The 115,343-nt window shown below is 54.3% G+C and carries 102 protein-coding genes, 3 tRNA genes, 1 other RNA gene and 3 pseudogenes; 53 read left to right on the forward strand and 56 right to left on the reverse strand.

Annotated features, from left to right (window positions below; all coding sequences use genetic code 11):
* The 3 genes from LKE28_00005 to LKE28_00015 all read right to left on the reverse strand — a co-directional run.
* Positions 1-498: ATP-binding protein (locus LKE28_00005; GenBank protein MCH3906667.1), on the reverse strand; the 498-nt coding region annotated here is incomplete at its 3' end.
* On the reverse strand, positions 495-2,045 hold the full coding sequence (gene istA, locus LKE28_00010; protein ID MCH3906668.1) for an IS21 family transposase: 1,551 nt from the start codon (positions 2,043-2,045) through the stop codon (positions 495-497). The genes LKE28_00005 and istA, both read right to left, overlap by 4 nt.
* Positions 2,046-2,374: 329 nt before the next feature.
* Positions 2,375-2,445 (reverse strand) — tRNA-Gly (locus LKE28_00015).
* Between the two features lie 123 nt (positions 2,446-2,568).
* Between LKE28_00015 and LKE28_00020 the strand changes: the two genes are divergently transcribed.
* Complete coding sequence (locus LKE28_00020) at positions 2,569-2,928, forward strand: DUF3276 family protein (GenBank protein MCH3906669.1); 360 nt, start codon at positions 2,569-2,571, stop codon at positions 2,926-2,928.
* Here LKE28_00020 and LKE28_00025 read toward each other — a convergent pair.
* The gene (locus tag LKE28_00025; protein ID MCH3906670.1) at positions 2,920-3,546 is read right to left on the reverse strand and encodes a ribonuclease HII; all 627 of its coding nucleotides are present in this window, start codon (positions 3,544-3,546) and stop codon (positions 2,920-2,922) included. The two genes, LKE28_00020 and LKE28_00025, sit on opposite strands and share 9 nt — an antisense overlap.
* A 47-nt stretch (positions 3,547-3,593) precedes the next feature.
* On the opposite strand from LKE28_00025, the gene LKE28_00030 reads away from it, so the two are divergent.
* From LKE28_00030 to rnc, 13 genes are all read left to right on the forward strand, one after another.
* Positions 3,594-6,518, forward strand: a complete 2,925-nt coding sequence (locus LKE28_00030) for an AAA family ATPase (protein ID MCH3906671.1) — start codon at positions 3,594-3,596, stop codon at positions 6,516-6,518.
* Positions 6,519-6,577: 59 nt separating this feature from the next.
* Entirely contained in the window at positions 6,578-7,933 is a 1,356-nt protein-coding gene (ffh, locus tag LKE28_00035) for a signal recognition particle protein (GenBank protein MCH3906672.1), read from the forward strand.
* A 13-nt stretch (positions 7,934-7,946) separates the two neighbouring features.
* Entirely contained in the window at positions 7,947-8,216 is a 270-nt protein-coding gene (gene rpsP, locus LKE28_00040) for a 30S ribosomal protein S16 (protein ID MCH3906673.1), read from the forward strand.
* Between the two features lie 17 nt (positions 8,217-8,233).
* On the forward strand, positions 8,234-8,467 hold the full coding sequence (locus tag LKE28_00045) for a KH domain-containing protein (GenBank protein MCH3906674.1): 234 nt from the start codon (positions 8,234-8,236) through the stop codon (positions 8,465-8,467).
* Entirely contained in the window at positions 8,467-8,979 is a 513-nt protein-coding gene (rimM, locus tag LKE28_00050; GenBank protein MCH3906675.1) for a ribosome maturation factor RimM, read from the forward strand. The genes LKE28_00045 and rimM overlap by 1 nt, the downstream gene beginning before the upstream one ends.
* On the forward strand, positions 8,976-9,746 hold the full coding sequence (trmD, locus tag LKE28_00055) for a tRNA (guanosine(37)-N1)-methyltransferase TrmD (protein ID MCH3906676.1): 771 nt from the start codon (positions 8,976-8,978) through the stop codon (positions 9,744-9,746). The genes rimM and trmD overlap by 4 nt, the downstream gene beginning before the upstream one ends.
* 112 nt (positions 9,747-9,858) lie before the next feature.
* Positions 9,859-10,221 (forward strand): 50S ribosomal protein L19, encoded by a 363-nt coding sequence (gene rplS / locus LKE28_00060; protein ID MCH3906677.1) that lies wholly within the window; start codon positions 9,859-9,861, stop codon positions 10,219-10,221.
* A 69-nt stretch (positions 10,222-10,290) separates the two neighbouring features.
* A complete protein-coding gene (locus tag LKE28_00065; protein MCH3906678.1) occupies positions 10,291-10,740 on the forward strand; it encodes a hypothetical protein in 450 nt (149 codons plus the stop codon).
* A complete protein-coding gene (coaD, locus tag LKE28_00070) occupies positions 10,737-11,237 on the forward strand; it encodes a pantetheine-phosphate adenylyltransferase (GenBank protein MCH3906679.1) in 501 nt (166 codons plus the stop codon). The genes LKE28_00065 and coaD overlap by 4 nt, the downstream gene beginning before the upstream one ends.
* Positions 11,230-11,472: an acyl carrier protein gene (gene acpP, locus LKE28_00075; protein MCH3906680.1), complete on the forward strand. Its 243-nt coding sequence runs from the start codon at positions 11,230-11,232 to the stop codon at positions 11,470-11,472. The genes coaD and acpP (LKE28_00075) overlap by 8 nt, the downstream gene beginning before the upstream one ends.
* Before the next feature lie 66 nt (positions 11,473-11,538).
* On the forward strand, positions 11,539-11,724 hold the full coding sequence (gene rpmF, locus LKE28_00080) for a 50S ribosomal protein L32 (GenBank protein MCH3906681.1): 186 nt from the start codon (positions 11,539-11,541) through the stop codon (positions 11,722-11,724).
* Positions 11,725-11,747: 23 nt separating this feature from the next.
* Positions 11,748-11,990: an acyl carrier protein gene (gene acpP / locus LKE28_00085; protein MCH3906682.1), complete on the forward strand. Its 243-nt coding sequence runs from the start codon at positions 11,748-11,750 to the stop codon at positions 11,988-11,990.
* Positions 11,991-12,048: 58 nt separating this feature from the next.
* The gene (gene rnc, locus LKE28_00090) at positions 12,049-12,744 is read left to right on the forward strand and encodes a ribonuclease III (GenBank protein ID MCH3906683.1); all 696 of its coding nucleotides are present in this window, start codon (positions 12,049-12,051) and stop codon (positions 12,742-12,744) included.
* On the opposite strand, the gene LKE28_00095 is transcribed toward rnc, so the two are convergent.
* The gene (locus LKE28_00095) at positions 12,702-14,105 is read right to left on the reverse strand and encodes an HDIG domain-containing protein (protein ID MCH3906684.1); all 1,404 of its coding nucleotides are present in this window, start codon (positions 14,103-14,105) and stop codon (positions 12,702-12,704) included. The genes rnc and LKE28_00095 overlap by 43 nt on opposite strands.
* 137 nt (positions 14,106-14,242) lie before the next feature.
* Here LKE28_00095 and ileS point away from each other — a divergent pair, with 137 nt between their 5' ends.
* Genes ileS through trpS form a run of 4 tightly spaced genes read left to right on the forward strand, consistent with a single transcriptional unit; the run spans position 14,243 to position 19,436 of the window.
* On the forward strand, positions 14,243-17,368 hold the full coding sequence (gene ileS / locus LKE28_00100) for an isoleucine--tRNA ligase (GenBank protein MCH3906685.1): 3,126 nt from the start codon (positions 14,243-14,245) through the stop codon (positions 17,366-17,368).
* The gene (locus LKE28_00105; protein MCH3906686.1) at positions 17,365-18,204 is read left to right on the forward strand and encodes a hypothetical protein; all 840 of its coding nucleotides are present in this window, start codon (positions 17,365-17,367) and stop codon (positions 18,202-18,204) included. Before ileS ends, LKE28_00105 begins: the two co-directional genes overlap by 4 nt.
* A gap of 10 nt (positions 18,205-18,214) precedes the next feature.
* Entirely contained in the window at positions 18,215-18,445 is a 231-nt protein-coding gene (locus LKE28_00110) for a zinc ribbon domain-containing protein (GenBank protein MCH3906687.1), read from the forward strand.
* A gap of 1 nt (position 18,446) precedes the next feature.
* Complete coding sequence (gene trpS, locus LKE28_00115) at positions 18,447-19,436, forward strand: tryptophan--tRNA ligase (GenBank protein ID MCH3906688.1); 990 nt, start codon at positions 18,447-18,449, stop codon at positions 19,434-19,436.
* A gap of 54 nt (positions 19,437-19,490) precedes the next feature.
* On the opposite strand, the gene LKE28_00120 is transcribed toward trpS, so the two are convergent.
* From LKE28_00120 to LKE28_00135, 4 genes and pseudogenes are all read right to left on the reverse strand, one after another.
* Positions 19,491-20,012 (reverse strand): hypothetical protein, encoded by a 522-nt coding sequence (locus LKE28_00120; GenBank protein MCH3906689.1) that lies wholly within the window; start codon positions 20,010-20,012, stop codon positions 19,491-19,493.
* Positions 19,957-23,654 (reverse strand): annotated as a pseudogene (locus LKE28_00125) (acyl-CoA dehydratase activase-related protein). Before LKE28_00125 ends, LKE28_00120 begins: the two are co-directional and overlap by 56 nt.
* 29 nt (positions 23,655-23,683) lie before the next feature.
* Positions 23,684-24,889 (reverse strand): tRNA 4-thiouridine(8) synthase ThiI, encoded by a 1,206-nt coding sequence (gene thiI, locus LKE28_00130; protein ID MCH3906690.1) that lies wholly within the window; start codon positions 24,887-24,889, stop codon positions 23,684-23,686.
* A 1-nt stretch (position 24,890) separates the two neighbouring features.
* Positions 24,891-26,030: a cysteine desulfurase gene (locus LKE28_00135; protein MCH3906691.1), complete on the reverse strand. Its 1,140-nt coding sequence runs from the start codon at positions 26,028-26,030 to the stop codon at positions 24,891-24,893.
* A 90-nt stretch (positions 26,031-26,120) separates the two neighbouring features.
* On the opposite strand from LKE28_00135, the gene LKE28_00140 reads away from it, so the two are divergent.
* A complete protein-coding gene (locus LKE28_00140) occupies positions 26,121-27,182 on the forward strand; it encodes a 3-dehydroquinate synthase (GenBank protein ID MCH3906692.1) in 1,062 nt (353 codons plus the stop codon).
* Here the strand turns inward: LKE28_00140 and LKE28_00145 are convergent.
* Together LKE28_00145 and hisS are read right to left on the reverse strand one after the other, a co-directional pair.
* The gene (locus LKE28_00145) at positions 27,179-29,698 is read right to left on the reverse strand and encodes an ATP-dependent RNA helicase (protein ID MCH3906693.1); all 2,520 of its coding nucleotides are present in this window, start codon (positions 29,696-29,698) and stop codon (positions 27,179-27,181) included. The two genes, LKE28_00140 and LKE28_00145, sit on opposite strands and share 4 nt — an antisense overlap.
* Positions 29,699-29,702: 4 nt before the next feature.
* Positions 29,703-30,977, reverse strand: coding sequence for a histidine--tRNA ligase (gene hisS / locus LKE28_00150; protein ID MCH3906694.1), 1,275 nt, complete (start codon positions 30,975-30,977; stop codon positions 29,703-29,705).
* 166 nt (positions 30,978-31,143) lie between these two features.
* Here hisS and LKE28_00155 point away from each other — a divergent pair, with 166 nt between their 5' ends.
* A complete protein-coding gene (locus LKE28_00155) occupies positions 31,144-32,460 on the forward strand; it encodes a poly(A) polymerase (protein ID MCH3906695.1) in 1,317 nt (438 codons plus the stop codon).
* On the opposite strand, the pseudogene LKE28_00160 reads toward LKE28_00155, so the two are convergent.
* Positions 32,366-33,231 (reverse strand): annotated as a pseudogene (locus LKE28_00160) (ATP-binding protein). The gene LKE28_00155 and the pseudogene LKE28_00160 sit on opposite strands and share 95 nt — an antisense overlap.
* 203 nt (positions 33,232-33,434) lie before the next feature.
* Between LKE28_00160 and rsxC the strand changes: the two are divergent.
* From rsxC to LKE28_00235, 15 genes are all read left to right on the forward strand, one after another.
* Complete coding sequence (gene rsxC, locus LKE28_00165; protein ID MCH3906696.1) at positions 33,435-34,742, forward strand: electron transport complex subunit RsxC; 1,308 nt, start codon at positions 33,435-33,437, stop codon at positions 34,740-34,742.
* Positions 34,739-35,857 (forward strand): RnfABCDGE type electron transport complex subunit D, encoded by a 1,119-nt coding sequence (locus LKE28_00170; GenBank protein MCH3906697.1) that lies wholly within the window; start codon positions 34,739-34,741, stop codon positions 35,855-35,857. The genes rsxC and LKE28_00170 overlap by 4 nt, the downstream gene beginning before the upstream one ends.
* The gene (locus LKE28_00175) at positions 35,854-36,414 is read left to right on the forward strand and encodes an FMN-binding protein (GenBank protein MCH3906698.1); all 561 of its coding nucleotides are present in this window, start codon (positions 35,854-35,856) and stop codon (positions 36,412-36,414) included. The genes LKE28_00170 and LKE28_00175 overlap by 4 nt, the downstream gene beginning before the upstream one ends.
* A complete protein-coding gene (rsxE, locus tag LKE28_00180) occupies positions 36,411-37,124 on the forward strand; it encodes an electron transport complex subunit RsxE (protein MCH3906699.1) in 714 nt (237 codons plus the stop codon). The genes LKE28_00175 and rsxE overlap by 4 nt, the downstream gene beginning before the upstream one ends.
* Positions 37,121-37,723 (forward strand): electron transport complex subunit RsxA, encoded by a 603-nt coding sequence (rsxA, locus tag LKE28_00185; protein MCH3906700.1) that lies wholly within the window; start codon positions 37,121-37,123, stop codon positions 37,721-37,723. The genes rsxE and rsxA overlap by 4 nt, the downstream gene beginning before the upstream one ends.
* Before the next feature lie 12 nt (positions 37,724-37,735).
* Positions 37,736-38,536: an RnfABCDGE type electron transport complex subunit B gene (locus LKE28_00190; GenBank protein MCH3906701.1), complete on the forward strand. Its 801-nt coding sequence runs from the start codon at positions 37,736-37,738 to the stop codon at positions 38,534-38,536.
* Between the two features lie 6 nt (positions 38,537-38,542).
* Positions 38,543-40,366 carry a hypothetical protein gene (locus LKE28_00195; GenBank protein ID MCH3906702.1) on the forward strand — a complete coding sequence of 608 codons (1,824 nt, stop codon included), beginning with the start codon at positions 38,543-38,545 and terminating at the stop codon, positions 40,364-40,366.
* Positions 40,367-40,435: 69 nt separating this feature from the next.
* Positions 40,436-41,555 (forward strand): peptide chain release factor 2 gene (gene prfB, locus LKE28_00200; GenBank protein ID MCH3906703.1). Its coding sequence is split into 2 segments (ribosomal slippage): positions 40,436-40,504 and positions 40,506-41,555, totalling 1,119 coding nucleotides; the frame shifts between segments, so codons are not numbered across the junction.
* The gene (locus tag LKE28_00205) at positions 41,552-42,790 is read left to right on the forward strand and encodes a PEGA domain-containing protein (protein ID MCH3906704.1); all 1,239 of its coding nucleotides are present in this window, start codon (positions 41,552-41,554) and stop codon (positions 42,788-42,790) included. The genes prfB and LKE28_00205 overlap by 4 nt, the downstream gene beginning before the upstream one ends.
* Before the next feature lie 9 nt (positions 42,791-42,799).
* Positions 42,800-43,672: a signal recognition particle-docking protein FtsY gene (ftsY, locus tag LKE28_00210; GenBank protein ID MCH3906705.1), complete on the forward strand. Its 873-nt coding sequence runs from the start codon at positions 42,800-42,802 to the stop codon at positions 43,670-43,672.
* A gap of 3 nt (positions 43,673-43,675) precedes the next feature.
* Entirely contained in the window at positions 43,676-44,611 is a 936-nt protein-coding gene (locus LKE28_00215) for a hypothetical protein (GenBank protein MCH3906706.1), read from the forward strand.
* The gene (locus tag LKE28_00220; GenBank protein MCH3906707.1) at positions 44,608-45,729 is read left to right on the forward strand and encodes an FtsX-like permease family protein; all 1,122 of its coding nucleotides are present in this window, start codon (positions 44,608-44,610) and stop codon (positions 45,727-45,729) included. Before LKE28_00215 ends, LKE28_00220 begins: the two co-directional genes overlap by 4 nt.
* Positions 45,716-46,405 (forward strand): ABC transporter ATP-binding protein, encoded by a 690-nt coding sequence (locus tag LKE28_00225; GenBank protein ID MCH3906708.1) that lies wholly within the window; start codon positions 45,716-45,718, stop codon positions 46,403-46,405. The genes LKE28_00220 and LKE28_00225 overlap by 14 nt, the downstream gene beginning before the upstream one ends.
* The gene (locus LKE28_00230) at positions 46,398-47,510 is read left to right on the forward strand and encodes an FtsX-like permease family protein (GenBank protein MCH3906709.1); all 1,113 of its coding nucleotides are present in this window, start codon (positions 46,398-46,400) and stop codon (positions 47,508-47,510) included. The genes LKE28_00225 and LKE28_00230 overlap by 8 nt, the downstream gene beginning before the upstream one ends.
* A gap of 36 nt (positions 47,511-47,546) precedes the next feature.
* Complete coding sequence (locus tag LKE28_00235; protein MCH3906710.1) at positions 47,547-48,470, forward strand: ribonuclease Z; 924 nt, start codon at positions 47,547-47,549, stop codon at positions 48,468-48,470.
* Here LKE28_00235 and LKE28_00240 read toward each other — a convergent pair.
* Positions 48,467-49,279, reverse strand: a complete 813-nt coding sequence (locus LKE28_00240; protein MCH3906711.1) for a hypothetical protein — start codon at positions 49,277-49,279, stop codon at positions 48,467-48,469. The genes LKE28_00235 and LKE28_00240 overlap by 4 nt on opposite strands.
* 169 nt (positions 49,280-49,448) lie before the next feature.
* Between LKE28_00240 and LKE28_00245 the strand changes: the two genes are divergently transcribed.
* Positions 49,449-49,787, forward strand: a complete 339-nt coding sequence (locus LKE28_00245; GenBank protein MCH3906712.1) for a hypothetical protein — start codon at positions 49,449-49,451, stop codon at positions 49,785-49,787.
* Complete coding sequence (locus tag LKE28_00250) at positions 49,780-50,352, forward strand: L-threonylcarbamoyladenylate synthase (GenBank protein MCH3906713.1); 573 nt, start codon at positions 49,780-49,782, stop codon at positions 50,350-50,352. The genes LKE28_00245 and LKE28_00250 overlap by 8 nt, the downstream gene beginning before the upstream one ends.
* Here LKE28_00250 and LKE28_00255 read toward each other — a convergent pair.
* Positions 50,345-51,655, reverse strand: coding sequence for a DUF1015 domain-containing protein (locus tag LKE28_00255; protein MCH3906714.1), 1,311 nt, complete (start codon positions 51,653-51,655; stop codon positions 50,345-50,347). The genes LKE28_00250 and LKE28_00255 overlap by 8 nt on opposite strands.
* 93 nt (positions 51,656-51,748) lie before the next feature.
* Here LKE28_00255 and LKE28_00260 point away from each other — a divergent pair, with 93 nt between their 5' ends.
* Both LKE28_00260 and aroH read left to right on the forward strand, forming a co-directional pair.
* Positions 51,749-52,093, forward strand: a complete 345-nt coding sequence (locus tag LKE28_00260; protein ID MCH3906715.1) for a hypothetical protein — start codon at positions 51,749-51,751, stop codon at positions 52,091-52,093.
* On the forward strand, positions 52,087-52,491 hold the full coding sequence (aroH, locus tag LKE28_00265) for a chorismate mutase (GenBank protein MCH3906716.1): 405 nt from the start codon (positions 52,087-52,089) through the stop codon (positions 52,489-52,491). The genes LKE28_00260 and aroH overlap by 7 nt, the downstream gene beginning before the upstream one ends.
* Here the strand turns inward: aroH and LKE28_00270 are convergent.
* Together LKE28_00270 and LKE28_00275 are read right to left on the reverse strand one after the other, a co-directional pair.
* Positions 52,455-53,210, reverse strand: coding sequence for an endo alpha-1,4 polygalactosaminidase (locus LKE28_00270; protein MCH3906717.1), 756 nt, complete (start codon positions 53,208-53,210; stop codon positions 52,455-52,457). The two genes, aroH and LKE28_00270, sit on opposite strands and share 37 nt — an antisense overlap.
* A gap of 185 nt (positions 53,211-53,395) precedes the next feature.
* Positions 53,396-53,467 (reverse strand) — tRNA-Thr (locus LKE28_00275).
* Between the two features lie 143 nt (positions 53,468-53,610).
* Here LKE28_00275 and LKE28_00280 point away from each other — a divergent pair.
* The 9 genes and pseudogenes from LKE28_00280 to LKE28_00320 all read left to right on the forward strand — a co-directional run bounded on the left by LKE28_00280 (position 53,611) and on the right by LKE28_00320 (position 62,447).
* A tRNA-Tyr gene (locus LKE28_00280) sits at positions 53,611-53,692 on the forward strand.
* A 31-nt stretch (positions 53,693-53,723) separates the two neighbouring features.
* A pseudogene (locus LKE28_00285) lies at positions 53,724-54,008 on the forward strand (YkgJ family cysteine cluster protein).
* A gap of 15 nt (positions 54,009-54,023) precedes the next feature.
* Entirely contained in the window at positions 54,024-54,164 is a 141-nt protein-coding gene (locus LKE28_00290; GenBank protein ID MCH3906718.1) for a hypothetical protein, read from the forward strand.
* A gap of 7 nt (positions 54,165-54,171) precedes the next feature.
* Entirely contained in the window at positions 54,172-55,986 is a 1,815-nt protein-coding gene (gene dnaG, locus LKE28_00295) for a DNA primase (protein ID MCH3906719.1), read from the forward strand.
* Positions 55,979-58,075, forward strand: coding sequence for an RNA polymerase sigma factor RpoD (gene rpoD, locus LKE28_00300; protein ID MCH3906720.1), 2,097 nt, complete (start codon positions 55,979-55,981; stop codon positions 58,073-58,075). Before dnaG ends, rpoD begins: the two co-directional genes overlap by 8 nt.
* A gap of 16 nt (positions 58,076-58,091) precedes the next feature.
* Complete coding sequence (locus LKE28_00305; GenBank protein MCH3906721.1) at positions 58,092-58,931, forward strand: C4-type zinc ribbon domain-containing protein; 840 nt, start codon at positions 58,092-58,094, stop codon at positions 58,929-58,931.
* A 6-nt stretch (positions 58,932-58,937) separates the two neighbouring features.
* Positions 58,938-59,270: RNase P RNA component class A (gene rnpB / locus LKE28_00310), an RNA gene on the forward strand.
* Between the two features lie 25 nt (positions 59,271-59,295).
* A complete protein-coding gene (locus LKE28_00315) occupies positions 59,296-60,024 on the forward strand; it encodes a hypothetical protein (GenBank protein MCH3906722.1) in 729 nt (242 codons plus the stop codon).
* Positions 60,021-62,447, forward strand: a complete 2,427-nt coding sequence (locus LKE28_00320) for a TIGR03936 family radical SAM-associated protein (protein ID MCH3906723.1) — start codon at positions 60,021-60,023, stop codon at positions 62,445-62,447. Before LKE28_00315 ends, LKE28_00320 begins: the two co-directional genes overlap by 4 nt.
* On the opposite strand, the gene mazG is transcribed toward LKE28_00320, so the two are convergent.
* The 12 genes from mazG to rpe all read right to left on the reverse strand — a co-directional run bounded on the left by mazG (position 62,444) and on the right by rpe (position 72,019).
* Positions 62,444-63,298 (reverse strand): nucleoside triphosphate pyrophosphohydrolase, encoded by an 855-nt coding sequence (mazG, locus tag LKE28_00325; protein ID MCH3906724.1) that lies wholly within the window; start codon positions 63,296-63,298, stop codon positions 62,444-62,446. The two genes, LKE28_00320 and mazG, sit on opposite strands and share 4 nt — an antisense overlap.
* 94 nt (positions 63,299-63,392) lie before the next feature.
* Positions 63,393-63,821, reverse strand: a complete 429-nt coding sequence (locus LKE28_00330; GenBank protein ID MCH3906725.1) for a hypothetical protein — start codon at positions 63,819-63,821, stop codon at positions 63,393-63,395.
* Positions 63,822-63,928: 107 nt separating this feature from the next.
* Positions 63,929-64,168 (reverse strand): hypothetical protein, encoded by a 240-nt coding sequence (locus LKE28_00335; protein MCH3906726.1) that lies wholly within the window; start codon positions 64,166-64,168, stop codon positions 63,929-63,931.
* Positions 64,165-64,893 (reverse strand): tetratricopeptide repeat protein, encoded by a 729-nt coding sequence (locus LKE28_00340; protein MCH3906727.1) that lies wholly within the window; start codon positions 64,891-64,893, stop codon positions 64,165-64,167. Before LKE28_00340 ends, LKE28_00335 begins: the two co-directional genes overlap by 4 nt.
* Before the next feature lie 72 nt (positions 64,894-64,965).
* Positions 64,966-66,726 (reverse strand): 30S ribosomal protein S1, encoded by a 1,761-nt coding sequence (locus LKE28_00345; protein MCH3906728.1) that lies wholly within the window; start codon positions 66,724-66,726, stop codon positions 64,966-64,968.
* Positions 66,727-66,769: 43 nt separating this feature from the next.
* A complete protein-coding gene (gene cmk, locus LKE28_00350) occupies positions 66,770-67,420 on the reverse strand; it encodes a (d)CMP kinase (GenBank protein ID MCH3906729.1) in 651 nt (216 codons plus the stop codon).
* Positions 67,417-68,142, reverse strand: coding sequence for an rRNA pseudouridine synthase (locus tag LKE28_00355; GenBank protein MCH3906730.1), 726 nt, complete (start codon positions 68,140-68,142; stop codon positions 67,417-67,419). The genes cmk and LKE28_00355 overlap by 4 nt, the downstream gene beginning before the upstream one ends.
* A complete protein-coding gene (scpB, locus tag LKE28_00360) occupies positions 68,132-68,740 on the reverse strand; it encodes an SMC-Scp complex subunit ScpB (GenBank protein ID MCH3906731.1) in 609 nt (202 codons plus the stop codon). The genes LKE28_00355 and scpB overlap by 11 nt, the downstream gene beginning before the upstream one ends.
* Complete coding sequence (locus LKE28_00365) at positions 68,737-69,708, reverse strand: segregation/condensation protein A (GenBank protein MCH3906732.1); 972 nt, start codon at positions 69,706-69,708, stop codon at positions 68,737-68,739. Before LKE28_00365 ends, scpB begins: the two co-directional genes overlap by 4 nt.
* Before the next feature lie 56 nt (positions 69,709-69,764).
* Entirely contained in the window at positions 69,765-70,859 is a 1,095-nt protein-coding gene (recA, locus tag LKE28_00370) for a recombinase RecA (GenBank protein MCH3906733.1), read from the reverse strand.
* Positions 70,860-70,904: 45 nt separating this feature from the next.
* Entirely contained in the window at positions 70,905-71,342 is a 438-nt protein-coding gene (dtd, locus tag LKE28_00375) for a D-aminoacyl-tRNA deacylase (GenBank protein ID MCH3906734.1), read from the reverse strand.
* Positions 71,339-72,019, reverse strand: coding sequence for a ribulose-phosphate 3-epimerase (gene rpe / locus LKE28_00380; GenBank protein ID MCH3906735.1), 681 nt, complete (start codon positions 72,017-72,019; stop codon positions 71,339-71,341). The genes dtd and rpe overlap by 4 nt, the downstream gene beginning before the upstream one ends.
* A 159-nt stretch (positions 72,020-72,178) precedes the next feature.
* Between rpe and LKE28_00385 the strand changes: the two genes are divergently transcribed.
* Together LKE28_00385 and LKE28_00390 are read left to right on the forward strand one after the other, a co-directional pair.
* The gene (locus tag LKE28_00385) at positions 72,179-74,908 is read left to right on the forward strand and encodes a GreA/GreB family elongation factor (GenBank protein MCH3906736.1); all 2,730 of its coding nucleotides are present in this window, start codon (positions 72,179-72,181) and stop codon (positions 74,906-74,908) included.
* A 179-nt stretch (positions 74,909-75,087) separates the two neighbouring features.
* Complete coding sequence (locus LKE28_00390) at positions 75,088-76,770, forward strand: glycoside hydrolase family 2 (protein MCH3906737.1); 1,683 nt, start codon at positions 75,088-75,090, stop codon at positions 76,768-76,770.
* Here LKE28_00390 and murJ read toward each other — a convergent pair.
* The 19 genes from murJ to LKE28_00485 form a co-directional block, all read right to left on the reverse strand.
* Positions 76,675-78,222, reverse strand: coding sequence for a murein biosynthesis integral membrane protein MurJ (gene murJ, locus LKE28_00395; protein MCH3906738.1), 1,548 nt, complete (start codon positions 78,220-78,222; stop codon positions 76,675-76,677). The genes LKE28_00390 and murJ overlap by 96 nt on opposite strands.
* On the reverse strand, positions 78,191-79,324 hold the full coding sequence (tgt, locus tag LKE28_00400; GenBank protein ID MCH3906739.1) for a tRNA guanosine(34) transglycosylase Tgt: 1,134 nt from the start codon (positions 79,322-79,324) through the stop codon (positions 78,191-78,193). Before tgt ends, murJ begins: the two co-directional genes overlap by 32 nt.
* Positions 79,317-80,414, reverse strand: a complete 1,098-nt coding sequence (locus LKE28_00405; protein MCH3906740.1) for an LptF/LptG family permease — start codon at positions 80,412-80,414, stop codon at positions 79,317-79,319. The genes tgt and LKE28_00405 overlap by 8 nt, the downstream gene beginning before the upstream one ends.
* On the reverse strand, positions 80,411-81,649 hold the full coding sequence (locus LKE28_00410; protein ID MCH3906741.1) for an LptF/LptG family permease: 1,239 nt from the start codon (positions 81,647-81,649) through the stop codon (positions 80,411-80,413). Before LKE28_00410 ends, LKE28_00405 begins: the two co-directional genes overlap by 4 nt.
* Position 81,650: 1 nt before the next feature.
* Positions 81,651-82,088 carry a dUTP diphosphatase gene (gene dut, locus LKE28_00415; GenBank protein ID MCH3906742.1) on the reverse strand — a complete coding sequence of 146 codons (438 nt, stop codon included), beginning with the start codon at positions 82,086-82,088 and terminating at the stop codon, positions 81,651-81,653.
* Positions 82,088-84,175 (reverse strand): polyribonucleotide nucleotidyltransferase, encoded by a 2,088-nt coding sequence (gene pnp / locus LKE28_00420; GenBank protein ID MCH3906743.1) that lies wholly within the window; start codon positions 84,173-84,175, stop codon positions 82,088-82,090. Before pnp ends, dut begins: the two co-directional genes overlap by 1 nt.
* 141 nt (positions 84,176-84,316) lie before the next feature.
* Positions 84,317-84,583 carry a 30S ribosomal protein S15 gene (gene rpsO, locus LKE28_00425; protein MCH3906744.1) on the reverse strand — a complete coding sequence of 89 codons (267 nt, stop codon included), beginning with the start codon at positions 84,581-84,583 and terminating at the stop codon, positions 84,317-84,319.
* Complete coding sequence (locus LKE28_00430; GenBank protein MCH3906745.1) at positions 84,580-85,407, reverse strand: FAD synthetase family protein; 828 nt, start codon at positions 85,405-85,407, stop codon at positions 84,580-84,582. The genes rpsO and LKE28_00430 overlap by 4 nt, the downstream gene beginning before the upstream one ends.
* Entirely contained in the window at positions 85,407-86,261 is an 855-nt protein-coding gene (gene truB, locus LKE28_00435) for a tRNA pseudouridine(55) synthase TruB (GenBank protein MCH3906746.1), read from the reverse strand. The genes LKE28_00430 and truB overlap by 1 nt, the downstream gene beginning before the upstream one ends.
* Before the next feature lie 16 nt (positions 86,262-86,277).
* On the reverse strand, positions 86,278-86,631 hold the full coding sequence (gene rbfA / locus LKE28_00440) for a 30S ribosome-binding factor RbfA (GenBank protein MCH3906747.1): 354 nt from the start codon (positions 86,629-86,631) through the stop codon (positions 86,278-86,280).
* Positions 86,628-89,408 (reverse strand): translation initiation factor IF-2, encoded by a 2,781-nt coding sequence (gene infB, locus LKE28_00445; GenBank protein ID MCH3906748.1) that lies wholly within the window; start codon positions 89,406-89,408, stop codon positions 86,628-86,630. The genes rbfA and infB overlap by 4 nt, the downstream gene beginning before the upstream one ends.
* 21 nt (positions 89,409-89,429) lie before the next feature.
* The gene (gene nusA, locus LKE28_00450; protein ID MCH3906749.1) at positions 89,430-90,905 is read right to left on the reverse strand and encodes a transcription termination factor NusA; all 1,476 of its coding nucleotides are present in this window, start codon (positions 90,903-90,905) and stop codon (positions 89,430-89,432) included.
* Positions 90,895-91,395 (reverse strand): ribosome assembly cofactor RimP, encoded by a 501-nt coding sequence (locus tag LKE28_00455; protein MCH3906750.1) that lies wholly within the window; start codon positions 91,393-91,395, stop codon positions 90,895-90,897. The genes nusA and LKE28_00455 overlap by 11 nt, the downstream gene beginning before the upstream one ends.
* A gap of 82 nt (positions 91,396-91,477) precedes the next feature.
* The gene (locus LKE28_00460; GenBank protein ID MCH3906751.1) at positions 91,478-92,818 is read right to left on the reverse strand and encodes a transglutaminase-like domain-containing protein; all 1,341 of its coding nucleotides are present in this window, start codon (positions 92,816-92,818) and stop codon (positions 91,478-91,480) included.
* 191 nt (positions 92,819-93,009) lie between these two features.
* Positions 93,010-93,354, reverse strand: a complete 345-nt coding sequence (locus tag LKE28_00465; protein MCH3906752.1) for a hypothetical protein — start codon at positions 93,352-93,354, stop codon at positions 93,010-93,012.
* Between the two features lie 13 nt (positions 93,355-93,367).
* Positions 93,368-95,980 carry a DNA mismatch repair protein MutS gene (mutS, locus tag LKE28_00470; GenBank protein MCH3906753.1) on the reverse strand — a complete coding sequence of 871 codons (2,613 nt, stop codon included), beginning with the start codon at positions 95,978-95,980 and terminating at the stop codon, positions 93,368-93,370.
* A gap of 48 nt (positions 95,981-96,028) precedes the next feature.
* A complete protein-coding gene (locus LKE28_00475) occupies positions 96,029-96,874 on the reverse strand; it encodes a BamA/TamA family outer membrane protein (GenBank protein ID MCH3906754.1) in 846 nt (281 codons plus the stop codon).
* Positions 96,813-98,564 carry an outer membrane protein assembly factor BamA gene (gene bamA, locus LKE28_00480; GenBank protein ID MCH3906755.1) on the reverse strand — a complete coding sequence of 584 codons (1,752 nt, stop codon included), beginning with the start codon at positions 98,562-98,564 and terminating at the stop codon, positions 96,813-96,815. Before bamA ends, LKE28_00475 begins: the two co-directional genes overlap by 62 nt.
* An 18-nt stretch (positions 98,565-98,582) precedes the next feature.
* Positions 98,583-103,187, reverse strand: a complete 4,605-nt coding sequence (locus LKE28_00485; protein MCH3906756.1) for a translocation/assembly module TamB — start codon at positions 103,185-103,187, stop codon at positions 98,583-98,585.
* A gap of 85 nt (positions 103,188-103,272) precedes the next feature.
* Between LKE28_00485 and tmk the strand changes: the two genes are divergently transcribed.
* Positions 103,273-103,887, forward strand: a complete 615-nt coding sequence (gene tmk, locus LKE28_00490; GenBank protein MCH3906757.1) for a dTMP kinase — start codon at positions 103,273-103,275, stop codon at positions 103,885-103,887.
* Here the strand turns inward: tmk and queA are convergent.
* From queA to lepB, 7 genes are all read right to left on the reverse strand, one after another.
* Positions 103,880-104,920 (reverse strand): tRNA preQ1(34) S-adenosylmethionine ribosyltransferase-isomerase QueA, encoded by a 1,041-nt coding sequence (gene queA, locus LKE28_00495; protein MCH3906758.1) that lies wholly within the window; start codon positions 104,918-104,920, stop codon positions 103,880-103,882. The two genes, tmk and queA, sit on opposite strands and share 8 nt — an antisense overlap.
* The gene (ruvB, locus tag LKE28_00500; GenBank protein MCH3906759.1) at positions 104,895-105,974 is read right to left on the reverse strand and encodes a Holliday junction branch migration DNA helicase RuvB; all 1,080 of its coding nucleotides are present in this window, start codon (positions 105,972-105,974) and stop codon (positions 104,895-104,897) included. Before ruvB ends, queA begins: the two co-directional genes overlap by 26 nt.
* A 3-nt stretch (positions 105,975-105,977) precedes the next feature.
* Positions 105,978-106,601: a Holliday junction branch migration protein RuvA gene (gene ruvA, locus LKE28_00505; protein MCH3906760.1), complete on the reverse strand. Its 624-nt coding sequence runs from the start codon at positions 106,599-106,601 to the stop codon at positions 105,978-105,980.
* A gap of 64 nt (positions 106,602-106,665) precedes the next feature.
* Positions 106,666-107,166, reverse strand: coding sequence for a crossover junction endodeoxyribonuclease RuvC (ruvC, locus tag LKE28_00510; GenBank protein ID MCH3906761.1), 501 nt, complete (start codon positions 107,164-107,166; stop codon positions 106,666-106,668).
* 3 nt (positions 107,167-107,169) lie between these two features.
* Positions 107,170-107,913, reverse strand: coding sequence for a YebC/PmpR family DNA-binding transcriptional regulator (locus LKE28_00515; GenBank protein ID MCH3906762.1), 744 nt, complete (start codon positions 107,911-107,913; stop codon positions 107,170-107,172).
* A gap of 101 nt (positions 107,914-108,014) precedes the next feature.
* On the reverse strand, positions 108,015-109,145 hold the full coding sequence (hemW, locus tag LKE28_00520; protein ID MCH3906763.1) for a radical SAM family heme chaperone HemW: 1,131 nt from the start codon (positions 109,143-109,145) through the stop codon (positions 108,015-108,017).
* The gene (gene lepB, locus LKE28_00525) at positions 109,142-110,143 is read right to left on the reverse strand and encodes a signal peptidase I (GenBank protein ID MCH3906764.1); all 1,002 of its coding nucleotides are present in this window, start codon (positions 110,141-110,143) and stop codon (positions 109,142-109,144) included. The genes hemW and lepB overlap by 4 nt, the downstream gene beginning before the upstream one ends.
* Before the next feature lie 127 nt (positions 110,144-110,270).
* Here lepB and LKE28_00530 point away from each other — a divergent pair, with 127 nt between their 5' ends.
* Positions 110,271-111,650 (forward strand): formylglycine-generating enzyme family protein, encoded by a 1,380-nt coding sequence (locus LKE28_00530; protein ID MCH3906765.1) that lies wholly within the window; start codon positions 110,271-110,273, stop codon positions 111,648-111,650.
* Positions 111,637-112,110 carry an SsrA-binding protein SmpB gene (gene smpB, locus LKE28_00535; protein MCH3906766.1) on the forward strand — a complete coding sequence of 158 codons (474 nt, stop codon included), beginning with the start codon at positions 111,637-111,639 and terminating at the stop codon, positions 112,108-112,110. The genes LKE28_00530 and smpB overlap by 14 nt, the downstream gene beginning before the upstream one ends.
* Here the strand turns inward: smpB and LKE28_00540 are convergent, their stop codons facing one another.
* Together LKE28_00540 and LKE28_00545 are read right to left on the reverse strand one after the other, a co-directional pair.
* Positions 112,111-113,862: an acyl--CoA ligase gene (locus tag LKE28_00540; GenBank protein MCH3906767.1), complete on the reverse strand. Its 1,752-nt coding sequence runs from the start codon at positions 113,860-113,862 to the stop codon at positions 112,111-112,113. It lies immediately after the preceding gene.
* Positions 113,863-114,362: 500 nt separating this feature from the next.
* Positions 114,363-115,022, reverse strand: a complete 660-nt coding sequence (locus LKE28_00545; GenBank protein MCH3906768.1) for an MgtC/SapB family protein — start codon at positions 115,020-115,022, stop codon at positions 114,363-114,365.
* Positions 115,023-115,343: the final 321 nt, after the last annotated feature.

Raw genomic sequence — 115,343 nt, forward strand, 5'->3', positions numbered from 1 at the left:
GATCAGCAGTGTCGGGTTGATGTACTTCTTCAGTACATCAGTGAATCTGCCTGCGTCTTTGGCCGATTTGAGGTCGATGAGCAGATCCGGCATTCTGACGTACTTCACAGTGTAATAGTGTTTGCAGGCTTCCATTCCGAAGGCACAAGCCATGTAGGTCTTTCCACTGCCGGTCGCGCCGGTGATAAAGATGTTCCGGTACTCTGTGATGTACTCACAGGTCGCCAGCCGCTCAATGAGCGTTCTGTTCAGCTTGCGGTTGTGCCCATAATCGATATCGGCAATAGAAGCATCAGGCTGCTCAAACTCGGCATTCCGAATCAGCCTCTTCAGCCGGTTGTTCTTGCGTGCAGTGTATTCAGTATCGACGAGCATTCCGAAACGGTCCTCAAAGGGGACCTCCTTCATGGATGGGTCATCCTTCTGGACGCGGAATGCATCGGCCATAGGTGTCATATGCATCTCAATAAGCTTGTCAATCGTACTCTGGTTGGTCATGATCTGTTACCTCCATAATGTCTGGCGCCGCGTGTGATGCCATACTGTGCAGAATCATCCGCCGGTTCCTCAGCTGTTGGCTCAGAAATGCTTTTGTCAGTAGCCAGGATGTTCTTGATGCTCTTATAGCTGGGTGAATTTGAGTACTGTAGCGCCTTTGCACAGGCAGCTTCCAGCCTCTGCGGACTCTTTTTCTCCGCGAGCTTCAAAAGACCCATGCAGGCTCTGTAAGACTGTTGTTCCACCCTGCCGGAGGTAAGAAGGCCGTCTACGACCTTGTATGTATTGATTCCGATTGTTTCCGCCCATCTGCGGAAACGGTCGCCGTTCCATTCCAGATATTTCTGGTGATCCGGAGGCATATGTTCGAGGACGGTGGAATACTGCCCGGAACGTCCGTAAAGACGCTTGTGGGAAGCGATCCGCCGGTGGTCCTTGAAAACTTCAATAGTTGTATCTGTTATCCGCACATCGACCTTATCTTTGATATACTGGTAAGGCACAGAGTAGTACATCTTATCTACTGCGACGTGATAGTTGAACTGCACAGTGGCAGTGCGATGTTCAGCTAATTCAAAACGGGTAGCAGGTAACGCCGCCAGCAATGGCTTTTCTTCCTCAAGAAACAGGCTCAGCCGGCTGCCCTCTTTCTTTTCAAAGTTCGCCTCGTTGTATTTCTTGAGTTTCCTGCGAATTTCCTGATTCAGTTCTGTCAGAGAGAAGAACTGCTCATTGCGTAAAGCTGCTGTGATCCATGTGGACACATGGCCGACGTTGCTTTCTGCATTCGGTTTATCCTTTGGAGTACGGACCCGCGCCGGGATAATAGCTGTGTTGTAATGCTGTGCCAGTTCCTGATAGGACTGGATTAATACCGGCTCATACTTGTCGCTCTGCTTCCGGTTCGTCGCTGTTGGAGCATTATCCGGAACCAGAATCGGCGTTACACCACCGAAAAACTCATACATGTGGACATGTGCTGTGATCCAGGCGCGTTCCTTCTCGTTGATGAAAGCTTCTACGAAGGCGTACTGACTGTAGGTCATTACGCCGACAAAGATCCACGCCTTTGTGATTTCGCCAGTGTACGGATCGATAATCTCGGCAGGATCTCCGGCCCAATCAACCTCGATCTGTTCGCCGGGCTTTCTGGGAAGGTGCATTGTGGCGTTCCGCTTCTGCTCGTTCTGCTGGATGTGATAACAGAACTGGGAATACATGAGCGGATCATCGCCGGCAGTCTTGCAGTCCTCAAGGTATTCCGTCCAAAGGAGCTTTTTGTTGACGCCGTTGCGGAGCAGTTCCTTCCGGATGTAGTCATAATCCGGCATCCGTTTCGTGCTTGTCGACGATAGAGCCTTTGGGAACATCACCCGTTGAAGCTCAGCGTCGGTGTAACTTTCGTCCAACGGCCAGCTGAGAGATAACTCTTTAGCCCGGCGCCGGACATCAATGATGGTGTGTTGCGAGACCTGCAGACTGGCTGCAATTTCACGCAGTGTTAGCCCTAAGGCTGATAGCCTCAGGATTTCGCGATACTTGGTCATAAGTGACCCTCCTTATAATGAATTTGCATCTGGATTGATGCTTAAAATCATTATAAGGATTGCTTCCCTTATGACCGGAATAATGCTTCCCAATTACCCGGAACCATGCTTCCCAAAGTCCGGACAGGTGCTATCGGGGAGCCCGTAATCTTCAGCCAAGGTTTTAGAGTAAGGTAATTCTTGATTGATGTCGAACTCTCAATGTGGGGTAATTCAGTGCACATCTGTTTTAGAGTAAGGTAATTCTTGATTGATGTTAATAGATGGACTAAAAAGGGTGACTTTGCGTGTGCTACCAAAAAGGCACTCCCCTGGGGAAGTGCCTGAAGAGCGCCCTACGGGAGTCGAACCCGCTTCTTAAGCTTGGAAGGCTTAGGTAATACCATTATACGAAAGGCGCTTGATGTATTTGCACTCATACTTATAAAGAAAAACCGGGCTCCCGTCAAGGGGCGTTTTGCTGTCTTCCGGTTGACTACGGGGTTTATTCCCAAGTAGAGTGTTGCTGCAAGGAAGGATGTGTATGGGACTACGTGGTGAAGTGTTTTCCTCGAAACTGGTGAAAAATGACAGGACGTACTTCTTCAATGTGAAGGAGAACATCTATGGTGATATGTTCCTGAATATCGTGGAGAGCAAGGGAACCCCTGACGAGGGGCGTTTCATCCGGCAATCCGTCATCGTCTACCAGGAAGATCTGGGCGAGTTCGTCAAGGAACTGCAGAAAAGCATTGATTACATCAAAATGCATGATACGGCAACCGGTCCGTATCCGTTGGAACGAAGACCGTTGGACAAAGACGGTTCGCCAAAACCCAGGCTTGTCGTCAAGGCGGTGCGCCGAGCGGATGAACCTCCGACAGAAGACAAGCAATCAGAATAGATTCGTATCGCTCTGGTGATGCAGATGAAAGGACCTGCGGTGGATCGGGCAGAACCCGAATTCCCGCAGGTTTTTTTTATGGAGCGCCGTCGGATATCCTTTGTGGATGGCAAATCCGTACTGGGGCCATTTTTTGTCGGCATCGTCCATAAATCGGTCACGGGCTTCCTTGGCCAGAATGGAGGCGGCCATGATTGCCGGCTCCTTGGCGTCTCCTTTGACAATGGTGATCACCGGGCAGGGAAGCGGAGGTTTCCGGTTCCCGTCCACCAGGGCCAAGGTGACCTCTGCCTGCGTTGCGAGTTTTTGGTACGCCCTCTCCATGGCGAGAAATGTCGCCTGCAGGATGTTGATCCGGTCGATCTCCTCGTTGCTGGCCCATCCGATGGCCCAGAGGGCCTGTTCCTTGATGACGGTTTCCGCCTTTTGCCGTTGGAGGTGGGTAAGTTTCTTGGAATCGTTCAGGATTTGGATGGGAAAGTGGGGAGGGAGGATCACCGCGGCGGCGCACACCGGACCGGCAAGCGGTCCCCGGCCCGCCTCATCGATGCCGCAGGTATGAAGCGGATCGTTGCTTTGGAGGGGGAAGAGTTCTTCCTGCTGATTCTTGCGTCCCATAAAAGAAACGGTATATACTTGCGCTATCGTGCGTCAAGGATGGTGGAATGTTTCTCAAGTGTCTTGATCTCCAAGGATTCAAATCGTTTGCCGACAAAACGCATCTTGACTTCACCGATGGGATCACCAGTTTGCTTGGGCCCAACGGGTGCGGCAAGAGCAACATCGTTGACGCCATCAAATGGGTGTTGGGGGAGCAGTCCACCAAAACCCTCCGTGCCGGACGCATGGAGGATGTGATCTTCAACGGAACGGACAAACGCAAGCCGCTTCCGTTCGCAGAAGTGGCGCTTACCATCAACAACGAAAACCATGAGCTTCCCAACGACGCGACGGAGATCGAGATCAAGCGGAGGATTTTCCGTGACGGGAATTCCAACGAGTATTTCATCAACCGCCAGCAGTGCAAACTCTCCGACATCCGGGCTTTGTTCTTTGACACGGGAGTCGGAAAAAGCGCGTATTCCATTCTGGAACAAGGAAAGATCGACCAGATCCTGACCAAATCCCCGGAAGAACGCCGGTCGATCTTCGAGGAAGCCGCCGGTATTTCAAGATTCAAGGCGGAAAGCATCGAGGCGGAACGAAAACTGGAGAAGGCCAACGAGAACATCGCCCAGGTCGAGTCGATCCTGAAGGACACCAAACGGACCTATGAAACCCGCAAGACCCAGGCGGAGAAAGCCATCAAGGCACGGGCTCTGAAGGCGGAACAGTTCAGCCTGGAAGTGGACATCAGCCTGGGAACGGTGCAGTCCTATCTGAAGCTGAAGGATTCGTACCATGAGGAATTGAACAAACTGCAGCTCCAGTTCCAACAGATGCAGGACAAGACCAAACAGGATGCTGAAACGATGAACGCACTGCAGGATGAAATGAAATCCCATGCGGGAAAACGGGTAGCCATCCAGATCCAGATGAAAGGTATCGAAGAGGCGCAGAAGGGCAGGGACGAGAAACTTGACCTGCTCACCCAACGCTTTCGGGAATTCTGCCGGCAGAAGGACCAAAGCCTGCAGAAAGCCGATGAATACAAGGAAAAGATTGACCGGGACACGGAAGTCCTGGACGACAAGAAAGACGCCCTCCAGGATGTGGAGGACAAGCTGTCCACCATCGACGAGGATATCCGCAAAAACATCGAGGCGCTGGATAAAACCAAACAGACCATCGCTGATATCGAAAGCAAGATTACAGAGGAAGAGCGAAACGGACTGAAGCTCAACGAACAGCTTGAGGCGTTGCAACGGGAAGTAGGAGAGCTGACCGATGTCATCGTGGTGCAATTGGACGCCAAGCTGAAGGAATCGGGATACCGGACGGACGAGAAGATCAAGGCGCGGGATGCGTTCGTCCAGAAACTTGCCGCCATCAAAAAATCGGTGGATGAACGCTCTGCGTTCCTTTCCCGCCTGGGTGGAGCCGACCTTTCGTTCCAGACGCTCGCCTCCCAGGAGCAGACGTTCCAGAAGAATCTGCTTGCCGCGTTGCAGGATGCCTCTTCGTTGTTTGACCAGTATGTCTCCCATGAACCGACGTTCCTGGATGATCTGGTGGCCCCGGAAGGGATCATCACCAAAAAGCACCAGTTGGATGGCAACATCGAGCAGATGCGTCGCCAGATCGGAGACGGCAGGGACAAGATGAGCCAGTTGCAGCAAGAGCAACAGCGTCTTTCCCAGTCCGTCGTTTCGTTCCAGGAAGCCATCAACCAGCAGAACTACTCCAAGATCGCCTTGCAGGGACAAAAAAACACCCTCACCGAGATGATCAACCAGATGGGCAAGACCATCATGGAGGAGCAGTACTACTACGATGACCTGATCAACGCCAGCAAGAACGCCGAGAACAGCATTTATGACACGCAGGACAGCATCCGGTCGGTGGAAGAAGCGTACAAGACTGCCAAGGAAGAGATGGAGGATCTGAACGTCCGGCTGGAAGAGGAAGTGTCCGCCGTGGAAAAGGTGCAGAAATCGATCCGGGATATGCAGGAAGCACAGTCTGAGTCAGCCCACGCCCTGCAGGATGTTTTCCAGAAACAGTCTGATCTGAAAGGCCGGATCGCCGGGACGGATGACGCACTGAACGGTGTCTACACCTCCTTCTTCACAACGTATGGGAAGAGTCTGAAGGAATACGAGAACCGGTTGGGGCAGACGATCGAGGAATATGCCGTGTTACAGAACCGGCTCACCTCGGTGAAAAAAGAACTGGAGGGACTGGGGAACATCAACCAGATGGCCGAGGATGAGTTCAACGAAGTGAAGAGCCAGTATGACTTCCTCTCCTCCCAGCTTGCCGACCTGAACAAGGCGAAAGCGGATCTCGTCGGGGTCGTGCAGGACATCAAGACACGAAGCGCCGACTTGTTCAATGAGACGTACAAACAGATATCCGCCAATTTCCAGGATATGTTCCGCCGTCTGTTCGGTGGTGGACGAGCGGAACTGAAACTGGTGCCGCCGGAGCAAAAGCCAGGAAAGGAAGGAGAGGAGCAGGAAGAAGAGAAGCCTCTCTCCGAAGCGGAGCAGAAACTGAAGGAAGCGGATGATATCCTGGAAAGCGGCATTGACATCTTCGCCCAGCCTCCTGGGAAAAAACTGGTGTCGTTGTCCCTGCTCTCCGGTGGGGAGCGGTCGATGACCGCCGTGGCGCTGTTGTTCGCCACCTACATCGTCAAGCCTTCCCCGTTCTGCATTCTGGATGAGATCGACGCGGCGTTGGATGACCGGAACATCGGCAACTTCCTCACCGTGCTGCAGGGCTTCGCCCAGACCAGCCAGTTCATCATCATCACCCACAACAAGCACACCGTCCTGGGCTCGTCCTCCATGCTGGGCGTCACCCAGATCGAGGCAGGAGTGTCCACCACGGTCAGCTACCGTCTGGCGAAGGAAGCGGGAAAGCCGGTGATTCTGGACGACAACTCCAACAAGGTCGATTTCACCGATGATGGAGTGCGGAAATAATGCGTAACCTTGACACCACAATACGGTCTACGGTATAAGTCAACAGGATAGGAAGAGGTATGTTCGAAGCCATTAGTGAAACATTTTCCGGCATTCTCCGCTCCATGGCGGGGAAATCAAAGATCACGGAGAAGAACGTCGAGGACGCGGTAGAAGAGATCAAAGTGGCGTTGCTTGACGCCGATGTCAACCTTCACGTGGTACGCCGGTTCATCAATGGCACCCTTGAGGAAGCGAAAGGGGAGAAAGTCCTTAAGGCGGTCAATCCTGGCCAGCAGTTCGTCAAGATCGTCTACGACAAGATGGTCGCACTGCTTTCCGATCCCCAGGGACAGGACCTGCTTTTGAAAGGACCGGATACCACCACCGTCATTCTGATGATGGGGCTCCAGGGGTCCGGAAAAACCACCACGGCTGCCAAACTCGGCTATCGCCTGAGAAAACAGGGGCGGCGCGTGTTGCTCGCAGCCTGTGACTTGGTCCGTCCGGCTGCCATGCTGCAATTGCAGGTGCTTGGCGAAAAGGCGGAAGTCCCGGTCTATGTGGAGCAGGGGGCGAAAGATCCCGCCGCCGTCGCTTCGGCGGCACTGCGAAAGGCAAAGAAAGAACAGTACGATGTCCTGATCGTCGACACCAGCGGACGGATGTACCTGGATGAGGCGTTGATGGAAGAATTGGCCCGCATCAAGGATGCCGTCAAGCCGGATGAGACATTGTTCGTCGCTGACGCGATGACCGGTCAGGATGCGGTGAACATCGCCAAGGAATTCGAGGCGAAGATCGGCATCTCCGGCGTCGTGTTGACCAAGTTCGACAGCGACACCCGGGGCGGCGCGGCGATGTCGCTTCGCGCCGTGGTGGGAAAGCCGATCAAATTCATCGGTTCCGGTGAGAAGCTGGAGGATATCCAGCCGTTCTATCCGGAGCGTATGGCCAGCCGGATCCTCGGCATGGGAGATGTCGTCTCCCTGGTGGAGAAGGCGCAGGAGACGGTCAGTCAGGAAGAGGCGATGAAGCTTCAGGCGAAGATGGCGAAGAACACCTTCGACCTGCAGGATTACCTTGACCAGCTTGACTCGATGAACAAGATGGGGACGATGGAGCAGATCATCGATATGATTCCTGGTGCCAAAGGGCAGATTTCGGCGGATGACATTGACACCCGCCAGTTCGCCCAGCAGAAGGCGATCATCCGGTCGATGACCCGCATGGAACGGGAGAATTTCCGAGTCATCGGCCCGGACCGCCGCAAGCGGATCGCAAAAGGAAGCGGGACGACCGTTTCCGATGTGAACCGTCTGCTGAAACAATTCGAGAAAACGCGGCTTACCATGCATAAGTTCGCGAAAAATAAGAAATACCAAGCTGCCATGCTGAAACAGATGGGTATGATGAATAATCCACAAGAGAGGTAGGAGGAGTACAAACATGAGTACAAGCATGAGATTGACACGGATGGGAACCCAAAAGAAAGCGGAATACCGCATCGTCGTGATGGACAGCCATTCACCGACCAACAGCAGCACGTTGGACGTGATCGGCCATTATCATCCGAGGGCTGAGGAAGACAAGCAGATCGTCCTTGACGCCGAAAAGGCCAAGGCGTGGTTGCTCAAAGGCGCCCAGCCTTCCGCGACGGTGAAGACGATCCTCAACAAGAGCGGCATCCAGATCAGCAGAAAACCGGCCCAGGACTGAGTTTTCAGGAGCTCGTCGTGGAAAAAGATCTTGTTGAATTTATTGTAAAGAGTCTCGTCGATCATCCGGACCAGGTGAATGTCAACGTCGTGGAGGGGGAGAAATCCACCATCCTCGAGCTGAAAGTCGCCGATGAGGATGTCGGCAAGGTGATCGGCAAGCAAGGCCGCATCGCGAAGGCGATCAGGACAATCCTGTCCGCTTCCGCGACCAAGGGCGGCAAACGCGCCGTGCTCGAGATTCTTGACTGATGGAAACTGGGGATCTGCTTGCCACAGCCACCATTGGTGCCCCGTTTGGGATCAATGGAGAGCTGAAGGTCTATCCGAACAATGAGCGTCATGACTACCTGAAGCAATTGAAGGTGGTCACGGTGCAGTTGTCTGGTGGATCGGTCCGGCAGGTTGAGATCATCGCGTTCAGGGTGGTGGGAGGACAGCTTTTGTGCCAGTTCCGCGGGTATGAAACCCCGGAGAAGGCGCGTGAGCTGTCCCGTGCCATCCTGCTGGTTCCCAGAGATCAGGCGTATCCGTTGAAGAAAGGCGAAGTGTATGTCGCCGATCTGATCGGTTGCAACCTGGTGTATCAAGGGGAAACACTGGCCACCGTGGTCGCGACGGTGGACGGACCGCAGGCTCTGTTGCTGGAAGCCGAGGGGAAGGATGGCAAACGTCATCTGGTCCCGTACCTGCCGGTGTTCGTCGGACCGACGGACATCCAGGCGAAAACCATCCAGCTTCGCGTCGATTGGATTCTGGGATGAACATCACCGTAGTGACATTGTTTCCCGAGATGGTGGAGCCGTTCTTCACCAATTCCATCATGAAGCGCGCCGTGGAAGCGGGTTTGATCACCTACCGGGTGGTCAACTTCCGTGATTGGGCGGAAGATCGCCACAAAAGCTGTGACGATGTTCCGTTCGGCGGTGGAGCCGGGATGGTGGTGAAGTGCGGCCCGTTGGATCGGGCGCTTGGGGACTTGGACGCCCATCACAAACGGGTGGTCTTCGCCACGCCAAGCGGGAAGAAGTTCACCCAGGCGTACGCCAAGGATCTGAGCAAGGAACAGGATCTCCTGTTCATTTGCGGGCATTACGAAGGAATTGACCAACGGATCATCGACACGTGGGTCGATGACGAGATTTCCATCGGGGACTATGTGATTTCCAGCGGGGAAGTCGCAACCTTGGTGTTGATCGACGCCATCTACCGGCTGGTGGATGGGGTGATCGCTCCCGAGTCTCTCCAGGAGGAAAGCTTCTGTGGAGGACTGTTGGAATACCCCCAGTACACACGACCGGAAACCTATTGTGCAAAAGAGGTTCCTGCGGTATTATTGAGCGGTCATCACGCCAACATTTGCCAGTGGCGTGTGATGCAACGACTGGAGAAAACGAAAAAAAATCGGCCGGAATTACTTGAGACGGCGGCACTTGATGTAGACTCCAGATCCACGTTGAATGATTTGTTTGGATATAGTGCGAAAGGGACAAACGAAGATGGACGAAGTGAAGGAAGAAGTGAAGACTGAACAAGTCAATCCTCAGGAAGTGAAAGCTGAGGACGTGAAAGCGGAAGCGCCGAAGGCGGAAGAGAAGCAGGAACCGGTAGCGGCGAAAGCCGCGGCACCGAAGAAAGCCGCCGTGCCGAAAGACGTCATCAAGGCGATCGAATCGGAACAGATCAAGGAAAATGCCGAGAACTTCAGCGTAGGTGATACGGTGAAGGTTTATTTCAAGATCATTGAAGGTGCCACGGAGCGTGTCCAGGTGTTCGAAGGCCTGGTCATCTGCAAGAAGAACAGCGGACTGCGCAAATCGTTCACCGTACGGAAGAACTCCTATGGTGTCGGTGTGGAACGTATCTTCCCGATGCATTCCCCGCGTATCGAGAAGGTCGAGATTGTGCGCCATGGCCGTGTCAGAAGAGCCAAGCTGTACTACGTGCGCGGCAAGGTCGGCAAGAGCGCCAAGATCAAGGAACTGTTCGTCAAGAAAGAGGCCTGATGTTCGATATCAACAATCCCCGTGGGCCTTGGTCCAATGGGGATTGTTTTGTATCGGAAGGAGGAAGGGATGGAAGCGAATCGGAGCGGAAAGGGAAAACGAGGGAAAAAGGGGAAGCCTGATTCCCACAAGGAAAACCACCGCACGCCCAGCGCGCGGGAGTTGCTCCTGCCCAAGAAACATCCGGTACGCCACAGTAATCTTCCCATCCCTGAACCCCGAATGATCAAGGAACCGCTTCCTGTCTGTCCTCTTTGCGGCAAACAGGTGGAGAACATCGCAGAGGCGATCACTGCTCCGGATGGATCGTACTGCCACTTCGACTGTGTCATCACGCAGTTGACCGAGCAGGAAAAGCCGAAAGAAAACCAGATGATCAGCTACGTGGGCAGCGGTAACTTCGCCGTCGTGGAGAAGGGTACCGACGGAAAATTCACCATCGTCAAGAAGTTCGAATACGAGAAGCGTGAAGCGTTCGACGCAATGAAAAAGTATGTGGAGGCATCAAAAATCGGATGAGTGACAACCATATCGCCATGCTTCCCGGATCGTTTGATCCCCCAACGTACGGACACATTGACATTATCGAGCGGAGCGCCGCGTTGTATGACAAGCTGTACGTCGTCGTGGCGGACAACATTGAGAAGAAATACCTGTTCACTGCGGAAGAGCGGAAAGCGATGCTGGAAGAGATTCTTGCAGGATACCCGAACGTCCAGGTGGAGACGTACCGCGGCCTGGTGGTGGAGTTCGCCCGAAGCCATCAGATCGGTGTGATGATCCGTGGAGTGCGTGCCTTGGTCGATTTCGGATATGAGTTTGAGCTGGCCATGACCAACAAGCAGATCAACCCGGATCTGGAAGTGTTGTTCATGCCGACCAGCCCCAAATACTTTCTTCTGCGTTCCTCCGGCATCAAGGAGATGGCCAGCTTCGGCGCGGATGTCTCCAAACTGGTGCCCAAAGTAGTGGCGCAACAGCTGAAGAAGCGGATAAAGGTGATTGGAAATGAGTGAAGAAGAGATTTTGGACAAGATCCGCCCGATCATCGCCGAGAAGCTGTCGATTCCTGCCGATAAGATCACGATGGACGCGTCGTTCATCAAGGATCTCGGGGCGGACAGCCTGACGGCCTTCGAGATGATCTGGGCGATCGAGGACGCCATCGGCGTCGAAGTTCCCGATGAAACATTGATGGACATCCACACGGTGCATGACGCCGTTCGTGAGATTTCCCGGCAGTTGGCATAGTTGTTGACTCACCGTGCCAAAACCGTTATTCTAGTGTAGTTTCCTAATTCAAGAGAGGTACATATCATGGCAACACCCAAATATAAGACGTCGAAATCCAAAGCAGCCAGCCGCAAGGCGGCCAACATGAAACTTGCCAGCCCGACGCTGACCAAATGCAGCACCTGCGGGAACCTGATCCTTCCTCATCGCGTATGCCCGAAGTGCGGGTTCTATCGTGGTGTGCAGGTGATCGAGCAGAGCGAGAAATAAGAGGAGTTTGGTGCATGACTACGATGACAAAAGACGAACTGTTCAAGAAGGTACAGGCTTTGATTGCCGAGAAGTTTGATCTGGATCCGTCCAAAGTAACGATGGAATCCAATTTCCGCAAGGATTTTGAGGCGGACAGTCTTGATACCTATGAATTGGTCTATGCGATCGAGCAGGACTTCGGCGTGACGATTCCTGACGAGAAGGCCAATGAGTTTGAGACGGTGAAGGATGCCGTCGATTATCTCGAAACCCAAATCGCGTAACATGTCAGATTTTGACGCGCAAGCTCCCGTTGTCTCCGATACGAGAAAATGGGAGCTTTTGAATTTTAAGAAGGAATCAGGGATTCCCATTGAGGATCTCAGCCTGTTGAACCTTGCCTTCACCCATCGGTCCTACGCAAATGAGACGACGGATGAGATCGGCAACAACGAACGGCTGGAGTTTCTTGGCGACAGCATCCTTGGCATGGTGGTGGCCGATTGGCTTTTCCGTAACATGCCGAAGAAACACGAGGGCGATTTCTCGAAGATCAAGAGCATCGCCGTCAGTGAGGACAGTCTGGATGTCGTCGCGAAGAAACTGCATCTTGGCACCTACCTTTTGATGGGCAAGGGGGAAGAGCGCTCCGGAGGAAGGGAGAAGAAGGCGTTGCTCGCCGATTGTGTCGAGGCGCTGTTCGCCGCCTGCTATCTGGACCAGGGTTTCATCCCCACCAGGGATTTCATCCTCTCCTGCATGGTGCCCCAGATTGAGGACGTGGTGCGCAACAACTACCACCACGATTTCAAGACCAGCCTGCAGGAGTACTGCCAGCATCGCTACAAGAAGACGCCGGTGTACACGTTGGTGGACAAGAAAGGTCCGGAGCACGATTTCACCTTTTTTGTGACGGTCAACGTCCACGGACAGGTATTCGGTCCGGCCCAGGGTTCGACGAAGAAACAGGCGGAGCAGAACGCGGCGAAACTGGCTTACGATGGCTTGGATGTCGCTTCGTTCGAAGCTTCCAAGTGAGCTGACGCCAGAGCGATGAGCCGATCCCGCTCGTTCTGGGCGGGATCTTCCATCACACAGGAAAGCAGATATTCCAGCATCTCTTTGACACCAGGCCCTTTGGGAACACCAAGGGCCATCACGTCGTTGCCGTTGATCTTCAGGTCTTTCAGTGAGAGTGCGTCCCCTTGTTCCAGAATGGATTGGATTCGTTGTTCCAGGCTCTGGATGGAACGGTAGGCGGCAAGCTGGATCGTCTGGTTTTCCGCTTCCCCCTGGTCGGTCATCGTGGCGATGACGTCACAGATACGGAGACGGAACAGGTCGTCAAGGTGGTCTTTGCCCACCCGGACGATGAAGCGCCGGACGGCAGCGTCACTCCACTCGGGAGTGTAGGTGAACATGTGCTGGGAAACCAGGTGGGAGACGGTATCCACCTCTTCGTTGGATGCTTTGAGGTTTCTCAGAATGGTACGGGTGATCTCGGCGCCGACCAGATCATGACGGTGATAGGTATTGCCGTCCGGATGGTATTCCACCGTCCTGCATTTGCCGATGTCGTGCAGCAGCGCCGCTTCCCGGACATACTGGCTGTAGCCATGGTCCGCGGCGATCTGGCAGGTATGGATGCAATGTGCAAGCACGGTGTCGTGGTGCTGTCCGTTCTGCTGGATGCCCCGCCCATTTGCCAGGTCAGGAAGCAGGACATCCAGGACACCGCTCTGGTCGGCCAGGGCAAGCCCTTTGGCGGGGTGAGGGCTGCATAGCATCTTGGTCAATTCGTCATGGATCCGTTCCTCTGAGACGTGGGAGAGGTTTTCCTTCAGTTCCCCCATCGCCTTGAAGGTTTCCGGCTCAATGGTGAAATCAAGTTTCGCCGCGAAGCGAAGGGCGCGAAGGATTCTCAAGGCGTCTTCCTGGAACCGTTTGCGCGGTTCCCCGATGGCCCTGATCACCCCGTCCTTCAGGTCTTCCCTGCCATGGTACAGGTCGATGATCTGGCCGCTGATGCAGTCCGCGGCAAACGCGTTGATGGTGAAGTCCCTGCGGGAGAGGTCTTCGGCAAGATCCGGGACGAACGTGACGGAGGAGGGGTGGCGCATATCCAGGTAGGCGCCTTCCGTCCGGAACGTGGTCACCTCGTACTTCTGGCCATGGAACAACACGGTGACCGTGCCATGTTCGATTCCGGTGGGGATCACCCGGCGGAACAGGCGCTGCACCTCCTGGGGTATTGCGTCGGTGGTGAAATCATAATCATGGTTTGGCACGCCAAGAAGCGCGTCGCGGATCGAACCTCCGACGACGTACAGATGGTGTCCGTGTTCCTGGAACACCTTTCCGAATTCCTTGACTTCTTCAGGTAACGGAAACGATTTCATACCCGCTATCCTAGCAGATTGGGCGCCGTTTGTCCCCTATGCAAGAAAGGCCGTTTATTGTATATTGGGAAGTATCTCACCCGTGAGGTCTGTATCTTTTCGTTGATGCGCAAACAGTTGGTTTGCAAGGAGTTTATATGTTTCATCCGGTAACTACCAAGGTTGATTTCCCAGCGATGGAGGAGGGGACGCTCGCGTTCTGGAAAGAGCACGAAATCTTCCATAAATCCATCGAGCAGCGTCCTATTGACAACGAGTTCGTCTTCTACGACGGTCCTCCGTTCGCAACTGGTCTTCCCCATTTCGGACACTTCGTCCCGGGAACGATCAAGGACGCCATTCCTCGGTACCAGACGATGAAAGGCAAGCGGGTCCAGCGTGGCTGGGGGTGGGACTGCCATGGCGTTCCCGTCGAGTACGAGATGGAAAAGACCCTGGGCATCGGCGGGTACACCCAGGTGATGCAATATGGCGTGGCCAAATTCAACGACCAATGCCGTTCCATCGTGCTCCGCTATACGGAGGAATGGAAGAAGACGGTGACCCGTATGGGCCGCTGGGTCGATTTTGATCATGGGTACCGCACGATGGATCCCACCTACATGGAATCCATCTGGTGGGTGTTCAAGACGCTGTACGAGAAAGGGTACATCTACGAAGGATACAACATCCTTCCGTATTCCCCGGGACTTGCCTGTCCGCTTTCCAACTTCGAGGTGGCCTTGGGTGGATACCAGGATGTGGTGGACCAGGCGGTGACGGTGCGCTTCGCCGTGGATGGCAAGAAGAACACCTACTTCCTGGCATGGACAACCACGCCGTGGACGCTTCCCAGCAACCTGGCCCTCTGTTTCGGACCGGATATCGACTACGTCGAGGTGGAGGACGCCTCCGACCACAACCACTACATTCTGGGCAAAGCGCGGCTCGGCGCCTACTACACCAAGCCGGAGCAGTATCGGGTCGTCGAGGAGCACAAAGGGTCGTACTACAAGGGTATGACCTATGAGCCGTTGTTCCCATACTTCAAGGACTTGAAGAAGCAGGGCGCGTTTACCTGCGTGCTGGGCGATTACGTCACAACGACGGATGGCTGCGGCATCGTCCATACGGCAAGCGGTTTCGGCGAGGATGACTACAACGTGCTGAAAGACACCGGAATCCCGGTCGTCTGCCCGGTGGACATGGAGTGCAAGTTCACCGATGAGGTACCCGATTACAAAGGCCGCTTCGTCAAGGACTGCGACAAGGACATCATCAACCGGCTGCGCAACGAAGGCAAGCTGGTCAAGCGGGAGAACTACCTGCACGCCTATCCGTTCTGCTATCGTACCCACACGCCGTTGATCTACCGCGCGATGAGCTGCTGGTTCGTCAATGTGCAGAAGATCAAGAAGAGCATGCTGGAGTGCAACGAGCAGATCAACTGGATTCCGGCGCACATCAAGGAAGGACGGTTCGGCAAGTGGCTGGAAGGCGCTCGTGACTGGGCCATCAGCCGCAACCGGTTCTGGGGCAACCCGATCCCCATCTGGAAAAGCGACAGCGGCAAGTATCTGGAAGTGATCGGCTCGATCGCCGATCTGGAAGCCAAGTGTGGAAAGAAGGTGCCTGACCTGCACAAGCAGTATGTGGACGAACTGACCTGGAAGGCTCCGGACGGTTCGACGATGCGGCGCATTCCGGATGTCCTGGACTGCTGGTTCGAGTCCGGCTCGATGCCGTACGCCCAGCTGCACTATCCGTTTGAGAACAAGGAATACTTCGAGAAGCACTTCCCGGCTGATTTCATCAACGAAGGATTGGACCAGACCCGTGGTTGGTTCTATTCGTTGACCGTCATCGCCGCGGGCCTGTTCGATTCCCCGGCGTTCCGCAACTGTGTGGTCAGCGGCCTGGTGCTTGCCGCCGACGGCAAGAAGATGTCCAAGAGCCTGCACAACTTCAGCGACCCGGTGAAGGTGATCAACACCTATGGCGCCGACGCGTTGCGCTTCGATCTGATGAACTCCGCCGTGGTGCACGCTGACGAGGTGAACTACAGTGACAAAGGGGTGGAGGAGGTCCTGAAGACGCTGTTGATCCCCCTGTGGAACGCCTACACGTTCTTCGTCACCTATGCCAACATCGATGGCTACCAGCCCGGTGAGACGAAGTTCGAGGATCTGAAGAATCCGCTTGACCGGTGGATCATCAGCATGAGTGAGGAGCTCACTGATGCCTGCACCAAGGCGTTTGACGCCTACGACATCCAGGCGGTCTGCTCCCAGTTCATCCCGTTCATCGACAACCTGAACAACTGGTACATCCGGCGCAGCCGCAGACGGTTCTGGAAGAGTGACAACGACCAGGACAAGAAGCAGGCGTACGACACGCTGTACCGTGTGCTGATGACCTTCTGCAAGGTGACCTGCCCGATCATCCCGTTCGTCACTGAGGAAATCTACCAGAACCTGAAGACGGATGACATGCCGGAATCGATTCATCTGTGCAGTTATCCGTTGTATGACGCCGCCCAGCGTGATCCGCTGTTGGAGGAAGAGATGGCGTTGACCCAGAAAGCGATTGCGCTGGGCCGCACGTTGCGCGCCTCCCACAACCTGAAGATCCGCCAGCCGCTGGCAACCATGTATCTGGTCGACCGCAAGGAAGACGAACGGAATATCCTCAAGGGCATGGAGGACATCATCGCCGAGGAGCTGAACGTCAAGCAGGTGAAACTGCAGGGCGATGAGACCGGCCTGGTCTCCTATGGCGCCAAGGCGAACTTCAAGGTGCTGGGCAAGTTGCTAGGCAAACATATGAAGGAAGTGGCGGGAAGGATCGAGGGGCTGTCCAGTGAGGCGATCGGAGAAATCCTGGATGGCAAGGCGCTTCACATCGACTATGAAGGCGGTTCGTTGGATCTGACCAAGGACGAGATCATCGTGCAGCGCTCCGAAGCCGAAGGGGTGAAGGTGCTCAATGAAGGAACGGTGACCGTCGGATTCGACACCAAGCTGACCGAGTCCTTGATGGAGGAAGGTGTGGCGCGGGAGATCATCCACGCCGTGCAGAACCTCCGCAAGGAAAATGGGTTTGACGTGGCGGACCGCATCAACATGAAGTATGATGGTACTCCGCTGGTGGACAAGGTGTTCGCCGATTTTGGGGACTACATCAAGGGTGAGACCCTCTGCCAGAACGTGGAGAAAGCCAACCTGACCTGCAGTGCCATCGAATGCGGTGAGAACCAGGTGAAATTCCAGTTGAGCAAGGCATGAGACGGAACCTTCTCCTGTACAGCGCGATCGCCTGCATCATCCTCTCCGGCTGCGCCACCACCCGCAGGGTGGGTGGCGGGTTGGTCGGACCGATGCAGAACATCGCCCGCACGGGAGATGTCCTGGTCACCATCGATACGAAGCGTGAGCCGGATCTCGCCCTCCGCCTGTTGGGAAGCGAAGAGCTTGCAAAGCGGAGCACGCGGATCAGCGCGGCCATCACCCCAGAAGGGGAAGGGCCGCTCACGCTTTCTTCCGGTGAGGTAACCGCGGTGATCGAAGGGGATTTCCCCTCGTTCCTGCTTTCCGTGGCCATGCGTTCCGATCCTTCCTTTTCCAAAGAGAAGGATCATTATGCCAAAGGGGAGGTGAACATCGGTTCCCTTTCGTCCCGGGTGGTGATGTATACCAACGGAAATTGGGATGAGAAGAAACAGCTGTTCGCTGAACCGGTGACGATGGATGACGTGACGGCGGGACGTCTTTCCCAGGCGTCCATCGCGCTGTATGCCGTCCACCCGACGACGTTCTTTGATCTTGGACTGGAAATCCCCCAGACGGTGTATCCGGCCATCGAGAAACTGATGGTGACCATTGATGATGACCATGTGGCGACGATCGCCATCACGGCGGTTGACGAGCAGAAGGCTGCGACGTTGTCCAAACTGCTCCGGAGCGCCTATGTGGCGAAACTTCGCAGGGATGGGGAGAAGTTTTCCCTGGAGAACGTCCGGAACATGTTTACCCTTGAGGGGAATTTGCTTACTATGAGTGATATGAAGATCCTGGATTCCCAGTTCTCCGGCATGCTGGAAGAACTGGGGTCTTTGGTATAGGAGAGAAACCATGCCGTATTACGAATATGAGTGCGACGCTTGTCATGAGACGTTCACACTGGAACAATCGCTGATGCATCATGACGCTCCGGAGACCTGTCCGAAATGCGGTGCCGAGCACACGGTGCGCCGTGTCTTCACCCCGTCTTCGGTGATCTTCAAAGGCAGTGGATTCTACTGCACCGATCACAACAAAGGGCAGGGCGCCTGTCAGCAGTGCGCCGCCCAAAAAGGGAATTGAGATGGAGGGGAAGAAACGCATCCTCACGGGGGATCGTCCCACCGGACGACTCCACCTGGGGCATTACGTAGGATCCTTGAAGAGCAGGGTGGAACTGCAGGATCAATATGATACCTGGATCGAGATCGCGGACGTCCAGGCGCTCACCACCCATTTCGAGCATCCTGAGTTGATCAACCAGAGCATCTACGAAGTGGCGATGGACAATCTTTCCGTCGGGCTTGATCCCCAGAAAGTGACCATTCTGCAGCAGAGCCAGGTGCCCAGCATTGCGGAGCTTACCATCTTCTATTCGATGATCGTCAGTTGCAACCAACTCAGCCATAATCCGACGATCAAGACGGAAGCGAAGAACTACGGGTATTCCGATCTTTCCTATGGATTCCTCGGGTATCCGGTCAGCCAGGCTGCGGACATCACGTTCTGCAACGCGTCGCTGGTGCCGGTCGGGGAAGACCAGATCCCCCACATTGAGCTTGCCCGGAAGATCGTCCGGAAGTTCAATGAGCTGTATGGGACGCGCATCATCGAGCCGGAATACCGTATTTCCTCCATCGGACGGTTGTCCGGTCTGGATGGGAACGCCAAGATGGGAAAGAGCCTTGGCAACGCCATCTATCTTTCCGATCCTCCGGAAACAATTTGGGAGAAAGTGCGCAACGCCGTCACCGATCCCGCCCGCATCACGGTGAAGATTCCGGGACATCCGGACATCTGCAACGTGTACAAGTATCATACCGTCTTCAACAAGGAAGAGGCGCCGAACATCTGCGAGATGTGCAAGAACGCCCAGATCGGGTGCGTCGCCTGCAAGAAGCGGCTGAATGAAGTGCTGAACACGATGCTGGATCCGATCCGTGAGAAGCGCCACTACTACGAGGCGCACAAGGATGAGGTGAAGGAGTTGATCGCTTCCGGCACCAAACGTGCCAACGAGGTGGGAAACGCCAACATCGCCGACATCAAGGAACACATGCACGTCATGCTGTGACGGTCGTTGTTTCCCAGTTTGCTTTTGCCTTCCTCCTGAGTGGGGAAGGTTTTTTTAACCTTCCTTGGCTTTGGATTCCGCCGCTTCTTCTTTCATCAGGTTTTCCTGGGCGATGGCCAGCATCAGCTTGATGCGGTTCTCCTGGTTGACGTGGCTGGCCGACGGATCGTAGTCGATCGGCACGATGTTGGCCTGGGGCACCCGCTCGCGCACCGCGTGGAACATCCCTTTGGCGCAGATATGGTTGGGCAGGCACCCGAACGGCTGGGCGCAGATGATGTTGGAGAAGCCCATGTGGACCAGTCCAAGCATCTCGGCGGTGAGCAGCCATCCTTCACCCATCTTGACGCCAAAGTCGATCAAGCCTTCGTCGTACGCCTTGGTCATCCGGTACGGCTCGGGAGCGTTGAACCCGCCTTGCTTCATCGCCCTGAGTTCCATCGCCTCGATCATGAAGGCCACATGGTTTGCGAAGTTGTTCAGGATGGATGCCCAGAACAGATGGCCGTAGTAATGACGGTCAAGCTGGGCGTTGTCGATGCCGTAGTACAGGAAATCCATCAACGGCGGGATCATCACCTCGCATCCTTGGTCTTCCAGAAACTTCTGCAGTCCGTTGTTCCCCAGGGCAGGAGTACTTCATGTAGATTTCCCCGACGATCCCCACTTTGATCTTCCGTTCCTTCTTCACCGGGATGGCGGCGAACTCATGGACGATTTTCTCAAAGTTATGCCGCATCGCCCACCCAATGTACCCATGGTTCTTGGCGAACTTGTCCCCGATGATCTTGATCCATTTCTCCACCAGGGCGTCGGTCTGTCCCTTGGTGGTCTCGTACGGCCGGACCTGGTTGCTGACCATCATCAACAGGTCACCGTAGACGAATCCGCAGTAGGCGTGGAGAATCATGATCGGGGTGAGTTTGAAGCCTGGGTTCTCATCCATGCCCTTGAGGTTCAGGCTGATCACCGGAATATAGTCCATCTTGCATTCGTGCAGCGCTTTTTTCAGCAGGAACAGGTAGTTGCTGGCCCGGCATCCTCCGCCGGTCTGGGTGATCACCAGCGCAACCTTGTGGGTGTCGTACTTTCCGCTCAACAAGGCGTCGATGAACTGTCCGATGACCAGCTGGGCGGGGTAGCAGATGTCGTTATGGACGTACCGCATCCCTTCCCGGATGACGTTCGGTCCCCGATTGGTCAACAGTTCGGCCTGATAGCCATGATTGACGAATACTTTCATGATCAGGGAGAAATGGATCGGCAGCATGTCGGGGATCAACAGGACATGGTCTTTCTTCATCTCTTTGGTGAATGGCGCGCTCATGCGTTTTCCTTTTCCTCCACGGCGGCGAGCAGGCTGCGGATCCGGATGCGGACCGCACCGAGGTTGGTGATCTCGTCGATCTTGATCTGCGTGTAGATCCGGTCTTTCTGTTTGAGAATGGCTCGAATCTCATCCGATGTGACGGCGTCCAGTCCGCATCCGAAACTGACCAGTTGCACCACGTGCATGTCCGGTTGGTCCAATGTGTACCGCGCGGCGTCATACATCCGGGCGTGGTACGTCCATTGGTTCAGTACGGTGCGCTTCTCCTTTCCCACCAAAGGGGAGAGACTGTCGCCGGAGATGACGGCGCAACCGCACTGCAGCATCAACCGGTCAATGCCATGGTTGACTTCCGGATCGTTGTGGTACGGACGGCCCACCAGCACGATGATCGGCATATGGCGGGACCTGGCTTCCTGGATAATGGCCTGTGATTGTTCGCGAACCGCCGTCATGTAATCATCATACGCCTGGTACGCTTTCTCACTTGCCATCTTGATCTCGCTTTTCCGGAACTTGCCCAGTTGTTTCAGCACTTCCTCCATCCGTTTGGGGAAGAACGCCCGGTCGGAGAGGGAAACGTACGGACTGAACAGGTTGATCCTCCCGTCCTGGACGGCGGGGATGTTGTGCTTCAACACCTCAGGGTAGTAGGCGACCACCGGACAGTTGAAATGGTTGTCTCCTTTTCCCTCGTCGATGTTGTAGCTGGAACACGGGTAGAAGATCGTCGAGACTCCTTCGTTGTACAAGGAGAGGACATGGCCATGGAGCAGTTTCGCCGGATAGCAGATCGTATCGGACGAAATGGTGGATTGGCCCAAAAGATAGGTGGAACGGGTCGACTGGGGGGAAACGACCACTTCATATCCAAGAGAGGTGAAGAACGTGTACCAGAAGGGGAGGTTCTCCCAGAAGTTCAGCCCCATGGGAAGCCCGATTTTTCCTCGTGGGCCGGCAAGGGGTTTGAACCGCACCATGTATTCCTGTTTGAATGCCGTGATGTCCAGAGTGGAAGGATTGGAGATGAACTTTGCAGGGTTGACGATCCGCTCGCACTTGTTGCCGCTGATCATCTTCCGTCCATGGTCGAACATGTTGATCGTCAGCTGGCAGTGGTTGGTGCATCCCTTGCACTGCACCGTCTTGGTGCTGTGGGTGAAGGTGGTCAGTTGCTGAAGGTCCAGCATGGTCCGTTCCCGTGGCGCTTTGGCGTGCTGGCGCATGGCGTACAGGGCGCAGCCATAAGCGCCCATCAAGCCGGCCTGGTCGACACGGACCACCTGGGTCTGCAGCTCGTTCTCAAACGCCCGGAGTACGGCGTCATTGAGGAACGTTCCTCCCTGGACGACGATGTGGCGTCCCAACGTGGTGGCGTCGGTGGAACGGATCACCTTGTACAAGGCGTTCTTCACCACGCTGATGGCAAGTCCTGCGAAGATGTCAGCCACCGAGGCGCCGTCTTTCTGGGCCTGCTTCACCTGGCTGTTCATGAATACCGTGCACCGTGACCCCAGGTCGACCGGCCGCTTGGCCGTCAACGCCAAGGCAGCCGCCTGGGCGGGGGTGTAGCCGAGCGCCTGGCTGAAGGTCTGCAGGAAACTTCCACAACCCGAGGAGCAGGCTTCGTTGAGGAAGATGTCGTCCACCACACCGTCGCGGATCTTGAAGCACTTGATGTCCTGCCCGCCGATGTCGATGATGAAGTCAACGTCCGGCATGAACGTCCGCGCGCTGATGAAATGGGCGATCGTCTCGACGATGGAATACTCCAGGTCGAACGCGTTTTTGATCAACGCCTCACCGTAACCGGTGGAACACCCTTTCTGCAGGTGGACGTTGGGGTAGGTGGCCTGGACATCACTGAGAAACGCCCTGACCGCTTCCACCGGGTTGCCGTTGTTGTTCTCGTATCGGCTGTACAGCAGGTTTCCCTTGGTATCGATGACGCATCCCTTGATCGTCGTCGAACCGGAGTCGATGCCGACGAACGCGTCCCCTTGGTAGGTTTCGATCGGGGCGGTGGGAAGTTTCGCCTTTGCATGACGGTCCAAAAACCGTTTGCGGTCTTCTTCGTCCTTGAACAGCGGCTGAAGGCTTACGTACGACCCTTTGTTGGTGTATTCCTTCAGGTCTTTCTCAAGCATCTCGTAGGTGACGTTTTTGCCACCCGGGGCAAGCGCCGTTCCCAACGCAACGTAGTACAGGGAGTTCTCTGGGCAGAGCCCGGTGACTCCCAGCGTCTCGTCGAAACAGCGCCGCAGGGTGGGAAGGAACGTCAGCGGCCCTCCCAGATAGACGACGTTGCCGGCGATCGGCCGGCCTTGGGCAAGCCCGGTGATCGTCTGGTTGACCACCGATTGGAATACGGAAAGGATGATGTCGCTTTTCTCAGCCCCTTGGTTGATCAACGGCTGGACGTCGCTTTTTGCGAACACCCCGCATCTGCTTGCGATGGTGTAGGTCTGCTTGGCTTGTTTGGCAAGCTGGTCCAGCTGGTCGTCCTTGACGTTCAGAAGCGATGCCATCTGGTCGATGAAGCTCCCCGTGCCACCGGCGCAGGTACCGTTCATCCTCACTTCCAGGTTTCCTTTGAGAAACAGGATCTTGGCGTCCTCTCCGCCAAGCTCAATGACCACGTCACTGCCGGGCAGGTAGGCAAGAATCGCCGTACGGGTGGCGTACACCTCCTGGACGAACGGCATGGAAAGGTTCTGTGCCATACCCATGCCGGCCGAGCCGGAAACGGAGAACGTGAAAAGACCGTCCGGCAGATACGGTTTCAGCTGGGAGAGCAGGGACAGGGCCGTTTCCGGAATCTGGGAATAGTGCCGTTGGTACTGTTTGAACACCAGATTCCCCGCATCGTCCAGCAGGACGCATTTCATCGTGGTGGAACCTACATCAAGTCCGAGTCTCACGTTTCGCTTCTCCCTACTTCTTGTCCATGGACATCGAAGTCGATCCACGTTGTTTCGCTGACCGCCTTGTCCAGCAATGGTTCAATCTCCATGGCGTGGTAATGCTCCGCCATGACCTGTTTGTCCGGCCGTACCAAGGGGTGCCGTGGCGAGAAGATCACGCAACAGTCCTCATAGGGGAGAATGGAAGTCTGGTAGGTGCCGATTTTCTCAGCAAGGCCCATGATTTCCTGTTTGTCCATGCCCACAAGCGGTCGAAGCACCAGTCGTTGGCTCATGCTGTCCGACCATGCCATCGATTCCAGCGTCTGGCTTGCCACCTGGGAGAGCGCCTCCCCGGTGACGATGGCAAGCGCCCCTGCTTTGTCGGCGAGCCGGTTGGCCACCTGCATCATGGCCCCGCGGAACATCAGGGTATGCTCGTCTTCCGGACTGTGATCCTTGATCCACAGCTGGGGTTCGGTGAACGGCACCACCCACAGGCGCATGCCCATGTTGTACGGGGCGAGCAGGCTGGCGAGCTTCTTCACTTTGCCAAGCGCTTCCTCACTGGTGTACGGATAGGCGTGGAAGTAGATCGCCTCGGTTTTCAAGCCGCGGCCTGCCATCTTGTAACAGGCAACCGGACTGTCGATCCCTCCGGAGAGAAGCAACATCGCCTTGCCTGCCGTGGTGCAGGGGAGTCCCGAAGGACCGGGTTGCGGACTGGTGTACAGGTACGCTTCGTCACGGATCTCGCAGTACAGCACCATCTCGGGATCCTTCACCGATACCTTCATGGCGGGATAGGTTTCCAGCACCACGCCTCCCAGGTCGCAGTCGATCTGGTAGCTGGTCAGCGGAAACTGTTTGTCACTTCTCCTGCTTTCCACCTTGAACGTCCCCTTTCCGGAGGAGAACGGTGGCTGGGTGATCAATTCCCTGGCCTTGTTCCGGATGGCATCCATCTCCTTGGGGCAGCGGACGCACTGGGAGTAACCCACCACGCCGAAGGTGGTGCGGAACGCCATGTCGATGATTTCCCGAGGGCAATCGTCACTGATGTCGAAGTACAACCGGCCTTTCTGCTTGTGTTCTTCGCTGTGGTACGGTTTGAGCTTGGCCTTGATGTTCTGCTTCAACCGTCGTTCAAAGAACCCACGGTTCAACCCTTTCAGGGAAATCTCGCCCAATCGGACGAGATACAGTGTGGAATTTCCCATATCAACCCCTTCCCAACAGGTGACGGATCGTCTGGCACAAAAGCATGACTTCCTGTTCCGTCGTTTGGTATCCCAGCGAGATGCGGATCGAACCACGCGCCTGGGCGGGGCTGAAACGCATCGCCGTTATGACGCTCTCCTGTTTCCCCTGGGCGTTGTTGGAACAGGCGGAGCCAGCGGAAACACAGAAGTCCGCGTCGTACAGCATCCGGGTGAACACCTCGCTGGGGTAGGTGTCCGTCGTGATGTTCAGGATCCAGGGAGAAGATCCTTTCGTTGGTGTCAGGAACTGGACGACACCGTCCAGCTCGATTCGGATCATGTGGTTCAAGTGAACCGCTTGTTCGTAATGGGCGTCCAGCGAGGAAAGCGCGTCCTGGACGGCCACCGTCATCGCGGCGATGCCCGGCGTGTTTTCCGTCCCCGGCCTGAGCGCCGCTTCCTGCTCTCCTCCACGGGAAAGTCCGATGACCGCCGGGTCGGTGTTGTACAGAAGCCCGACGCCTTTTGGGCCTTGGAGCTTGTGTGCGGAGAACGCAGCGCTGTCCACCCCAAGATCGGTCAGGCGGAACGGGATTTTCCCCAGCGCCTGGGTTGCGTCGGTGTGGACATGAATCTTTCTGCCGCCATGCGTGGCTTGATAGTCCTTGCAGATCTGGACGATTTCCTTCACCGGCTGGATCGTTCCGGTGACGTTGTTGACCAGCATGATGGCGACCATACGGGTCTGTGGCGTGAGGAGCGACGCGATGGTGTCGGGATCGACGAATCCTTCCGGAGCGTCCACCAGACTTACGTTCCATCCTTTTTCTTTCAGAAGGCGCACATACCCTTTGACGGCGTTGTGCTCGATGGACGGGATGATCACATGGCCAGGCTGGGGACTCCATAGAAGACTTTGCAGTACGATGGCGTTGGACTCAGTGGAGCAGGCGGTGAAGAAAAGCTGGTTCGCGGAAACCCCGAGAAGTGAGGCCAGCGTCGCTCGGTTCCCTTCCAACAGGGCGCGTGCCTCACGACCGGCCTTGTGCCGGGATGACGGGTTTCCCCAATCTTCGTTGCTTGCCTCAATATATGCATGCAATGCGCGATCACTGATTTTGGTCGTCGCGGCATTGTCGAAATACCAAACCTGTTTCATCTCAAGCCATAATGTATCTACTTTTCCCCCCTGAGGGAAGTGGTATGGAACCATCTTGTAACAGTGGACGGAAACTGGTAAAAAGAAACCATGGAAACCCTTCTGAAAAGCACGCTTGCCGCAGGCCGGACGACCAACGTACTGCTCTCTTCCGGCTTGAAGGATCTTGCATCCTATCTCAGTGGGTATGGGAGGAACGTGATGTGGGTGTTCGACACCAATACGTCGAACCTGTTCAAGCAGCTTCCAACCAACAATATCGTGCTGGAAAACGGAGAAGAGAACAAGAATCTGAAATCATTGCTTCGCATTCTTTCCACGGCGAGTGACAACGGCATGGCCCGTGATTCACGCTTCATCGGTTTTGGAGGGGGAGTTGTCTGTGATCTGACGGCGCTTGCCGCATCGCTGTACATGCGCGGTTGCCATCTGACGTTGGTGCCCACCACGTTGCTGTGCATGTGTGACGCAAGCCTTGGAGGCAAGACGGCCATCGACTATGGAGGGACGAAAAACCTGATCGGCACGTTCAATCCCGCCGACGAGGTCCTTGTGTGCGTCGATACGCTTCGCACGCTTTCCGACCATGAGTTCCTCAACGGGTTGGGGGAGGTGATCAAGCACGCGTTCCTCTCTCCGGACGAAGAACTGTACAAGTTCCTGATTGTCCATCACCGGGAGATCATGCAACGGGATGTCCCGACGCTTGACCAGCTTGTCACCCTTTCCTTGAACGTGAAAAACTGGTATCTGGAACAGGATCCGTTGGAAACCAAGGGGATCCGCAGCATGCTGAACCTGGGGCACACCTTCGGCCACGCGTTGGAATCGCTCAGCCATTTCTCCGGCATGAGCCACGGACAGGCTGTCGCCTGGGGTACCTGCCGTGCGGCGGAAGCCGCGCTGGAGCTGCACCTGGGGGATGAGACCTATCTGAACGGCATCATCAAACTGTTCCGTGATTACGGATTCCCGGTGGATTACCGCATCGGACGCGGGGATTGGATCGAATACGCGGAGCACCTGTCCCACGACAAGAAAAAGCTGGGCGGCGCGGTGCAGTTCATCATCCCGCTGTCCCAAGGAAACCTCAAGTTGATGCCCCTTGAGGTCCCGTTGGTCCAGAAACTGGTCATCGCAAAACCGTACTAATCGGCTTTCTTCAGCAGTTTTGCGTAGATCCGTTTCGCTTCCCGCTCATCATCCGTCTTTCCCGCGGTTTCCAGGTCTTCGACCAGTTGCCCCAGCGTGAAGAGGGTATCATCCAACGCGTCGAAGAAATTGCGGTTGGATGTGAAGCGGAACGTGTTGTTGTTCCCGTCCAGCGAAATGAACGCCAAGGTTTTGCGATCCTTCTTGGATTTGACGAAGCACATCAGGCTGTCCAGTTTCTCAACAAGCGCTTTGCTTTCCTCCAACGTGAACGTTCCGGTGGGGGGCGCGTCGTAGATCGGGGCGTCGGTCCGCAGCTTTCCCGCCAAATCGATGATGGAGAAGAACTTGTCTCCCTGATGGATCCGGTATCCTCCATACAGTACCACGGCATTGAAGTTCCGTGGGCGTTTGGGAGCGCGGTCGTTGGCTGTTTTCAGCGCCGCCAGATCTTCGTAGGGGATCAAGGCGCACACCTTGCCTTTGCGACCTCCCTGAGGAGCTTCGGTGGGATAGGTGTGGTGATACACCTGTACCATCTGGCCGGCCTGCTGGTTGTCCCGATAGCTTCCTTCCACCGGCGCGTGCGCCTTGTCGACGGACCGTTCCTCCTGGTTGTTCTTCCGGACGGCGAACGAACGGGTAAGCTGGGCGTACAAGCCGGGCTTGATCTCATCCAGCCATTCTTTCTGCAACGGGCTGACCGACCGGGCGTACATTCGGCTGGTCTGGACGATCTCGCCGGCGATGATGAACTGGGGAAGCGTGCGGAAATAATCGGAACCAGGATGAATGAAGATCTGGTTGGCCGTAAGCGACTGGTAGGCATTCCGTTCGGAACGAACGCAGATGTACTGCAACAGTCCGCTTGCGATGCAGATCAAAAACTCTTTGGGATTTCCGCCATGGGACAACGGGAACCCTATTTCGCCACAGATGTCCCCCAATTGTTCGGTGATGTGGACGATCTCCTGCATGCTCTGGAAATCCAGGTAGTAGGTCTTGCAGAACTTTTGCTTTTTCTCCTGGGTTTCGTTCTTCACGTACTGTTCGTACACATGCAGGTAGGTGACGAAGTCACCGTACGTCTTGTCTGCGAACGAGCGCTGGGCGGCGCGGGCCAGATCCTCTTCACCGGGAGGGAACAAAAACGGTGTCTTTGAGGAGAGGAACGCCACGGCGACCAGCACCTGCTGCAGCACATCGGGGTAGTGGAGAAGCGACTCGACGATCACCCGTGACTGACGGGGCAGCAACGGGAATTTGCACATCAGTTCCCCGGTTTTGGTCAGATGGCGGTCCTGGTCAATGGCGCCGATGAACCGGAGCGTCTCTTCGGCGCTCTGGATGGCGGAAAGCTTCGGCTTGGTGATGAACGGAAAATGTTCGTAATCATAAATGCCGAGGTCACTCATCCTCAGCACCACTTCGGACAGGTCGGTGCGGAGGATTTCCTCCGTGCTGTAGGAGAATCGGGACAGGAAATCCTTCTCTCCGTACAGGCGGTAACAGACACCTGGCCGGGTCCTTCCCGCTCTTCCCTTGCGCTGCTCTGCGGAGGATTTGGAGATGGGCAGGGCCACCAGACTGCTGGTGAAGTTCCTCTGGTTGTAGAAGTTGATCTTCGCCACGCCGCAGTCGATGACGGTGGTGATGCCATCGATCGTCACGCTGGTTTCGGCGATGTTGGTCGAGACGACCACCTTGGTCTTGCCTTTCGGCGTCGGAGTGAACACCGATTCCTGTTCTTCCTTGGAAAGACGGGCGTACAGCGGATAGATGACAAGATCCTCGTTGGGATCATCCATGTACAGGGCGTTGACCGTCTTGGTGATGTCGAACTCCCCGGGAAGGAAGATCAAAATATCGCCGTTCTTCTTTCGCTGGCGTACGATGGAGAGGATGGAAGGGATCAGGCTGTCGATGTCCGAGGCTCCCTTCATGTCCTTGTAGATCACCTGTACCGGGTATACCTGGCTGGTGATGGAGATGATCGGGCAGGAATCAAAGAACTCGGAGAACTTCTTCGTGTTGATCGTCGCCGATGAGATGATCACCCGGAACGATGGCCGTTGCTGGATGATGCCTTTGAGCATGCCGAGGATGAAATCGATGTTCAGCGACCGCTCGTGGGCCTCGTCCACCACCATGACGCCGTACTGGGTAAGGAGGGGATCGGTCTTCAGTTCCATCAGAAGGATTCCGTCCGTCATGATCTTGATGCGGGTTTGGGGGGACGTGGTGTCCGTAAACCGCATTTTGTAGCCGCAGTACTGCCCGTTCTGGTCCCCCAGCTGTTTCTTGATGAAATCGCAGACGGACAGCGTCGCGATCCTTCGCGGTTGGGTGATGCCGATCACCCCGGTCTCCGCGTACCCCGCTTCCTTGAGAATCAAGGGCAGTTGGGTTGTCTTACCCGAACCGGTCGGGCTTTCCACGACGATCACCTGGTGCGTTTTCAATGCGTCCAGGATGTCCTGGCGATGCTGCCAGACGGGCAGGCTTTTGAAATCCATCAAATCAACTTCCTTTACGGATCGTCTCGATCGCTTCCTCGAGACTGATCATTTGTTTGTTTTCACGGTCGAGCAGGTTTTTCAGCGTCACCTTGTCCGCGTCATGCTCGTTGGAGCCGCAGATCAAGGCGTACGGAATGCGCTGCTGTTCGGCGTATTTGAATTGGGCGCCGATCTTCTTGTTTTCCAGAAGGTATTCATCCACCCGCAGTCCCGCGTTCCGCATGGCCCGGGCAAGCTGATGATACCACGGACGAAGGTTCTCATCCATGGCGAAGATGATCACATCCGCCGCAGAAGAGGCGGACAGCAGCGGGCTTTTCAGTTCGGTCAGCGCGGCGATCAGGCGGTCAAGCCCGATGGACGAACCGACACCGGGCAGTTCCTGCTTGGTGTACAGCGAAGCGAGGTTGTTGTACCGTCCGCCGGAACAGACCGAACCGAACTGGTCCATTCCATCCAGGAACGTTTCATAGACGATGCCGGTGTAGTAGTCCAGGCCACGGGTGATGGAAGGATCATAGACGAAGTGGCCGGCAATGCCGTCATCAGCCAGATAGGAATAAATCTTTTCCATCCGCGCCGTGTGGGTCTGCTCTCCGCCGGCAAGCTGGGAGAGTCGTGCCAACGTCTGGGGGAAGCTTTCAGCTTCTTCCGGTTTGGTGATGAACTGCATGATGGCCTGGGCCTTTGCCTGGTCTTTGGTCAGTGCGGCAAGTTCCGCCTTGGTCTCCTCAGCTCCGATTTTCCGCAGTTTGTCCACCGTCCGGAGGATTTCAGTCGTCTGACTTTCCACGCCGATATGTTGGAGGAATGCGTTGAACAACCCCCGGTGTGCGACATGGAACGTATAGCCGGGAATTCCCAGCATGGCGAAGGAAGAATCCATCATGGAAAGGATTTCAAAATCCGCCTCGGCGTTGTCCACGCCGACGATGTCGAAATCACATTGGGTGAATTCCCGGAATCTTCCTTTCTGGGGATTCTCGCCGCGCCACACTTTGTCGATATGAAATCGTTTGAACGGAAGGGGAAGCTCCGCCAGATGGGCCGCCATGAACCGGGCGAACGGGACGGTCAGGTCAAAGCGCATCGCCACATCACGTTCCCCGTTGTCCTTGAACCGGAAAATCTGCTTGTCCGTCTCTCCGCCGCCTTTGCCAAGCAGCACATCGGTGTATTCCAGCACCGGAGTGTCGATCGGGACGAACCCATAGGTGGAGAAATTCCGTTCCAGTTTCGCGATGATCGCTTTTTTTCCGATTTCCGTTTCCGGCATTGAATCCCGGAAACCTTTCAGTATTTTGGGCTCTATGATGTTCCCGCTTCCCACGGTGGTACGCTCCTGTTGTATTTTTATTCTGATTCGTGTACAAATAATTCTATAACAGACGTAACGTCGACTGCAATACTGCAGTTTTCAATCTTTATCATTTGAGTGACATATGCTGGTCAGATATAAACAGGATGAAAAGGGTAGAAGCGTAGCCTTCGCCAATATTTACACGCCGAACGAACACCACATCAATCCGGCGCTGGTCGACAGGGATGCGGCGTGGGCGGTGCGCAAGCTCCAGCAAAGCGGAGCGGAAGCGTACTTGGTCGGAGGCGCGGTGAGGGACCTGTTGCTTGGCCTGATCCCCAAGGATTTCGACATCACCACCAGCGCGTCCCCCCGGCAGATCCAGCGGCTTTTTTACAACGCCCGGATCATCGGCCGGCGATTCAAGCTGGTCCATCTGATCTTCGGCGAGAAGATCATCGAGTGCTCTACGTTCCGTTCCGGCGAAGAGGCGGAGGATGGGTCGAACAATGTGTTCGGTTCGGTGGACCAGGATGCCAAACGGCGGGATTTCACCATCAATTCGCTGTACTACAACCCCACCAATGGACAACTGTTGGATTTCAACCACGCCATGGAGGATTTCAAAAAGCGCAGGATCCGATCGATCATCCCGTTGGATGATTCGTTCACCGAAGATCCCGTGCGGATGATCCGTGCCGTGAAGTATTCGGTTACTACTGGATTCCGTCTGCAGTGGGACGTACGTCGCGCCATACACCGCTACAGCGGAGAACTTGCCCGTACCTCTACTTCCCGCCTGACGGAGGAAGTGAACAAGATTCTGGCCAGTGGCCGGTGCACGGACATATTCCTCGCCCTTGAGAAGTACAACCTGCTGGTCTACATGCTTCCCTGTTTCAGCGTCTACTGTAAGTTTGAGAAGGAAAAGCAGAGTCTCAGGGAGCTTGACCGTCTGGTGGGACTTGCCAAACAAGGCAAAGGTCCGGAGGTCAGCCTTGCCGACCAGATCCGGTATCTCGTCGCCCCTTTGATCGTCTACCAGGATGAGAACCAGAGTGGTTCTGACCGGTTCCATGAGACATACCGGCAGATCAAAGTGTTGCTCAGCCCGATGACGCCTCCCAACTACGAGATTGAGAAGGCAAGCGCCCAACTGCTCTCCGACCATGGATTCAAAGTGCCCCGTACCTACGGAGGCAGACAGAAGCGCGCCCCGAACCTCTCTCCCCCGCAGAACATCAGCACGGGGAAGAGGAGAGGGGAGAAGAAGACGCTCTGGCGCTCCGCATGGGAAAGCTCCGGCCCCCGTTGTTGTGCAGAGCCAGGTGGCGCGGACCAGCGCCGAAGCGCACGATCTGTGATCAGCCCCACTCCTCGATTTCGATGGAGACGGACGCGACGAAAATCGAACTGTATTTTTCCAGACTGTCCGCGATGTATTCCTGAAGTTCGGTGATGGACGTGGAGATTTGGTGCTGGACCGGCATGCGGAGCTGGACGTTCAGCACATAGCCTTCCTGGCTTAACTGGGCCGTCACTCCCTTGACCTGGATCTGGCTGTCGAATTCCGACAGACACTGTGCGACCATCTGTTTCAACGCTGCGTCACTAATCTGCACTTTCGCGTACTTGCTGAACTCCGGGCGCACAATGGTCTTTTCGTATCCTTCATTCTTGAAATGGAACAATCCGTTTTTCTTGCGGAAAAAGACCCGCAGTGAGTCGTAGACGATCTGCGGATAGGTGCGGGTCACCTCGATGGTGGGCACCGGGAATAACGTGTTTGCCTTCCGTATAGCGGCTGCGCATCGCCGCCTCGATCTCTTCCTTGGTGGCGATGTCCTCGATGTGGATGATTTTTTCCGGTTGGGGGAAGCCCAAGCCGTTCGGCGATCTTGTAGGCCATCTTCTCGCTGGTGGCGATGATCAACAGGCGATGATACTTCTGTTTGTTCAGCGCCGCCACCACCTTGGGCAGCGGTGCTCGTCGTCATCAAATACCGCGGTGCGCACGGCCTGCGAGCATGCTTTCCGCGCGTTTTGCCGAGCGTCCGGCGAGAATCCGGTCCCCTTTGATGAGCAGACCGTCATCGATGATCAACTGACAATGGTATTTTTCCGCGATGATCTTGGATCGGAAACTTTTTCCGGTTCCGCTTTTTCCCACCAATGCAATCGATTTTGGCGCTTTAATCTTCCAGAAAGCATATCTGAAAACCCTGTTCATTGCAGTTCATTGTGTCATTCAGGCTTGAAAATGACAAGATGTGAAGATGATCGGAAAACCTTGCAACAAGGGAAGGGACTCGATACAATACCAACAAACCCTTTGGCGTATTGTGAAATTGGTTTGTGTGCGATACGATAAAGGGAAGTTTTGTGTGGGAGTGTGCCTGGCTTTCCGTCAGGTCATGAAGGAGTCTTTTTTCCATGAGAACACCTACGTTCAGCAAAGGTGGCGTGCATCCCAAGGACATGAAGCAGATCAGCAAGGACAAGCCGATCGAACCGCTTCCTATGCCTGCCGAGTTGCTCGTCTCCTTGTCCCAGCATCTTGGCGCGCCGGCAAAAGCCACCAAGGCCAAAGGTGACACCGTCACCCGCGGGGAAAAGATCGGGGTCGCCGCTGGCTTCATCAGCGCCGATGTGCATAGTCCGGTAAGCGGGAAGATCACCGATATCCGGCCTGTCGTGCTGTCCAGTGGCGTCGTCTGTGACGCGTATGTGATCCAACCGGATCCCCAACAACCGGACTGGCCGACCGAGCGGCATGACTGGAGGGCACAGACTCCGGAGGAACTGCTTGGTGAAGTAAAGGATTACGGAATCGTCGGGATGGGAGGGGCTACGTTCCCAACCCACGTGAAGCTTTCCATTCCCAAAGACAAGAGCGTCGACGCCCTTGTGGTCAACGGGGTGGAATGCGAACCGTACCTAACCGCAGATTACCGCTTGGCGCTGGAACAGGGGAAAGAGGTGCTTGAGGGCGCTCAGATCGCCGCAAAGATCACCCGCGCGAAACGCATCATCGTCGGCGTCGAGGCCAACAAGCCGGATGTCGTCGCGAGCCTGAAAGAAATCGTCGCCAACAACAACCTGCCCATTGAGGTGGTCATGTTGAAGATGAAGTACCCCCAAGGTGATGAAAAACAGCTGCTCAAGTCGTTGATCAACCGGGAAATTCCTTCCGGGAAACTCCCGTTGGACGTGGGTGCCGTGGTATGTAACATGGGTACCTGCAAGGCGATGTTCGATGCCATCGTGCTGCACAAGCCGCTGGTGGAACGGATCATCACCATCACCGGGGAATGCATCAAGGAGCCGAAAAACATCCTGGCTCCCATCGGAACGAAGATCAGTGATCTGCTGGCGTTCTGCGGAGGGTTCTCCACCCAGCCGGACAAGATGATCTGCGGAGGCCCGATGATGGGGTTCGCGTTCAGCAATCTGGACACCCCGATCTGCAAGGGTTCCAGCGGTATCGTGGCGCTTCCCAAACAGAAGCAATACCGGCAGACGCCGTGTCTGAACTGTGGAAAATGTGTCGCTTCCTGCCCGATAGGACTGGAGCCGGCCAGACTGTACCGGTATATCACCCATGGTGATTATGCCCTTGCCATGGCAAACAGCCTGATGGACTGCAAGGAGTGCGGATGCTGCGCCTACAGTTGTCCCGCGCAACTGCCGTTGGTGCAGGCATTCAAGACCGGCAAGAAACTGGGGAGGAAAAAGAAATGATGCAGAATCCTACGCTGACGGTTTCCACGTCTCCGCATGTCCATGCGAAGTGTGATACCGCCACCATCATGTGGATGGTAAGCGCCGCTCTGGCGCCCAGCGCGCTCTGGGGTGTCTATGCCTTTGGCGTGCGGGCTCTGGTGGTGCTTCTTGTCTCCATCGCGTCCTCGATGCTCGCCGAACTCCTGGTCAACCTGAAGAAACATGAGCATACGTTGTGGGATGGTTCGGCGTTCGTCACCGGACTGTTGGTCGGAATGAACATGAGCCCGATCGTCCCGTTGTTCATACCGATCATCGCCAGTTTCTTCGCCATTCTGGTCGTCAAATGGACGTTTGGCGGACTTGGCGCCAACTGGGCCAATCCAGCTCTGGGCGGACGGGTGTTCGTGTTCTTCAGCTTCACCAGCCAGATGAGCACGTTTGTATTACCCAATTCGTTGCAGAAAGTGCTGGATCATATGAGTGATACCGTCTCAGGAGCGTCCAAACTGGTGGACACCCTCTCTTCCGCCACGCCGCTTTCCTATCTGAAAGCGCATATCACCCAGAATGCGGGTAGCATCGCCACGTTGGGGGATGGCAGTTATCCGGTCACCGATTTCGCAAAGCAGATCGGAACGGCGCTGCACATCAACCCGTACGCTGTCGATTCCTTCTTCGGGAACGTCGGAGGATGCATCGGTGAGGTTTCCACCATCCTGCTGATCGCAGGCGGCATCTTCCTGTTGTGCACCAAGGTGATCACCTGGCATATCCCGGTATCCTACCTTGCGTCCACCGCGTTGTTCACCTGGATGTTCGGAGGGATCCCCACCGGACAGGGAATGTTCCACGGCGAAATCTTCCTGCCGTTGGTGTCCGGCGGCCTGATGCTCGGCGCCATCTTCATGGCGACCGACTACGTGACCAGCCCGATCACCCACAAAGGACAGTTGCTGTTTGGCTTGGGATGCGGGTTCTTCACCTTCCTGTTCCGGACCTTCGGTTCCATGTCCGAAGCGGTTTCCGTCGCCATCCTGTTCATGAACATTTTGACACCGACCATTGACCGGTACATCACCAACAGAAAATTTGGTGAGGTGGTCAAGACTTCCAAGGAGGCGGCGAAATGACCAAGAACGCACGTTACACGTTGATTCTGTTCAGCATTTGCGCCGTCTGCGCATTGGTGCTTGCCGTTGCGAACAGCATCTTCAGCCCGATCATCGCCCGGCACCAGCAGGAAGCGACCCAAGCGGCGCTTTCCCCACTGGCGGGCGGATACACCGTAGGCGCATACACCACGGTGGAAGGGAATGAGACGGTAAGCGGTGAATACCTGCTTACTGATGGCAAGAACACCATCGGATATATTCTTAGCCTGAACGGACAAGGCTATGGTGGCGCGTTCACCATGCTTGCTTCCTATCGTACCTCCGGCGAGATCATCGCGGCCAAGATGATGACCAACAATGAGACGCCGGGAGTAGGGAAGAAGAGTGAGGAAGACTGGTATATGACGAAATTTGTCGGCACCGGTACGACAAGCAAGCCGGTTCCGACATCCAAGAGCTCGCTGTCCAAGGAGGACAGTGATGCGGTCAGCGGCGCGTCCGTCACCTTCCGAGGGGTCAGCACGACGCTTGCCAAAGGAGCGGCCTATGTCCAGGCCAAAGGAAGCGCAACATGAGTGAACAAGAACTTTCCTGTCATACGATGAATATGGAAATGCCGATGGATCAGGGAAACGGCACAGAGGCAAAAGGGAAGGCGGGCAAAATCAAGGAATTCACCAAAGGATTCCTGAAAGAGAACCCGACGTTCATCATCGTGCTCGGTCTCTGCCCGACGCTTTCCGTCTCCACACAGGTTTCCAATGGTTTGGGAATGGGACTTGCGGCGACGTTCGTCCTGTTCTTCTCCAACGTCATCATCAGCAGTTTGCGGAAGGTGATTCCTGACAGCATCCATATTCCCGCCTACATCGTGATCATCAGCACGTTGGTGACGTTGATCCAGATGTACCTGCAGGCGTACATGCCGGCGCTGGATGAAGCTCTCGGTGTGTATCTTCCGTTGATCGTTGTCAACTGCATCATTTTGGGACGCGCCGAAGCGTTCGCCAAGTACAATACCGTAGAGGACAGCGCACTGGACGGACTTGGGATGGGGCTTGGACTTACGATGAACCTGGTGTTGATCAGCTTGATCCGTGAGGTTCTTGGCCATGGCACCATCACGCTGTTCGCCACGAAGAATTGGGATGGCGTGATCCATGTTCCTTTGTTCGGAAAATATCCGGTGTCAGTCATGGTGGCTTCCGCCGGCGCATTGCTTCTGATGGGATATCTGATGCCGTTGTTCAAAGCGCTTGTTGACAAGGTGGAGGCGAAGAAATGACCATTCTTGCGATTCTGATTTTCTACATTTTCATCAATAACTGGATTTTGGTGAAGTTCCTCGGCCTCTGCCCGTTCATCGGTGTTTCCAAAAACAGCGAGAACGCGTTGGGCATGGGAATGGCGCTGACGTTCGTTACGGCAATCACCTCCGTGCTCACATGGGCAGTGTACCACGGTCTGCTCGTTCCGTTCCATCTGGAATACCTGGAGACACTGGCCTTCATCCTGGTGATCGCCTCGACGGTGCAGTTCGTCGAGATGGTCATCCGGAAGATCAGCCCTCCGCTGTACAAAGCGCTTGGGATTTACCTGCCGTTGATCACCACCAACTGTGTGGTTCTGGGTATCGCTTTGATCAACATTGACCAGAAGTTCAACGCGTTGGAGAGTTTCTTCGCAGGGTTGGCTTCCGGGCTTGGCTTCACTCTTGCCATCATCCTGATGAGCAACATCCGTGAGCGGCTGGACTACAAACCGGTTCCTGGTTCGTTCCGTGGCATGCCGATCGCCTTTATCTCCGCCGGTCTGATGGCTTTGGCGTTCAAAGGGTTCGACGCGTCGATGCTGACCAACCTGCACCTGCCGGCGCTTTCCTGAGGAGGAGATGAAATGGCTATTGTCAGTGCGGTAATTGTCGTCGCCGGTCTCGGCGCGTTGTTTGGATATCTTCTTTCCTGGGCGGAGAAAAAACTTGCCATCCAGAAGAACGAGAAGGAAGTGCAGCTGGAAGCGGTCATGCCCGGCGCAAACTGTGGTGGATGTGGCTTTGCCGGATGCAACGCCTATGCCGACGCCGTGGCGCGAGGCGAGGCGGAGATCGGCCTGTGCATTCCTGGTGGCGCGGCAACGGCCGCCAAGATGGCGGAGATCATGGGCACCAACGCTCCGGTGGAAGGGGATAATCGCCGAAAGGTCGCCCATGTGTTCTGCAAAGGGGACTGCAACGTCACCGGCAAGGAATACCTGTACAAGGGATTGGATGACTGCAACAGCGCAGCTCTTCTGTTTGGCGGTGACAACCAATGTAAGAGTGGATGCCTCCATCTGGGTTCCTGCATCAAGGTGTGTCCCGTTGGGGCCATCTCCAAAAACAAGGAAGGACACATCGTGGTGGATGAGGCCAAATGCATTTCCTGCGAGAAGTGTGTGAAGGTATGTCCGACCGGTGTCATCCGGATGCTGTATGAAGACAGTGAGTATGTGGTGGATTGCTCCAACCATGAGACGGGAGCGGTGGTCAGGAAAAAGTGTTCCGTCGGATGCATCGGGTGCAAGATCTGCCAGGTGAAATTCCCGGAATCCGGGTTCACCGTGGACAACTTCCTTTCTTCTTTCGACCAGACCAAACCTCATGCGCAGGCGGAAGACGCAAAGAACGCTTGTCCGGTGAAGGTCATTTCCAAACGGTAATCCTGCATGCCGTTTGTCATCGGTGGATATACTGAGCTTGGTTTCGGCACCCCGCAACGTTCGTTCGACGGGGTGCTTGATTCCATATTGAAACCGATCCTTACCTTGTTGTATCACCGCAAAGACGCATGCTTTTCGTTGGCGTTGAGCGGTGCGATGATCGAATGGCTGGAAGCGTACCACCCGGAAGTGAACATGTTGATCAGCGATCTGGTGAAGAAAAACCAGCTTTGCATGATCGGCGGCGCCTATTACCAGGGGATACTTTCGTTGCTTTCCTCCAAAGACAGGGGAGGGCAGATCGAGAAGTCAACGACGATGATCCGTCTCACCTATGGGCAGCGTATCGACACCATGTTCTGCTATTCCCAGGTGTTTTCCCCATACGTGCTTCATACCACGTCGTTGTGCGGGATCCGCAATCTGGTGATCAGCGGAAGCGGCGCTTCCACGGATACCCCAATCGCACCGTTCGTCATGCGGGAACAGGACAAGATGATGCACATCTTCCCGATCGATGACCGGGTATCGACGTTGACCTGGCAACTTTCCGAAGGGACGTTGACCTCCGTGGCATATCTGAAGGAAATGGAGACGTTGGTGCCGACCCTCTCCCAGACGGTGTTGTTCCTCAATCTGGACCAATTGGCAAAAGCGGCGCTTTCGCCGGAGACGACGCAAAAGCTCTGTGACCTGCTGTTCTCCCGTCCCACCTCCCTGCTCTCCTCGTTCGAGCCCGTGGAGGAAAAAGGATACCAATGCGACGGATGGTACGGGCACGACGCGGTGAAGGTTGGGGAAGGCTGTTTCAACCAGCTGTTCGTCAAGGATCAGGCGCTTTCCTATCTGTACAACCGGTATTCCACGTTGTTGGAGATCGCCAAGGCACGGAGGAAGTCCCGGGACGTGAAAAAACAGATGGAAAAGCTTCTCCTCTGCTGTGGGGCGGGCAATCCGTTTGTCATGGACGCGGACGCCTCCGCGCTTCGTCCTTCCGTCCGGCAGTGGTGTTATCACAAGCTTACCGAAGCGCAACTGTTGCTCGATCCCAAACTTCCCCAGCGATATGATTTTGATCGTGACGGCATCGAGGAATACGCCTATCAAGGCAAGAACTTCCTGGCCGTCCTTACGCCGCTCGGTGGAGCGGTTTCCGAACTGGTTCATCTCGCCACACTGACGAACTATGCCGGTGCTGGTGTGCCGCTCCTGGAATTTGGTTCCAGCGACGCCATTCATTCCGGATCCACTGGTGAGATGCTTCGTCTGTTCACCGATCTGTTCTTCTCCGATCCTGCCACGGCAAGCATCGCTCAGCACGCCGTGCGTCTCCGGTACGCGGTGGATGACACCCTTGGCCCCAAAGGGGAATTTTCCATGGTGGGGGTCCAGGGCACGTTGACGTATGCGAAAAAGTTCAAATTCCGGCAGAATACCGTGCTGGTGGACGTTTCGTTGTCCAACACCGGAGTCACCCCATGCAACGGATGGTATGGCATGGCGTTTCCTCTGTCCGTGGTTCCTCCCAAAGAGGCTGATTCCGTCACCTGTTCCGTCACCGATATGGAGCACAAGTCCCGCTCATGCCTTGAGCGGAAGATGATCCAGAGCGGCATCCGATCCGCGCGCCTTTTGGTGGGATCCACCGTCACGCTGTTCTCTGCGACTCCCTGTACGTTGGTCAAAGAGGATCATACCATCACCACGAAGACCGTCCAGCATGAAGAAACCATTCTGATGGACGTCCTGTTGCTTCCCTGTTTCCCGGTGGATCTTCCTCCGGGCGCGACCTGTTCCTTCACTCTGGGGCTCAGGGTGGAGAAGAAGTGATTGCACGTTTGTCCAATCCTTCGTATCATACAGACATCAACCAAACAAAAAGACGAAAGAGGTAAGTATATGTTCCTGCAGAATAAAGCCATGTTCGAAACGATCAAAGAAGAAGCCCACAACGAATGGAGGCGTCTTTGAGGACGCCCACGTATTGGACAAGATCACCCAGATGGAGGCGTCGACCAACGTCCCGCATTTCTGGGACGACCAGAACGCGGCGAACAAGACGTTCGCCCAGATCGCTGATCTGAAGGAATCCTACTATCCGTGGAAGGAACTGGTGGAGAAAGTCGACGAAACCGCCGAGTTGATCGACCTGTACGCAACCGAACCGGATGATCCCGCCGTACAGGGGGAAGTGGACAAGACGATCGTTGAGCTGAACGAGGAATTCGAAAAACTCAAACTGAAAACCCTTCTGTCCGAGAAGTTTGACAAAAACAACTGCTTCCTTTCCATTCATGCAGGAGCCGGTGGCACGGAGGCGTGCGACTGGGCTTCCATGCTGGAGAGGATGTATCTCCGCTACTGCGAACGCAATGGGTTCAAGGCGGAAGTGCTGGATGAACAGGAAGATGAGGAAGGAGGCGGAATCCGCAGCTGCACCATCAAGGTCAGCGGGGAATACGCGTTCGGATATCTGAAAGGGGAGGCTGGCGTCCATCGTCTGGTACGGATCTCTCCGTTCGATGCCGCAAAGCGTCGCCACACATCCTTCACGTCGGTGTATGCCTCTCCTGAGATCGATGACGACGTGACGATCGAACTGAAACCGGAAGATTACCGCTTGGATACCTATCGGGCTGGTGGCCATGGCGGACAAAACGTCAACAAGGTTTCCAGTGCGGTGCGCATCACCCACTTCGCCACCGGCATCGTCGTCCAATGCCAGAACGAACGAAGCCAGTTGATGAACAAGGCGATGGCGTTCAAGATGCTGCGTTCCCGTCTGTATGATTATTATGAGGCGAAGCGTCAGGAAGAGCACGCGAAGAACGCGATCGTGAAAAAAGACATCGCCTGGGGAAGCCAGATCCGTAGCTATGTTTTCCAGCCGTACCAGATGGTCAAAGACCATCGCACCGGCTTTGAGACGGGCAACATCCAGTCAGTGATGGATGGGGACATCGAACCGTTCATCGAAAGCTATCTGTCCTGGAGAAAGGACCAGGAGGCGGCGCCTTGAGGCGAAGGAGTTTGGTCGTCTGCGCGATTCTGTGCGCCTGTCAACTGCTCGGCGCAGTAGACTATCAGATCGCGCTGGTGAATCTTGGTGACCAAACAGCTTCGTTTTTCCCCGTATTTGCCTCCCTCGCCCAAACGGTGCTTACCGGCCAAAAAGGTCCGGAAGACCAAGACTATCGCAATCTTCTGGCCCGACAGTCGACAGAGCAAGTCCAATGGGAAGCGGTGAAAACCGCCTATGCTTCTGAAAACGTGTGGGAAGATGCGAACAAGCAACAGGATTCCACGCCACCAGCGCAGGAAAGCCGTCCCATCGTGGTTCAGGAAGTGGATGCGGATGAAGCGGCCAAAGCGATTTTCAGAGCAGGGGAGTACCGTTGGTTTTGTGACGCCTATGGGTATGACCGGATTCTTTTCGCATCCCAGCAAGCGATCGGAGACCATCTTCGGTTGGTCATCACATCGTACCGGCGCGCCACCGATACAACCTCCACCTTGTTCGACGGCCTTTCCTTCCAGGATGATTTCCAGGATGTGAAAGGAACGATCGCCTTGTCGATGGTCAAGGAAGTCCTCGGGTTTCCCGCCGGCGTGCTTGTGTTCAATGATCGGCCTGTCTCCTCGCTTTTCGTGTCCTTGGATGGAGGACCCCAGCACACCGCAGGCGAGTTGATGGTGGTTCCTCCCGGCTCCCACCAGATAACGATTTCCGCCTACGGCTATCAGGAGAAGAACGTGACGGTGCAGGTGGACGAAGGTGCGGTGGTGACGGTGGACGCGTCACTCACCCAGCTGGTCGTTCCTGCAATCTCCCTGGTGTCGTTGGACGGAAATGTCCAATGGTTCGTCAATGGGGAGCCAAGCGGCACCTCATCTTCTCTTTTACTTACCGACAGCCAGCTTCCGCTTCTGTTGGTCGCGCGCAAGGATGGATACCTGGCATCTGCCCGGCAGCTTTCCCATCCGGAACGCCTTCTCTCCTTTGAGCTCAAACCTTCCTGGTGGGGGGATGAGAAGCTTCTTTCCGGCCGGCAGAAGGCATTTTACCAAAGCTTTGTCGCGTTGGTCTGTTCGGTAGGCCTTACGTTGATGTATCCTACTTTGTATGGGGCGTATGGAAACGGTTCGGCGTTGCCGGAAGGGTTGCATGTCGCCTTGGAAGGGGCCAGTGCCATCGCGGGATTGATGCTTCTTCGTACCGCAATCGTGTATACTGGTGGAATACTTGCGTTTTGAGGGGTAAGGATGTTCAAGCAATTTGGAGCGAAACTCAAAGCGTTGTTCGGCATCAAGGTGCTGGATGACAGCTATTATGACAATTTGGAAGATCTCCTGATCGAAGGGGATCTCGGCCCGAAGATGGCGGCCATGGTCACCGACGCCGTCAGGAAGGAAGCCAAAAGCGAAAAGCCCAAGACACAGGAAGAACTGCAGCAGCTGGTCAAGAAGCTGCTGGAGACGAAGATCGATGCGTATCATCCGGTGGTCGACCCCGACAAACCAACGGTGTTCCTGATGCTGGGCGTCAACGGGGTGGGCAAGACGACCACCATCGCGAAACTCGCCCGGTTCTACGGCAATGCTGGATATGACGTGACGCTCTGCGCCGCCGACACGTTCCGCGCCGCCGCCATCGACCAGCTGGAGATCCATGCCGAGAGGCTTGGGATCCGGTGCATCAAACAGACCAACGGAACCGATCCCGGCGCGGTGGTGTTTGATGCCATATCCAGCGCCCAAAGCAGGGGAAAGGGGTTGGTGCTGGTGGATACGGCGGGACGAATGCACACCAAGGAGAATCTGGTGCGGGAGTTGGCCAAGATCGACAAGGTGGTCCGGGCCAAAGGCATTGATGATGACCACTACAAACGTTTTCTGGTCATCGACAGCACCACCGGCCAGAATGGGGTGAGCCAGGCGGAGTTGTTCAACCAGGCGGTCGTCATCAACGCTCTGGTGCTTTCCAAGTACGATTCCCTCGCAAAGGGGGGCGCGTTGGTGCAGATCGGAGACAAACTGCACATTCCCATCGCGTTCGTTGGTACCGGGGAAGGGTACGATGACATTCATCCCTTCGACAAAGAGGAGTTCCTCAACACGTTGGTGGGATTGGAGTAACCGATGCGTCTCCTCCCGCTGATGATCCTTCTGCTCCCCTCATTGGTGGTCGCCAATCCGATCCACCGTTCCAATGCGCTGGGGCAGGATCTTGGCGAGATTTCGGAAGGAGAAACGACGGAATGGTCCCTTTCGGACGGAACGCTGTACCACAATGGCGAGGCTGTCCAGGAAATATCCCATACGGATGGCGTGGTGACGATCAAGGATCTGGATGGCGATGGCCTTTGGAGACGGGAATACCAGGACAGCCGTCTGGTCCGCGAGGAACAGGATGGTGTGGTGTACGTCTATCGGTATGACGGGGAAGGGCGGCTCGCTTCCGTAGCCGCCACCAAAGGTGATGACCATTCCTTGACTCTTTTCGCCTACAATCGTGCCGATGGAACGCTTTCGGCTGTCATTCAGTCGGGGAAAGGGGTGTTTTTCCCCACTGCCAGCCAGGTTACCGTTACGGATGGGGCGGGTACGGAACAGTTCCAGCGATTTGGTAATGGATATGGCTTGCGTCTTTCCCGTACTACGGAAGGGGATGGGAATGACACGTTCTCCGTAACGGTTGATGAGGAAGGCAATACCGTCTACCAGCGCACGGACGGCGACGCCGTCACGTTGGAAACGTATGACCAACAAGGCGATTTGGTCCACCGGGTGATGATGGTGGGTGACGAGAAGCGTTCCGATGAAACGTATGTATATCAGGATGGGGACGTGGTGCGTTCCGTCGCGCAACAGGAAAATGGAACCATTACGATCAACGAATATGAAAATGGTACCCTCGTCTCGTCGGTGATCTGCCAGGACGGTGCCATTCAGAAAGAAATCCGGTATTCCCAGGGAATCCGCAGCGAAGAGACGGTGTACAGTGAGGGCAAACCGTATGCCGTGATAACCTATCGGCAGGATGGGAAAAGCGTGGGAGGCGTCCGGTATCTGTGAACACAGTACGGTGGATTGCACGACGCTATGGCTTCTCCCGAGAAAACCGCCACCGCGGAGAGAGCATTCGGATCATGCTCTCGTTGATGTTCTGCATTGCCGCGATGAGCGTGTCGCTTGCCTTCATGTCCCGGATCGCAACGGACCGGATGGACACGCTCCGTGCCTATACTTCCTATGATCTCTCCATCAACGCGCAAAGTCAGGAACAAGCGGAATCGTTTGCAAGAACAATCGGAAACAACGCGTTCGTCTATGCGGTGATGCCTGCCTTGTTTGAAGGTAATCCGGTAACTCTGCGGTTTCTCTCTCCGGAGAGTCCTGCGTTTTCCCGAATCTCGTTGCTCACGGGGAGTGCAGGAGTGTGCGTGCCGTACACGTTCGGTCTGCGGCCCAAGGATATGTTCACCATCACCACGCTGCAGCGGGGAAGACAAGCCCGGGTGGTGCCCAAGCAGGAAGCGATTCAGGTGGATGGGGTGTTCGTCACGTCCGACAGCCAGTTCAACCAACAGACCGTGGTGATGCCGCTCTCCGATGCATCACGGTACACACCTTCGTATCGTGTTGGGTTGTATGCCAACGGAACGGTGGAGGCGGAGAAACGGCGTATCGCCTCAATGCTTCCGGACGGTACGGAGATCATGACCTACAAGGAAAGCAACAGCGCGCTGTATGGGGCGCTCCATCTGGAGCAGACGGTGATCCGATTGCTGTTTTCCGTGCTTCTGGTCGCTGTGGTGCTTTCCGTCCGCCGGAGCACCCGGGATCTGATCGGATGCAAACGGAAGGAGATCGGGATGCTGAGGACGTTGGGACTCCGGGACAACCAGGTGATCTCCCTGTTTCTTTGGGAGGCGCTCTGGGTCAGTTTCCTGGGTATCGTATTGGGGTGGGCGTTGTCCCTGCTGTTGGTTTTTCTTGCTCCGTATCTGCTCCGAACGATAACCCTTGGCGTGTACCTGTTCGCTACGGACATGCGTTTGACGTTGCCTGTCGGTCCGATGGCGATCATTTCTCTTGGAGTGATGGCTGGAGTCTTGCTGTTTACGTTTGCGGGAACCAGGCGCATGCTCTCATTGCAAATCATGGAGATGGTGTCCGATGAAAGATTCTGAACTGCTGTTTGAGGCGCATGGGGTGTCCAAGTCGTTTCCCGAAGGGGATGGGGGATCGTTGTCCGTGCTTTCCGATGTGGATCTGGTGATTCACCGTGGGGAGAGCGTCGCCATTGTGGGGAACAGCGGATGCGGCAAATCCACGTTTCTTGAGGTGTGCGCGTCGCTGTTGCGCCCGGATGCCGGTACCATCCGTTTTGATGGCAATGACCTCGGAACGATGGATGACGCGGCCCTGAGCGCGCTTCGCAACCAACGGATGGGGTTCGTATTCCAGAACAGTCTGCTTCTTGGCGATTTCACCGCGTTGGAGAACGTGATGATCCCCTGTATGATCGGAGGGATGGACGGGAAGGATGCGAGGAAGAAGGCGGAGGAACTGCTTCGTCAGGTCGGGTTGTCGGATCGTTTCCACCATCGAAACGACACGCTCTCCGGTGGGGAACGGCAACGGGTCGCCGTCGCCCGTGCGTTGGCGCAGGATCCGATGATGGTGTTCGCCGACGAACCAACCGGTTCCCTTGATGAGACCAACGCACGCATGGTGGAGGACCTGTTGTTGTCTCTGGTGAAGGAACATGGGGCGTCGCTGGTTCTTGCCACGCACAACCTTGGTTTCGCCAAACGGTGCAACCGCGTGCTGCACCTTCATGACAGGAAGCTGTACGATGCGTGAAACGCTCTTTGGCATGTTGCAGAAGCCGATCCGAAAAGATCCCCACCTGCGGGATCATGCCATTCTGCTTGCCATCATCGCGCTCTTGTTGTCGTTCTGCTTGATCTTCGTGCATTCCATGGCCCAGGGCATCGCGGACACCTATGCGCTTCTGGGAAGCGGGCACCTTTCCGTCTCAGGATCCTACGAAGGACCGGACGCTTATCCGGTGCGATCGGGTAACGCGTTGCTTTACGGCTCGGATGTCACCGCTCCCGTGATGGTCAAAGGCGTTTCCGCTGAGTATTTCACCGCCAACCGTAAGACCGCTCTTCATGTTTCTGACCTGGATTTGAACGCATCCGGAAAACCGTGGGTGATCATCTCGGAACGCATCGCCCGCACGCTTTCCGTCTCCGTGGGGGATTCCGTGTTGCTGGTGCTCTCCCAGGATGATCAGTTCCGTCCGGTGCTTGGGGTGGTGTCGGCCATCTACGACAGCGGATATGCGGAACTGGATGATCTGCTGGTGTTTTGCCCCATCTCCGTGATGGAAGCGGCGGGGTATCCCCTTGCAACAGAGCTGTTGGTGACAGGGGATGTCTCCTCTGAAGAACAACGGCTCCGCAAACAGGGATACTTCGTCACGGCGTGGTACGAAGCCCGTTCCGACTTGGCGGAGAACCTGCAGACTAGCCAGAATGTCGTGACGGGGGTGTTCCTTGCCATCGCCATGCTGGCCGCCTTTTTCGTCAGTGAGTTCTCCGCTTCGATGGTGACCGACCGGAAGACGGAGATCGCCACGCTGAAGCTGTTGGGGATGCGTGATCGTTCCGTACGACGTCTGTTCCTTGTGGCGGTGTTCCGCCTTTCCTTGTGGTCGCTTGCCTTGGGGACGGTGCTGGGTGGGATGCTGGCGTACGTCCTGCAGCCAGTCTTCCGGTTGCTTGGCAAAAGCGGGATTCCCGCGCTTTCCTATTATCTTCTCGATTTTCCCATCCTTATTCCCTGGGGACGCATTGTGATCGTTCTTGTCGTCCTGCTGCTCCTCAGCATGGCGAGCGCATCGCTTGCCCTCAGACGGATACGGTCCATCCAGCCGGTATCGTTGGTCCAAGGATGGTAGGTTTTCTAGGAACGGTATTGTTGCTATACTTTGACCATGAATTTTGAAGTATTCGCCTTGGGAACCAGTGGCATGATGCCGCTTCCCAATAGATTCCTTACCAGCGCCATGGTGCGTCGTGATGGTGACCTTTTCTTGTTTGACTGCGGGGAAGGCACTCAGGTTTCCCTGAAGATGCTCAACCTTCATTGGAAGAAGATCGATACGATTTTCATCAGCCATATGCACGCTGATCATGTGACGGGGCTTCCCGGCATTTTGATGCTCTCCAGCCAGGTGGACCGTACCGAGCCGTTGACCATCTACGGACCGGCGAAACTGGCTGAGTTTGTCGATGCGTCCCGGAAGATCCTGGACATGTACATCAACTATGAGATCATCGTCAAGCCGGTGGAGGAGGGCGTGATCGTCGACAATCCGCTGTACACCGTCACGGCATTCGCATTGGATCATACCAAGCCTTGCTTCGGATACGTGTTCGAAGAAAAGCAACGACCTGGTGAGTTTCATCCGGAAAAAGCCGCAGAGCTGGGAATTCCCATGGGACCGATGTGGGGCAAACTCCAGAAAGGGGAGAGCGTCACCACAAACGACGGGAAGGTGATCACCCCTGAGATGGTGATGGGCTCTCCTCGGAGTGGGCGGAAGTTCAGTTATGTGACCGATACCTTGTATCTTCCCAAGATCGCTACGTTTGTCGAAAACAGTGATTTGCTTCTCTGCGAAGGGATGTTCACCGGGGACATGGAAGATGCCGCGAAAGAAAAGAAGCACATGACAGCCACCCAGGCAGGGATGATCGCCCGGGACGCTCATGTCAAAAAAATGGGGCTGATCCATTACAGCCCCCGGTATAGTGATTCCCAGTTGAAATATCTTGCTGACGACGCGAGGAAAATATTCCCCAAAACCGTCCTTACCCGCGACCGGATGTGTTTCCCGATCGCGTTGAAGGATTAGGAGGAGCCGCTGGCCACCTGCGCTTCATGCACCAGGATTTCCGTATCCAACACTCTGCCGTTTCGTGAGGCGAATCCTTTCGTCCAGGTGGCGGAAGGATTTTCCTGGGTGATCTCCTGTTCGATCGGTTTGATCAACTCTTCCGTTTCCGCTTGGTTGTAGAACGGGAAGATGAACGCCTCCGTGCCGTCTCCGAGATCAAACGGGAACGAAGCTTTGTCCAGCAGGACGGACAGTTTGCTGACTACCTGGTTGTGGCTCTCCTCAGGGGCTTTGACCAGCATCAACGTCAAATCGTAATCCAGATCCTGGGCACTCTTCAATTCGTTTTCCAGAATGGTGTCAAACGTAGCGTCGATCGTTTCGGTCTCTGGCACTCCCACGGGAGTGGCGATGGAGGATTGGGAAACCTGTACCACAGGGGAAACAGCCTCCGTCTGCACAGGTGATGCGGCGACAACAGGGGGAACGACAGGCATCTGCTGGGCTGGATTGGCTTTTCCGGCTCCCGGCTGGTCATCTTTCGGTTCTCGGTACAATGCTTTGTCATAGGCGTTTGGGGGAAGTTTGTCCACTTCATCCGCATAGTCTTCATCCCGGCGGCTGGCTACCATCGTACCGATCTGGATCATTACCAGTCCGATCACCAACGGGAACACCTTGACGGCGACATTGTAGATCTGCTCGCGGCTGATCTGATACTTGGGGATCAAATACATGCCGAACAAGGTTGCCACCGCACCAAGAATGATGATGGTAAGCACCAGACTTCCCACAATCTGTCTGCCGTAGTGTTTGGATTCCGCCATACTCGCCCCCGTATGTACATCGTTTTTATTTGTTATTACAGTGATATTATATAAGTATGGTTTCCGTATGACAAGAAAGAACCTTGCGATATTCATCATAACCTTCGTTGTTTCGTTGGTCTTGCTGTACGTTTGCGTCGGTGAACGTGGAATTTTCTATATGCGGGCCATGCAGAAGCGTGCAAACGAGCTGTCCTACCGGAAAGCGGAACTGCAGGCACAGGTGGATGCGTTGGAAGAACAAAGCAGGCAGCTTTCCCAAGGGGAAGGGCTGAAGGACGCGGCTTACCGGCTGGGATATCGTACGGAAGGCGAACAGGTATATGTTTTCAAAGGGGAGGAGCATGCGGCCAAATCCACCACAGCGGAACCAGATGTACCGGAGGAAATCACCTATTTCCATCTTCCGCTGTGGGCTTTGTCGCTGATGGCTCTGTTCATTTCCTGTTGCATTGTGCTACTGTATGCAAAACATACACAGGCAGGAGATCGTAAGCAAAATGGCTGATGAAGGAGATGTATTGTATCGTCAGAATCCCGACACCTTGGATATCGTGGTGGAACGACTGAAGCGGGATGAGGTGATGGTGCTTCCATGTGACACGATTTATGGACTTTGCGCCAAAGTGGGGCCGGCGAAAGAAAAGCTGTACGCATTGAAATACCGTGATGAACGAAAACCGTTCCTTCTGCTGGCGACATTGGATCAGGCAAAAGAAATCTGTGATGTTCCCAAGGACATCGAGGCGTGCTGGCCTTGTCCGCTCACGGCGATCATGCACAACAAGAATGGGGAAGGAACGACGGCGATCCGTGTACCCTCTGATCCTTTTCTGCAAAAGGTTCTGGAAAAACTGGGAAGCCCGATCTATTCCACCTCGGTCAATCTTTCCGGCTACGCATCGATGACTTCCATCACCGACATCATCTTCACCTTCAAAGACAAAGTGCCGACGTTTGTCGTCGGTGATGAAAAACAAGGCACCGTGCCTTCCACATTGATCGACTGCACCGTACATCCCTACCGGATCATCCGGCAAGGATCGTACAATGCAAGCGCGTTGACTATCTGATCTTCCTGGCTTCCATATAGAATCGTTTCTCCGCAGCGTCTCCCATGGAGAATGTTTTCCTTGGGAGGGCTTTGTCTTTGATGATGGTGGCGAAGAAGGTCTGCTTGGATACGTCAGGGAGCAGAATGCCGGCGTTGCCGGGAAGTTTTCCTTTTGCTTCCACCACATCCGTTCCATGGACATAATCCACTTCGGCTTTGCCCTGGCGGGTCAATCCGTCGATGACGTTCTGGATCGTCCCGGCGGCGATGGACGCCGAAGGTTCGGTCAGCGTGATTACCTTCCAGCCATCCTGATCAAGATACCCGAACTTCTGGGCACCTGGCTGGTTGATCGCTTTGATCGTCTCCTGCAGATTCTCCGATTTTCTGACTTCCATCTGCCGCGCGTTTTCCGCGATGGCTCCGAACACATCGCCCCATGTGGTGTGGAACAGCAGACGATGGATCGGTTCAAACACCAGACCGGGGTCATGGATGTTCTCCAGCTCAACCAACGCGAACCGAGCAGGATGATCAGCCTGTTCGGCGGAAGGCAGGGTCTTCTTCAAATCTTCCCAGCAGCTCTTCGCCGTGGCCAGACTGTGGTTTCCGTCCCCCATGGCGTACAGCAACGGATTCGCCGGATCCAGGGCGTCGTACAGCCCTTCCAGCGCGGAAGCAATGGCGGTAAGTTCTTTTTTCTGGTCGATCTTCCATGCGGTGACATGTCCTCCGTGTTCCATCAGATCGGTGTCGTACACCAGGGGAAGACGGGAGTTTGCCTCAGCCAGCGGTTCGATGACGGTACGTTTGGGGTCATCCAGCAGCACCATGATGTGTGGGACTTCCAACAAGGCGTTCTTGCGGATCTCCTTGCGGGGGGGGATACGGGAGAGAATGGTACCCTCGGTGGCCCGTACCAGGCTTTTGGACTCCGGACTGTAATCGTAGCATTCCAGATCCAACGCGACCAACAGGCCCCATCTGCCTCTCCCTGCCTCTGTTTTCCGATGAACCAGGAAGAAGCTGTCTGGATAGGTGTCGAAAATGTTCTGTTCCAGATATTGGCGCATCGTTTGGTTGATCTCCTCGATGCGCTGTTGTTTGTCCGCTTCGTTCAGATATACTTCCGGGTAAATCAAGCGAAGCGTCGAAGGGTCGTTTCCGACGTGTTGTTCGACCCGTTTCCAATACTCCGGTTCCGAAGTGTATTGGTCACAGGCGACCACCGCCCATTTCTTCAAGTCAATGCCGTGATGGGGGACAAGAATGTCCGCCGTACGAATGCCGAGTTTTGCCAAACGCTGGGTGATTTCCTGCATGTACCGCTCCTTTCTCCATTCTATGGCCTTTTTGCCTTGAGGGCAACGGTAACCGTTCTTGCCTGAGGGCGCCGGTGATGATAGGATGGGAGCATGCTTCGGACACAACGGCTCCTTGCCTTTGTCGGCAGGATCCAGAACTACTGTCTCTTGTTGCTCTGCTTCTTCCTGCTGGCATACCTGGCCTGCGGTTTTTTTGCCGTCCCCGAAGATTTGATCCGTTTGCTGGTCATCTGCGCGGATGTGGTCTGTTGGACGATCTATTTCCTTTCTGTCTGGATTTTCTCGCTGTCCTTGGTGGTCTGGGGGACGACCCGGGTATTCCCCACACGGTTTTTTATACTGATGCTGGTCCGTACGGCGGTTGCGTTCGGCCTGACGTTGCTCAGAGATTTGATCGAGCACGTGGTACAGGAAGGTATCCTTATTTCATGGTAGGAGGGATCATGGGTATCACTGCGGTGCGTGGAGCCATCTGCGTCAAGGAAGACGCCATCGTTTCCATTGAAGAAGCTGTGGCTAAACTATGGAAAGCGATCATCACGGAAAATCATTTGGAAGAAACGGATATTGCGTTCGTACTGTTCACCCAGACGGGGGATCTGAAAAGCAGGAATCCGGCCGGCGCGTTGCGAAAGGGTGGGTGGTGCAAAGAATTGCCGTTGTTCTGCATGCAGGAACCGGAAATTACGGGAATGATGCCGCGTGTCATCCGGTTGCTGGTGGTGCTGAAGGAAGAGACCCGCTGTCTGGTGCCGGTCTATCTGGATGGGGCGGAGCGCCTCAGGCCGGATCTACGTCAGAACGGCGTAGCGTCCGAAACAAACGTCAGGTGATAGCCTCGTTCTTTTGCAAATGAGATGATCTTTCTGTCAGGGAGACCGTATTCTATCACGTACACGTCCAAGCCGTGCTTCTTGCTCAGCGCGAGGAATTCCGAAAGATACGCTTGATCGGTTTCACTTCTTCTGGCGAACATCCGGGTGGTGAAGAGTCCTTCCTGATTGACGCCGTTGACAAATCCTGATCCCTGTTCGGAAAGCGCCCGGGTGAGAAAGACATCACCGTTGTTGATGATGATTGGTTTGCCCAGGGTTTTCAGCGTGTCGAGCATCTGCACAAACGCCTGATACACGCCTTCATATCTTCGGAACGTGTATTCGTCACATCCGTCGATGAACAGTACGTCCACACCTTTCGCGACAAGACGTTTCGCACGTTCAAGACAGTATTCCTGCCAGCTGGGATCAGAGACCTGCAACCACATCACCTGACGGTCAGGGTCATAGCCGAGCGGAGTGCCTGGATACGATTCGCCGTTCTCATGGACCGATGCGATGTCCAGATAGCCATAGACGAACGTGGAACGCTTCTGGATTTCAGCAATGTCTTCTGCCGTCAGAAGCGTGGGGTCGACCACCACCAGGCTCTTTCCCTGAGCGAGGGTGATGATGTCATGGGAGTTTGATCTGGAGACGACTGCGTACCCGGAATCCGTCGTCATGCATCCTGAGAACAGAAGCGCGCAAAGCACCACAACTGATACGTACCGCATTGGGCATCCTTTGATTCAGAATGCAAAACATTGTCGTGTTTGTCTATGGGAGATAATCAAAAAGAGAGAAATCTGGAGGGGTGAAGAGGAACTAACCGAAATATTGGTCACACTTTTAGTCACACTTTCATGTTTTTGAAAATATTATTTACTTGTATTATAAGGAATTACCAAGTAAAAACGAGAGCCGACGGTCGGAATTGAACCAACAACCACCTGATTACAAGTCAGGAGCTCTACCATTGAGCCACGTCGGCTTGAGGCGTTCTGAATTCGCCTTGCTAGGGTAATGCAAAACAATGATGAATTTCAAGGGGTGTCACGATGAATCGCTTTCTCTGTGAATGCGCTTGACGAAATATGGTGAAATGGGGTACTTTCTAAGACGTCTTGAAAATCTGGAGAGGTTCCCGAGTGGTCAAAGGGGACAGACTGTAAATCTGCTGCTTATAGCTTCGAAGGTCCGAATCCTTCCCTCTCCATCCGAGCCTCTTCGTGGAAGAGGCTTTTTTTATGGGGTGCTTTTACCAACGGGGCGTACGTTTCACCTGTACGGGATGCAGGTATTGTTGTGCGGGGGAGCCGGGGTTTGTGTTTCTGACCGTTGAGGATGTCGATCGGCTTGCCGGTCGCTTTCATCTTTCTCGTGAGGTGTTCCTCCAACGGTACTGCAGGACCACACAATCCAGCGGTTTTTTCTATTCTCTTTTGGAAAAATCGGATAATGCATGTATATTTCTTACAGAGAAGGGATGCGGCGTCTATGAAGACCGGCCACTCCAATGCAGAACCTATCCGTTCTGGATTCGGATCATGGAGAATAAAGAGAGCTGGGATGACGAGGCGCGCCGGTGTCCGGGGATGGGACATGGGGAACTGCATCCCAAAGAGGAAATCGAGGCGTGCCTCACTGCCTTGCAGCACGCCGTGCCGATGATCAAAGGGGAGGAGTAAGGAAAAGGTGCCGAAGTATTCACCAGCGTTTCTCCAGTCCATCAAGGACAAACTGCTTGTCAGTGATGTGATGGGCAGGTACTCCAAACTTGTGCGCAGGGGAAACGATTATTGGTGCAATTGCCCGATCCACGGGGAAAAGACCCCTTCGCTGGTCATCCATGACGACAAGGGAACCTGGCACTGTTTCGGATGTGGGAAAGGCGGAAACATCTTCACCATCGTCCAGGAGATGGAAAAATGCTCGTTCATCCAGGCGGTGGAGATGCTCGCCCAGCAGGCTGGTCTGCAGCTTGAGGAGATGAGCCCGGAGGAGCGGGAACGCAGTGATATGCGCGAAGCTCTGTTCGAACTGTACGACCGCATCAGCAAGACGTACCACTATTTTCTCACTACGGATCCCGGTGGGGAGAAGGCGAGGGCGTATCTCCGTGAGCGGGACGTGAAACGGGAGATGTGGGAGAAATTCAATCTGGGATACGCTCCGGCGTCCTGGGATCTGTACGGATTCCTGCACAAGAAGTCGTACAGTGACGAACTGCTCAAGGCATCCGGTCTGTTTTCCCGAGATCGCTTCCCCCATGGGATCTTTTGGGATCGTCTGATGTTCCCGGTACGTACCTGGCAGGGGCGTACCGTTGCCTTCAGTGGTCGTGATTTGACCGGGGAGAGCAAGTCAAAGTACATCAACACGCCGGAGACGCCGATCTACAGCAAGAAGCACAATCTGTTTGGCATCTACGAATCGTTGGACTCGTTGAAAAAGCCTGATGCCTCGGCGATCATCTGCGAGGGGAATTTCGACGTGGTTGCGTTCCACCAGGCCGGTCTCGCCCCAGCGATGGCGCCCCTCGGAACGGCATTCACCGAAGAGCAGGCAAAACTGCTCAAACGGTACGTACGCAAAGTGACGCTTCTGTTCGACAGTGACAAAGCGGGGCAGAACGCAACCATCAAGGCACTGGCATTGGCACAGGCCCAGGAGCTGGAAAACAACGTCGCCGTCCTCACTTCCGGCAAGGATGCCTCGGAAGTGGTGCAGAATCATGGGGAAGAAGCGTTGCAGAACGAAGTAAACGATACGGAAAGAGGGTTTTCCTATCTTGTACAGAATGCGGTAACTCATTATGATATAACTTCGTCTGATGGTAAATATGCCATTTTCCAGGAAGTGAAACCGTACCTTGACGCCACAACATCAAGTATTGTGCGGAATGATTTGATCAAACAACTTGCGGAGGTGCTTGAAGTTTCACAGACAGCTATCCTTGAGGATTTTTACAAAGGCAGACGTACCGAGGTCCAGCGCCCCGTCGTCAGGCAAGAGCAACAACCAATCAAACCTCTTGACCCCTATCGCCTGAACATCGACCTGAGGACCATGCTGTATGTGGTGAATAATCGTTCATTGTTTAAGGAAGTGAGGTCCAGTCTCCAGTTCGAAGACCTCGAGGACAGGGAAGCCAAAGCGCTGTACCAGCTCCTTGAGGATGCGACACGAGAAGGGACGTTGGAGCAAAGCGACGAGTATTTTCTGCAGAAAATCCAGGACGCTCAGCTTTCCAGTGATGTCGCCGCATCATTCTCATTGGATGAATACCGGCGCAACGCAGCGAATGTGCTGAATGAAGCGATCATACGGATTACCATACGGAACCTGCAGAAGCAACTGGAAGATTACCGGCATTTGCTGGAACTGGGCGGAGCTTCGGATGATCAGGATGAGGTCATCGCGTCATATATGATGATCAATGACCGCATCAACGCGTTACAGCAGAAATTGCTGCAGCCGGAAGGAAGAGGGTTGAATCAGGATGCTTGAAGATAATGTACTGGACACCATCGTCAAAGAGATGGTGAAGAAATTCGCAGAACGGCATAACGTTACGAAAGATGACATCATTACTGCGTTCGGAGGAAAGGACAAGGCGTCTGACGAAGACGTCGAGGAAGTGATCCAGTCCTTGGCCAACGACGCGGGCATCATCGTTTCGGAAGAAGGTCCCGCCATAGCGGAAGATGATGCGTTCTCCGTGGAGGAAGGACCGACGCCGGAAGATTTGACCAACGAAGAGGAACTGGAACAGGAAGAGCCGGAAGACGATGCCCTTCTTGAGGACGATGTCCCTGTGGAAGATGACACGCTGGTGGAAGACCATGATGATTTCACGCCGACGGTTGTCCTGAAAAAAGATTCGGCAACGTCAAAAAAGCATGCGGCGACGGACGAGGACGAAGCGGAAGAAGAGGATGAGGAAGAGGAATCAGATGACGAAGACGTGGAGGATCCCTCCCTGCAGGGCGGTTGGTCCCAGTTGGGTGACGAGGATTCCGTCGGTTCGGGAGAACACTTCGTCGATATCTCCTCGCTGGATGAACATGATGCCGATATTGACCGCAGAGGTCATTCATCGGCGATCCTTGGAACGGATCATGGGGAATCCAGTGGTGATGATCCCATCCGTCTGTATCTCCGTGAGATCGGTCGTGAGAACCTGTTGACGGCCGACCAGGAAGTGGAACTTTCCAAAAAGATGGAGATGGGTGCGGAGATCATCAAGGAAGTGATCAGCCAGAGCGGCATCATGATCACCCGGTTCTACGACATCATCAAAACGCTGAACACCAAGTTCGAAGAGGATGGGGACGAGTTCAGTCCGCAGGAATACAAAGAGCAGATCACCAACCAGAAACGATATGCACAGTATTATCGTGAGCAGTTGAAGGATCTGCAGGCTCCATTGAAGGCGTATGTCACCAAGAAAGAACAGATGATCTCCAGCGGGGAGGATGTGCTGCGTGATGATGGAATGATCAAACAGCGCAAAAAGCTGTTGGAAAAACTCTCCAAAGTAAAACTGGAACAGGAAGAGATCACGCTGTTCACCGATGATTTCATCAAGGCGGAACAGGACATCAATACGTACACGGAAAAGATCCAGAAGATCGAGAACCGTCTGCAGGTGTCCAGTCCCAAGGAACTCAGGCAGCTTGGCCGGGATCTGAACACCAGCACCAAATGCGGGGAGATCGAACAGACGTTGCAGCTGTCCAGCTACGAGATCAAGGATCTGATCAAAGACCTGCAGATCACCGAGAAGGACGTGCGGAACATCGAATACACCTTCGAGGAGCCGTGTGAGGAGATTCTCAAGCACGCGGTGAAGATCAAGGAAGGGCAGAAGATGATGAAGAACGCCAAGGATCGCCTGATCAAGGCGAACCTCAGGCTGGTCGTCTCCATCGCCAAGAAGTACACCAACCGTGGACTTCATTTCTTCGATCTTGTCCAGGAAGGAAACATCGGCCTGATCAAGGCGGTGGAGAAGTTCGAATACCGCAAGGGCTACAAGTTCAGCACGTACGCCACCTGGTGGATCCGCCAGGCGATCACCCGTTCCATCTCCGACCAGGCCCGTACGATTCGTGTGCCGGTCCATATGATCGAGCAGATCAACAAGGTGGTCAGGGAATCCCGTATGTTGATGCAGACGCTGGGACGGGAGCCGACCGATGCGGAGATCGCCGACAAGCTTGGCTGGACGGAAGAAAAGGTCAAGACGGTGAAGAACGTCGCGCGGGAACCGATCAGTCTGGAGACGCCGGTCGGAGAGGAAGAAGATTCCTTGCTTTCCGATTTCATTGAGGATAAGGAAGTTGAGGATCCGGCAAAACAGACCGCCTATGCGATCCTGAAGGAAGAGCTCAACCAGGTGATGGCCACCCTTCCCGAGCGTGAGCAGGAAGTTTTGCGGATGCGCTTTGGTCTGGATGACGGATACTCATTGACATTGGAAGAAGTAGGGTTGTATTTTGAAGTGACTCGTGAACGGATCAGACAGATCGAGGCTAAAGCCTTGCGTCGGCTTCGCCATCCGAAACGAAGCAGAATACTGAAGGATTTCATTTGATCAGCAGGAGAAAATGATGGAAGAGAAGAAAGTGTTTGAGAAACTCACCAAGTTGCAGGACTGCCTGATGCAGAAATTCACGTTGGAGGAAGAGATTGAAAAGCTTCCGAAAGACTTGAAGATCAAGCAGGATCTCTTGGCGAAGATCACCAAAGAATATACCGATGAGACCGACAAGGACAAAGCGGCGAAAGACGAGCTGAAGAGCCTCCGGTACGATTATGACATGACGGTCAGTGCCCGGGAAGCCAGCGAAAAGAAAATGGAATCCATCAGCACCCAACGTGAGTTCGAGGCGATGGAGAAGGAAATCAACGACGCTGGCGCCAAGGAGCAGGATCTGCTCAAGCAGGTGCATGCCAAGGAACAGCAGGTGCAGGAACTTGATGCCCAGCTTGCCGAAAAAGAATCCCTTCTGAAACTGCAGCAAACCGAAGTGGAATCGGAATCCAACAAGATTGACAGTCTGACCAAGGAAAAGCAGCAGCAACTGGCTTCGGTGGAAGCTCAATGCAAGGCGTTCATTGATGAGGACATCAACATTGACCTGTACAACAAATTCGCCAACATTGTGAAGAACAAGCATGGCAAAGGCATTGTACCGATCCATGGATTGGTCTGCCAGGGATGCCACATCATGTTGCCGATCCAGTTCGTCAATGATGTGCGTCTCGCCAAGAAGATTGAGTTCTGTCCGTATTGCTCCCGCATTCTGTACTATGAAGAAGTGGAAGGTGGAGAAGAGCAGTTCAAGAAACCGGTGAAGGATGATGAGGAGTCTGCCCCTGAGGAAGAAGAGGGTGGCGCCGAACTTTCCGATTTCACCAGCGACGACGAATTCAACGATATTGTGTGATGTTTTCCGGTAGGACAGATGATCGCAGGATGCAATACTCCTGAGGAAAGTCCGGGCTCCATAGGACATGACGCCGGTTAACGGCCGGCAGCGGTAACGCTCGAGATAGCGCAACAGAAAGCAAACCGCCCGCAAGGGTAAGGGTGAAATGGTGGGGTAAGAGCCCACCGCGTGTCTGGTAACAGGCATGGCATGGCAAGCCTCGTCAGGAGCAAGACCAAATATGCAGTCTGGGCTGTCCGTCTATAGGCTGCGGGTAGGTCGCTTGAGGTGTTGGGTAACCAACATCCTGGATAGATGATCATTGATACAGAACCCGGCTTATTGCCTACCGGAATTTTTTTTGAAGGAACGAGGGACGAAGATGATGGGGAGACGATCGCTTGTGCTGTTGCTCGCTCTCCTCATTGTTCTCCCTCTTGCAGCTTCCCCATCATGGGAGCGCTTCTCTGCCGAAGAGACCATCACCGTGGCCAAGGGGCAGAAGCGGATCAACGCAGAGCGCCTGTGGTGGGAAAGCACTGCGTATGAGAAGCTGGGAAAAACAGAACAGGCATATCTTGCCTTGCATCTGTATCTTGCCATGACACCCTCGAAAGACCCACGGCACAATGAAGCTTCGCTCAAATTGGCAGCATTGGCATTCCAGACCAAACGGTACGCGATGACACTCTCTTTGCTTGACCAAGCGACAGAAGTGGATGAAACACTCGCCCGGTACGGCTACCAAGCGGCATTGGCCTTGGGGCGGACGGAAAAAGCGCAACAGTTGTTTTCAACCTATCTCAAAGGGACCGTCTCTCCGGTGGAATACCTCTCCATGCTGCATGGAGGAAACGCACCGGTTTCGGATGTTCTCTCCCAGATGGACGGTTGGAACGCTAATGACGTCCTCAAGGTGTTGTTGTTCTACCAAAATGATGAACTGGCCGAATCGGATGCCGCCTTGTTGTTGGAAAAAGGACAATCCATTGAAGGGACCGCCAAAGACCAAACGACGGTGTACCAATTGCTGCAACGCTTCGCCAACCAGGCGGGGCAACGTGTACTTGCCCGCAAGTACCAGACACTTTCCGGAGGAAATGGGAAATGAATATCTTGGATCAATTGCGTCATGACTTGCTTACCGTGGAGAATCCCGCCCGTTACTGCGGTGGTGAATTCCATTATGGAAGAAAAGATCCTTCGACCTGCACGGTACATGCCGCCATCTGTTTCCCCGATCTGTATGAGATCGGCATGAGCAACCACGCCGTGCGCATCCTGTATGACCTGGCCAATCGGACGGAAGGCGTGTATTGTGACCGGGTCTTCGCCGTTGCGAAAGACTTCGAGGATCTGCTCAGGAACAAGAAACTTCCATTGTATACGCTGGACGAGGGTCGTCCTCTGAAGGATTTGGATTTCCTGGGGATTTCCATCGGGTACGAACTGTGCATGACCAACATCCTGCAGGTTTTGGACTTGGGAGGTATTCCCCTCCATACGGAAGACCGTAACGACGGCGATCCCATCGTCATTGCGGGCGGACCGGCGTCAACCAATCCATTGCCATTCTCACGCTTTGTGGATTTCACCTTCATCGGGGAAGCGGAGAACGGCTTGGCCGATGTCCTTTCCGTCATCAGGGAAGGGAAGGAGAAAGGGAAGCATCGGGAGGAGATCATCCAGGAGCTGAAGGAGATGGATTTCCTCTGGTATCCTGGGAAGTGTCTGGCACGGCGGAGTTTCGACCAGAGCTTTGCTGATGGCGATGACCATACATTCCACTATTTTGTCGTCCCAAACTTCAAAGTCGCCCAGGACAACGGTATTGTGGAGATCATGCGTGGCTGTCCCAATGGATGCCGTTTCTGTCATGCCGGCCAGTATTACAAGCCGTATCGTCAAAAGAGCCAGAAAGCCATCATGAAGCAGACAGACCAGATCGTCCATGATCTTGGGTTCCGGGAGATCACGCTGAGTTCCCTGTCCAGCGGGGATTATCCTCACATCAAGGAGTTGATCAAAAACCTCAACACCACCTACAAACGTGATCATATTTCTTTTTCTCTCCCCAGCCTGAAAGTCAGCACGTTCAACCTGGATGTGTTGGAACAGCTTTCCGAAGTGCGGAAGAGCGGTTTGACCTTCGCCATTGAAACGCCATTGAAGGAATGGCAGCAATCCGTCAACAAGATCGTCGATCCCCAGCAGATCATCGAGATCATCCGGGAAGCGCAGCATCGGGGATGGAGGTTGGCGAAATTCTACTTCATGGTAGGGCTTCCGTTTGTCGAACGAGAGGTGGAGAACCAGGCGATCGTCGACTATCTTGGCCAGATCTACGACGCCACCCACATCAATATGAACATCAATGTCGGGACGTTCATCCCCAAGCCGCATACTCCGTACCAATGGGCGAAACAACTCACCCAGGAGGAATCCTACACCCAATTGTCCGCGTTGAAGCGGGCGATCAACGATCGGGTGAGGGGATGCAAGGTAAGTTACCATGAGCCGTATACCGGATATCTGGAAGGAATGGTAAGCCGTGGTGATGAACGATTCGCCACCGTCATCGAAAAGGCCTACCAGAACGGATGCAGGCTGGATGCCTGGGATGAGCACCTGAACAAGGAAGGGTGGGACAAAGCAGTTGCAGAAGCGGGGTATGATCCTTCGGAATTCCTGTATCGGGAACATGACATCAACGAACCGCTTCCCTGGGATTCCATATCCCTGAGAGTGGGAAAAACCTACCTGAAGAATGAATGGAACCGGGCAAAGGAACGCCTGCTCACCACACGGTGCCTACCGGAATGTGATCACCCCTGTGGAGTATGCACCAACGCCTTCAAGGTAGTGGATGAACAGGAAGAAGAGATTCCTTTGGTGCAACCGAACAACACGCCGGATGACCCGATGGTACAGGTGGTGATCCAATACCGAAGGGAAGGAAGATCCCTGTTGATCAGCCACATCAACGCCATGCGCAACTGGGAGATGAGTTTCCAACGTTCCGGACTTCGGATGGATTTCTCCCAGGGCTTCAACCCCAAACCGAGGATGGAATTCGTCAATCCGCTCTCCTTGGGAGTAATCGGGGAAGGGGAGGTGGTCTTGTGTGATCTGTTGCTTCCGCCAGGTATTACCGAAAAAGACGTACAAGAACGCTTGCAGGCTTCGTTGACGGAAGGGTATACCATTACGGGCGTCCTGTTCCTTCCCCATGATCCCACAGGAAAGAAACAGACGTTGGCTCCGTACATGAAGGGCTCGTTGTATCGGATCGATACACGGGGAAACAAAGAGTATGACCAGATCCTGGGAACCAGAAAGGAAGTTACCAAAACCGGTGAACACCAGTATGAGATCCAGACGGCAGGGGAGACCAACCTGGTCAAATCCTTGTTCGGTCCGGATGCTGACAAATTCAAAATCGCCAGTGATATCCAGATGACGCGTGTCAGGATATACGCCGGTGATTTGGAACATGACTATCTTTCATTCTTCCGGGAGAAGTTCAAGCTTTAGTACGTGGTTGGCTCTTGATGGTGTTTGCCTTTTGTCTCAACTGATTTGACTTTGTCCCACAGATCGTTTTCCTCATTGACGTGTTCTTTGTCCAGAGGAATATTGTCTTTGGCTGCAAGCTTGACCACCTCGTTGAATCGACGTTCGAACTTGTCATTGGCACGGTGCAGGGCAGTGGAGGCGTCAACCCCCAAGTGCCGTGCAAGATTTACAACGGCAAACAGCAAATCACCGACTTCCAATTCCACTTCATCCTGGACACGATCCAATGCGGTGTCCGCTTCGATGACCTCATCCAGTTCTTCACACACTTTATCGATGATGCCTTGTTTTTCCGACCAATCGAATCCTACTTTGACGGCTTGTTTTGAGATTTCCTTGCAACGTTCCAGCGGAGGCATGGAGTCGGGGACACGGGAGAAAAAGTTGTCGGGATTCGGTTTCTTGCCTTCCACTTCAATCTTGATCTTGTTCCAGTTCTCCAAGACTTCCGTGGTGTCTTTCACCTTGACGGAACCGAACACATGGGGATGTCTGCGGTACAGTTTCTCACTGATGTCGTTGACCGATTTCACGATGTCGAAATCGGGCTTTTCAGCGTGCATCTCCATCAGGAGAACCACGTTGAACAACACGTCACCCAGTTCTTCAGATTGTTCCTTCAGGTCGTTTTTGTACAGAGCGTCCTGATATTCATATACCTCGTCATGCATGTTGCTTGCGATGGTTTTGACGGTTTGTTTCCGGTCCCACGGACAGCCTTCAGGGCTACGGAGCATTCTGGCCATATCATACAATTGCATCAACGCCTCAGAGAGGGTTGCTTTCGGTTCATACACATAGTTGATCATACCACGAGTATACCAACTTTCCCCGCACCTGTTCCACAGAAAGGGAAATGCTCATTGCTAGTTTACAGAATATATATTATATACATTAATAATATTATGTTGATTGATTCAGTTTGATATATCCAAGGTATTTCAGCGAACTCCAAAAGATATTGTTGAACGATGTCCCCGATGAGTCATAATCGGGGGAAATGCAAAAGGCTGCATATATATAAATTATGGGATCACTTGATACTGCCGAAAAATCGTCAGTAAAGGATGTAACATTATGAAACGTAAGATTATTATCTTTATAACGGTACAAGTTAGCACCAACAGAAAGCTGAGAAGTATAAGAAGAAGAATCGAATGAAAGCGAAAAAAAACCTGATGACTTATCATAAGTGAGCTTTGCATCGGTTAATTCTGCAAAGAGACCAGAATTTGATGCCAACATATATTGTTGAGCTCTGAAATCTTGTCCATCTGCGCCTCTAAAAGCATATAACGTTCGTTGTTTTCCGTTTAATGTAAAAGAAACCACCTCATTTGAGGTGATAGGTCTTCCTTGTGTGATCGTTGGAATATACTTATTTGCAAACGCTGATTCTACCGTCGATCCAGAAGAGAAACTATTAATTTCATCGGCACTTATTCGCCAATCGTATAAAAAAACATCACTGCAGGACCAACGCCTGCATAGTCTTCATAGTTAGAAGTGGTTACAACAAGTGAAGAAATTGAAACTTCTGTATTCGTTGTTTTTCCTGTATTAAACGTATAATCATCTGAATCCAAATACAAAATCGTTGGTATTCCACAACTGGTTAAGGCAACAAAAACAAAAAAGGCGGCAATGAACAGAACTGCCTTGCTGCATGTCTGTTTCACGCCGCCCTTCCCTTCCCCTGGTTGGGGATAATCCTCACAACGTCACCACGATGGTTTTTCGCCAGCTTGGCGTACTCACTGTTGTGGAATTGGTCGATCAACTGCTGGAACGTCGCTTTCGCAAGCGTCACGTCCCCTTTCTTCTGTTCCAGACGTCCCTGGTTGAACAATGCTTTCGGTGCTTCCGCAGCAGTGGTCTGATATTCATCCCACACTTTGGTGTAGTACTCAAGCGCCGTAGCGTCGTCTCCACTGTCCTCAGCCGCTACTGCCGCATTGGTCAGGGAAAGCGAACCAAGATACGTTTGTTTGGAAGCTTCGTAAATAGCGTAGAACCCGGTCTTCGCCGTCTCATAATCCTTGTCGTCATACGCCATGGTGGCAAGCAGATACTGCGCTTTCAGCGCCGGATAGGTTTTACCCTTGGACATGGACTCCAACTGGCTCTTCAGATCAGAATACTTGGTCTTGTAGTCATCCGTAGTCTTGTCCAGTGCCATGACCTGGGAATACGTTGATTCCAATTGGTCGATCTTGTCAAACGCCTTCTCAAGATTGTTGGAACGAACCGTATCTACAATGATCAACGTGATCACTGCGACGAGAATCGCAACGCCAACGGCGATCAAGACATACTTATACGTATCAAGGAATGAATTGACTTTCCCCTCGACGACTTCAGTCTTGGTGATGTCAACGTCTCCTTTCTTGCTTTTGTCACTCATGCTTAAACTCCGATCGGCGAGTGCCGAACAGATTCAGGCGGCATATCCGCCTGAACCGTTCCAGCAAACCCGTTATTTTTGCGTCTCAGGCTGGGCTTCAGGAGCTTCAGCAGGCTTTTCTTCCTTTGGCGCTTCCTTCTCCTCTTCCTCATCCTTCTTGGACTTCATCAAATCAGCCAGGCTGAACGTATCGCTGTCGTCATGATCATTGTTGATCGTGTACTTGGCGATTTCGCTCTGCTCACTGCGCTTGACCATTTCCTTGATGGACAGGGAAAGTTTCTGCGTCGTCGGATTGCATTCAATGACCATTGCGGTGATCGGGTCACCAACTTTGAACTTCTTCAGAACGTCGTCGGTATACTCTTCATCAGGTCCAACCAGGTTGAACTTGCTGATCAAACCTTCGATGTCACCAGGAACCTTGACGAACACGCCAAAGTCAGTGACGTTGGAGATCACACCGCTGATCGTGCTGAACTTCGGATAATCGTGGCGGAGTTGCTGCCAGGGGTTCCCCTCCAGCTGCTTGACGCCAAGCTTGATCTTCCGATTCTCCGGCTCGACCTTCAGGACGACCACGTCGATCACATCGCCTTCCTTGCAGAAGGAGGCCATGTTCTTCACTTTCTTCGTCCAGGAGATGTCGTCGATATGCAGGAACCCGTCGATGCCTTCCTCAAGGTTGACGAACGCGCCACTGTTGGTGATCTTCACCACCGGCTTGGAAAGCGTCATGCCAACCGGATACCGCTCGGCAATGGTGTCCCACGGATTTTCCTGCAGCTGCTTCAGGCCCAGTGAAACCCGTTTCTTGTCCAGATCGTATCCCAGAATCTTCGCCTCAACCACATCACCGACTTTCAGGATTTCGCTGGGATTGTTGATCCGCTTGGTCCATGACATCTCGGAAATATGTGCAAGGCCTTCAATGCCCGGCTCCAGCTCGATGAACGCACCGAAGTTGGTGATCTTGGTAACCTTCTGCTTGATCACATCGCCGACATGGTAATGCTGCTCGAAGGTCGTCCACGGATCCTCACTCATATGCTTCAAGGAAAGGTTGATCTTCTGCGTCTCGGGATCAATATTGATCAACCGAAGCTGGACAACCTGCCCTTTTTTGACGAAATCTTTCGGCCGGGTCACATGACCCCAGCTCATATCGTTGATATGGAGCAGCCCGTCGAATCCGCCCAGATCAATGAACGCTCCAAAGCTGGTGAACGATTTCACCACACCTTCGACGACATCACCGATCTTCACGTTTGCGAAGAACTTCTCTTTGTTTTCCTTGATCTTCTGGTCAAGGTATTCACGGCGGTTGACCACGCTCTTCAGCTTGGCACCGCTATGGAACTTGTCGATCATGAAATAGTCGGAGACACCGATCAGAGATTCGGGATCCTCGACACGGACGACATCAGCCTTGGAGAGTGGGCAGAACCCACGGTAGTCGCCACCAAGATCAACTTCATATCCGCCTTTGATCACCTTGTCGAACTTACCCATAATCGGGGTATGGTTCTCGCTGGCTGCCTTCAACTCTTCCGTGCGCTTCTGGTAATCGGCCCGCTTCTTGGAAACGACGATCTGACCGCCCTTCCCTTCTTTCTGTACGATGACTACTTCCACCTTGTCACCGACATTGGGAATTTCCGTGAATTCCGAGCGGGGAATCCTACCCTCGCTCTTATAGCCGACGTCCAAAAACACCGTCTCGTCATTTACCTGGACAACAGTACCGGTCACGAGCTGACCGTCTTCGATTTCATCAAGAGATTTAAGATACGCATCCTGCATCTGCTGCAGTTTGGTTTTCTTTTCATCCATTTCTTTCTCTTCGTCCACTTGATTTCTCCTGATCCTAAATTTCCTATTTATTACCGTTTTTACACGAAAAAATAGCAGATAACACTGTCTCACAAACCTCATCCATAGTCAAGTACGATGTGTCGACATACAATGCATCTGGAGCGATTTTCAACGCTCCGACAGCCTTGTTTCGATCGATTTCGTCCCTCATCCGGATGACGTCCAGCACCTGTTCATAACTCCCGTTTTCCGGGTGTTGCTTGAAGCGTCGCATCGCCCTGACTTCCGGCTTTGCGTCGAAGTAACATTTCACATCGGCGTTGGGGAAAACCACCGTCGTGATGTCCCTTCCTTCAGCGATCACATCCATCCCTTTGGCGATGGCACGAAGCTGTTCGTTGACGTAGGAACGAAGCGGCGCGTAGGTGCTCACCTGGGCCACCGCAGCGTCCACCTCTGGGGTGTGCAGTTTGTCCTCCACACTCTTTCCGTCAATGCAGATCTCCCCGTTCTCCACGGAGAGTTTGATCTGTCTGGCGTGCTCCAGTACGGAAGGGAGATCGGAAACATCAGCCCCAAGCCGTTGCTGGTTGTACGTATAGGCACGATAGAACGAGCCGCTATTCAAATAGTAGAAGCCGCATTTGTCTGCAATCATGCGGGCAATGGTGCTCTTGCCTACCCCGGCAGGTCCGTCGATGGCGACGATCATTCCACGGCCTCCTTGACCAGATCCTCGATCTCCTTCGGTTCCAGACGGCGGTATGCGCCCATCTTCAGTTCCCCCAGATGGATGGATCCGATTCGGGTGCGCTGCAACTGCTTCACCTCATAGCCGAAGTAGGAGAAAATCTTTCGGATTTCCCGGTTGCGTCCTTCGGTAAGGATGATTCTGGCCACCCTGCGGTTGATCACTTCGTACGACTTGATGGTGTACGGCCGGTTGGAATCCACATACACGCCCTTTCTCGCCTCTTCCAGATCACCCTTGCGGATGTCCAGGTCGGTCTGCACCAGATACTCTTTCTCAATCCCATGGGACGGATGCATGATCTGGTTTGCCGTCTGGCCGTCATTGGTGAACAGCACCAGTCCGGTGGAGTCCTTGTCCAACCGTCCGATGTAGAAAAGCAGGCTCCGGTCTGGGATGTCGATCAAATCCCGGGCGTACAGCCGTTCATTGGGATCGTAGTTGGTGCACACATACCCCTTTGGCTTGTTCAGCGCGAAGTAATAGGTCATTTCCGCTGGTTCAACGGCCTGCCCGTCCACCGTCACCGCATCATCACGGTCAACTTTGGTCCCCAGTTCGGTGACCAGTTTGGTGTTTACCTTCACCCGTCCGCTGGTGATCAATTCCTCGCAGCTTCTGCGGGAACCACAGCCACTCTTGGCCAGGTAAGCCTGCAGTCTGATGGGATACTCAATTTTCATCCGTTCCTTCCTTGTCCTGCCCCTGGGTTTTCTCCCCAAACCGTTCTGCGTCGATCTCAGACAGCTTGGGCAGTTCGCTGATCGATGAGATATGAAATTCATACAGGAACTTGCGGGTTGTTCCGTACAGGCAGGGATGCCCGATGACATCTTTTCTGCCAACCACTTTGATATACTCGCGCTCGCGAAGCAGCTTGACGATGGTATCGCTTGCCACACCCCGGATGTTGTCGATCTCCCTGCGGGTCACCGGCTGGCTGTACGCCACGATGGAGAGCGTTTCCATCGCCGCTTTGGAGAGCCTGCGTTCCACTTTCTTCCCATAACTGGATTTGAGTTTTCCAAACAGGTCACTGGAGGGAGACAGCAGATAACCACCCGGGTTTTCGTTGACGGTAAGTCCGTGGAAAAAGAGGTTGTAGTGATCGGCAAGTTCATCCACCGCGTCTTTCAGTTCCGCTTGGGTCAAACCGGTCATCCGCGCCAGCTTTTCCTTCTCAACCGGTTCATTTTCCAAAAACAGGATCACTTCCACCAGCCGGGCGTTCTGACTGAGTACCGGTCCGGATTGCTTCTGCATCTTCTCTTTGGCCATCATGCACCATCCTTGTCATCGTCCAGGGGGATGATCTCCTCCTCGACCTCGTCATCGTAAGCAAGTTCCTTGCCATCCTCCCGCTTGATGCCTTTGTCATCGTGCAGCGGTCCTTTGACCTGCTCTGTTTCATCCACCGTGGAGAAGTTGTCCTCTTCCTGGAAGCCATGCTCCACCATCTCATCATACTGGTCGTCGATCTCGTCCGCTTTGGATGCGTCGAAATCCTGAGGACGCTGGATGATCATGATGGTCCCGTACGGCTCCTCCTGATGGATGACGATCTTCTGCAGTTTGCAGCATTCCAGAATCGCCATGAACGAGCAGACGATGTCAAGCTTGCTGTCCATGTGGACGATGACATCCTCCAAGGTAAGCTTGTCCTTTGTCTCAAAGAGTTCATCCATCAGGGCGATCTTCTCACTTACCGTAACGCTTTCATAGACGTTGAACACTTTGTTGGGCGCAATGGTACGCATCAAACTGGTGAACGTTTCCAGCAATTTCTGAAGCGTCACGTCCTGGAACAAATCCTGGTCGGAGAACGGAAGCATGAACGCGCTTTCCTTGCGGGCGATGGCGATGTCGCCCCCCACTCCACCGGTTTCCAAGAGCTGGGTGTACTTCTTGAACTTCTGGTATTCGATCAACTGCTCGACCAGTTCCTGCCGTGGATCCTCATATTCCTCGTCAAACTCAACGTCCACGGGAAGGAGCATCCGGCTCTTGATGGACAACAGTTCCGCCGCCATCTTGTAGAAACTGGTCATCGTGCCAAGATCCATATCCTGATGGCTGGAGAGATAGTCGATGAACTGGTCGGTGATCTGGGCGATGGGGATATCGTAGATGTTCATTTCGGACTGTTGGATCATGTACAACAAAAGTTCCAACGGTCCGTCAAACTTCAGCGACGGTGAATGAAAATTCTTGCCATCATTGGTGGTGAAACGGATATCTGCATCGGCCATTGTGGGCAGTATACCAAGAAGCGGACCCTCCCTGCAAGGAAGGAGGGCCGTATCACTTACGATTGTGCTGCGTCTGGTGCGGTTTTTGGTGTCACGGCCTCTTCAGGCTTCTGGCCTTTGGGCGGGAACATCATGGCACGGAGCTTGTCGGAAAGGTCCTTGGTAAGATCCGGGTTGGATTTCAGATAATCCAGCGTGCGGTCCCTTCCCTGCCCGATCTTCTCTCCGTTCAGGCTGTACCACGAACCGCTCTTCTCGATCATGCCGTACTTCAACGCGGCGTCCAGCACGGAACCGACATAACTGATGCCCTCGTTGAACATCAGATCCAGTTCGACTTTCTTGAACGGTGGGGCCACCTTGTTCTTCACCACTTTGACGCGGATCCGGTTGCCGATCACTTCATCCTCGCTCTTGGAAATCGTCTCGATCTTCCTGACGTCCAAGCGAACCGACGCGTAGAACTTCAGGGCGTTTCCACCGGTGGTCGTCTCCGGGTTGCCGAACATCACGCCGATCTTCATACGAATCTGGTTGATGAAGATGATCAACGTATTGCTCTTGGCCAACAGGCCGGTGAGCTTGCGGAGCGCCTGGCTCATCAAGCGGGCCTGCAGCCCCATGTGGGAATCGCCCATGTCTCCGTCAATTTCCGCCTGCGGGGTGAGCGCCGCCACCGAGTCGACGACAATGATGTCCACCGCGCCGCTCCGTACCAGCGATTCACAGATTTCCAGGGCTTGCTCCCCGCTGTCCGGCTGGCTGATCCACAGCTCGTCAATATTCACCCCAAGTTTCTTGGCGTAACTGGGATCCAACGCATGCTCGGCGTCGATGAACGCCGCGATGCCGCCGAGTTTCTGGCTTTCGGCGATGGCCTGCAAGGCAAGCGTCGTCTTGCCGCTTGATTCCGGCCCATAGATCTCCACCACCCTGCCACGAGGATACCCACCGATGCCCAACGCCTCATCCAACAGCAAAGAACCGGAAGGGATGCAGGCGATGTCCATCGCCTTCTGGTCATCCCCCAGTTTCATCAAGGAACCTTTTCCGAATTGTTTCTCGATCTGGCTGCGGGCCGCTTCCAGCGCTTCGAGTTTTTCCTTGTTTTCTTCCGGCTTACCGGTCCCTTGGGTTGTCGCTTTCGCCATACCTGACTCCTTCAATGCATCTACCAGCAAAGCGCCGGCGTTGGTCTATCGTTCCAGGACGAACGTCACCGGACCGTCGTTGGTGTAGGTGACCATCATGTGGGCACCAAACCGCCCATGGGCTACAGTATAGCCCAATCCGGTGAGATAGGAAAGAGCTTTACTATACATTTGGTTAGCCTTTTCTGGGTCCTCGGCATCATCGTAACTGGGGCGGTTTCCTTTGTGCAGGTTGGCGCACAGCGTGAATTGGCTGACCAAAAGAATCTGACCATGCACGTCATCCAAGCTGAGGTTCATCTTGTCATTGGCGTCACGAAACATGCGGAGTTTGACCATCTTGTCACAGATCCACCGCATCTGCTCTTCCGTATCACCTTTCTGCACGCCAAAGTAGACCAGAATTCCTTGGGAAATGGAACCGATCAACGCGCCGTCCACCGTGACGGTGGCGTCTTGCACACGTTGGATGACGCATCTCATTGGGAAAGCGCCTCATCGGCCAGACGGATCATCTCGTCGGCGAACGCGGCGCGGTCATCGCTGCTGAAGAACGCTGAGCCGCAGACTGCCACATCGGCCCCTGCAAGGACGGCGTCGGTGATTGTCTTTTCGTTGATGCCTCCGTCCACACTGACCAGATACCCATACCCTTCATCATCACGGATCTGGGCAAGATCGCTTACCTTGTGCAACGTGCTGGGGATGATCTGTTGTCCGCCGAAACCAGGGTTGACCGTCATGACCAGCACCAGGTCGCAATCCTCCAGCACCGGCTCGATCATGCACACCGGAGTGGATGGCACGATCGCCACCCCTGCCTTGCATCCACAACTGTGGATCAGTTGGAGCACCCGATGCAGATGGACGGTCGCCTCGGCATGTACGGTGATGTAATCACAGCCGCTCCGTGCGAACAATTCGACGTACTTTTCCGGTTCATCGATCATCAGGTGAGTGTCGTACACCAATGAGGAACAGGGTTTCAAGTCCTGGATGAATTTCGGTCCGAACGTGATGTTCGGGACAAACCTGCCGTCCATCACGTCGAAATGAATCCATTTCGCCGCGCTTTGGTTGATCGTCTCAAGCTCTTCCGCCATCCGGGAAAAGTCAGCGGAAAGGACGCTCGGAGCCAGAATGAGTTTGCTATGTTCCATATTCCTGTTATACCAACACTCACCCGGTTTTGCAACTTGCTTCTTCAGCGAAAGCATGGTATATTGTACACAGATTGAGACAAGCATTCCGAGCTGGCGCACAGTCAGCCCGGTTTGTTTTATGGCGGGAAAAAACCGTGTATTTTCAGGAGGCTTGGCATGCAAGCAAACGACATTGAGAAAGCCCTGCAGGAAGAGCAATGGACAAGGGCTCAGATCGGAACATTCACCCTTGGGTCGTTCCAACAGTTGGACGAGATGATCGCCCCGCTTGACGACGACACGCAGAACGAGGTGAAGGCGTTCTGTGACAAATACCTTGCCGAAAACCCAAAGAGCATCGTGGCGCTGTACGTTTCCGGCTCCCTTACGTTGAAACGGCACAGCCAGGAAGACAACATCAACCTCCTCAACCTGATCCAGATGTTCATCGACATCAAGAAATGGAACATTGTTGAGTACCTATGCCAAAAAATCCTTTCCGTCAGCCAGAACCGGCATGCATTGCGTCTGTTGGCCACCTGTTATCAGCAGCAAGGTGAAGTGGACAAGATGTTCGCGACCTATGAGCAGGTGATCAAGGCGGACCACGATGAGATTGACATCGTCAAGCAGTTGGCTGAACGCGCCAAGGCCAAGGGGGATACGGAAAAAGCCCTCGGGTTCTCCAAGATCGCGTTCGAGCGGAACCTGAACAAGCATGACATCACCGCGCTCCGTTCGCTGTTCGATGACATTCTTTCGTTGTGTCCAAATGATTTCGAATATTTGGTGGGCGCGGCGGAAAAAGTATCCCTGCAGAGCCCGTCCATCGGCATTGCGGTCCTCAGGGACATCGAGGCGCAGTTCAAGAACGACGTGGAGAAGCGTATTTTCTGTGAGAAACGAATCCTCGGGTTGGACAAGGAAGACGTTCTTGCCAAACAGAATCTTGTGGAGAGCTACAAGACCAAATACAAGGATCACAGCAGGCTGAACAGCTGCCTGGAAGAGAGTTCACTCACTTCCGGATACACCCGTGATGTGCTGACCGCCATCGAAGAGTTTGAAAAGAATATTTCTTTTGACAAAGGCACGTTCGTTTATCAGGAATCCACCAAACGGCTTGGAAGGATCCGCAGCATCGACGACCATATGGTGGTGATCGATTTTGTCCATCAGAAAGGGAACGAAGGGACGCAGATGACGCCTGCCATGGCCTTCCGCAGCCTGAAGGCGCTCCCCAAGAGCCATATCCTTGTGTTGAAAGGGTGTGTCAGCCATGACAAACTCCGGGACAAGATCATGTCGGACGTCCCCTGGGCGCTTCACATCCTCTTTGAAAGTTTTGATGGTACCTGCTCAATGAAGCAGATCAAGAAGGAACTGTGTCCCGAACTGCTTTCTGACAGCCAGTGGACCACCTGGTCACGGACAGCCAAAGGCATTCTGATGACGGACGAGCACTATGATGTATCGCCGGAAACCGACGCGTTCATCCTCAGGCCTACTCCGGTCACCTATGATGAGAAGCAGCTTTCCATCTTCAATTCCCATGAGAAGTTCAACGACAAGGTCAAGGATCTGAAGAAGTTCCTCAGCGACAAGGGGAATACGGACAGCGAATCGTTCTATGCGATGATCCAGTACTTCTCCAAGATTCTTGAGGCGAGAAAGGATCAAAGTTCCGCCGATCCGGAGACAATGGGTTCCTACCTGTTGTTGGACGACCTGCTGAACCAGAAGAAGTTCACCTTCATCAAGATTCCGCAGGAAGTCAGTTTTTCCTCGCTGACCAAGGACTGCACGATGGACAAGTTCGTTGCGTTGTTCAAGAGCGTCGACGATCCTGACTTGAAAAAATGCTTCATTGACTGGACGGTGGAGACTCGGCCGGATTGGAATGAGATCCTGCTCCTTCTCTTCCCCCACTACCTGACCAGCTACATCCCGGACATCTACCGCAGCAAGAAACGCAGCGGCGAGTTCGAGAAGGTGTATTCCCTGGCCGTCAATGAGTACCGTGATTATTCCAACATGCTGATCTACTTGATCAAGAACACGCCGCAAAAGACGTGGGAGAAAGCAGGCATCAGCCAGGAAAAACTGCTGTTCACCGAACTTGAGGTGATTGATTTCCTCAACCACAAGATCGACGCGAAGGTGGATGGACAGGAGAGCAGCACCAATGTCAAGGTGTTGATGGAGCGTCTGTTTGGCAAGAATAAAAAGAATGATGACGGTCTTGTGTTCATTACGTTGGGGAAAGGGGATGAGGAGTTCGCCCGGAAGATCGACAGCCTGGTGCACAGTTGCTTCAATCTGGATCCTGGCATGAAGATCTATGTCCGGCACATTATTCAGGAACGATATCCTTCCCTGCAGTTCAACGACACACCGAAGGAGATCAACCGTGATGCGGTGATCCCCACCGGATGGTTCTGTTCCCGTTCTGCTTTGGAAGCGAAGAAGAAGGAGCTGGACAACATCCAGCATGTGATTCTTCCCAAGGTTGCGACGGACATCGCCGTAGCCCGTGAGAAAGGTGATCTCCGGGAAAACAGCGAGTACAAGTACAGCAAGGAACAGCAACAGTTCTACAACACCCGGGCCCAGTCATTGAAGGAAGAGATTGACAAGGCGATCGTGGTGACGAAGGACAAGGTGGATCCTTCCCGCACTTCGTTCGGCACCAGCGTGCTGTTGACGGACAACAAGAGCGGACAGGACATCAGCTACACGTTGATGGGTCCGTGGGATTCCGATCCGGACAAGAATGTGATCAACATCCTCGCTCCGATGGGCAACGCGTTGCTCAACAAGAAGGAAGGGGAACGATTCAAATTCGACGTGAACGGACAATCCTACGACTACACCATCAAACAGATTACCGTGCATGATTTCTCGTAATCGCACACAGATGGGCCGGGGAACCGGCCCATTTCCTCCTTTTTTCGATCTTTTCTTTTTGGCCAGGTGTAGTTTTTCTCACAATAATACAAAAACTATTTGAGTACGTTTCCGTTTAATGCTACTATTTCGCAGAGTGCAGGTGCAGCGTGAACAACAACGGATATCCAAGGCCTCAAATGGTAAGAGACAACTGGCAAAGTCTCGATGGTGTCTGGTATTGCGCATTTTCACGGGAACACACCATCCCTGATGAATTCGATACGACGATCATCGTGCCTTTTTCCCCTGAAACAGAGCTTTCCGGCGTAAAACGCGTTTTGTTGCCGGAAGAAAGCCTGTTCTACCGAAGGACATTTTCCTACCATCACAAACCAGACACCCGGGTGCTGCTCCACTTCCAGGCAGTGGACCAGGAATGCGTTGTCTTTCTCAATGACAAGACCCTTGGTTCCCATATTGGCGGATACATCCCCTTTGGGTTTGACGTGACACCGAACATCAGGGATGAGAATGAGCTTGTCGTCATCGTGACGGACAAACACGACCGCTCTCCCCTTCCCAAGGGAAGACAACGTCTCAATCCCGCTCCGAACTGCACCACGGCGCAAAGCGGCATCTGGCAGACTGTATGGTTGGAGACGGTACCGGAAACGTATATTTCTTCCCTTACCGTGACTCCTGACTTGGATCACCAGTGTTTTTCCCTTCAGGTGACAACCAACAAGGAAACCTCCGATCCCGTGACAATCACCTATGACGGAAAGACCATTTCCGCCTTGAGCAACATCAAGGTAACCTGTCTTCTGCAACAGCCCCACCCTTGGAGCCCGGAGGATCCCTTCCTGTATCCGGTTGCCGTTACCTGTGGGGAGGATACGGTACAGACCTATGTGGCGATGCGTAGTTTCCGTATGAAGGATGGGGTCATTTTCCTCAATGGAAAACCCTACTTCCACCATGGCGTATTGTACCAAGGGTATTGGAAAGAAGGATTGTACACCCCACCCGACGACCAGGCGGTGGAGAATGACCTGATGGGCATCAAGGCGTTGGGGTTCAATACGATTCGGTTGCACCAGAAGGTGGAGACGTTGAAGTGGTATCATCTCTGCGACACGTTGGGCTTGCTCGTTTGGCAGGATATGCCCTCAGGCGGAGTTGTCAAACCACGTGGCTTGGGCACCTTCCCGCTGATGCTCCGTCCAAGCAAGGCGGATGACACCAAGAAACATGCCTTTCTTGGCAGTGATGACCGCACGTACCGTTTGGAATTCCTGGCGGAACTGAGAGGAATGATCCGTCTTTTGTACAACTGCCCTTGCGTTGAGATGTGGACATTGTTTTCCTGTGGATTGGGCCAGTTCGATTCAACACGACTGCAGGCCCACGTCAAGGCGTTGGATGGTTCCCGGTTGGTCAATCCCACCGACGGCGTCTATGACCAGGGCTCCGGAGATGTGCATGCGGAACACCTTCCCTCCCTGAAATACCATATGCGTCCTGACGCCCATCAACGCGCCGTGGTGATCTCTGATTTCGGAGGATTCTCCATCGGCGCAAAGACAGGCTTCGCGTATCATGCCGTCAGCAATGAAACGGCGTACAACCAGGCTTTGGTCTCCTTGTACCAGAATGTGGTGGCACCCGCGAAACAACAAGGATTGGCCGGGTGTGTCTACACCCAGTTCCATGATACGGAAACGGAATCGGATGGGTTGGTGTCGTACGACCGCAAACAGGTGAAGGTCACACCTGAGACCGCATCAATGATCCGATCGTTGCTTTTTCAGGACGGTCAGGAACGGAATACGGAAGATACGGTAGCTCAACAGAACCACCAGACATCCCGTCAAGCCTAACGCACAGGTAATGCCAAAGTTGCGCCATGTGGAGCCCTCTCCCCACCACAACGGTGTGATGTTCCGGTAGACGATGCAGAGGACGGCCAGCGGAAGATTGGCCAGAAGGATTCTTCCCAATGCCTTTCCCAATCTGAGGTCTTTTGCGATGGCATACACATCACGCACCGAGAACATCATCAGAGCCAACGCCACCAGGAACCCGATGTTCCCTGCAATGGCAAGAGAGACGACGGTATAGCCAAGGTGAAGGAAAAGCCAGGAGCAGAATATGTCAATTCCGGTCTGGATTGCCGTCAGGATCAATACCAAACGATACCGGTCCACACTGTAACAGCATTTCTGGAAAAACCCATACCATGCGATGAACGGCATTCCCCAGAGAAAGGCGCGCACTACGCGAGATGTAAGCAACGCAACCTCTGCGGTGAATGCGCCACTTTGGAGAATGGTACTGACGCATTCCTGGGAGAGCGTTCCGATGACCAGCGAGGAAGGGATCAAAAAGGTCGCAAGGTACTCCAGGCCTTTCCCCATTTCATCGGTAAGGCTCGCTCTGTCTCCTCTAGCCCAGGAACCGCTCATCAATGGAAAATAGACGGTGGAGATGGCGGTGAGGAAAATCCCATAGGGAGTCTGCCAGAAAATCGTCGCGTTGCTCAACGCCGTGACGGATCCTTCCGCCATCATCGATGCGAAACTGAATGAAACCTGTTGTCCGATGATCTGGATCACCGAAGCGCCGATGACGATCACCCACCGATGGATGACTTGTCCGAACGTTCCATCCGGTGGCCGGAAAGAGAACCGGATCCGGTAGCCCATGTGATGGATGGCGATGATGCTGTATCCCAACTGCAGGAAGCCCCCGATCATCACCGACCAGCCCATGGCCTGCGGCGTCCGCCCATACCACACGCCGAAGATTACGGCAAAGGAGAACAGAAGCGGCGAAAAGGATGCGGCGAAGAACCGCTGGTGGCACTGCAGCATGCTGTTGGTGATGGTGGACAGGCTGATGGCTCCCAGGAATACCATGAAAAACGGAAGAAGGCTCCCTCCTAGAAGCACCCCTTCCTTGGGGAAATCCGATACCGCCTGGATCACCGCGCTTCCCGTCCATCGGGCCATGAGGACAAGCATGACGAACAACACCGTCTGCCAGGTGAACAACAGGTTGAGCAATGAATTGGTTTCTTTGCGGCGTTCCTCGTCGATCAACCGGGAGAACACCGGTACGTAGGCCGATGACATCGCGCCTTCGGCGAACAGCTTGCGGAAGTTGTTGGGGATGTTGTACGTGAAGTTGATGACATCCCCCACCATGCCGGATCCATACACCGATCCGATCACCTTCGCCTTGACGATGCCCAGGAGCCTGCTCGCCAAGGTGAGGATCATTACGGTCAGGCTGTGGCGCTCATCCTTCGGTTTTTTGGGAGAAGCGCTCAAGGTAATCCTTCTTGAATTGGGTGAACCGGTCTTCGGCGATGGCCGTTCGGACCCGCTCCATCAAGCGATGGAAATAGGCAAGGTTGTGTTCGGTTGCCAGCATCCCGCCAAGCATCTCATTGCATTTCACCAGATGGTGCATGTAACCACGGGTGTATTCCCTGCAACAAGTGCAGTCACAGTCAGGATCCACCGGAATCATCTGTTCTGCGAATTTGGCCTTTTTCAGCGTCAGAACCCCATCATCGGTAAAGACGGCGCCGTTACGCGCCATGCGGGTTGCCAGAACGCAATCAAACAGGTCGATGCCGTTCTCAACCGCTTCCAGGATATAATCGGGGCTCCCGATGCCCATCACATACCGTGGCTTTTCCTTGGTGACGCAGGAAGCCGTGTAAGCAAGCATGTGGCGGAATGTCTCCGGCGTCTCACCGACGGAAAGCCCGCCGATGGCAACTCCCGGGAAATCCATCCCGCTGATCGTCTCCGCGCTGATCTTCCTCAGGTCCTCATAGAAATTCCCTTGTACGATTCCAAACAGATTGCCAGGAAACGACTTCCCCAGTTCCTGTTTGCGTTTCAGCGCCCGCTCTGCCCATGCGTGGGTGATCTCCATCGCCTTGACGGCGTTGCGGTACGGAATATCCGGCTCGGTGCACACATCCAGGCACATGGCGATGTCACTGCCAATGACCGATTGGATGTCTACCACCTTTTCCGGCGTGAAGACATGGCGGGAACCATCGATATGGCTTTGGAACTTCACGCCGTCCTGTTCAATCTTTCTCAAACCGGAGAGGGAGAATACCTGGAACCCGCCACTGTCCGTCAGGATGTTCCCGTCCCAGTTGCAGAAGCGATGCAGGCCTCCATACGTCTTCAGAACCTCGGTGCCCGGACGAAGGTACAAGTGATAGGTGTTTGCCAAGATCAGGTTGTACCCGATCTTCCGAAGCGTATCATGATAAATCCCTTTGACCGTGCCGTTGGTCCCCACCGGCATGAACGCCGGAGTGACCACATCCCCATGGGGAAGATGCACCCGTCCCAGACGGGCTGCACTGTGGGCGTCCTGATGCGTCAATGTGTAGATGCTATCCATGTGTCCATCCAAATACCAAGCGTTGCAAGACTGCGATACATCCTATCACAATCATCGGAATTACCATACCCCAAAGCGCCGGAATCACGCCCTGCCGGGCAAGGAGCAACGTCAGCATCTGCGTGACGTAGTAGATCACGGCAATGCAGACGGACATGATGATGGTAAGCAAAAGGACATTCTTCTTGAACCGGTACGAGATGGTGCATGCGATGAACAGCATGACCAGAGGCGTCAGGCACCCAAGAATCCGTTGGATGTAGTCGATCCGATAGCTGGTCCAAGCGCTTCCGTTGGTCTCTTTCATCCGCTCCAGGAACGTACGCGCAGCGGAAAGCTCCATTGTCTTGACATCTTCACTGTTATCCCGGAACAAGTCAGGCTTCATCGTGATCTTCGGATCCTGGTACGTCGCCTGGCGTGAGATGGATAACCGCATCCCGTCGTACGTCACGGTGGTCACCGTACTGTCTGTGAATACCCAGAGGTTCCGTTCCGCATCCCACCGCGCGGAAGGAGCCTCCACCTTGGTCTTCACCCTTCCTTTTTCATCCTGGACCAGCAACGTGACGCGGGAAAGCGTGTGGCTCCGGTCATCATATTTGCGTGCGTGAATCACATACCGTTCTTCGCGGTCGCTCAGCGTGATGTTCCTGCTGTCCCTGGTGGAGGAAAGCCCCAGATACTGTTCCAACATCGCCGTCCGCTGTTTTTCCATGGGAATGGCGATCTTCTCCTGCAATCCAAACTGCATCATGCAGCAAAGCATCCCCAGTGCCAATACCGGCAGGGCGATTGCTCTCCCACTGAACCCCGCATTGTACAGACAGATCAACTCATTGTTGGCCGTCAATTGGCTGAAGGTGAATGCTGCGGCAAATAAGAGCGAAGGCGCCAACGACTGGATCAGCGCTGTCGGGACATACAGCAACGCGGAAAGCAGGATTACCGGAAACGGCACGGCGTTGCTGACGAAGCCGTCCAGGTTGGTGAACAGTTGGACGGAGACCAACATCAACGTGCAGAGCAGCATGGTCACCAGAGCGGTCTTTACCACTGACCCGACGACGTACCGATGGACCACTTTCATCGCTTCGCCACCTTGAGCAACAACAGTCCCAAACAGAACAGGATCATGTCCGGCATCCAGATGAACACCCAGGGATCCATCGGGGTCTCGAAGATTTGCAGTTGCGCGAAAAACAGCAGGTACCAGTAGGCGACGGAACTGAGCATCGCCACGGCGAAACCGACCAACCGTCCGTGACGGATCCGCAGGTACGCCATGGGGAACGTCAGGAATACCAGGAGAAAGCATGCCAGGGAAAGGGCGAACTTCTTCTGCAGTTCCGCGCGATAGTACTGGTAGTAAAACGCGATGGGAGGAGCGTTCTTTCGCTGTTGGTACTCCTTCCATCCGGAATTGAATTCCTCAGGTGACGTTGTGGTGGCAAGACTCCCCCATTGCCGTCTGAGACGGTTCTGCCAGGATGCCCTGTCCTGCAGAAGGCCTTGTTGTTTCTCTTTGCTTTTCGCTTGAAGCTCGTGGATGGAAAGCTGGCTGGGGAGCGTGTTGGAAATCTGGGGAACCTGGGAAGAAAAATCCAAGGACAGATACGCTTCCTTTGCGGTAACGATACTCCAGGAATCCCGCTTCTGCGGATCGGTCATCAGAATGGTTGGTTGGTCAACCGTCATGCCATAGACAAACGACGTGGGATCCTCCCAACGGATGGTCGCCTTGGGGGACGTGAGCGCCTCCTGCTCCTGTCCTTGCTCTCCGGTGGTGAACATCACCAGGTCGTGGACGGTAGAGCCTTCCGCCTGTCCGATGGAAAGGACGCGGTCGCCGATGGTATTGGAAGCGTAGCTGGCCAGTTCCAACGTGGGAAGATCTTTCATCATCTCCACGTACAGGTCCTTGTATGCCCGGCTGCTGGCGGGCAGCAGACGATCGGCTGTCACCAGGGTCAGCGCGGAAAGCGCCAAGGCAAACACGCAGATCGGAGCGAACACCTGTTTCATGCTGATGCCGTTGGATCTCATGGCAAGAATCTCACCGGTGGTGGAGAATTCTCCGATCACCATGGCGGATGCCGTCAATGAACTGAACGGAAACGTATACAACAGGAATTGAGGAATGGCAAGGACCACCAAGTGGAAAACGTTTCCCAAGGAAACGTTCTTCACCAATACCTTTTGGGCGATCAACAGGATCTGGTTGATGAAAAAGATGAAGAAAAAGAACGCGAACGCGACAAGGAGGCTGGAGAGATACTCACGCCCCACATATCGGTGCACCAATCGGTAACGTCCGCCCACCATCTCACACTCCTGTGGAACCAAACCCTCCTGAACCCCGTTCCGTTTCGTCCAGGCTCTCCACACATTGGAAGGATGCTTTGGTGTAGGTTGCGAACACCATCTGTGCGATGCGATCCCCATCATGGACGAGGAACGGCGCTTTGCCGTGATTGATCAACAACACGCACACCTCACCACGATAATCCGCGTCAATCGTTCCGGGACTGTTCAGTACCGTCACGCCAGAACGGAACGCCAAACCGCTCCGTGGCCTGACCTGTGCCTCATATCCAGGAGGCAACGCGATGGCGATTCCCGTAGGGACTTTCGCATACTCACCCGCGGGAATCTCCAGAACGCCATCTGGAAGGGATGCGCACAGGTCGCACCCGGCGCTTCCTTCCGTCTGGAAGAGCGGGGCTTTCGCCCCGGCCCGTAAAAGACGATATCGGACAACCATCACTTCTTCTGTTGTTCGATCGCGTCAATGTAGGAAAGATTCAAGCGGTTCTGCCGATCGATCTCGATCAGCTTCACCGGCACCTGCTGTCCGACCTTCAGCACATCCTCCACATGCTCCACACGTTTGCGTGAAAGCTTGGAAATGTGGCAGAGACCTTCCTTGCCAGGCAGAATCTCGATGAATGCGCCGAAATCCATGATGCGCTTCACCGTACCCTGATAAATCCGCCCTACTTCCGGTTCCTCGACGATGGCTCCCACCAGTTCCTTGGCTTTCTGGGCCGTGGCGCTGTTCGGAGCGTAGATGGTAATCGTACCATCATCATCAATGTTCACCTCCGCGCCGCTCTGCTGGGCGATCGCCTTGATCGTCTTGCCACCAGTGCCGATCACCGCGCCGATCTTCTCCTCGTCCACTTTCATGGTAAGGATCTTCGGAGCGTACGGGCTGATCTCAGCGCGCGGTCCGGGCAGGCACTTCGTCATGATGCCCAGGATGTGCAGACGGCCACGTTTTGCCTGATCCAACGCCTGGTGCATCAGTTCGGGAGTGACGCCAGCGATCTTGATGTCCATCTGGAACGCGGTGATTCCGCTTTCCGTTCCGGCAACCTTGAAGTCCATGTCACCCATGTGATCTTCTTCGCCGCAGATATCAGAGAGGATACGATAGTTCTCGTAATGCTCGCCTTCGGTGATCAAGCCCATGGCGATGCCGGCGACCGGCTTCTCAATGGGAACACCCGCGTCCATCAACGAAAGGCATCCGCCACAGACGGAAGCCATGGAAGACGAACCATTGGATTCCATGATGTCGGAAACCACACGCGTGGTGTACGGGAACTTGTCCTTGCCCGGATAGACGGCCTGCAGGGCGCGCTGGGCAAGATGGCCATGGCCGATCTCACGTCTGCCAAGGGTCAGTTTGCCGGTTTCACCAACACAGTACGGCGGGAAGTTGTAGTGCAGCATGAAGTTGGAGAAACTCTTCGCTCCATCGATGTTGTCGTACATCTGCTCATCCTGCTCGGTTCCCAGCGTCGTGGTGGCGAGGCTCTGCGTCTCACCACGGGTGAACAGCGCCGAACCATGGGCGCGCTGCAGCACACCCACTTCGCAGGTGATCGGTCTGATCTCATCCAGATGACGTCCGTCGATACGGATGCCGTCCTTCAGGATGGATTCACGAAGCGTGTCGCGCTCCAGATCAAGGATCATCGTGGCAAGCTGTTCCGGACGCTTGGAATCAACCGCAACCAGATCGGCGTATTTCTCCACCATCTGAACGCGGACGGCGTCAATAGCCTCTACTCTGTTCTGTTTGCCTTTGGTGAACGTAGCGGTCTTTACCAGCGGCGCGGCTTCCTTCTTGATCGGCTCAAGCCAGGACAGATCCGTCTTGGCTTCCAACACGGGGAGCTTCTGCTTTCCCGCGATCTTCTGCAATTCCATCTGTATTTCGCACAGCTCTCTGATCACCGGCTGGGCAGTGTTGATCGCTTCGATCATCTGCTCTTCACTGACCTGCTTGGCTCCACCCTCAACCATGGTGATGCCATCATGGGTGCCGGCGACAACAATGTCCAGCGTGGAGGCGGCAATCTGGGAGAAGGTCGGGTTGACGATGTATTTCCCCTCCACCATGGCGACACGGACTGCGGCGATCGGACCGCCGAACGGAATGTCACTGATCGTGACCGCAGCGCTCGCTGCGTTGATGGCAACCACATCCGGTGTGTTGTTCTGGTCCGCGGAAACAACCGTCGGGACCACCTGAATCTCACGGCCGAACGCCGGATCAAACAGAGGCCGCATCGGACGGTCAATCAAACGGGACACCAGGATCTCTTTGTCTTTCGGCTTTGATTCCCTTTTCAGGAATCCGCCGGGGATCTTGCCGGCGGCATAGTATTTTTCGTTGTACTCTACGGAAAGCGGGACATAGTCCAGCGGTTCCGTCGGCGCAGCGCCACAGCAAACCGTCGCGATGACCGCGCACCCGTCATAGGTGGCGAACACCGCCCCGTTTGCCTGTTTGGCGATCCGTCCGGTTTCGAACACCAGATCGTGCTCACCAATCTTCATTGAAACTTTCTTAACTTCCATAACTTCCTACTTCTTTCTTTGTTCTTTGTGCTTCTAACGATCAGATCCTGCGAAACAACACAAAAACCGGCTATGGGTTGGAATAGCCGGAGCGTGTATATCCTGGGATGCGATTTCCACCTATTTTCTCAAACTGAGATCTGCGATCAGCTGACGATAACCTTCAAGGTCCGTCCTTGCCAGATACTTCAGCAAGCTTCTCCGCTGGCCTACCAATGTCAGCAAACCGCGCTTGCCGTTGGTGTCCTTCGGATTGTTCTTGAAATGGGTCTGCAGGTCATTGATCCTCGCCGTCATCAGCGCGATCTGTACCTTGGTCGAACCCGTGTTCTTCTCGTCACCACCAAACTTGGTGATGATCTCTTGTTTCTGCTCTTTGGTAATCATGTGCCACTCCTCTTCAGCAAGTCGAGCGTCTTGATCCTCACGGTACCGCTTAACGTAGATTTCCATGGAACCATCAGCGTGTCGCCGTCCAACCGCACGACCACATCTGATGCCGAGCCATCAGAATACTCCAGCTTCGCCTGATACGTTCCTGCCAACGGCAGAATCTGCTCAAACGAACCCGTTCGGTACCACAGGCAATCGTCATGGATTCTTAACGAATATCGTGTCAAGTCCAAGCCATATGGCCTGCCGAGCATCTCCTGGACTTGTTCCAGGTCGCCCTCGGTGAGCTTTTTTCGAACCAGCGTGCTACTGATGACCTCTCCATCGTCCAACCGAACCGGTGAAGGAATCACCACCTGACACTCAGGGTCGCGTTGGTGCAGGTATTCCTGCAGCTCTCCAGGTCCGGCACACGAAGCCGGCGTACCGCAGCGGAAATCTTCACCAACCACCATCATCTTGACCGTACAAATCATATGGACAAGGTTCAGGAACTCACTCGCAGACAGTTTACTGAAATCAGCGGAAAAGTCAATGACAACGAGGTTGTCCACCTCCATCTTTCTCAACGTTTCCTCAAATTGCTGGTCGGTAAGCAATTTTCCATGGATATCCTCCTCACTGGTGAGGTATTTGGGGTTGCGGTTGAACGTGATGACCATCGACTGCCATCCATGGGCTTTGGCCGCCTGGACGCAGGTGTTGATGATCATCTGGTGGCCTCGATGCAAACCATCGAACACACCGATGCAGATGGACATTGGCACTTGGCTCAAAATGGGAAATTCAACCAGATGCATGAAATCGGCTCGTTTCATCATTCATTCCCTCGTATCTGGCAGACGATTTTTCGTCTGCGTACATCAACGACATACCGAAGCATGCCATCCTTATCATACACGATGCCCCACTTCGGGGAAAGCGTTGCATCCCCTCCAAACAGATGGGAAGGAATCGTTCCGTTGTCCATCCATTTGGTGTCCGATGAATCAATCTGGAATTTTTCCGTCTGGGGAAGCCGGAGCAGCAATTCCCCCCGCTTTCCAATCATATCGCCCAGTCCCTTGGTATCTTCGGCGCTGACCGCCTCATCCAAGCGATACGGTCCGACGGCGGTTCGTTGGAGAAACGAAAGGCTGGCGCAGGAGCCACAGGCATGCCCGAGATCCCGTGCAATGGAACGGATATACGTGCCTTTGCTTACCAGAAGTTCACAATCAAGATCCCTGCCATCATACGCTGTCACCTTGAACTCGTGGATTGTCACCGGCCGGCTCTCCATCTCCACCGTCACGCCTTGACGTGCAAGGACACTGGCCCGCTGTCCGGCGACGTGAATCGCCGAATAGACAGGAGGCGCCTGAAGAATTGGTCCCAGAAACTGTTTGTTGATCATCTCGTTGATCGTTTCCAACGATGGGGGATCCGCTTGTTTCACCACCTCTCCGGTAGGATCCAGCGTATCTGTTTCCGAACCAAAACGGATCACGGCGTGATACCGTTTGTCAAGGCCGAGAAACAGCGGATTAAGCCGCGTCATGGAACCGGTCAACACCACAAGCAAACCCTGGGCGAACTTGTCCAGGGTCCCGGTATGTCCGACCTTGCGGTCAATACTCCGTTTGATGGCGCCCAACGAAACGAAACTGGTCACTCCGCTGGGTTTGTCCACCAACAAGACTGAAGCGTTACTTCCCATCGGTCAATGAATCAATCAGGCGATTGACCTTCTCCCCTTCCACCAATGAGGAATCCATCTTGAACGTCAGCACCGGCGTGTTTTTCGTACGAAGGAACGCGCCGACTTTCTTCTGGATGAAACCATGGGCGGACTGCAACGCCGCCACACTCTTCTCCAGTTGCTCCCGTGGCAACGGAGAGGAGATGAAGACGGTGGCGTAGGCGTTGTCCACGGAAAGCTCCACACGGGTGACGGAACAAAGCGTGGACAGGTTAGGATGCTTGATCTCGCCTTTGACGATCATCATGCTGATCGCCTGCATCAGGCGGGACTCAAGCCGTTCCTGACTGTACTGGCTCATGATTTCTTCTCCTGCTCTGCGGCAACCGGCCCTTTGCCATCGTCCAGCTTGCGGGCTACCTTCTCCATCTCAACCGCCTCCAGCACGTCTCCGACCTGCAGATCCTGGAAATTCTCCAGTCCGATACCGCATTCGAAACCTTCGGCGACTTCCTTGGCGTCATCCTTGAACCGCTTCAGCGAAGAGAGTTTGATCAACTCCTTGCTGACCTGGATGTTGTCCCGCACCACACGGAAGAAGCAATCCCGGGTGATCTTCCCACTGGTGACCATACAACCGGCAATGGTGCCGATCTTGGGCACATGGAACGTCTCCCGAACTTCCGCCGTACCGACATCCACCTCTTTGGTGATCGGGCTGAGCATGCCTTCCATGGCAAGCTTCACGTCGTCAACCACATCGTAGATGATATTGTACTTGCGGATCTCCACCTTTTCTTCGGCGGCAAGGGCAAGCGCACGTGGCGTCGGGCGGACATTGAAACCGATGACCAAGGCATCCGAAGCGGCCGCCAACGAGATATCGCTCTCGATGATGGCGCCAGCCGCGGCGCGGATCACTTCCAGTTTGATCTCCGGTGTGGAGAGCTTCTCCAACGCGCCCTGCAACGCTTCGACAGAACCCTGCAAATCGCCTTTGATGACGATGTTCAGCGTCTTGATGTTGCCCTCGGCGATCTTTTCGCCCAGGTTGGCCAACGTCACCTTGTTCGGGTTGTTCGCCGAAGCGCCCAGCCGTTCCAGTTCCTGCCGTTTCGTACCAATCGTTCTTGCCTGTTTCTCGTCTTCCGTCACTTGGAACGGATCACCAGCGTTGGGGACATCGGAAAGACCGATGATCTCCACCGGCGTGGACGGCCCTGCTTCCTGGATCCGCTGTCCCTTGTCATTGAAGATGGCACGGGCACGGCCCGGATAAATGCCGGCTACGTAGTAATCCCCGACATGCAGCGTCCCTTTTTGGATCAGCAACGTGGCGACGATGCCCCGTCCCTGGTCGATGCGGGATTCCAACACCCTGCCTTCGGCACGACAGGACGGATTGGCCTTCAGCTCCATCATCTCCGCCTGGAGCAGAATGGTATCCAACAGTTCGTCGATTCCCTGTTTCTTCAACGCGGAAATACGGCAGTACAGCGTCTGGCCACCCCATTCTTCGGGGATCAAGCCAATGTCAGAGAGCTGCTGCATGACACGTTCCGGATTCGCTTCGGGGAGATCACACTTGTTGATCGCCACGATGATGGGGACCTTGGCCGCCTTTGCGTGGTCGATGGCTTCCCGTGTCTGGGCCATCACCCCATCATTGGCGGCGACAACCAAGACGACGATATCCGTCACCTGAGCACCACGGGCACGCATCATGGAGAATGCCGCATGACCCGGAGTATCCAGGAAGACGATGTCCCCTTTCTCAGGGATCGTAACCTTGTAGGCGCCGATGTGCTGGGTGATCCCACCATATTCGCCTTCGGCGACATGCGTCGAACGAATGGCATCCAACAGTTTGGTCTTGCCATGGTCGACGTGCCCCATGACGGTGACGATCGGAGCCCGGGGAACCATCAGTTCCGGAGAATCCGGCGTGTTTTCGATCAACGTCTCATCGTACAAGGAGACCTTGTGCACCTGGCATCCATATTCTCCGGCGATGATGGCGGCCGTATCATAGTCGATCGACTGGTTGATCGTCACCATCATCCCCATCTTGAACAGTTTGGCGATGATGTCACTCGCTTTGAGGTTCATCTTCTTGGCGAGATCGGCAATGACGATGGAATCCATGATGTCGATGGACTTGGGAACCGCGGCGAGCTTGGCCGCCTCCTGCTCCTTGCGGCGCTGGATCTGAAATTCCTTCTCTTCCTCGGCGTCACGTTTCTTGTAATCCTCACGCTTTCGGAAGTTCTTTTTCGGCGTGCGCGCCTGCTCGCTCCCCAACTCGTTCATGCCACCGGCAGGCCGGCCACCACCCTGTCCGGGTCTGCCGCCAAATCCAGGCCGGTTACCAAATCCCGGTCTGCCCGCCCCTGGACGGAACCCGCCCTGGCCGTACGGCTTGCTCCCGTAGTTGTTGCCATACTGGCGCGGCTGATACCCACCCTGCCCGTTACCGTACTGTCGCGGTTGATATCCGCCTTGGCCATTGTTTCCATAGGGACGCGGCTGGTATCCCCCTTGGTTATTGTTGCCATATTGGCGCGGTTGATATCCGCCTTGGCCGTTGTTCCCATAGGAACGCGGTTGGTATCCACCCTGTCCTTGGGGACGGTTGCCATACGGGCGGTTCTGGTAGGAACCATACCCGCGTTGCACCGGTTTGCCACCGACGACACCGACCTGACGGGGGCCGACGGAAGGTACGACGCTCTCGCCCTGTGCGGCGCCAGGATTCTGGCTCTGCCACTGGGCATGATCCTTCACTGACTGTCCCTGCCCCGGAACCGGCGGCAGGTTGGTCGGATGAATGATCATTGGTCCGTTGTGCAGCGGTGAATTGGGGACTTGCCGGTTCGTGCGACGCACCACCTGCACCGCCGGTTTCTGCACCGACGGTTGCGCGGGATTTGCCGCCTGCTGTTCAACAGGGGTCTCCTTCGGGGATTGCGGTTCCGCCACGGAAGGAGCAGGTACCGGTTTTTTTGCAACCACGACCTTCTTCTTCACAATGATGATCTTCCGCTTTTCAGGAGCCTTCTGTTCGGCTGGCTGTTCTTTCTGTTCACCTGGTGTCACCACGTGCTTGATCAACGTAACTTGGGACTTCGTATCTTCCATTCTACCCTCTCTCAGATTCCCTTACTCTTCCACAAAGGAGAGACCCGTTCCGCAGTTCGGGCACACCGTCATGTCCGGTGTAACCGGTTTTCCACAGTTCGGACACACATACTGAGGCTGCGCCCCATCCGCATCTTCCTCGACGATATCAACGTTCTCGTTGATCGTATCGCGGATCTGCTGGATCTCCTCGTCAGAGAAATCACCATACGACTTCAGATCATCGTCGGTGAGATTGATGAATTCCTCGACACTGTAAATGTCATGGAACTGCAATTTCTTCAAAAGCATCGGATCAAGCGGCAGTTCGGAAAGCGCCACTTCATCATCCGCGACACCGCTTTCACGTTCCGAAGCAGGAACTTCCGGAGCGGAAGCTTCAGGCTGTACCGGCTCGCTCTGGCCAAAGATACTCTCCGCCTTGTTTCTGGCTTCGCTGGCGATATCCATCTCCTGGAACTGCGCCGGTGTCTTCACATCGATCTGCCAGTCGCAGAGCTTGTTGGCAAGCCGGACATTCAAACCTTGTTTCCCGATGGCAAGGGAAAGCTGGCTCTCATCCACAATGGCAACCGCCTGGAAAATATTCTTGTCAACGATCACCACATCCTCAACCTGAGCGGGGCTCAAGGCGTTCTTGATGTAGACGACCGGGTTGGGATCGTAGCGGAGGATATCAATCTTCTCCCCTTCGATCTCCGCCATGATCGTCTGAATGCGGTTTCCTTTCAGACCGACACAGGCACCGACGGGATCAATGTCCTCGCTTCTGCTCGCAACGGCGACCTTTGTCCGGTAACCGGCTTCACGAACGATGTTGACGATCTCGATCTGGTTCTGGGCGATCTCAGGGATCTCCATTTCAAAGAGCTTCCGCACCAACTCAGGGCTGGTACGGGACAAGGTGACACGCAGTCCGCGTTCCGCCTTTTCCACCGAATCCACATAACATTTGATTTTGTCGTTGGATTCATAGGATTCCCGAGGACTCTGGTTCCTCCGGGGAAGAATCCCTTCCGTCGTACCAATATCCACCATGATGTCGCCATTGAGCAGTTGCCGGCGGTAATAGCCGATAATGATCTGATGTTCCTTGGTCTTGTACTCATTGTACAAGGTATCCTTGGTGATGTCACGGAAGTTCTGGCGAGCGGTCTGCTTTGCGCTTTGCACGGAAAGCCGGTTGAACTGTGACGTATCGACAGGAATCAAAAGTTCATCACCGATCTCACAGTCAGGCCGGATTTTTCTGGCCTCTTCAAGTGGTATCTCCGTCACTTCGCTGTACCAGTTGTCCTCATCCACCACTTTCTTACGGGCAAGCACATCAACGGAACGATGGTCATCGGAAAACTGGATCTCACAGTTGTCCATTGTTCCGTACTTGCTCTTGTAGGCGGCTCTGAGAATGTTCTCGATCGTGTTGAGCACCAAATCTTCGGAGATGCCTTTCTCTTCCATCAACGCTTTCACCGCGTCGCCCAAATCAACTGCCATGGTCAATTTCCTCCCAACGATAGTCCAACTTTGCTTTCTGAATCTGCGGCAAAGCAACGCTCACGTCCGTTTCGTCCTTTCCATCCCCGATGGTGCACCGGGTGAGCGACAGGGTATTCCCGTCCCATCCCGCGATGTCCCCACGGAGATACTCCGCTCGTCCGCTGTCATACACACGGACGGTCCGTCCAACGAAAAGGCTGAACTCAAAGGGATCCTTGATCACTCTGAGCAGTCCGGGCGTGGACACTTCCATGTACAGATCACGGAGCGGACCGGCCGCTGCTTCCGCCACGGGGTAGATGGCATGATACGCGCGTTCACAATCAGCGCTGTCCGCCTCTTTGCCTGCCCCGGTGATGAACACTTCCAACTTCACCTGGTTTCCATGCATCGTCTGATGAATCTCAACGATTCTCAGGCCAAGTGGTTCCAACAGTGGCTCGTAGAAAGTGAAAAGCGGGTTGTCCTGTAGTGTGCTTTTTTCCATATGGTCTCTTTTCTATAAAAAAGGGATGCGCCTTTCAGCGATCCCCTTGCGAACGTATTGTAGGTTGTTCCATCTCCGTCTGTCAACCATGCAGGGTGAATTTCACCGTATGTCTCTGATCAATCAACAAATCCCGGGGTATCGCCTCGTCGTCATACCACGCCTCCCCCTCCTGATTATCCGTAGGATCGGCGATCCATTGGCTTCGATTTGTTTCTTTCGAAGGCGCCAGAAGCAACGTACAGCACAGCCGCATCGGATCCAGGTTTCCAAAGTAATGATCCCACCGCTCCGTGGCTCCATCCCGATACGCCGAGCCGCCGAAAGAACAATCGGCATACCGTTCGGGAAGGCCGGGAATGGAAAAACGAGCCCAGTCATGGTTGGAAATGCCCTGTGGGGTGACATACATGCCTCCCATCCATCCCGCCTTGATGCCGCTTGCCCGGCACAAATTGATGAAAAGCGCCGCTTGGATGCCGCAATCCCCCCGACGCATCGACGCGCCGTACTCGGCAAGGTTGGGGATCGTCTGGTACGAGGGCATGTAGGCATAGGAGACATGCGTGGTGATGTACCGGTAGATCAACCGCGCCCGGGTGATCGGATTGGGCTCGTCCCCGACAATGTTCTTTGCGAGATCTTCCAGATACCGACTCCGCACCAGGTAAGGAACCTGGTCCTTTCCATGCCACCAGGAAGGTTTGGCCAGCTTCTCCAGCTGGTCCATCGGGTGGTAGTCCATTGCAATGGTGTATCCGTATTCGATCCAGAATTCTTTGTTGGGAGTTGGCACTCCTCGAAAGTGTGCGCACCGACGATCCGAGGACGTGGCGTCCACCCCTACCAGCTCCCCGCTTTGCCTGAGAATCTTCAGTTGCTTGATGAAGGGACATCGCACCGGAACCGGAAGATCGACGGATACGGTCTTTCCCTCCCTGATCGCTTCCTCCTTCAGGGAAAATCCGATGTGCACCACCACATCCGCTTCCCCCCTGCCCCGTTGTTTCATCCGGGCGATCATCTCATCCCGCAGGGCGATGTCCGTCTTGCGCTCTTCCGTAGGGACATCCTTCCTCAGGGTATCCAGAAACCTGCGATGATAGTGGATCGCCCCATCCACCAAGGAGAATGGAATGATCCCTTGGGTGCGAAGTTGCTCTAAATCCTTCATCGTCGCATCAGGGCGTATCGTCCGCAAGAGGGAAAGAGCCTCTGTTCCATCGTACGGGAAATCATGAGTCCGCAGTTCCAGCAGATGGTCTTCCAGTTCCAACCGGTTGCGCTCAAGGTCATCCACCTTGTCATGGGAAAGAAGATACGCGATCTCCTCCCTGGCTTTGGTGACGTATCCCGCTTGGGAAAGAAGCCGGACATCCTCTCGAAGAGGATAGACAAGACTGTCAAGATCGTTCGGTTGCATGGCATCACCTTAGTGGAAATCGGATCATGATGCAAGGACGATCGCATACACTGGCAGAGGAATCCGAAGCTGGACGCGTTTCGCCGTCCGTGACGCTGGTCGACACGCAGAACAGGAGGGAATCGGACGGATACGGGGATGAGAACCGCAATGAACCTTTGGAGAGCATGGAAGCAACCACGTTTACGGGATCATATCCCGTTTTTTTGATGATCGCTTTGGGCGTCGGCAGTGGGACAAGCGTTGGATGAAAGGGAAGATCCTCCCGAACAAGATCGGCCAACAACCGAGCCAGATGCCGTTCCCCTGCCATTCTGGAACCTGCTGACCAATGAAGAGACCGGCCCATAGGCATCGGTGAATCCGCCCAGATGATCAGAGCACCAACGGCAGGGATATGCTGAATCCTCCACCGGACGGCCACAGACGGGGCAGCGGGACGAAAAACGATGACGGAACGTGGACTGTTCCACCAACAGACGGCAGGAATCACACAGCGGTTCGTCGGAGAACCGGTTACAGATCACACAGGTCATGAGAGGAATACCACTACGTGGTCGGTTTTGGTCGGATCATCTCCTTCAGACGCTGGATCAGCGCCATCGCTTCCAAGGGGGTCGACGCATTCAGGTCAAAATGGTCCAACAGATCGCACAGGGCGTCGTACTGGCGAAGCGATCGCGTCTCATCATCCGACAATACCGGTTCGGTGGAGAACAATGACGGCTGCGCGCTTGCCATGGTGTATTCCTCGTCATGGCGCTTCTGGAACGAACGGGCCTGCCGGAGCACCGGATACGGGATGCCGGCAAGCTTGGCCACATTCAGGCCATAGGAACTTTCCGCTACTCCTTCGATCACCTTGCGAAGGAAGATCACCGTCCCATTCTCCTCACTGACTTTCAGCGTCAGCCGCTGGATGCCAGGTATGTCCATGTCTGCCAGTTCATGATAGTGGGTGGCGAACAACGTCTTGCACCCCATAGAAATCAGTTCGTTCATCACAGCGTAGGCGATGGCCATGCCATCCTGCGTGCTGGTGCCCCGTCCCAACTCGTCCACGATGACAAAGGAATTGCGTGTTGCCGTTCGAAGGATCAACGAGGCTTCCTGCATTTCCACAAGAAACGTTGACTCCCCTTTGGCCAGGTTGTCACTGGCCCCCACACGGCAGAACAGCCGATCCACCGGACGCATCACCACGCTGGACGCCGGCACAAAGCTGCCGATCTGGGCAAGCAGGACGATCAACGCGTTTTGTCGAAGGTAGGTTGATTTGCCTGCCATGTTGGGACCGGTGATCAAACAGAACCGGTTTCCCTCTTCCGGCTCCTTCAGATCGTTGGGAACAAACAATCCCGCGTCCAGCTGGTCCTCCACCACCGGATGTCTTCCCCCGGTGATGGCAAGCACATCCTGATCCACCAGCTGGGGTTTGTGATAATCTTTTTTTCGGGCGGTAAGCGCCAAGGAAGAGAGCACGTCGATACGGGACAGGAACCGGGCGATCTCTTTCAGGATGGCGCTCTGGGCGACACACTGGGCAAGCAACTGCTCATACACCTCTTTTTCCCTTGCTTCGGCGGCGAACCCGCTTTTCAGGATTTCCGTCTCAAGGGCGATCAACTCGTCCGTCGTATACCGTTCGGCGTTTACCAACGTCTGCTTGCGATAGAACGAAGCAGGCACGCGATCCGTCTGGCCTTTGGATACTTCCATGTAGTGGCCGATGATCTTGTTGGATGACAGTTTGATCGTCGTGATGCCGGTTTGTTGCTTCACTTTCTCAAGGTACGCATCCAGCATCCCCTTCCCGTTGCCTTTCAATGAGCGGAGCCGGTCAAGTTCCGGGTCGAACCCGTCGTTGATCACCTGCCCTTCGGCAAATGGTCCCTGTGTCTGTTCATTGATGCCCTTGGCGATCCGTCCCATCACTTCCAACAGGCCGTTGAGATTTTCTTTGGTAAGCTCCGGAGAAAGGAGCCCTTGCAGCTTGGAGGGGTTGGTGTCCAGAAGCCGAACGAAACAACTGACCGTCTTCTGGATGCCGACCAGATCCTGGGGGTAGGATCGATGCATGGAAATCCGGGTGGAGAGACGCTCCAGATCCAGCGCTTCCTTCAGAATGGTGCGCACCGCATCACGCTCGTCATTGTGGTCATAATACCAGGCGACCCACTGCTGTCGTTCAAGAATGTCCTGTTTCCGTACCAACGGGAAGGAGATCCAGTTTTTCAACATCCGGGCTCCACCGCTGGTCACCGTCTGGTCGATGGAGGAGAACAGCGTGAACCGGCTGGAGCCGTCCTGTTGGTTGGTCAGCAGTTCCAGATTTCTTCGTGAGGATTCATCAATGACCAGATACGTGCCTTGGGAGACGGAACCATATCCGGTGATCTGTCCCAGGCTTGCCTTGGCGGTGTCTTCCAGATAGGAGAGCAACGCGCCTCCGGAAAGAAGCGACGGATCATTCTCCTCAAACCCGAATCCCTTCAGGTTGGTCGTCCCGACTTGGGCGCACAGCGCCTTGTACGCCTGCTTCTGGTTGTACATCCAATCGGGAAGCTTGGTGACCATGGCGCCCCGAACATCCACCACCGCCTGGAAATCCGGATGGAGGAAGTAATCATCCTCACCGACGAGAATCTCCCGGGGCCGCACCTGCTCAAACAGGGAAAGAAGCGAGGCGAACCCACGGTCCAACGGAACCGTCGTCATCACGAAATCCCCGCTGGTGATGTCCGCATAGCTGACGGAAAGCTCTTTCCCATAGGCGACGGAAAGAACGTACGAGCTTTCCTTGGCATCCAGGAAATCATCATCAACCACCGTGGCCGGCGTCACCACCTGGATTACTTCTCGTTTTGCCAACTGCCGGGAATCCTGGGTCAACTCCAACTGCTCACAGATGGCGATCTTCTTGCCAAGGTCCAAAAGGCGCCGGATATAGCTTTTCGCCGCATGGAACGGGATGCCGCACATCGGTCGTCCCGCGCGATGGGTCAAGGTAAGATTGAGAAGCCGAGACACCTCAATGGCGTCATCGTCGAACATCTCATAAAAGTCACCCAGGCGGAAAAACAACACCTTGTCCTTGTTCTTTTCCTTGATGGACCGGTACTGGACCATCATCGGTGTGACTTTTTCTTCTTCCTCGTTCATCAATAAATCGTCTGCGTGATGGCCAGCACCAGCTTCAGGCCACTGTTCTCATTGCTGTTGGCGAAAATGCTTCCACCAACCCAGGTGGGATCGGAACCGGAAAGCCACTTGGCGTTCTTCACCAGATACAAGCCCAGCGGGAAGCCGGGAATCTTCAGCTTGATGCCAGCACCCATGGAGAAGTACCAGTTCAACGCGGAGAATCCCTGGGTAAGCGCTTCGTCGTACGTCGACGTCACCGCCGTGGCGCTGGCGTAAACCTCCCAGTTCAGAACACCGGAGACCAGAGGGGGCCCCAATGGAAAGCTGGTTATCCCACAGGAAGCTCTGGTCATAGAGGACGGAGAAACCACGGCCGGTGTTCATGCCATCGATGTACAGCATCTCATACCGGGTCGCGCCGATCTTCGGATCATACCAGTTCCATCCGGTTCCTACGCCATAGTAATCGTCCGTATTGTTCCAGAACTGGGGAAGCATCCAGCTGACCGTGGTGGTGGAACCCAACACGACATTGGCGTCCTTCTCCCCCAGCTTGTAGGTGAACAGGGAACGATACCAGGAGAAACTGGTGGTGTTCTTCAGGTAGTTGGAAAGACCACCGAGAATGCCGCCGGCATAGGAGAACTGGTTGCTGATCACATAACCTTTGGTAGTGTTTTCCTTCAAGTCCCGTCCATCCCACGTGGCGGTAAAGCTGAGCTTGTTGGAGAACTGCCACTTCTCGTGATACTTGGTCATCAGATACTCGAACGGGTCATACAACGTCTCGTCGTAGAACGCACGGTTCAATCCGACGGAAAGCCCGCCGCCCAGCGTGAGGCTTCCCGCGTCAAACATGAACGTGTAGCCGCTGTTGTACCCGACGGCGATCCTCAGGTAATCGTAGCTCATCAGATACCGGCTCATCGGGTTGGCTTGGTCGGCGGCAAGATACGCCGTATAGCTGCCATACCCCTTGCGGATATGCCTGGTAGAAATCGTCAGAATCGTGACCGGTGTAATACTTCGAACCGCCACGCTGCAGACCGTTGGTTTTTGACACCCTGCTGAACGACAAGGAAACGTTGTTGCTCCACCGTTTGTCCCCTACCCAATCGTCCCCGAAGCTGATCTCCGCTTCCTGGGTGTCCGGGCTGAGCGTCGTCGAGATGGAAAGGTCACGTCCCGTGCCGGCAACGTTCTTGTCTGACCACTGGACGAACCCGGAAATGGGGAACGAGTCAACCGTACCACCGAATGTGGCACCGAACTGGACGGACATCTGGTTGCCCTCGGTGACGGTGAAGATGGGGATGACGGTGTTTTCCTCCGTCCCGTCGATCACATTGACCTGCACGTCGGTGACGATCAACGTGTTGTAGATGTTTTGGGCGCTCTTCTGCAGCTTCGCCTTGGAGAACACATCACCCACTTTGAACGCCATCTCCCGCATGAACACGTACGGCTTTGTCTTTGTCAGTCCTTCCAGCCGGATCTCGCTGATCGTCGCCTGGGGAGCTTCGGTGATATGCAACAAGTATGTGATGACATGGTTCTTCTCGTCACGCTGCATCTCAGGGACGATGTTGTTGTGCACGTATCCGTTGTTCCAGTATTCATCGGCGATCGCGGAGATGATCGACTCGACCTTCTCCTTGTTGATCACATCCCCGACTGCCAAGGTCACGTTTTTCTGCAGTTCCTCGTCCGAAAAGATGGTGTTCCCGTCGGTGATGACACCACCAAACTTCCACTGTTGTCCTTCGGAGATCACATAGGTGATCCTCAGGTGCTGGTACTTGTCTTTCTCGTCTTCCGCCGGCAAGGTCTCCACCTTGACGTCGGTGATCGCCCCGTCAACGTATCCGTTGTTCAGGTAAAATGCAACAAGAGCGTCCTTGTCCTTCTGGATGTTCGCTTCCTGGAAGTACCCTGCGGTGAAATAACTGGAGGTCTTGGTGGTAAGTTGCTTCTTCAACGTCTGGGAAGCGATGTGCTCATTGCCTTCGAACACCACCTCCTGGACCTTCTTCTGCGGACCTTCCACGATCGTGTACGTAATGGAACTGCTGTTGCCCTCTTCATCATCCTTCTGGTCAGCCGTTACCGTCGCTTCGGAGAATCCGTTGGTGTGGTACAGATCAAGGATCGCCAGACGGGAAGCCTCGACGGCCTGCTTCTGGACGAAATCCCCTTCCTTCAGGGACAACGCGTCCCTGATCTTCGAGTCTTTCATGTTCTCGTTGCCGGTGAAGGTCAACGATTTGACCACAGGCAGCTCATAGAAGGTGATGTCAAGCACCAGAGCGTCACTGCCATCCGTTGCGCGTTGGGCGTCGGCAAGGAAATACAGGAAGCTGTTGGTGGCGTACAGATCAGCCTGGAGCTGGTTGTACAAATCATCGGTGAACACTTTGCCTTGGTAGTTGAACTCGATGTCTTCGATGGTGGACTGCTTCACGTTGACCAACCCATGGTTGACGAACCGTGAGATGACCTGCCCTACATACCAAGGGTCCCCATCAGCTGCGAACACCGGAGGCGCAAGCACCAACAAGACGCATATCAACGCCAAAAGGCCAATCTTTTTGGGGTTTCCCATCGAATACTCCTCTCTTGACTAACGCAACACGATACGTTTGGTTACACTGAACCCTATCGTATCCAAAATCTGAACCAGCGACAACTCATTTGGCTGGGTAAACAGCGAGTAGGTGCACAGCGGCGTGTCCCAATCCAGGGAGATTTCCAGATTCAGCGCAAGGTCGTTGACCAAGAACGGCGTACGCGCCTTGCCGGAATTCCGGTCGATCGCCGTCAAATGGAGCAACGCCTGGAGGAACATGTCCCGACCAAGATACTTGCCCATGAACACCGTGGTATTGTTGAGATACCGTGCAAGCGGACTGATCGTCATGGCGCTGGAACCAGGAAGCGCGTCAATGATGATGTTCTGAAGGACGTTGCTGTGCAGCGAGAACATATCCAAGCCCAGCGACGTCCGGATCGTCTCCGAAAGGTCGGTCATCGAGCCTTCCCTGATCCACCCCATCCGCTGGGCGACATCAGTGGCTACCGTGGCGAGCGACGCGACCCGGTACAGGCTGACGTCCCCATACGCTTCCGACGGCAGAATGCTCTGGCCGAGCAACGACATGATCTCCTCGATGTTTTTCTGCGGACTGCTTTCGAACGTCGGGTTCAGGTTGGGCAACGTGCTGTTCTTCAACACCAGATAGATGTCCACCGGAGTTCCGGTGTCGTCATAGGTGCGCATCCGCGCCCTGAGGTTGAGAATCGGCTGGAAGGTTTCTCCCCCATTGTTGAACGAAACGGAACCTTCGGTGATGAAGAAGTTCTTCTGGAAGTAGAAGATCTCCCCGTTGCGGATGGACAGATCCCCCTGCATCTGGAACTGTTTGTTCAGGTGGTCGTATTTCATGTGCAGCGTCTGACCTTCCTGAAGCGTCGCGGAGAACATTGGATTCGGCGTGTTCGGGTAGAACAGCCGGTTGTTCTTTCCCATGGTCAACGTGAAGTCCGTACTGGTGTCCGGGGAAGAGACGTACCACGGCGGGCAGTCCTTCAGGCCGATGGTCATGTCGGTGTTTTCCAGAAGAGCGGATCCACTTGAGTAGGTTCCGCGGGTCGCCGTGGAGATGAGGCGCATATTGCCGCTGACGGACGAGTGCATCTCAATTTGCGAATCGGTAATGGGAAGATAGAAGTTGATCTTTCCATCGGGGAAATTGATGTCGGTGACAATGGAATCGAACGAAAGGCCGTTGAGATTGAAGGTCAGCTGCATCGTCCCGCTTGCCGTTCTGCCTGAGGTGTTGGTGATGTACGCCGGTTGCAACGCAGAAGAAATGGTCGAACCATCCGCCCAAAGAAACAGGTTGCGAGCATAAATCGTCTCATCGGGAAGGAAGAACGTGGTCATGGACAACGCGTCGCACCAAGCGGAACCGTAGACCTGGACGGAAGCAAGCGGTCCGGAGAGATACAGCGTGCCTTTCGCCGTACCCTCCCCCACGACGAATGCGGGATCACGCATGAACTTGTTGATCCACGTGACGTCAAGCGTCGCGTCGGCAAGCGTGACGGCGAGGTTGGATGGATCCAGACGTCCCTTCAAATGGAATCCAAACCCCGCCGCCGAGGAATCCAGCACAAGGTCAGCCTGTTTGCTGGAAATGTCATACCATCCGTTCAGTGTTTGTCCAATGAACTTCAACCGGGACCCCTGCAAGATGATGTCCATCGTGGTCTGGTCGAGATCGGGCATTGTCCTTCCCAGCACATCCAAATTACGGGCGTCCACCGTCATGGAGAATCCCTTGTCCCGAAGGGAGGATGGCAACGAACCGATGTCAAGCAAACCTTCCAGCACAGGAATGGTCCCCGTCAGGGAAACATCCACCGACGACCCATGGGGAGTGACGATATCGATGGAGTTCGGGTTCTCCACATGGAACGAACTTTGGACGGATCCGCTGAACATGTTCCAGTCAAACGTAAGATCAGAGACCTGGAATCCTTGGTAGGAAATCGTTCCGGAGGAGAGATGGTATGCATCATCGGCTACGATCAGGTCTCCGGAGAGGGAGAGGTTCTCCCCTTTGCCTTTGAAGGTCCCTGAGAAGTTGCGGGTATGTTTCAGATCGGTGTCCCCGACAAGGGAAAGGGAAGCGGTGAACGGAATATTGCCCGGAAGGATTCGGGAAAGGTCGAACGAGCGGAGATCGGCCATCACCTGGAAGACATCCTTGGTCCGTTCCACGTACAGATCAAGCAGTTGTTCCGCCCCATCCGTTGCGTGAATGGTGAAGGAAAACGGATCCGCAAACCGTTGTTGGGCGTTTTCCTGAAGTGGGGTGCCATCGTAGGATACGAACCCTTGATACGAAACCGTTCCATCGGAAACCGTCACGTCTTCCGCTTGGATGCGTTGCGGGTTGACATGGAAGGCTCCGCCGAACTGATAGGAATACCCGTTGAGGACCACGCCGCTGACCAATGCGTTGGTCGTGTCGAACGCCCAATCCGTTTTGGTGGTATAGCGCATCACCACATTCCCGGTGGCATTCGCATCGGAAAGCGTCGGTGTGGTGGGAAATGGCAGATGATCCAGGTCAAGGTGCAGCACCAGCGGGTTCTTCACATACCCTTGTAGCGTGACAGCCGTACCGCTGTTCGCTTCCAACAACTGGTTTTCCAGAGTGTAGCGAAATGTGATGGGATACGTTTGGTCACCGGCATGCAGTTCCGCCTGGCTGGAAAACGCCGTGGCGTCCTGCATCAGCTTTCCTTCCAGCCTAAAAGAGGGGAAGCGGCTGCTTGTCGTGAGGTAATCATACAACAGTGCGTCCGAGTTCTCCAGTTTGATGGTAAGCAACTCATTGCCTGTCTGTGTGTTGGCGATCTCGATGGTGCCGGAGGGCAACCATTTGCCCACCTTCATCGTCCCCTGGTACAACAAACGGTAATCCATGACGCCCAGCGTGAATGAATCGACGTTCAGCACATCATCCTTCAGTTCTCCCTTGCCTGTGATACCGGTGGAGAAACGGAAGGCGCCGAACTTCAGGTTGGCCATGCTCAGATCGAACTGCACCTGCCCGCTCTTCTGGATGTCGGTGTACAGGTGTAGGTTTCCGTTGAGCAGACTGGAATCATCCACGTACGGCGTTCCAAACGGCAGATAGGTGTGGATGATCCGGGTGAACGCCGCCAACGAAAGATCTTTGGCGTGCGCGTCCATATCCAACACTGGGCTGCCGCTCTCCACATGCTCCAGCAGTGCGGAGACGGACAGGTTCACCCCGCTCTCCAGTTCCACACGGATGCTCTTCTCGCCTTCTTTGCTCTGGTGGTAACTGACGTCGGCATTCATGGCAAGATCCAGCCAGTTGAACGACAGTTGCCGCAGGTTTGCCGTCAGGTCAATACCGTCGGAGAAGACGAAATTCCCATCAACAGATGAGGTAACCGAAAGATCCCGTTCATCGTCCCCATACTGCAGGTTCCCGGTCAGGGAAAGCGTTGTGTGCTCCCAGTCGGTTCCTGTTCCCGAGAAAGAGAAATCATCCAGCGCGACCGTTTGTCCTGCCTGGGCGTATTCCATCCGGGACACCAAGCCGTGTACGGAAAAGGAAGCGCCCTTCTGCCAGGAAGCGGTGATGTCCGGGCTGTGGACGGTGACCGTCTGGGACCCGAAGGTGACGGAGGTCGGATGCTCCCCGTCATTGGTGACCAGTCGGGCCAGGTACTGTGCTGATCCTTCCCCCTGTTTTCTGGAGAACGCGATGGTGCTTGGGGGAAGCTGGAACGAAAGGCTTCCATTGGTTCCTTGGCCTTGTTGAAGTGAAATCACTCCGCCTTCCGGCTGGAATGAAGAATCCATTTTCATATTTGTCAAGGAAAGAAGGGGTATCGAGATGGTGTATGGGACGATATCAAGCTGCAATTGGTTTGCCGATGCTTCGATCCCATACGTGTTGGACGCATCCGGCCGCATGTTCGCGATGAGGTTGGTCATGCCAAACGAGACGCCGGACCAGCTGCCCCCAACCGCGGCTGTCTGCACATTGGCGTTTCCCGCCTGATCCCCGTACAGCGTGATGCCACGGAACACCAGACGGTCGGTTTCCTGATGGGTTACGGTAAGCGTGGTGATCGTTCCGCTGGCCGATGCGAAGCGCACGCCGTTGTACAGGCGAAGCCGGACATCCGCACCCTCCGCCGTCCCGGAAATATCACCAAGATTGAACGTTACGTTCCCGTCATGGATGTTTGCCAGGATGGAGGGGAGACGCGTCGCGGAGGATGGAGCCGCTTGCTCATCGGAACGATCGGCATCCAGAGAGATCGTCGCCATGGGATTATGGATGTCAAGGGTTACCTGACCTTTGCCGGAAAACAGTTTTCCCGCAAGGGAGAGAAGGCCCCCATCGGCAACGATCCGTTCTGAACGGATATCCGTTTGTCCTGTCTTGATGGTGACATCCTGCAATACCAACCGAGAAAACAACGTGCGGTCGACATGCGCCACCTGGACCTGGTTCTCCCCACTCTGGGAAAGATGGTGGAAAAACGCGTCAGAGCAAAAGGTTGTTGGATTGATGATTTCCAACCCGATCACCAGGTATGCGGAGAGCGCGGCGAACAACAACGTCATCGCCAACGCAGGCACGATCTCCCTGATGGTCGTATGGTATTTCATCATCGCAAAGTATACTGCAAAGGAGGGTGTTTGCCACCACTCCAACGCTCTTCCCCAGAACTATTTTTTCAGGTAGGATGCTGGTATGCGCGACGTGTGGAACAATTTCATCGTGTTGGAAGGACTGGATGGTGCGGGAACCACCACCCAATTGCATGCTCTCTCCGCTCGTTTCCAGGAGAAACAGAAATCGGTATTCGTCACCTGTGAGCCGACGGAAGGACGAATCGGGACGATCATCCGGCAGGCGCTTCGCAAGGAAATCATTCTCTCCCAACTGCAGCTGGCCCTTTTGTACGCCGCCGACAGGGATGAGCATGTACGGGCTATGGGCGCCCAGCTGAAACTGGGGACTCCGGTCATTTCAGACCGTTATCTGTTCTCCTCGCTGGCCTACCAGGGAGTTGATCTTCCCTACCCGTTCGTCGCGTCGCTCAACGAAACATTCCCCATGCCCTCCGTTGTGTTCTTCATCGACACACCGGTGGAGGAATGCCTGAGAAGAATCGAAGCCAGGGGACAGGCAAAAGAGCTGTTTGAGATCCAGACGTTCCTGGAGAAAGTCAAACGGAACTACGAACAAGCCTTTTCCGATCTTCCCTCCGACTCCACGATGATCCGCATCGACGGAACGCTGTCCATCGAAGCGATCACCGGGGAGATCAGCCGGCAACTGGCGACCCGCAGCATCCTCACTTGATGAACATCGCGTCCCCATAGCTGAAGAAATGGTATTTCTCCTCTATGGCGTGCTGATAAGCGGCGAAGATGTGGTCTTTGCCCGCGAATGCGGACACCAACGCCAATAGGGTTGATTCCGGTGTATGGAAATTGGTCAGAAGCTGGTCCACCACATGGTAGGTGAAGCCTGGCTTGATGAACAGGTTGGTACGCGCCCAGCCGCTGCGGACCAGGCCCGTTTGCGGATCATAGGCGCTTTCCAGCGTCCGGACACTGGTTGTGCCGGTGGCGACGACCAAACGTCCTGACCGCTTTGCCGTGTTGATCGCATCAGCTACTTCCGGAGTTATCTCGTACCGTTCAAAATGCATGTGGTGGTCTTCCAGGTTTTCCGTACGTACCGGAAGGAACGTCCCAGGCCCGACGTGCAGTGTCACTTCCACGATGTCACATCCGCGTGCCTTTACGGCATTGAGGATCGCCTCGGTGAAGTGCAACCCCGCCGTCGGAGCGGCAACCGACCCTTCTTCCTTGGCGTACACCGTCTGATACCTGCTCTCATCGTTGAAGTCATCGTCCCGTTTGATGTACGGGGGAAGCGGTACGTGTCCGAGCTTCTCAAAAAACGACTCGTCCAGAGGTTGGGAAAACGAAACGGTACGGGTATCGTCCGGGTTTTCCTTGATGATCGTCCCTTCATATGAAATCGTCCCATCCGGGCTCTGGAACGTGTAGCGTTTTCCTAGATGCTGTCGCTTCGTTTTGGTGACCATCACCTGCCAGCTGTGATCCAGATTCTCCTCGAGGAACAGGAACTCCACCGTTCCTCCGGTTTCGCTTTCTGCGTAGACCCGTGCCTTGCGCACCTTGGAATTGTTGACGACCAACAGGGATCCCGGGGTGAGAAACGACGGGAAATCGGCCATCATGGCGTCTTGATATGCTCCTGTGGTACGATCCAGCACCAGAAGCCGGTCATCGCCGCGCCGGTCAGCCGGTGTCTGGGCGATCAACTCTGGCGGCAAATCAAAATAAAAGTCCTTGGTCAGCATGTGATTCCTCTTTGTTGGTTTCCTTCAGACCCAGTACGGCATACGCCTTCGACGTGACGACACGTCCCCGTGGGGTGCGTTGCAGGTATCCCTGCTGGATCAGATAGGGTTCGTAGAAGTCTTCCAGGTTGGTGCTGTCATTCTCGCCGATGGCGATGGCAAGCGTGTCCAACCCGACCGGACCTCCCCGATAGTTGTCAATGATGGTGTGCAGAATATTCCGGTCCTGCTCTTCCAGTCCGTTCCGGTCGATCCCCATTTTCTCCAGACCGATGCCGACGATCTTCTTGGTGATCGTCCCATCCCCCAGCACCACGGCGAAATCCCGAAGGCGCTTGAGAATCCGGTTTGCGATACGCGGCGTTCCCCGGCTGCAATGGGCAAGCTCCGCGACGGCGTCATCGTCGATCTTCACCGAAAGAATCTTCGCCGACCGGCTGATGATGGACGCAAGCTCGGCGTCATCATAGTAGGACAGATGGCAGTGGATGCCGAAACGTGAGATCAACGGGGAGGCGACGCCACCGGCTTTGGTTGTCGCTCCGATCAACGTGAACTTGGGGATGGGGATGCGCATGGTGCGTGCCGCCGGCCCCTGTCCGATGACCCAGTCGATCTCAAAATCCTCCATGGCGATGTACAACATCTCTTCGATTGCTGGTTTCAACCGATGGATTTCATCGATGAAGAACACGGAGTTCTCCGTCACATTGGTCAGGATGCCGGCAAGATCCTTCGGTTTGTCCAGTGCCGGCGCGCTGGTCATCCGGATCTCCGAACCCATCTCGTTGGCGATGATCGACGCAAGGGTTGTTTTCCCCAATCCCGGAGGACCGATCAGAAAGGTATGGTCGAGTGGCTCGTGCCGGCTTTTTGCCGCCTTGATGTATACGGAAAGATTTTCCTTGATCTGCGGTTGTCCTTGGAAATCCTTCAGCATCTTTGGCCGAAGGATATTCTCCTGCTTGTCATCCTCACGTTGAAACTCCGTGGAAACGACAGAATTCTGCTGCAGCACCTGCAGATCTTTGATGGAATCCTCAAATTCCGCCATGGCTTACCCCAGATTCCGGATGGCCCGCTGGAAGACGAACGTCTCCTGGTCGGCCAACGACAAGCCTTGAAGTGCCTGCCGGTTTTCCTCTACGATGCGGGTGACGGTATCCTCCACCCTCCTGCGGTCATATCCCATATCCATCAGGCCGTCCACCACTTCATTGAACGGGACGATTCGATTCTGGGAGGCGGCATGTTCCGATTCCTCTTCCAGCACCAGTTTGTTCCGAAGCTGGAGAATCATCTTCTGGGCGGTCTTGGGACCTACTCCCGGTACGTTGGAAAGAAACTTCACATCACTCTGGTCCAACGCCTTGGCAAGATTCTCCACCGTGATGCCGGAGAGGATTTTCAGCGCCTGTTTGGGACCGATGCCACCAACGCTCTGCAACTGGTTGAACGCTTCCCGTTCCCATTGGTCGGCAAACCCATACAACAACATGCTGTCTTCGTGGTGGGACAACACGGTGAGGATGCGGACATTCTCCCGATCTTTCCCGGCAAGAGAGCCCAACCGGGATGCGGTTTGTCCGCTGACGATCAAAGAATACTCCACATAGCCCGAGCGAATGACCACTTCCTGGTCATTGACGCTTACAATGTCTCCTGTGATTGCGTTGATCATTTCCTGTCCCTTTCCGCTTATAATCTGTATACTGGTCCAGTGTACCACAGCCTGCGCCCAACGCCTAGGGCTTTGGACGACCCATCTGGTCATCCGTGGCGACGAATGTGGCCAGACAGAGCGCGGCGGCCAAAGCGTCCGCGGCATGGTCCGGTTTGGGAATGGCGGGCAGTCCCAAGAGGATCCGCACCATCTGCTGCACCTGGTTCTTGTCGGCCGAACCCACACCGGTGATGGTCTGTTTGATCGTCATCGGACTGAACAGGCGGGCGGGAATCTGCTGCAGCGCCAGTTGATGGCACGCAGCGCCGATCACTTTCGCCACGGAAATGGCGCTGGAAATGTTCTTGGTGAAGAAAATATCCTCCATGCCACAGACATCAATCTTCTGGTCGATGACCAGCTGTCCGATGGCATTGGCGATGGTATGGATGCGCATCTGGTCGGCCATATCCGGCGTCGTCCTGATGACACCATACGAAACAGGCCGGCGATGCTGTCCATCCGTTTCGACAACACCCCAGCCTGTCTCTGCATATCCTGGATCAATTCCCAGAATTCTCATCGATCACTCTTCAGGATCCTCATAGTCATCAGGCAACTCAAGGTTGGTCGCCACGCTTTGCACATCATCCAGATCCTCAAGGCGTTCGACAATCTTCATCACCTTCTGCGCTTTTTCCTTGTCCAGGAGAATGGTTTGGTCAGCGATTTTCTCGATCTCACCGCTTTCCTGTTGGAAACCAGCTTTCTCCATCGCCGCCTGCACGGCAGGGAAATCCGCCGGAGACGTGGTCACCTCGATGACACCGTCATTGGTGACGACATCCTCGGCTCCCGCTTCCAACGCGGCTTCCATGATCTGGTCTTCGGTGTATTTGGACGCATCGTATTCCAGAATGCCTTTCGTCTTGAACAGATAGGAAACGGAACCGGTGGATCCCAACGAGCCACCGTTTTTGGTCAACGTGGAACGAACATCACTGGCGGTCCGGTTCTTGTTGTCCGTCAAGGCATCGATGATGATGGCAATTCCACCAGGAGCATATCCCTCGTAGGTAAGCTCAAAGAACTCCGTGTTCCCAAGCTCTCCGGATCCCTTCTTGATCGCCCGCTCGATGTTGTCTTTGGGCATGTTCTCCAGCCTCGCCTTCAGGATGGCGGTGCGGAGAGCCGCATTGGATTCAGGATCAGATCCGTTCTTCGCCGCGACGGAGATCTCTTTGATCAGCTTCGTGAACTTCTGGCCGCGCTTTGCATCAGCGATTCCTTTTTTGTGTTTGATGGTAGACCATTTGCTATGGCCGGACATGTTTGGACCTCTTTCTTAGGTAAAGATTCGTATTTCGTGAAAAAACTAGCAACTAAAGTAACGTAGCATAAGAAGGGAAAACCGGTCAAGGGGAAACAGGCCTACAACATCATCGCAAGGCGCAATATCACCTCATCCAGCACCATCATCCCTTGTTCTGACAATGAAAAAGCCTGATCGTTGTCATGAAACCACTCCAAAGGGAGAGCGCGGATCACGGAATGGAACATCCCGTCGAACGACTGATGGAACCGCGCTTCAAACCGCTGTTTGTCGATGCCCCAGATGGTGCGCAGGTTGGTCAGCAGGAACTCTTCCATCTCCTCCGCCCCAGTCAACTTCCTCTCTTTATATCCCGATCCCACCTTGCCATGGGCGAAGGCTGAAAGATTCTGCGTGTTGCTCACTTCAGTAAACCCTTGGGGGAGCTGGAGACGGGACGCCGCATGGCTGCCTAACCCCAGATACGGCTGCAGACGCCAATAGCGGAGATTGTGCTGGCAGAACGCCCCATCCCGGGCGAAGTTGGAAACCTCGTAATGTACAAACCCTTTCTCCTTCAGATGATTCCAGACGGCAAACAGCATGTCCGCCTGCAGGTGTCCGTCCGGCATCCGCATCTCCCCCGCCCTCACCCTTCGGGCAAGCGCGGTCTTTGGTTCCAGGGTAAGGCTGTAGACGGACAGATGATCAGGATCGGAGACGGCAAGCAGTTGGTCGATGTCATCCGTCGCATCGGCAATCGTCTCCGTCGGGATGCAGGTGATCAGATCAAAATTCACCTGGATGCCATAGGAAGCTTTCAAATTCATCAACCGCGCGATGCCACGCTCGTTCGTTTTCCTGTCACTGTTTCGCCCAAGCAAAGAAAGAAAGTCGGGACGCATGCTCTGGATCCCCATGCTGACCCTGCTGACAAGGCCTTCGGCGAACAGCGGTTCGTACCGCTCCTCCAACGACTCAGGATTCATCTCCACCGTCGTCTCCCTGCTGGGGCCCGCGGCTTTGAGAAGGGATGCGATCTCTTCCGAGGGAAGACAGAACGGATTCCCCCCTCCCAGGAAGATCGTATCAAACGGACCATACTTCTTGACGGATTCCTCAATCTCCCGTCGTAACCTTTCGATATAAGGCGTGTGGAGATCTTTCCATGTACCGTATTCCTCACTGTAGAAAGCGCAGTACGCGCACCAACGGGTGCAGAACGGAAGATGGAGGTACAGACTGGTCATTTGTTTCCGAGATACGAGATGCGGGAGAGCGGCCAGAAGCGGAACAGGACACGTCCGTTGACATTCTTCTGCCAGACCGGTCCGAAGTACCGTCCGTCCCTGCTGTTGTCACGGTTGTCGCCCAGCGGCAACACCTGGCCTTTCCCGACGTACAGCCCTTCCTGGTACACGGCGCTCGCCGAACGTGCTGCACTGTCACTGGGATCAAACAGCGTTTTTGTGCGGCTGCGGGCCGCTTCGAACTGATACATGTCTTCAGGATATCGGGTGTTCTGCAACGTGCCATAGGCGGAGGCGAGATAGCCGGGTGTCTGTTTCACCCCAAGTTCCTGGTAGGCGTACAACGCACCCCACGCCTTGATGCCTTCGTACTGTCCTTCATCAAGGGATCGGATCGGAGCCTCGGAAAGACCGTTTTCCTTTCGAAAGGAATTTTCCGTCTGGAACGTGGTGGATCCAGCTTTGCGGATCATCACGTTCCCTTCGTTGAAACGGATCACTTCTTCCGGGAAACCCACGGCGCGCTTGACCAGAAGGCGCTCCGCCACCGATCCATCCTCGTTGCGGTCGATGTTCACCAACGTGAACGTACCGCTGTAGATGAACTGGGAGAGCACATTGAAGAACACGCCCTTGTTTGGGTATTCCGGATTATAAAAGGTAATGATGTTGTCCCGATGGACCATCCGGTTTTTGGTGCCGATCTTCCTGCCGGCGGAATACAATTCCAACCCATAGCTGTTCTTCCCGACGAACACCCTGTCCCCGATCTCCAATGTGTGGACCATTGAGGGGGAAGGGATGACAAACAGCTGGAACAGATACTGGTTGATCAGAATCACCACCACGATGGCGAACAGCAACGCGTCCAACCAGGAAAGCAACTCACCGACAAACGTACGGGGCTTTTGATTGGCTTTCTGGTATGCCTTGCGCGCTTTGCGCAACGTGAGGTACGTTTCCGTCTTGGTCTGGATGACGAGCAGGAACTTGTTCATACATCGGAACGTAGCACAACCAGCCGCAGTTGACAAGCGTATGGGCAACAAGTACTTTAGAGTCACTATGAAGCACCCAGCTGAACTCCCTGAAGTCGACCCTGTCCATCTCAAACCATTTTTGGGAATGCAGCCGGGCCTGTATCTGTTGATCCTCTACCTTCTTCTCATCGCCGCGGTGCTCTTTGTGATCGGGTTCCTGCCGGGGGTTGTCCGCGGTGGGCGGTATGTCACGTTCCAAGGTACGCTCTCTGACAGCGGCGTGTACGTGGATGACATCTATCTCGGATCCACCGATTACCAGTATTTCATTGGCTCGGGAACGCATCAGATTACCGTGAGGAAAGCGGATATCGTAGTGACGCGCATCAACCTTTCCATCGACCATCCGGTGTTCTTCACCTGGCTGTTCCATCGCACCAGAAGGGTGGACCTTCCCATCACTGAAACGCTCAGCCAAGCGGAAAAACAAGCCATCATCCGTTTCGACCTTGAAGAAATCGCCCGGTACAGCGCCATCACGACGTTTGACAGCGTGACGGTCTACCCTCCCCTGTTCGCCAACCTCCAGACGGATGTGGAAGAATTGGGAATCGATCCCTCGGTCTATGGTCTGGCTGGCGCCTACATCACCAGCAATGAGATGTATCAGGACGCAAAGTCCGTCACCACGGATGACACGCTGTTCATCAAGGAACTCTCCGTGGCCGGCACGTTGTTTGGAGAAGAGGCGAGCAATGGAATGGCAGGAGAACCGGCGGTCCTCACCGAGACGGACCGCAAACGGGTTTCGCTGGATGCGGGGGACTTCACCATTGACGGCATCGCCTACCAATCCGCCACGTTCGTCATGGGCGGGGAAACAAAGGCTTCCTATCCCGATGTCAACCAGGCGGGTGTGACGCTGGATGTTCCTTCGTTCGCCATCGCGACGCTTCCCGTCTCCCAATGGCTATGGGCGCGATTCATACAGGACAACCCAACGTGGGCCAAGACCAATGTCAAGGAACTGTCGGAGCAAGGTTACGTGGATGAAAACTACCTGGCTTCCTTGACGTTAACCACTGCATTCTCCCCGACGGGAAGACCGGTGTACAACATCAGTTACTCCGCGGCGCAGGCGTTCTGCCAGTGGCTTTCCCTTCTGACCGGGAAAGAAGTGTTCCTTCCCAGTGAGGCACAGTGGAGCCTTGCGGCGCAAGGAGTTACCGATTACCGGCAGACATTGACGCTGGATGATGATGGCTCGACTACCCCCTCTTCCCTGCTTGGGGGCGTGTGGGAATTGACGGATACCCGCTACATTCCCCTTTCCCGTCTCTGTGGGTACACGGAAATCCACCAGCTTGCCGACCGCTGGAATATGGATGGGGATGTGATCGTCAAAGGCGGAAGTTATCTGAACAGTGGCATCACGGCATCCCAGGTCGGTGTCGTACGGCGTGAAGCGTGCGGAGACCAACTGGGAGTGCGCATCGCATGGACGGTGGACAATGGGAAAAATTGACAAAAACGAGTTCAAGTTCTTGCAGAAGAACAAGAAAGCATATTTCAACTATGAGATCGTGGAAGATCTGGAATGTGGCATTTCTTTGGAAGGAACCGAAGTGAAATCCATCCGGGAAGGACGGTTTTCGTTTGGTGACAGCTATATCACGGCGGATGAACACGGCCTGAAGTTGATCGGTTTCACCATCCAACCGTACACGCATGGGAACATCAACAACCATGAACCTACCAGAACCCGGAGGCTGCTTGCCCATAAGATGGAGATCAAGCACCTCAGACGCAAAGTGGATGAGCGTGGTTTCACGCTCGTTCCGCTGGAAGTCTACCTGAAAGGGAATTTGGTGAAAATGAAGATCGCCCTCTGCCGCGGCAAGAATGTCCGCGACAAGAAGGAAACGATCAAAGCCCGCGACATGGAGCGAGACACCCGTCGCGAGCTGAAACAACTGCAGTACTGATCAATCGCCGTACATCTTGTGGACCAGGAACCGTTTGACCTTCTTGGTGGAGGTCAGCGGAAGCGGTTCATAGGTAACCAACACCCGGGTGATCTTCTTGTACGACTGGAGATCCCGGTTCACTTCCTCGACGATATCCTCCATGTGCTTCTGGATCACCTTCTCCCACGAATCAGGATTGGCTTCCTTGGTTGCCTTGGTATACGCTGCGGATGGGTAGATGATGGCACGGATGCCTTCGCTCTTCGTCTCCTTGTCGATCAGATAACTGGTCACGCAGATGGTATCAATATCATCGTACAGCTGGAAATGATCCTCGATCTCCTCGGGGAAGACGTTCTTGCCGCCTTCGGTGACGATGATGTTCTTCGCCCGTCCGGTAAGGAACAGATAGGATTCGTCATCCTGGTGTCCGACGTCCCCGGTGTTCAGCCAGCCATCGTCAGAGAGCACTTCCTTGGTGGCTTCCTCGTTATGGTAGTACCCCTGCATGATGTTCGGTCCCTTGATGTAGATCAGGCCGTTTCCATCTGAATCAGGATCCACGATCTTCACCTCTTCCTGCAGGAACTTGGTTCCCACGGATGTTTCCTTGTAATGCCAGGGTGGATTGAGATGGGTGATGGGGCTTGCCTCGGTAAGTCCATATCCCTGAACAAAATCAATACCGAGCTGGTTGAAATGGCGCAAGGTGGAAGCAGGAAGCGGCCCTGCTCCGCAGATGCAGATCCGGTTGGTGTCCAACGAAAGTTTTGCAAGAAGTCCTTTGAACATTTTCTTTCCGATATTGACGCCAAACATCTTCTTCACCAAGCCGGAGAAACCCATCAAGAACCGCACCACACCGTAGACGACGATGCCTTTCTTCCGGATGCCAGAGAGCAACGCGCCAATCATTTTGTTGAACAGCATCGGCACACCAAGGAACATCGTCACCTTCCCCTCATGCAGTTCCTTCAGCATGATGCTGACGATGAGCCGTTTGCCGAACACGCAAGAAGCCCCCACCGACCAGGTCTCAAAGAAGACAGCAACCATGGTGTATGCGTGATGAATGGGAAGAATCGCGTAGAATACATCCGATTCATACAACGGCATGTAATACGTACAGATGAAGGTATCGGAGATCAGGTTGCGATGGCTCAGCATGACGCCCTTGGGAGTACCCGTCGTACCGCTGGTGAACAGGATGGCTGCGGTATCCGTCTCCACTGCCTTTTCACGAGGCAGATTCTCCTTCTCGATGCAATCAAATACATAGGGATGGTCAGGATCCCCTTTTTCCAAGGAGAACTTTCCTTTCAACCCTACCTTGCCATCCTTGTCGATGTCGTTGATCCGTTCCTTGTCGATGAACAGATAGGAAACTCCAGCGAACGCCATGAGCTTCTCCATCTCATCATCATGCAACGCATAATCCAGCGGCACGATGATCGCGCCACTATAGGCGATGCCAAGATAGGCGATGGCCCATTGCGGACTGTTTTTTCCGGAAACGGCGACTTTGTCACCTTTCTTAACTCCAAGCTTCACCAGGTAGTTGCCTATTGCGGTCACCAGTTCGTGCACTTGGGTGTAATCGTATTCCTCTTTTTCGGGAATGATGGACGTGAAGCATTTGTTGTGTGGAAACCTTTTGGTACTCAGGTCAAAAAGCTCTGGAATGGTCGGCCACTCCCCTTGGAAATCCGTTCCTCGGTATTGGTCCAACACTTTCCAAGGGTAGACATCCTTATATTTGTTTTTGGCCATATACTAGTTCTCCTCTTTCTCGCAAAACCTGTAAATAACTTCGTGGATTCAAGAAAATGATATGAATTTACTAGTCATAAAACGAACAGTATACCAGTTTGCCTAATTATGCAAGAAGTGGGTGTTTTCTTGTGGTTCGTCATTCCTATTGGCCAGCATAACTCGTCGGTATACATGATTGTTCCTTGCATCCATGAAAACCTGAACACCCCAATCTCCCACCATACAGAAACGGTCAGAGGCTCAAAGCATCCCTTGAAGGTGTCATTGGGGAAAGGGATAAAGTGAAGCATCCTCAACGAAAGAATGAGGAAGAATCAGTCTGGCACGTTTTCTCCTCTCCTGCCGATAGGAAGATAAGGTGCAAAAACCATCATGACGCAACGAACCTCTGATCGTTGCGTTCAGAATTGCCGTGTTGATGATTCCGGTCCATTTCATGAATCGGGTGATTTCAAAGCAAATGGCAGGCGTGGTACTCTTCAAGGAAGAAGGGTTGCTCAATACTCTTCGATCAAAATGATTCCCTCACAGGTCTGCATTTGTTCCAGAACCTGGGCATGGGTAAGATTCTTCTTGTATGAGATGGTAAGCAACACGGATTGGGTGGCTGCGGATTGGCTTGCGGTATCGAAGTCATCGATGCTGAACTGTTTTTCCTTACACATCTTCAAGAACGGAGTAAGGTCATTCATTGAGCGAAACAGAATGAATACATGGACTGTTTTCGCTTTCATGATGAACCGGTGTTCAAAGTGTTCCATTACCGTCATGCAGAAGAAGATTGCGGCACAGGTTATCAAAGCTCCATAAATGAATCCCGCCCCGATGGCCAGGCCAAGACATGCAGACGCCCAAAGTCCGGCAGCAGTCGTCAGTCCTTTGATCTGGCGATAGCCGGTGAACAGGATTGTCCCCGCACCGAGGAAACCGATGCCACTGACGACCTGCGCTCCGAGCCGGGTGATATCCGTCTGCCCTATTTCCGCCGCGATGTACTGGCTTGTCATGATGGTGAGCGCCGCCCCCAGAGAAACAAGCATGTACGTCCTCACTCCGGCGGGTCTCCGTTTCCGAGTGCGTTGCAAACCAAGAATTCCACTGCACACTAAGGCAAACAATACTTTGACAATGACCGTACCCGTGGTTAAGTGCGCCATATTCATTCCAAAAAACACATTCGGTACAGAAACTACCATCATAGGGCTTTCCCTCCTTCGTCACTGAAAGTGGCAGTAATCATACCAAATCTGAGAAAAATTACCAGACTCAGTAGGTCCAATTTCACAAGAAAAAAATCAGCAACAAATTGTGTATATTCTTAATACTATAGTGTTTGTGATATTATTACATGTATATACATTGATAATAATTAAATTTAGTAAATAATAGCATTCTTAGTTTGTAATAAGAAATATGAAGACAATACTTCAAGAAATTTTACTGCATATGTAAATATATACATTTTAACTATTCCTTGA

Origin of the sequence: Sphaerochaeta sp. (assembly GCA_022482495.1) — a bacterium.
Lineage (GTDB): Bacteria > Spirochaetota > Spirochaetia > Sphaerochaetales > Sphaerochaetaceae > RUG023.

Coding starts and splice junctions, on each gene's coding strand:
- LKE28_00245 (MCH3906712.1), top strand. CDS start 49,449: ATGCAGAAGCGTGCAAACGAGCTGTCCTACCGGAAAGCGGAACTGCAG.
- dut (MCH3906742.1), bottom strand. CDS start 82,088: ATGGTTGTCCGATATCGTCTTTTACGGGCCGGGGCGAAAGCCCCGCTC.
- LKE28_00385 (MCH3906736.1), top strand. CDS start 72,179: ATGCAAGCAAACGACATTGAGAAAGCCCTGCAGGAAGAGCAATGGACA.
- rsxC (MCH3906696.1), top strand. CDS start 33,435: ATGAGAACACCTACGTTCAGCAAAGGTGGCGTGCATCCCAAGGACATG.
- LKE28_00255 (MCH3906714.1), bottom strand. CDS start 51,655: ATGCAGGAAATCACCCAGCGTTTGGCAAAACTCGGCATTCGTACGGCG.
- LKE28_00410 (MCH3906741.1), bottom strand. CDS start 81,649: ATGGTGGGCGGACGTTACCGATTGGTGCACCGATATGTGGGGCGTGAG.
- acpP (MCH3906680.1), top strand. CDS start 11,230: ATGAGTGAAGAAGAGATTTTGGACAAGATCCGCCCGATCATCGCCGAG.
- rpe (MCH3906735.1), bottom strand. CDS start 72,019: ATGGAACATAGCAAACTCATTCTGGCTCCGAGCGTCCTTTCCGCTGAC.
- mutS (MCH3906753.1), bottom strand. CDS start 95,980: ATGAACGAGGAAGAAGAAAAAGTCACACCGATGATGGTCCAGTACCGG.
- LKE28_00155 (MCH3906695.1), top strand. CDS start 31,144: ATGCTGGTCAGATATAAACAGGATGAAAAGGGTAGAAGCGTAGCCTTC.
- tgt (MCH3906739.1), bottom strand. CDS start 79,324: ATGGATAGCATCTACACATTGACGCATCAGGACGCCCACAGTGCAGCC.
- LKE28_00135 (MCH3906691.1), bottom strand. CDS start 26,030: ATGAAACAGGTTTGGTATTTCGACAATGCCGCGACGACCAAAATCAGT.
- LKE28_00105 (MCH3906686.1), top strand. CDS start 17,365: ATGAGACGGAACCTTCTCCTGTACAGCGCGATCGCCTGCATCATCCTC.
- ruvA (MCH3906760.1), bottom strand. CDS start 106,601: ATGATCAACGCAATCACAGGAGACATTGTAAGCGTCAATGACCAGGAA.
- LKE28_00190 (MCH3906701.1), top strand. CDS start 37,736: ATGGCTATTGTCAGTGCGGTAATTGTCGTCGCCGGTCTCGGCGCGTTG.
- smpB (MCH3906766.1), top strand. CDS start 111,637: ATGGGAAAAATTGACAAAAACGAGTTCAAGTTCTTGCAGAAGAACAAG.
- thiI (MCH3906690.1), bottom strand. CDS start 24,889: ATGGGAAATTCCACACTGTATCTCGTCCGATTGGGCGAGATTTCCCTG.
- ftsY (MCH3906705.1), top strand. CDS start 42,800: ATGTTCAAGCAATTTGGAGCGAAACTCAAAGCGTTGTTCGGCATCAAG.
- queA (MCH3906758.1), bottom strand. CDS start 104,920: ATGCTGACCAAGGACTTTTATTTTGATTTGCCGCCAGAGTTGATCGCC.
- rpsP (MCH3906673.1), top strand. CDS start 7,947: ATGAGTACAAGCATGAGATTGACACGGATGGGAACCCAAAAGAAAGCG.
- LKE28_00195 (MCH3906702.1), top strand. CDS start 38,543: ATGCCGTTTGTCATCGGTGGATATACTGAGCTTGGTTTCGGCACCCCG.
- LKE28_00455 (MCH3906750.1), bottom strand. CDS start 91,395: ATGGAAAAAAGCACACTACAGGACAACCCGCTTTTCACTTTCTACGAG.
- LKE28_00025 (MCH3906670.1), bottom strand. CDS start 3,546: ATGGGACGCAAGAATCAGCAGGAAGAACTCTTCCCCCTCCAAAGCAAC.
- coaD (MCH3906679.1), top strand. CDS start 10,737: ATGAGTGACAACCATATCGCCATGCTTCCCGGATCGTTTGATCCCCCA.
- LKE28_00465 (MCH3906752.1), bottom strand. CDS start 93,354: ATGACCTGTGTGATCTGTAACCGGTTCTCCGACGAACCGCTGTGTGAT.
- aroH (MCH3906716.1), top strand. CDS start 52,087: ATGGTAGGAGGGATCATGGGTATCACTGCGGTGCGTGGAGCCATCTGC.
- rpmF (MCH3906681.1), top strand. CDS start 11,539: ATGGCAACACCCAAATATAAGACGTCGAAATCCAAAGCAGCCAGCCGC.
- LKE28_00355 (MCH3906730.1), bottom strand. CDS start 68,142: ATGAAAATTGAGTATCCCATCAGACTGCAGGCTTACCTGGCCAAGAGT.
- LKE28_00215 (MCH3906706.1), top strand. CDS start 43,676: ATGCGTCTCCTCCCGCTGATGATCCTTCTGCTCCCCTCATTGGTGGTC.
- ruvC (MCH3906761.1), bottom strand. CDS start 107,166: ATGAGAATTCTGGGAATTGATCCAGGATATGCAGAGACAGGCTGGGGT.
- LKE28_00065 (MCH3906678.1), top strand. CDS start 10,291: ATGGAAGCGAATCGGAGCGGAAAGGGAAAACGAGGGAAAAAGGGGAAG.
- LKE28_00020 (MCH3906669.1), top strand. CDS start 2,569: ATGGGACTACGTGGTGAAGTGTTTTCCTCGAAACTGGTGAAAAATGAC.
- pnp (MCH3906743.1), bottom strand. CDS start 84,175: ATGAAGATTGGTGAGCACGATCTGGTGTTCGAAACCGGACGGATCGCC.
- LKE28_00320 (MCH3906723.1), top strand. CDS start 60,021: ATGAATATCTTGGATCAATTGCGTCATGACTTGCTTACCGTGGAGAAT.
- LKE28_00250 (MCH3906713.1), top strand. CDS start 49,780: ATGGCTGATGAAGGAGATGTATTGTATCGTCAGAATCCCGACACCTTG.
- LKE28_00235 (MCH3906710.1), top strand. CDS start 47,547: ATGAATTTTGAAGTATTCGCCTTGGGAACCAGTGGCATGATGCCGCTT.
- LKE28_00225 (MCH3906708.1), top strand. CDS start 45,716: ATGAAAGATTCTGAACTGCTGTTTGAGGCGCATGGGGTGTCCAAGTCG.
- LKE28_00290 (MCH3906718.1), top strand. CDS start 54,024: ATGGAGAATAAAGAGAGCTGGGATGACGAGGCGCGCCGGTGTCCGGGG.
- ffh (MCH3906672.1), top strand. CDS start 6,578: ATGTTCGAAGCCATTAGTGAAACATTTTCCGGCATTCTCCGCTCCATG.
- LKE28_00120 (MCH3906689.1), bottom strand. CDS start 20,012: ATGATCCCGCCGTTGATGGATTTCCTGTACTACGGCATCGACAACGCC.
- ruvB (MCH3906759.1), bottom strand. CDS start 105,974: ATGGCGGAATTTGAGGATTCCATCAAAGATCTGCAGGTGCTGCAGCAG.
- LKE28_00340 (MCH3906727.1), bottom strand. CDS start 64,893: ATGAGTGACAAAAGCAAGAAAGGAGACGTTGACATCACCAAGACTGAA.
- rsxA (MCH3906700.1), top strand. CDS start 37,121: ATGACCATTCTTGCGATTCTGATTTTCTACATTTTCATCAATAACTGG.
- LKE28_00260 (MCH3906715.1), top strand. CDS start 51,749: ATGCTTCGGACACAACGGCTCCTTGCCTTTGTCGGCAGGATCCAGAAC.
- cmk (MCH3906729.1), bottom strand. CDS start 67,420: ATGATCGTCGCCATCGACGGACCTGCCGGGGTAGGCAAGAGCACCATT.
- trmD (MCH3906676.1), top strand. CDS start 8,976: ATGAACATCACCGTAGTGACATTGTTTCCCGAGATGGTGGAGCCGTTC.
- hisS (MCH3906694.1), bottom strand. CDS start 30,977: ATGCCGGAAACGGAAATCGGAAAAAAAGCGATCATCGCGAAACTGGAA.
- rbfA (MCH3906747.1), bottom strand. CDS start 86,631: ATGAGCCAGTACAGTCAGGAACGGCTTGAGTCCCGCCTGATGCAGGCG.
- scpB (MCH3906731.1), bottom strand. CDS start 68,740: ATGATGGCCAAAGAGAAGATGCAGAAGCAATCCGGACCGGTACTCAGT.
- infB (MCH3906748.1), bottom strand. CDS start 89,408: ATGGAAGATACGAAGTCCCAAGTTACGTTGATCAAGCACGTGGTGACA.
- LKE28_00140 (MCH3906692.1), top strand. CDS start 26,121: ATGGAAACCCTTCTGAAAAGCACGCTTGCCGCAGGCCGGACGACCAAC.
- LKE28_00390 (MCH3906737.1), top strand. CDS start 75,088: ATGGTAAGAGACAACTGGCAAAGTCTCGATGGTGTCTGGTATTGCGCA.
- rpoD (MCH3906720.1), top strand. CDS start 55,979: ATGCTTGAAGATAATGTACTGGACACCATCGTCAAAGAGATGGTGAAG.
- LKE28_00485 (MCH3906756.1), bottom strand. CDS start 103,187: ATGAAATACCATACGACCATCAGGGAGATCGTGCCTGCGTTGGCGATG.
- rpsO (MCH3906744.1), bottom strand. CDS start 84,583: ATGATTACCAAAGAGCAGAAACAAGAGATCATCACCAAGTTTGGTGGT.
- LKE28_00305 (MCH3906721.1), top strand. CDS start 58,092: ATGGAAGAGAAGAAAGTGTTTGAGAAACTCACCAAGTTGCAGGACTGC.
- mazG (MCH3906724.1), bottom strand. CDS start 63,298: ATGATCAACTATGTGTATGAACCGAAAGCAACCCTCTCTGAGGCGTTG.
- acpP (MCH3906682.1), top strand. CDS start 11,748: ATGACAAAAGACGAACTGTTCAAGAAGGTACAGGCTTTGATTGCCGAG.
- LKE28_00095 (MCH3906684.1), bottom strand. CDS start 14,105: ATGAAATCGTTTCCGTTACCTGAAGAAGTCAAGGAATTCGGAAAGGTG.
- dtd (MCH3906734.1), bottom strand. CDS start 71,342: ATGAGATGCGTCATCCAACGTGTGCAAGACGCCACCGTCACGGTGGAC.
- ileS (MCH3906685.1), top strand. CDS start 14,243: ATGTTTCATCCGGTAACTACCAAGGTTGATTTCCCAGCGATGGAGGAG.
- LKE28_00030 (MCH3906671.1), top strand. CDS start 3,594: ATGTTTCTCAAGTGTCTTGATCTCCAAGGATTCAAATCGTTTGCCGAC.
- LKE28_00365 (MCH3906732.1), bottom strand. CDS start 69,708: ATGGCCGATGCAGATATCCGTTTCACCACCAATGATGGCAAGAATTTT.
- LKE28_00460 (MCH3906751.1), bottom strand. CDS start 92,818: ATGCAACCGAACGATCTTGACAGTCTTGTCTATCCTCTTCGAGAGGAT.
- hemW (MCH3906763.1), bottom strand. CDS start 109,145: ATGACCAGTCTGTACCTCCATCTTCCGTTCTGCACCCGTTGGTGCGCG.
- LKE28_00270 (MCH3906717.1), bottom strand. CDS start 53,210: ATGCGGTACGTATCAGTTGTGGTGCTTTGCGCGCTTCTGTTCTCAGGA.
- lepB (MCH3906764.1), bottom strand. CDS start 110,143: ATGAACAAGTTCCTGCTCGTCATCCAGACCAAGACGGAAACGTACCTC.
- LKE28_00540 (MCH3906767.1), bottom strand. CDS start 113,862: ATGGCCAAAAACAAATATAAGGATGTCTACCCTTGGAAAGTGTTGGAC.
- LKE28_00315 (MCH3906722.1), top strand. CDS start 59,296: ATGATGGGGAGACGATCGCTTGTGCTGTTGCTCGCTCTCCTCATTGTT.
- istA (MCH3906668.1), bottom strand. CDS start 2,045: ATGACCAAGTATCGCGAAATCCTGAGGCTATCAGCCTTAGGGCTAACA.
- LKE28_00405 (MCH3906740.1), bottom strand. CDS start 80,414: ATGAAAGTGGTCCATCGGTACGTCGTCGGGTCAGTGGTAAAGACCGCT.
- recA (MCH3906733.1), bottom strand. CDS start 70,859: ATGGCGAAAGCGACAACCCAAGGGACCGGTAAGCCGGAAGAAAACAAG.
- LKE28_00110 (MCH3906687.1), top strand. CDS start 18,215: ATGCCGTATTACGAATATGAGTGCGACGCTTGTCATGAGACGTTCACA.
- LKE28_00145 (MCH3906693.1), bottom strand. CDS start 29,698: ATGGATTTCAAAAGCCTGCCCGTCTGGCAGCATCGCCAGGACATCCTG.
- LKE28_00345 (MCH3906728.1), bottom strand. CDS start 66,726: ATGGATGAAAAGAAAACCAAACTGCAGCAGATGCAGGATGCGTATCTT.
- LKE28_00430 (MCH3906745.1), bottom strand. CDS start 85,407: ATGAAACGAGCCGATTTCATGCATCTGGTTGAATTTCCCATTTTGAGC.
- LKE28_00240 (MCH3906711.1), bottom strand. CDS start 49,279: ATGGCGGAATCCAAACACTACGGCAGACAGATTGTGGGAAGTCTGGTG.
- trpS (MCH3906688.1), top strand. CDS start 18,447: ATGGAGGGGAAGAAACGCATCCTCACGGGGGATCGTCCCACCGGACGA.
- rimM (MCH3906675.1), top strand. CDS start 8,467: ATGGAAACTGGGGATCTGCTTGCCACAGCCACCATTGGTGCCCCGTTT.
- LKE28_00170 (MCH3906697.1), top strand. CDS start 34,739: ATGATGCAGAATCCTACGCTGACGGTTTCCACGTCTCCGCATGTCCAT.
- nusA (MCH3906749.1), bottom strand. CDS start 90,905: ATGGCAGTTGATTTGGGCGACGCGGTGAAAGCGTTGATGGAAGAGAAA.
- LKE28_00515 (MCH3906762.1), bottom strand. CDS start 107,913: ATGTCCGGCCATAGCAAATGGTCTACCATCAAACACAAAAAAGGAATC.
- LKE28_00230 (MCH3906709.1), top strand. CDS start 46,398: ATGCGTGAAACGCTCTTTGGCATGTTGCAGAAGCCGATCCGAAAAGAT.
- bamA (MCH3906755.1), bottom strand. CDS start 98,564: ATGGGAAACCCCAAAAAGATTGGCCTTTTGGCGTTGATATGCGTCTTG.
- LKE28_00475 (MCH3906754.1), bottom strand. CDS start 96,874: ATGAGCTACGATTACCTGAGGATCGCCGTCGGGTACAACAGCGGCTAC.
- rsxE (MCH3906699.1), top strand. CDS start 36,411: ATGAGTGAACAAGAACTTTCCTGTCATACGATGAATATGGAAATGCCG.
- LKE28_00530 (MCH3906765.1), top strand. CDS start 110,271: ATGCAGCCGGGCCTGTATCTGTTGATCCTCTACCTTCTTCTCATCGCC.
- tmk (MCH3906757.1), top strand. CDS start 103,273: ATGCGCGACGTGTGGAACAATTTCATCGTGTTGGAAGGACTGGATGGT.
- LKE28_00545 (MCH3906768.1), bottom strand. CDS start 115,022: ATGGCGCACTTAACCACGGGTACGGTCATTGTCAAAGTATTGTTTGCC.
- LKE28_00175 (MCH3906698.1), top strand. CDS start 35,854: ATGACCAAGAACGCACGTTACACGTTGATTCTGTTCAGCATTTGCGCC.